At 67.7% G+C, this 110,767-nt stretch carries 104 protein-coding genes, 10 tRNA genes, 1 other RNA gene and 1 pseudogene (1 of these 116 cut by a window edge); 37 read left to right on the forward strand and 79 right to left on the reverse strand.

The window, feature by feature from the left end:
- The 4 genes and pseudogenes from FOF45_RS00005 to FOF45_RS00020 all read left to right on the forward strand — a co-directional run.
- Positions 1-1,387, forward strand: a pseudogene (locus tag FOF45_RS00005) (hypothetical protein); the annotation flags it as partial.
- The gene (locus tag FOF45_RS00010; protein WP_158982006.1) at positions 1,359-2,147 is read left to right on the forward strand and encodes a hypothetical protein; all 789 of its coding nucleotides are present in this window, start codon (positions 1,359-1,361) and stop codon (positions 2,145-2,147) included. The pseudogene FOF45_RS00005 and the gene FOF45_RS00010, both read left to right, overlap by 29 nt.
- Positions 2,148-2,261: 114 nt before the next feature.
- Complete coding sequence (locus FOF45_RS00015) at positions 2,262-2,651, forward strand: hypothetical protein (RefSeq protein ID WP_158982007.1); 390 nt, start codon at positions 2,262-2,264, stop codon at positions 2,649-2,651.
- A 3-nt stretch (positions 2,652-2,654) separates the two neighbouring features.
- Positions 2,655-3,518 carry a hypothetical protein gene (locus FOF45_RS00020; RefSeq protein WP_158982008.1) on the forward strand — a complete coding sequence of 288 codons (864 nt, stop codon included), beginning with the start codon at positions 2,655-2,657 and terminating at the stop codon, positions 3,516-3,518.
- Positions 3,519-3,551: 33 nt separating this feature from the next.
- Here the strand turns inward: FOF45_RS00020 and FOF45_RS00025 are convergent, their stop codons facing one another.
- On the reverse strand, positions 3,552-4,172 hold the full coding sequence (locus tag FOF45_RS00025; protein WP_158987087.1) for a phosphatase PAP2 family protein: 621 nt from the start codon (positions 4,170-4,172) through the stop codon (positions 3,552-3,554).
- A gap of 61 nt (positions 4,173-4,233) precedes the next feature.
- Positions 4,234-5,511, reverse strand: a complete 1,278-nt coding sequence (gene ispG / locus FOF45_RS00030) for a flavodoxin-dependent (E)-4-hydroxy-3-methylbut-2-enyl-diphosphate synthase (protein ID WP_158982009.1) — start codon at positions 5,509-5,511, stop codon at positions 4,234-4,236.
- Between the two features lie 132 nt (positions 5,512-5,643).
- On the opposite strand from ispG, the gene xseA reads away from it, so the two are divergent.
- The 3 genes from xseA (at position 5,644) to FOF45_RS00045 (ending at position 10,325) form a co-directional block, all read left to right on the forward strand.
- Positions 5,644-7,005, forward strand: coding sequence for an exodeoxyribonuclease VII large subunit (gene xseA / locus FOF45_RS00035; RefSeq protein ID WP_158982010.1), 1,362 nt, complete (start codon positions 5,644-5,646; stop codon positions 7,003-7,005).
- A gap of 145 nt (positions 7,006-7,150) precedes the next feature.
- Positions 7,151-8,797 carry an acetolactate synthase large subunit gene (locus FOF45_RS00040; protein WP_158982011.1) on the forward strand — a complete coding sequence of 549 codons (1,647 nt, stop codon included), beginning with the start codon at positions 7,151-7,153 and terminating at the stop codon, positions 8,795-8,797.
- A 49-nt stretch (positions 8,798-8,846) separates the two neighbouring features.
- Positions 8,847-10,325 (forward strand): aldehyde dehydrogenase family protein, encoded by a 1,479-nt coding sequence (locus FOF45_RS00045; RefSeq protein WP_158982012.1) that lies wholly within the window; start codon positions 8,847-8,849, stop codon positions 10,323-10,325.
- Between the two features lie 66 nt (positions 10,326-10,391).
- Here the strand turns inward: FOF45_RS00045 and FOF45_RS00050 are convergent, their stop codons facing one another.
- The gene (locus FOF45_RS00050; RefSeq protein ID WP_158982013.1) at positions 10,392-11,012 is read right to left on the reverse strand and encodes a hypothetical protein; all 621 of its coding nucleotides are present in this window, start codon (positions 11,010-11,012) and stop codon (positions 10,392-10,394) included.
- Positions 11,013-11,334: 322 nt separating this feature from the next.
- Here FOF45_RS00050 and FOF45_RS00055 point away from each other — a divergent pair, with 322 nt between their 5' ends.
- A complete protein-coding gene (locus FOF45_RS00055; protein ID WP_158982014.1) occupies positions 11,335-13,116 on the forward strand; it encodes a vWA domain-containing protein in 1,782 nt (593 codons plus the stop codon).
- Positions 13,117-13,152: 36 nt separating this feature from the next.
- Here the strand turns inward: FOF45_RS00055 and FOF45_RS00060 are convergent, their stop codons facing one another.
- The 4 genes from FOF45_RS00060 to FOF45_RS00075 all read right to left on the reverse strand — a co-directional run bounded on the left by FOF45_RS00060 (position 13,153) and on the right by FOF45_RS00075 (position 22,617).
- The gene (locus FOF45_RS00060) at positions 13,153-14,709 is read right to left on the reverse strand and encodes a tetratricopeptide repeat-containing sulfotransferase family protein (protein WP_158982015.1); all 1,557 of its coding nucleotides are present in this window, start codon (positions 14,707-14,709) and stop codon (positions 13,153-13,155) included.
- Entirely contained in the window at positions 14,706-16,289 is a 1,584-nt protein-coding gene (locus FOF45_RS00065; RefSeq protein ID WP_158982016.1) for a tetratricopeptide repeat-containing sulfotransferase family protein, read from the reverse strand. Before FOF45_RS00065 ends, FOF45_RS00060 begins: the two co-directional genes overlap by 4 nt.
- A gap of 82 nt (positions 16,290-16,371) precedes the next feature.
- Positions 16,372-19,416 carry a TonB-dependent receptor gene (locus FOF45_RS00070; protein WP_158982017.1) on the reverse strand — a complete coding sequence of 1,015 codons (3,045 nt, stop codon included), beginning with the start codon at positions 19,414-19,416 and terminating at the stop codon, positions 16,372-16,374.
- A 288-nt stretch (positions 19,417-19,704) separates the two neighbouring features.
- The gene (locus FOF45_RS00075) at positions 19,705-22,617 is read right to left on the reverse strand and encodes a sensor domain-containing phosphodiesterase (RefSeq protein ID WP_233264009.1); all 2,913 of its coding nucleotides are present in this window, start codon (positions 22,615-22,617) and stop codon (positions 19,705-19,707) included.
- A gap of 181 nt (positions 22,618-22,798) precedes the next feature.
- On the opposite strand from FOF45_RS00075, the gene FOF45_RS00080 reads away from it, so the two are divergent.
- The 4 genes from FOF45_RS00080 to FOF45_RS00095 all read left to right on the forward strand — a co-directional run bounded on the left by FOF45_RS00080 (position 22,799) and on the right by FOF45_RS00095 (position 26,756).
- On the forward strand, positions 22,799-23,353 hold the full coding sequence (locus FOF45_RS00080) for an RNA polymerase sigma factor (protein WP_158987091.1): 555 nt from the start codon (positions 22,799-22,801) through the stop codon (positions 23,351-23,353).
- Positions 23,350-24,336, forward strand: a complete 987-nt coding sequence (locus FOF45_RS00085) for a hypothetical protein (RefSeq protein WP_158982018.1) — start codon at positions 23,350-23,352, stop codon at positions 24,334-24,336. The genes FOF45_RS00080 and FOF45_RS00085 overlap by 4 nt, the downstream gene beginning before the upstream one ends.
- A complete protein-coding gene (locus FOF45_RS00090) occupies positions 24,333-24,914 on the forward strand; it encodes an IMPACT family protein (RefSeq protein WP_158982019.1) in 582 nt (193 codons plus the stop codon). Before FOF45_RS00085 ends, FOF45_RS00090 begins: the two co-directional genes overlap by 4 nt.
- A 69-nt stretch (positions 24,915-24,983) precedes the next feature.
- Positions 24,984-26,756 carry an ABC transporter transmembrane domain-containing protein gene (locus FOF45_RS00095; protein WP_158982020.1) on the forward strand — a complete coding sequence of 591 codons (1,773 nt, stop codon included), beginning with the start codon at positions 24,984-24,986 and terminating at the stop codon, positions 26,754-26,756.
- Positions 26,757-26,784: 28 nt separating this feature from the next.
- Here the strand turns inward: FOF45_RS00095 and FOF45_RS00100 are convergent, their stop codons facing one another.
- On the reverse strand, positions 26,785-26,991 hold the full coding sequence (locus FOF45_RS00100; protein ID WP_158982021.1) for a SymE family type I addiction module toxin: 207 nt from the start codon (positions 26,989-26,991) through the stop codon (positions 26,785-26,787).
- A gap of 380 nt (positions 26,992-27,371) precedes the next feature.
- Between FOF45_RS00100 and FOF45_RS00105 the strand changes: the two genes are divergently transcribed.
- Both FOF45_RS00105 and FOF45_RS00110 read left to right on the forward strand, forming a co-directional pair.
- Positions 27,372-27,644: a Rossmann-fold NAD(P)-binding domain-containing protein gene (locus tag FOF45_RS00105; protein WP_158982022.1), complete on the forward strand. Its 273-nt coding sequence runs from the start codon at positions 27,372-27,374 to the stop codon at positions 27,642-27,644.
- 20 nt (positions 27,645-27,664) lie between these two features.
- Positions 27,665-28,072 carry a hypothetical protein gene (locus FOF45_RS00110; protein ID WP_158982023.1) on the forward strand — a complete coding sequence of 136 codons (408 nt, stop codon included), beginning with the start codon at positions 27,665-27,667 and terminating at the stop codon, positions 28,070-28,072.
- Between the two features lie 15 nt (positions 28,073-28,087).
- Here FOF45_RS00110 and FOF45_RS00115 read toward each other — a convergent pair whose 3' ends face one another.
- The 11 genes from FOF45_RS00115 to FOF45_RS00165 all read right to left on the reverse strand — a co-directional run bounded on the left by FOF45_RS00115 (position 28,088) and on the right by FOF45_RS00165 (position 39,334).
- Positions 28,088-29,752, reverse strand: coding sequence for an acyl-CoA dehydrogenase family protein (locus FOF45_RS00115; protein WP_425481871.1), 1,665 nt, complete (start codon positions 29,750-29,752; stop codon positions 28,088-28,090).
- A gap of 26 nt (positions 29,753-29,778) precedes the next feature.
- The gene (locus FOF45_RS00120; protein ID WP_158982024.1) at positions 29,779-31,044 is read right to left on the reverse strand and encodes an FAD-dependent oxidoreductase; all 1,266 of its coding nucleotides are present in this window, start codon (positions 31,042-31,044) and stop codon (positions 29,779-29,781) included.
- An 85-nt stretch (positions 31,045-31,129) separates the two neighbouring features.
- Positions 31,130-31,336, reverse strand: coding sequence for a cold-shock protein (locus tag FOF45_RS00125; RefSeq protein WP_158982025.1), 207 nt, complete (start codon positions 31,334-31,336; stop codon positions 31,130-31,132).
- Between the two features lie 94 nt (positions 31,337-31,430).
- Positions 31,431-32,195, reverse strand: a complete 765-nt coding sequence (locus tag FOF45_RS00130; RefSeq protein ID WP_158982026.1) for an S-methyl-5'-thioinosine phosphorylase — start codon at positions 32,193-32,195, stop codon at positions 31,431-31,433.
- Between the two features lie 4 nt (positions 32,196-32,199).
- Positions 32,200-32,769: a hypoxanthine-guanine phosphoribosyltransferase gene (locus FOF45_RS00135; RefSeq protein ID WP_158982027.1), complete on the reverse strand. Its 570-nt coding sequence runs from the start codon at positions 32,767-32,769 to the stop codon at positions 32,200-32,202.
- Positions 32,769-33,764 (reverse strand): beta-N-acetylhexosaminidase, encoded by a 996-nt coding sequence (nagZ, locus tag FOF45_RS00140; protein ID WP_158982028.1) that lies wholly within the window; start codon positions 33,762-33,764, stop codon positions 32,769-32,771. Before nagZ ends, FOF45_RS00135 begins: the two co-directional genes overlap by 1 nt.
- Before the next feature lie 114 nt (positions 33,765-33,878).
- Positions 33,879-34,580 carry a DsbA family oxidoreductase gene (locus FOF45_RS00145; protein ID WP_199244410.1) on the reverse strand — a complete coding sequence of 234 codons (702 nt, stop codon included), beginning with the start codon at positions 34,578-34,580 and terminating at the stop codon, positions 33,879-33,881.
- A gap of 26 nt (positions 34,581-34,606) precedes the next feature.
- Positions 34,607-35,122: a CYTH domain-containing protein gene (locus FOF45_RS00150; RefSeq protein WP_158982029.1), complete on the reverse strand. Its 516-nt coding sequence runs from the start codon at positions 35,120-35,122 to the stop codon at positions 34,607-34,609.
- Positions 35,123-35,129: 7 nt separating this feature from the next.
- Positions 35,130-36,458: a 23S rRNA (uracil(1939)-C(5))-methyltransferase RlmD gene (gene rlmD / locus FOF45_RS00155; protein ID WP_158982030.1), complete on the reverse strand. Its 1,329-nt coding sequence runs from the start codon at positions 36,456-36,458 to the stop codon at positions 35,130-35,132.
- A gap of 175 nt (positions 36,459-36,633) precedes the next feature.
- The gene (locus FOF45_RS00160) at positions 36,634-37,260 is read right to left on the reverse strand and encodes a YdbL family probable chaperone protein (protein ID WP_158982031.1); all 627 of its coding nucleotides are present in this window, start codon (positions 37,258-37,260) and stop codon (positions 36,634-36,636) included.
- Positions 37,261-37,297: 37 nt separating this feature from the next.
- A complete protein-coding gene (locus tag FOF45_RS00165; RefSeq protein ID WP_158982032.1) occupies positions 37,298-39,334 on the reverse strand; it encodes a translocation/assembly module TamB domain-containing protein in 2,037 nt (678 codons plus the stop codon).
- A 27-nt stretch (positions 39,335-39,361) separates the two neighbouring features.
- Between FOF45_RS00165 and FOF45_RS00170 the strand changes: the two genes are divergently transcribed.
- Positions 39,362-40,120, forward strand: a complete 759-nt coding sequence (locus FOF45_RS00170) for a response regulator (protein WP_233264010.1) — start codon at positions 39,362-39,364, stop codon at positions 40,118-40,120.
- On the opposite strand, the gene recO is transcribed toward FOF45_RS00170, so the two are convergent.
- The 6 genes from recO to lepA form a co-directional block, all read right to left on the reverse strand.
- Complete coding sequence (gene recO / locus FOF45_RS00175) at positions 40,102-40,854, reverse strand: DNA repair protein RecO (protein ID WP_158982033.1); 753 nt, start codon at positions 40,852-40,854, stop codon at positions 40,102-40,104. The two genes, FOF45_RS00170 and recO, sit on opposite strands and share 19 nt — an antisense overlap.
- Positions 40,855-40,881: 27 nt before the next feature.
- Positions 40,882-41,778, reverse strand: a complete 897-nt coding sequence (gene era, locus FOF45_RS00180) for a GTPase Era (protein ID WP_158982034.1) — start codon at positions 41,776-41,778, stop codon at positions 40,882-40,884.
- 67 nt (positions 41,779-41,845) lie between these two features.
- Positions 41,846-42,520 (reverse strand): ribonuclease III, encoded by a 675-nt coding sequence (gene rnc / locus FOF45_RS00185; RefSeq protein WP_158982035.1) that lies wholly within the window; start codon positions 42,518-42,520, stop codon positions 41,846-41,848.
- The gene (locus FOF45_RS00190; RefSeq protein ID WP_158982036.1) at positions 42,513-42,890 is read right to left on the reverse strand and encodes a DUF4845 domain-containing protein; all 378 of its coding nucleotides are present in this window, start codon (positions 42,888-42,890) and stop codon (positions 42,513-42,515) included. The genes rnc and FOF45_RS00190 overlap by 8 nt, the downstream gene beginning before the upstream one ends.
- Positions 42,891-42,959: 69 nt before the next feature.
- Complete coding sequence (gene lepB, locus FOF45_RS00195; RefSeq protein WP_158982037.1) at positions 42,960-43,745, reverse strand: signal peptidase I; 786 nt, start codon at positions 43,743-43,745, stop codon at positions 42,960-42,962.
- A gap of 179 nt (positions 43,746-43,924) precedes the next feature.
- On the reverse strand, positions 43,925-45,718 hold the full coding sequence (gene lepA, locus FOF45_RS00200) for a translation elongation factor 4 (RefSeq protein ID WP_158982038.1): 1,794 nt from the start codon (positions 45,716-45,718) through the stop codon (positions 43,925-43,927).
- Between lepA and FOF45_RS00205 the strand changes: the two genes are divergently transcribed.
- Positions 45,674-46,141, forward strand: a complete 468-nt coding sequence (locus tag FOF45_RS00205; protein ID WP_158982039.1) for a hypothetical protein — start codon at positions 45,674-45,676, stop codon at positions 46,139-46,141. The genes lepA and FOF45_RS00205 overlap by 45 nt on opposite strands.
- A 46-nt stretch (positions 46,142-46,187) precedes the next feature.
- Here FOF45_RS00205 and FOF45_RS00210 read toward each other — a convergent pair whose 3' ends face one another.
- From FOF45_RS00210 to rpoE, 3 genes are all read right to left on the reverse strand, one after another.
- Entirely contained in the window at positions 46,188-47,699 is a 1,512-nt protein-coding gene (locus tag FOF45_RS00210; protein ID WP_158982040.1) for a DegQ family serine endoprotease, read from the reverse strand.
- 111 nt (positions 47,700-47,810) lie between these two features.
- Positions 47,811-48,698, reverse strand: a complete 888-nt coding sequence (locus tag FOF45_RS00215) for a sigma-E factor negative regulatory protein (protein WP_158982041.1) — start codon at positions 48,696-48,698, stop codon at positions 47,811-47,813.
- Positions 48,695-49,315: an RNA polymerase sigma factor RpoE gene (gene rpoE, locus FOF45_RS00220; RefSeq protein ID WP_158982042.1), complete on the reverse strand. Its 621-nt coding sequence runs from the start codon at positions 49,313-49,315 to the stop codon at positions 48,695-48,697. The genes FOF45_RS00215 and rpoE overlap by 4 nt, the downstream gene beginning before the upstream one ends.
- A 219-nt stretch (positions 49,316-49,534) precedes the next feature.
- Between rpoE and FOF45_RS00225 the strand changes: the two genes are divergently transcribed.
- Positions 49,535-51,619, forward strand: a complete 2,085-nt coding sequence (locus FOF45_RS00225) for a 3-hydroxyacyl-CoA dehydrogenase NAD-binding domain-containing protein (RefSeq protein ID WP_158982043.1) — start codon at positions 49,535-49,537, stop codon at positions 51,617-51,619.
- A gap of 125 nt (positions 51,620-51,744) precedes the next feature.
- Here the strand turns inward: FOF45_RS00225 and FOF45_RS00230 are convergent, their stop codons facing one another.
- The 15 genes from FOF45_RS00230 to FOF45_RS00300 form a co-directional block, all read right to left on the reverse strand.
- Positions 51,745-51,951, reverse strand: a complete 207-nt coding sequence (locus FOF45_RS00230; RefSeq protein WP_158982044.1) for a tetratricopeptide repeat protein — start codon at positions 51,949-51,951, stop codon at positions 51,745-51,747.
- Positions 51,917-52,201 carry a tetratricopeptide repeat protein gene (locus FOF45_RS00235; protein ID WP_158982045.1) on the reverse strand — a complete coding sequence of 95 codons (285 nt, stop codon included), beginning with the start codon at positions 52,199-52,201 and terminating at the stop codon, positions 51,917-51,919. The genes FOF45_RS00230 and FOF45_RS00235 overlap by 35 nt, the downstream gene beginning before the upstream one ends.
- Positions 52,202-52,214: 13 nt before the next feature.
- Positions 52,215-52,580: a PilZ domain-containing protein gene (locus tag FOF45_RS00240; RefSeq protein ID WP_158982046.1), complete on the reverse strand. Its 366-nt coding sequence runs from the start codon at positions 52,578-52,580 to the stop codon at positions 52,215-52,217.
- Positions 52,577-53,551 carry a DNA polymerase III subunit delta' gene (locus tag FOF45_RS00245; protein WP_158982047.1) on the reverse strand — a complete coding sequence of 325 codons (975 nt, stop codon included), beginning with the start codon at positions 53,549-53,551 and terminating at the stop codon, positions 52,577-52,579. Before FOF45_RS00245 ends, FOF45_RS00240 begins: the two co-directional genes overlap by 4 nt.
- Positions 53,548-54,186: a dTMP kinase gene (gene tmk, locus FOF45_RS00250; protein ID WP_158982048.1), complete on the reverse strand. Its 639-nt coding sequence runs from the start codon at positions 54,184-54,186 to the stop codon at positions 53,548-53,550. The genes FOF45_RS00245 and tmk overlap by 4 nt, the downstream gene beginning before the upstream one ends.
- The gene (gene mltG / locus FOF45_RS00255; RefSeq protein WP_158982049.1) at positions 54,183-55,253 is read right to left on the reverse strand and encodes an endolytic transglycosylase MltG; all 1,071 of its coding nucleotides are present in this window, start codon (positions 55,251-55,253) and stop codon (positions 54,183-54,185) included. The genes tmk and mltG overlap by 4 nt, the downstream gene beginning before the upstream one ends.
- Complete coding sequence (pabC, locus tag FOF45_RS00260; RefSeq protein WP_158982050.1) at positions 55,250-56,074, reverse strand: aminodeoxychorismate lyase; 825 nt, start codon at positions 56,072-56,074, stop codon at positions 55,250-55,252. Before pabC ends, mltG begins: the two co-directional genes overlap by 4 nt.
- Positions 56,071-57,438: an aminodeoxychorismate synthase component I gene (locus tag FOF45_RS00265; protein ID WP_158982051.1), complete on the reverse strand. Its 1,368-nt coding sequence runs from the start codon at positions 57,436-57,438 to the stop codon at positions 56,071-56,073. Before FOF45_RS00265 ends, pabC begins: the two co-directional genes overlap by 4 nt.
- A gap of 98 nt (positions 57,439-57,536) precedes the next feature.
- Positions 57,537-58,784, reverse strand: a complete 1,248-nt coding sequence (fabF, locus tag FOF45_RS00270; RefSeq protein WP_158982052.1) for a beta-ketoacyl-ACP synthase II — start codon at positions 58,782-58,784, stop codon at positions 57,537-57,539.
- A 162-nt stretch (positions 58,785-58,946) separates the two neighbouring features.
- Positions 58,947-59,186: an acyl carrier protein gene (acpP, locus tag FOF45_RS00275; protein ID WP_031373652.1), complete on the reverse strand. Its 240-nt coding sequence runs from the start codon at positions 59,184-59,186 to the stop codon at positions 58,947-58,949.
- Between the two features lie 132 nt (positions 59,187-59,318).
- Complete coding sequence (gene fabG, locus FOF45_RS00280; RefSeq protein ID WP_158982053.1) at positions 59,319-60,065, reverse strand: 3-oxoacyl-ACP reductase FabG; 747 nt, start codon at positions 60,063-60,065, stop codon at positions 59,319-59,321.
- Positions 60,062-61,024 carry an ACP S-malonyltransferase gene (fabD, locus tag FOF45_RS00285; RefSeq protein WP_158982054.1) on the reverse strand — a complete coding sequence of 321 codons (963 nt, stop codon included), beginning with the start codon at positions 61,022-61,024 and terminating at the stop codon, positions 60,062-60,064. The genes fabG and fabD overlap by 4 nt, the downstream gene beginning before the upstream one ends.
- 178 nt (positions 61,025-61,202) lie before the next feature.
- A complete protein-coding gene (locus FOF45_RS00290) occupies positions 61,203-62,183 on the reverse strand; it encodes a beta-ketoacyl-ACP synthase III (protein WP_158982055.1) in 981 nt (326 codons plus the stop codon).
- Positions 62,184-62,377: 194 nt separating this feature from the next.
- A complete protein-coding gene (gene rpmF / locus FOF45_RS00295; protein WP_158982056.1) occupies positions 62,378-62,572 on the reverse strand; it encodes a 50S ribosomal protein L32 in 195 nt (64 codons plus the stop codon).
- 18 nt (positions 62,573-62,590) lie between these two features.
- Positions 62,591-63,109, reverse strand: a complete 519-nt coding sequence (locus FOF45_RS00300) for a YceD family protein (protein ID WP_158987099.1) — start codon at positions 63,107-63,109, stop codon at positions 62,591-62,593.
- 149 nt (positions 63,110-63,258) lie between these two features.
- On the opposite strand from FOF45_RS00300, the gene FOF45_RS00305 reads away from it, so the two are divergent.
- Positions 63,259-63,621 carry a hypothetical protein gene (locus FOF45_RS00305; RefSeq protein ID WP_158982057.1) on the forward strand — a complete coding sequence of 121 codons (363 nt, stop codon included), beginning with the start codon at positions 63,259-63,261 and terminating at the stop codon, positions 63,619-63,621.
- Entirely contained in the window at positions 63,618-64,202 is a 585-nt protein-coding gene (locus tag FOF45_RS00310) for a Maf family protein (RefSeq protein WP_158982058.1), read from the forward strand. Before FOF45_RS00305 ends, FOF45_RS00310 begins: the two co-directional genes overlap by 4 nt.
- Before the next feature lie 10 nt (positions 64,203-64,212).
- Here FOF45_RS00310 and FOF45_RS00315 read toward each other — a convergent pair whose 3' ends face one another.
- The 3 genes from FOF45_RS00315 to FOF45_RS00325 all read right to left on the reverse strand — a co-directional run bounded on the left by FOF45_RS00315 (position 64,213) and on the right by FOF45_RS00325 (position 68,981).
- Positions 64,213-66,096: a glycosyltransferase 87 family protein gene (locus FOF45_RS00315; protein ID WP_158982059.1), complete on the reverse strand. Its 1,884-nt coding sequence runs from the start codon at positions 66,094-66,096 to the stop codon at positions 64,213-64,215.
- Positions 66,093-67,058 (reverse strand): glycosyltransferase family 2 protein, encoded by a 966-nt coding sequence (locus FOF45_RS00320; RefSeq protein ID WP_158982060.1) that lies wholly within the window; start codon positions 67,056-67,058, stop codon positions 66,093-66,095. Before FOF45_RS00320 ends, FOF45_RS00315 begins: the two co-directional genes overlap by 4 nt.
- Before the next feature lie 75 nt (positions 67,059-67,133).
- Entirely contained in the window at positions 67,134-68,981 is a 1,848-nt protein-coding gene (locus FOF45_RS00325; protein ID WP_158982061.1) for an ArnT family glycosyltransferase, read from the reverse strand.
- A 160-nt stretch (positions 68,982-69,141) separates the two neighbouring features.
- Here FOF45_RS00325 and FOF45_RS00330 point away from each other — a divergent pair, with 160 nt between their 5' ends.
- From FOF45_RS00330 to FOF45_RS00345, 4 genes are read left to right on the forward strand one after another with little or no spacing between them, the layout of a single operon-like run.
- Positions 69,142-70,095, forward strand: coding sequence for an AAA family ATPase (locus FOF45_RS00330; RefSeq protein ID WP_158982062.1), 954 nt, complete (start codon positions 69,142-69,144; stop codon positions 70,093-70,095).
- Between the two features lie 53 nt (positions 70,096-70,148).
- Complete coding sequence (locus FOF45_RS00335) at positions 70,149-71,075, forward strand: DUF58 domain-containing protein (protein ID WP_158987101.1); 927 nt, start codon at positions 70,149-70,151, stop codon at positions 71,073-71,075.
- Positions 71,068-73,035 (forward strand): transglutaminase TgpA family protein, encoded by a 1,968-nt coding sequence (locus FOF45_RS00340; RefSeq protein WP_158982063.1) that lies wholly within the window; start codon positions 71,068-71,070, stop codon positions 73,033-73,035. The genes FOF45_RS00335 and FOF45_RS00340 overlap by 8 nt, the downstream gene beginning before the upstream one ends.
- The gene (locus tag FOF45_RS00345; RefSeq protein ID WP_158982064.1) at positions 73,032-73,517 is read left to right on the forward strand and encodes a Slp family lipoprotein; all 486 of its coding nucleotides are present in this window, start codon (positions 73,032-73,034) and stop codon (positions 73,515-73,517) included. The genes FOF45_RS00340 and FOF45_RS00345 overlap by 4 nt, the downstream gene beginning before the upstream one ends.
- Positions 73,518-73,588: 71 nt before the next feature.
- On the opposite strand, the gene FOF45_RS00350 is transcribed toward FOF45_RS00345, so the two are convergent.
- From FOF45_RS00350 to dnaX, 4 genes are all read right to left on the reverse strand, one after another.
- Positions 73,589-73,939, reverse strand: a complete 351-nt coding sequence (locus tag FOF45_RS00350) for a histidine triad nucleotide-binding protein (protein WP_158982065.1) — start codon at positions 73,937-73,939, stop codon at positions 73,589-73,591.
- Positions 73,940-74,000: 61 nt separating this feature from the next.
- Positions 74,001-74,597 carry a recombination mediator RecR gene (gene recR, locus FOF45_RS00355; RefSeq protein ID WP_158982066.1) on the reverse strand — a complete coding sequence of 199 codons (597 nt, stop codon included), beginning with the start codon at positions 74,595-74,597 and terminating at the stop codon, positions 74,001-74,003.
- 43 nt (positions 74,598-74,640) lie between these two features.
- Positions 74,641-74,961 carry a YbaB/EbfC family nucleoid-associated protein gene (locus FOF45_RS00360; protein ID WP_158982067.1) on the reverse strand — a complete coding sequence of 107 codons (321 nt, stop codon included), beginning with the start codon at positions 74,959-74,961 and terminating at the stop codon, positions 74,641-74,643.
- A gap of 64 nt (positions 74,962-75,025) precedes the next feature.
- Entirely contained in the window at positions 75,026-76,834 is a 1,809-nt protein-coding gene (dnaX, locus tag FOF45_RS00365) for a DNA polymerase III subunit gamma/tau (protein WP_158982068.1), read from the reverse strand.
- A 148-nt stretch (positions 76,835-76,982) separates the two neighbouring features.
- Here dnaX and FOF45_RS00370 point away from each other — a divergent pair.
- Together FOF45_RS00370 and ffs are read left to right on the forward strand one after the other, a co-directional pair.
- Positions 76,983-77,075, forward strand: a tRNA-Ser gene (locus FOF45_RS00370).
- A 56-nt stretch (positions 77,076-77,131) separates the two neighbouring features.
- An RNA gene (gene ffs / locus FOF45_RS00375) (signal recognition particle sRNA small type) lies at positions 77,132-77,228 on the forward strand.
- A 229-nt stretch (positions 77,229-77,457) separates the two neighbouring features.
- Here the strand turns inward: ffs and FOF45_RS00380 are convergent.
- From FOF45_RS00380 to FOF45_RS00410, 7 genes are all read right to left on the reverse strand, one after another.
- Complete coding sequence (locus tag FOF45_RS00380) at positions 77,458-78,459, reverse strand: YncE family protein (protein ID WP_158982069.1); 1,002 nt, start codon at positions 78,457-78,459, stop codon at positions 77,458-77,460.
- Positions 78,460-78,484: 25 nt separating this feature from the next.
- Positions 78,485-78,910, reverse strand: a complete 426-nt coding sequence (locus FOF45_RS00385) for a molybdenum cofactor biosynthesis protein MoaE (RefSeq protein ID WP_158982070.1) — start codon at positions 78,908-78,910, stop codon at positions 78,485-78,487.
- A 287-nt stretch (positions 78,911-79,197) separates the two neighbouring features.
- Positions 79,198-79,440, reverse strand: a complete 243-nt coding sequence (gene moaD / locus FOF45_RS00390) for a molybdopterin converting factor subunit 1 (RefSeq protein ID WP_158987103.1) — start codon at positions 79,438-79,440, stop codon at positions 79,198-79,200.
- Positions 79,437-79,925: a cyclic pyranopterin monophosphate synthase MoaC gene (moaC, locus tag FOF45_RS00395; protein WP_158982071.1), complete on the reverse strand. Its 489-nt coding sequence runs from the start codon at positions 79,923-79,925 to the stop codon at positions 79,437-79,439. The genes moaD and moaC overlap by 4 nt, the downstream gene beginning before the upstream one ends.
- A gap of 155 nt (positions 79,926-80,080) precedes the next feature.
- Positions 80,081-81,112 (reverse strand): GTP 3',8-cyclase MoaA, encoded by a 1,032-nt coding sequence (gene moaA, locus FOF45_RS00400; protein ID WP_158982072.1) that lies wholly within the window; start codon positions 81,110-81,112, stop codon positions 80,081-80,083.
- The gene (locus tag FOF45_RS00405; protein WP_158982073.1) at positions 81,109-81,867 is read right to left on the reverse strand and encodes an MBL fold metallo-hydrolase; all 759 of its coding nucleotides are present in this window, start codon (positions 81,865-81,867) and stop codon (positions 81,109-81,111) included. Before FOF45_RS00405 ends, moaA begins: the two co-directional genes overlap by 4 nt.
- A 1-nt stretch (position 81,868) precedes the next feature.
- Positions 81,869-82,618, reverse strand: coding sequence for a 3-deoxy-D-manno-octulosonic acid kinase (locus FOF45_RS00410; protein ID WP_158982074.1), 750 nt, complete (start codon positions 82,616-82,618; stop codon positions 81,869-81,871).
- Positions 82,619-82,640: 22 nt separating this feature from the next.
- On the opposite strand from FOF45_RS00410, the gene FOF45_RS00415 reads away from it, so the two are divergent.
- Both FOF45_RS00415 and FOF45_RS00420 read left to right on the forward strand, forming a co-directional pair.
- Positions 82,641-83,741, forward strand: coding sequence for a glycosyltransferase family 9 protein (locus FOF45_RS00415; RefSeq protein ID WP_233264011.1), 1,101 nt, complete (start codon positions 82,641-82,643; stop codon positions 83,739-83,741).
- Positions 83,741-84,091, forward strand: coding sequence for a BAR domain-containing protein (locus tag FOF45_RS00420; RefSeq protein ID WP_158982076.1), 351 nt, complete (start codon positions 83,741-83,743; stop codon positions 84,089-84,091). Before FOF45_RS00415 ends, FOF45_RS00420 begins: the two co-directional genes overlap by 1 nt.
- A gap of 19 nt (positions 84,092-84,110) precedes the next feature.
- Here the strand turns inward: FOF45_RS00420 and FOF45_RS00425 are convergent, their stop codons facing one another.
- The gene (locus FOF45_RS00425; RefSeq protein ID WP_158982077.1) at positions 84,111-84,518 is read right to left on the reverse strand and encodes a DUF6165 family protein; all 408 of its coding nucleotides are present in this window, start codon (positions 84,516-84,518) and stop codon (positions 84,111-84,113) included.
- 98 nt (positions 84,519-84,616) lie between these two features.
- Between FOF45_RS00425 and FOF45_RS00430 the strand changes: the two genes are divergently transcribed.
- Both FOF45_RS00430 and FOF45_RS00435 read left to right on the forward strand, forming a co-directional pair.
- Positions 84,617-84,707 (forward strand) — tRNA-Ser (locus tag FOF45_RS00430).
- A gap of 332 nt (positions 84,708-85,039) precedes the next feature.
- Entirely contained in the window at positions 85,040-85,744 is a 705-nt protein-coding gene (locus tag FOF45_RS00435; protein ID WP_158982078.1) for a PP2C family protein-serine/threonine phosphatase, read from the forward strand.
- A gap of 19 nt (positions 85,745-85,763) precedes the next feature.
- On the opposite strand, the gene dnaQ is transcribed toward FOF45_RS00435, so the two are convergent.
- From dnaQ to FOF45_RS00450, 3 genes are read right to left on the reverse strand one after another with little or no spacing between them, the layout of a single operon-like run.
- Positions 85,764-86,504, reverse strand: coding sequence for a DNA polymerase III subunit epsilon (gene dnaQ / locus FOF45_RS00440; protein ID WP_158982079.1), 741 nt, complete (start codon positions 86,502-86,504; stop codon positions 85,764-85,766).
- 41 nt (positions 86,505-86,545) lie between these two features.
- Positions 86,546-87,037, reverse strand: a complete 492-nt coding sequence (gene rnhA, locus FOF45_RS00445) for a ribonuclease HI (RefSeq protein WP_158982080.1) — start codon at positions 87,035-87,037, stop codon at positions 86,546-86,548.
- Positions 87,034-87,744: a hypothetical protein gene (locus tag FOF45_RS00450; RefSeq protein WP_158982081.1), complete on the reverse strand. Its 711-nt coding sequence runs from the start codon at positions 87,742-87,744 to the stop codon at positions 87,034-87,036. Before FOF45_RS00450 ends, rnhA begins: the two co-directional genes overlap by 4 nt.
- Before the next feature lie 85 nt (positions 87,745-87,829).
- On the opposite strand from FOF45_RS00450, the gene gloB reads away from it, so the two are divergent.
- From gloB to FOF45_RS00465, 3 genes are all read left to right on the forward strand, one after another.
- A complete protein-coding gene (gene gloB / locus FOF45_RS00455; RefSeq protein WP_158982082.1) occupies positions 87,830-88,597 on the forward strand; it encodes a hydroxyacylglutathione hydrolase in 768 nt (255 codons plus the stop codon).
- A gap of 11 nt (positions 88,598-88,608) precedes the next feature.
- Entirely contained in the window at positions 88,609-89,808 is a 1,200-nt protein-coding gene (locus FOF45_RS00460) for a lytic transglycosylase domain-containing protein (RefSeq protein WP_425481944.1), read from the forward strand.
- Between the two features lie 101 nt (positions 89,809-89,909).
- Positions 89,910-90,704, forward strand: coding sequence for an enoyl-ACP reductase FabI (locus FOF45_RS00465; protein ID WP_158982083.1), 795 nt, complete (start codon positions 89,910-89,912; stop codon positions 90,702-90,704).
- Positions 90,705-90,775: 71 nt separating this feature from the next.
- On the opposite strand, the gene FOF45_RS00470 is transcribed toward FOF45_RS00465, so the two are convergent.
- The 14 genes from FOF45_RS00470 to FOF45_RS00535 all read right to left on the reverse strand — a co-directional run bounded on the left by FOF45_RS00470 (position 90,776) and on the right by FOF45_RS00535 (position 100,805).
- Positions 90,776-92,755, reverse strand: a complete 1,980-nt coding sequence (locus FOF45_RS00470; RefSeq protein WP_158982084.1) for a peptidyl-prolyl cis-trans isomerase — start codon at positions 92,753-92,755, stop codon at positions 90,776-90,778.
- A gap of 123 nt (positions 92,756-92,878) precedes the next feature.
- A tRNA-Asp gene (locus FOF45_RS00475) sits at positions 92,879-92,955 on the reverse strand.
- Positions 92,956-93,050: 95 nt separating this feature from the next.
- A tRNA-Asp gene (locus FOF45_RS00480) sits at positions 93,051-93,127 on the reverse strand.
- A 44-nt stretch (positions 93,128-93,171) separates the two neighbouring features.
- Positions 93,172-93,246 (reverse strand) — tRNA-Val (locus FOF45_RS00485).
- A 41-nt stretch (positions 93,247-93,287) separates the two neighbouring features.
- A complete protein-coding gene (locus FOF45_RS00490; RefSeq protein WP_267902644.1) occupies positions 93,288-93,593 on the reverse strand; it encodes an HU family DNA-binding protein in 306 nt (101 codons plus the stop codon).
- A 186-nt stretch (positions 93,594-93,779) separates the two neighbouring features.
- Positions 93,780-96,215: an endopeptidase La gene (gene lon, locus FOF45_RS00495; protein WP_158982086.1), complete on the reverse strand. Its 2,436-nt coding sequence runs from the start codon at positions 96,213-96,215 to the stop codon at positions 93,780-93,782.
- Between the two features lie 221 nt (positions 96,216-96,436).
- The gene (clpX, locus tag FOF45_RS00500; protein WP_158982087.1) at positions 96,437-97,729 is read right to left on the reverse strand and encodes an ATP-dependent Clp protease ATP-binding subunit ClpX; all 1,293 of its coding nucleotides are present in this window, start codon (positions 97,727-97,729) and stop codon (positions 96,437-96,439) included.
- Positions 97,730-97,873: 144 nt separating this feature from the next.
- A complete protein-coding gene (gene clpP, locus FOF45_RS00505; protein ID WP_115842923.1) occupies positions 97,874-98,500 on the reverse strand; it encodes an ATP-dependent Clp endopeptidase proteolytic subunit ClpP in 627 nt (208 codons plus the stop codon).
- A gap of 146 nt (positions 98,501-98,646) precedes the next feature.
- Positions 98,647-99,942: a trigger factor gene (gene tig, locus FOF45_RS00510; RefSeq protein WP_158982088.1), complete on the reverse strand. Its 1,296-nt coding sequence runs from the start codon at positions 99,940-99,942 to the stop codon at positions 98,647-98,649.
- 237 nt (positions 99,943-100,179) lie between these two features.
- A tRNA-Leu gene (locus tag FOF45_RS00515) sits at positions 100,180-100,264 on the reverse strand.
- Between the two features lie 91 nt (positions 100,265-100,355).
- Positions 100,356-100,431, reverse strand: a tRNA-Lys gene (locus FOF45_RS00520).
- Between the two features lie 52 nt (positions 100,432-100,483).
- Positions 100,484-100,560 (reverse strand) — tRNA-His (locus FOF45_RS00525).
- A gap of 28 nt (positions 100,561-100,588) precedes the next feature.
- Positions 100,589-100,665: transfer RNA gene (locus FOF45_RS00530), tRNA-Arg, on the reverse strand.
- A 63-nt stretch (positions 100,666-100,728) separates the two neighbouring features.
- Positions 100,729-100,805, reverse strand: a tRNA-Pro gene (locus FOF45_RS00535).
- Positions 100,806-100,950: 145 nt separating this feature from the next.
- On the opposite strand from FOF45_RS00535, the gene FOF45_RS00540 reads away from it, so the two are divergent.
- Positions 100,951-101,709, forward strand: a complete 759-nt coding sequence (locus tag FOF45_RS00540) for a Bax inhibitor-1/YccA family protein (RefSeq protein ID WP_158982089.1) — start codon at positions 100,951-100,953, stop codon at positions 101,707-101,709.
- A gap of 66 nt (positions 101,710-101,775) precedes the next feature.
- On the opposite strand, the gene FOF45_RS00545 is transcribed toward FOF45_RS00540, so the two are convergent.
- The 4 genes from FOF45_RS00545 to grxC form a co-directional block, all read right to left on the reverse strand.
- Positions 101,776-103,101 carry a Na+/H+ antiporter NhaC family protein gene (locus FOF45_RS00545; protein WP_158982090.1) on the reverse strand — a complete coding sequence of 442 codons (1,326 nt, stop codon included), beginning with the start codon at positions 103,099-103,101 and terminating at the stop codon, positions 101,776-101,778.
- A gap of 175 nt (positions 103,102-103,276) precedes the next feature.
- Positions 103,277-104,284, reverse strand: coding sequence for an isocitrate dehydrogenase (locus FOF45_RS00550; RefSeq protein ID WP_158982091.1), 1,008 nt, complete (start codon positions 104,282-104,284; stop codon positions 103,277-103,279).
- Positions 104,285-104,464: 180 nt separating this feature from the next.
- Positions 104,465-104,854: a carboxymuconolactone decarboxylase family protein gene (locus FOF45_RS00555; protein ID WP_158982092.1), complete on the reverse strand. Its 390-nt coding sequence runs from the start codon at positions 104,852-104,854 to the stop codon at positions 104,465-104,467.
- Positions 104,855-104,946: 92 nt separating this feature from the next.
- Positions 104,947-105,198, reverse strand: coding sequence for a glutaredoxin 3 (gene grxC, locus FOF45_RS00560; protein ID WP_425481945.1), 252 nt, complete (start codon positions 105,196-105,198; stop codon positions 104,947-104,949).
- Positions 105,199-105,469: 271 nt separating this feature from the next.
- On the opposite strand from grxC, the gene FOF45_RS00565 reads away from it, so the two are divergent.
- The 4 genes from FOF45_RS00565 to ppk1 all read left to right on the forward strand — a co-directional run.
- Positions 105,470-107,122 (forward strand): M48 family metalloprotease, encoded by a 1,653-nt coding sequence (locus FOF45_RS00565; protein WP_233264013.1) that lies wholly within the window; start codon positions 105,470-105,472, stop codon positions 107,120-107,122.
- Positions 107,123-107,228: 106 nt separating this feature from the next.
- On the forward strand, positions 107,229-107,936 hold the full coding sequence (gene phoB / locus FOF45_RS00570; protein ID WP_158982094.1) for a phosphate regulon transcriptional regulator PhoB: 708 nt from the start codon (positions 107,229-107,231) through the stop codon (positions 107,934-107,936).
- A gap of 118 nt (positions 107,937-108,054) precedes the next feature.
- On the forward strand, positions 108,055-109,386 hold the full coding sequence (gene phoR / locus FOF45_RS00575; RefSeq protein WP_158982095.1) for a phosphate regulon sensor histidine kinase PhoR: 1,332 nt from the start codon (positions 108,055-108,057) through the stop codon (positions 109,384-109,386).
- Positions 109,383-110,767 carry the 5' portion of a polyphosphate kinase 1 gene (ppk1, locus tag FOF45_RS00580; protein ID WP_158982096.1) on the forward strand. It continues 715 nt past the right edge of the window, so only the first 1,385 of its 2,100 coding nucleotides appear in the window; it begins with the start codon at positions 109,383-109,385; its stop codon lies off the right edge, out of view. Before phoR ends, ppk1 begins: the two co-directional genes overlap by 4 nt.

Genomic DNA, 110,767 nt, shown 5'->3' on the forward strand with positions numbered 1-110,767 from the left:
CACGCTCCTGCTGGTGGCCGTGCCGACGATGGCGGCGGCGTTCTTCCAGGGCACGCTAGGCCAGTTCCTGGCGTACTCGGTGTTCGGGCGCAGTGGTGGTGCACGGTCGCGATCGGAGCAGGGCGAGAGTGATACACAAGCGCAGCCCCATCACGCTCCGCCGTCACGGGACACCGAGGTTCCGCCGCAGGACCTGTTCCAATTCCGACTGCCGCAGCAGGGGGCGGTGCAGGCCGATGAGATCAAGCGCTCGCCTTTGATCTTGAACCTGACGAATGGCGGTGCGGCGCCGTCGCCCGACGTGTCCAGCGAGGAGCACCTGCGCCACACCGTGGGGCAAATGGCACAGGCCAACAGGGCGACCGCCGACGAGAATGCCCCGTTTCTGGAGCGGTATCCGCACGCGACGGCCGCGCTTGGCTCTGACGCCGCACAGGATCGCCGTGCCTACGACGCTTCGCAGGACAAGGTGGAACAGGTGCTGGCGTTCCAGACCAAGGCGGCTCAAGCGCATGCTCTGGGTCGCTTGTCCGATCAGGACTATGCCGCAGCCCGGCGTGCCGCCAGCCAAGCGTTCCATGCCGAGTTCGACGGCGCTGCACGGGACTACGCCGAGGGCATCGCCCGTGATCCGAACCTCACCATGCAGGAGAAGTACGACCGCATCCACGGCCTGGGCGGACGGGTAATCGCCTTGGGCCAGCGTAGCGGTATCGACTACTTCCCCGGCACCGCAGCACGGACCACGGCCGAAGCCGATGCGGCCATGCAACGTCATGGCATTTTCGACCCCAGCCGGCCGGCACGCGTGTACGTGGACGAGCCCGGCAAGGCCAACGAGCCGCTTCGTGCGCTGTTGAATCTGCGACCGGACGAGGACCTGCGCAGCCGAATGCTGAATCCCGAGCCCGGACGTGCCTACGTTGCGGGCAAGGGGGAGTTGATCGACAGCGAGCCGTGGCGCGATCGTTTCAATCTAGTCGGCCAGATAGTCCAGCAGCAAGATGTGATGAACGTGGTGGCCGGAGTGGTAGCGCAGCGGTCGCTCGCCGGAGCAGAAGCCCTGTCGGGCATGGGGCGTGATCCCGATCCCTCGCCTTATAGCAAGCATGTGGAAGCCCACAGCCCCTGGATCGCCCGCAACGACGTGGCGCTGAATCGAGTGGAAGGTGTGTTGTCGGCGGCGGGGTTCGCCAAGGATGTGTATATGAACATGCAGGACGACTACATCACCGTCGACGTGTTCGCATCGAAGACCGATCCTAGCGAGCGGTGGTTTCAGGTACGGACATTCGAATACCGTTCCAAAGAGAACAGCTTTATCCGCATACCCCCCACAGCCGACGCCCCAATTGTCGATGAAATCATTGACCCTGATCGCCACTAGTCTGTTCGTCTTCCTTCTCGCATCGTGCGAACCGAACTGGGACGAAGACCCTGAAACCCTCTATGACAGGAGGGAAGATGCACTCGCCTTGAAGTACGCCGAGGAAGGGCTGGGCGGTAAGCATGATTTCTTCAGTCGGATGTTCCTTGTTCAGTACCATCTCGCGCGCTACTTGGAGAGGAGCGACAAGTACCACGCCGATCGGATTTCTGCGATATACCGCGGTGTGGATTCACTGGATCGATTGCCAAAAGAGCACCCGATTCTTGGAGACATGCTCTGGATGGCCAAGTACTTCGACGCGGCTATCCTTCTGTTCGTCAAGAAGGACCGACAGGCCGCCTTGAAGCTGCTCGATTCGTACTGCCCGATGACGGATTACGAAATGAAAGTGCGCTGCCACGTGAAGAATTACTGGCACTTCGAGAGCAATGCTCGCACGGGCTTAGATCGAAACAAGCAGGAAGCCGCCTTCATCGCCGATTTAACCGTGGGCGTGGCCTACCAGGACTACCAGATGATCGGCCACTCGATGGAACTGCTGGCGGAGTACGACATCCAGCACGCCACCGAACGCGCCATGACCTATGCCGCGGTGCGCAGCGCCGATAACGATGAGGTCATGCGGCGCTTCTGCGCCGTGCCGGCACGCTATTTCAAGTACCGCCCCGAAACCCTGGGCCGCACCGATTACCTGGCTGCCTATGAGCGTGCCGACTGCAAGGTCTATCTATCCTCGGATCAGGCACAGGCGCAATAGCGGCAACGGCAACGTATGCAGCCTGCTGGTGAACGAGTTGCCGGGTGAGATCACCGAAAAAGGGGGCAGGTTCATTTCGAAAAAGGGGTCAGGTTCATTTCCGCCAGTTAGAAAATGAACCTGACCCTTTTTCCCGCGGACGTGAACTTTGGAGTAAGCAGCGGTTGGCGACCCAATGTTGGCTCTGGCGCTCACCCTAACGGTGTTGGCCTGGACTTCACTCGTTTGCAACTAACTCAGAATGGGCAAGCTATCGGCACTACGTTTATCGATCCCGGCAAGCGTATTGGACGCGACCCTTCAACTCCAGAGCCCGACTTGGGCCGTCAGTATCGCGAGTCGCTGTATGCCATTCGGCAGGAAGCAGGCATACGCCAGATCTTCGCGCCTTGGCAGATGCTTGGCTCCCCGGACGGCCAATTCCGTGCGAACCACCCTAACCGCATCAACGACAACGACTGGATACACCGCCACCACGTTCACATCGGACTGAGGGTCTACTGAGACATGAGCAAGCGCCTGTTGGCTATATTTGTAGGAATGTCGCTTTATTTTGCGGCAAACGCCGATTGCAATGATCACGCGGACCGGTGGGCTCCTATCCGAAAGTGGCGCACGTCCTACCTCGTGGTAAGCAACGTCGGGTACTCGTGGATATATGCCATGTCGGATGACGGAACAATAAAAATCTACCGTCCGAGCAGAGTCGACGCGAACAGGTATCCGTGCACGCGAAAGGAAAGACAGAGCGGCTCATGGTGCGTTGCTACCGGACGTCTATATCAAGCTGGACCTAGAATCATTGCCAAGAGTGCCAACGGGTTGGACGAGCAGTTCTATCTGACGAAGGAGGGCAAGATGTGCGCTGCCGCGAATGAACAAAACGACTTCTCTGGCCAATGTGAGGACGAAGGATACAAGGAGGCAATGAGCCTCTTTTCGGTGTATCCACGTGCAATGGCATCGGACAGCGGACTGGACGAACTGGACGGCTATTACCGGATGAATGCCATTAGATGCACGCCGGCCGGCGAGCATGCTCCATGCAGAGGCGAACTCAAGGACTGCCTTCGCATTGAAACGTATCGAGGGAGCCATCGCGTGGAGGTATACAGCACTCAGGCATACCAACATGTATGCGCTTTCAGCATCGAAATGAGGGGAGTGAACGGAGAACTGGTTTACGACAGCCCCCTAGGCCAAGTGATTCTCCGGAGGGTGGGCAACCAGCTCGTTATTGCATCTGATGGCATCGACCCGACAGCAGGAGGGCTGGGATTCTGCGGCGCTCATGCAGATATCGATATGCTTGCATTCCCCCTATCCGGGAAAGTCGAAACAGATGCGCAGTGTTTCAGGGACGGGCCATAAGCGGAGCCTGAAGCAGCCCGGAGACCATATGACCTAACTAAGCCACGGCCGTCCGCGCACGCGGTACACCGACAGGAACACCGCTGCGACCCATGCGCTCGCCACCGCCCATCCGGCGAGGATGTCCGAGGGGTAATGCACGCCCAGATAGACGCGCGACAGGCCGACCAGCAAGACGAACGGCGCCATCACCGCGACCACCGCCCAGCGCCAGCGCGTGTGCCAGGCCAGCATGACCAGCACGCAGGCCAGCGTCATCGAGCCCATCGCATGGCCGCTGGGAAAACTGTAGGTCGTCTCCGGCGCAATCGATTCCCACAGCGACGGGCGTTCGCGTGTGAAGAACAGTTTGGCGCCGATGTTGAGCAGCGCCGATCCGCCGAGCGCGATCGCAGCGAAAGTGGCTTCGCGATACCGGCGCAGCACGCCGAGCACGAGCACGAAGGCGATGTCGAACGGCACCACGCCCCAGGCATAGCCCAGTTCCGACATGACGACGAAGAAATCGTCGAAGCCCTGCCGCGCCATCGCGTGCGCGAACAGCAGGATCGGTTCGTCGAAGGCGATGGCTTCCTGCTCGTGGATCTCGTCGGCGAGTTCGCCGAACGCCCACAACGGCAGCAACAGTCCGCCGAAGACCAGCAGCAGGCGCATGCCGTGGCGGCGCAGGACCTCCGCGCCGAAGCGCAGTGCGATCGCGAGCGCGCCCTCGCCCTCAGCCGCCACGCGTGGCGTCGGCCGTGCCGAACTTGCGCTCGACGTAACGGTCGATCAGGTCGACGAACTCAAGCGCGATGTTCTCGCCGCGCAGGGTCACGGTCTTCTCGCCATCCTCGAACACCGGCGCCGACGGTGCTTCGCCCGTGCCTGGCAGCGAAATGCCGATGTTGGCGTGGCGCGACTCGCCCGGCCCGTTGACGATGCAACCCATCACGGCGAGCGTGAGGTTCTCCGCGCCCGGATGGCTGATCTTCCATTCCGGCATCTTCGCGCGCACGTGTTCCTGCACGGTCTTGGCCAGCTCCTGGAAGAACGTGCTGGTGGTGCGCCCGCAACCGGGGCACGCGGTGACCATCGGCGTGAACGCACGCAGGCCCATCGTCTGCAGCAGTTCCTGCGCGACGATGACTTCGTTGGTGCGCGACTGGCCCGGCTCGGGCGTGAGCGAGATGCGGATGGTGTCGCCGATGCCTTCCTGCAGCAGCACGCCGAGCGCGGCGCTCGACGCGACGATGCCCTTGCTGCCGATGCCGGCCTCGGTGAGGCCCAGGTGCAGCGCGTAATCGCCGCGACGGGCGAGTTCGCGGTACACCGCGATCAGTTCCTGCACGCCGCTGACCTTGGCGCTGAGCACGATCCGGTCGGCCGGCAGGCCCAGCTCCACCGCACGGTCAGCCGAATCCAGCGCCGAGCGGATCAGCGCTTCGCGCAGCACTTCGGCAGCGTCCTTGGGTTGCGCCAGCGTGTGGTTCTCGTCCATCAGGCGCGCTGCCAATGCCTGGTCCAGCGAGCCCCAGTTGGCGCCGATGCGCACCGGCTTCCCGTATTTGATCGCCAGCTCGATCAGCGTCGCGAACTGGCTGTCCTTCTTCTTGCCGAAGCCGACATTGCCGGGATTGATGCGGTACTTCGCCAGCGCTCCGGCGCAGGCCGGTTCGGCGGTCAGCAGCTGATGGCCGTTGTAGTGGAAGTCGCCGATGATCGGCACGCTCACGCCCATCATCGCCAGCTTGTCGACGATGCGCGGCACGGCCGCGGCGGCTTCCGGCGTGTTGACGGTGACGCGCACCAGTTCGGAGCCGGCGCGCCACAGTTCGGCGACCTGCTTCGTGGTGGACGCGACATCGGCCGTGTCGGTATTGGTCATCGACTGCACGACGACCGGATGGCCGCCGCCGACGTCGACGCCGCCAATGCGCACCGCGCGCGTCAGCAGGCGCGGCAGGGGTCCGAAACCGGGGTGGGCGCAGGGCGCCGGAGCATGCGAATTCATGGACCGTATTGTAGGCCACCGCGACGCGCGGACCGCCAGGCGCGCCGTGCGGCGGGTCCGGCGTGCGCTCGCGTTCACGTGACCCACGCCCCGCTCTGCGCTACCGTGGCCGGCCGCCGAACGCCGCCGTCCATGAGCCCCGACCCCGACACCAGCCGCCCCGACCGGGTGCTCACGCCGAGCCAGCTGAACACGCTCGCGCGCGACCTGCTGGAGGGCGCGTTCCCGTCGATCTGGATCGAGGGCGAACTGGGCAACGTGTCGCGGCCGTCTTCGGGCCATCTGTACTTCACCCTCAAGGACGCGCGCGCGCAGATCCGCTGCGCGATGTTCCGCCCCAAGAGCAGCTGGCTGCGCTTCACGCCGCGCGAAGGCCTGCGCGTCCTCGGTCGCGGCCGACTCACCCTGTACGAGGCGCGCGGCGAGTTCCAGCTGGTGCTGGACCACATGGAGGAAGCCGGAGAAGGCGCACTGCGCCGCGCGTTCGACGAACTCAAGGCCAGGCTCGCCGAAGAAGGCCTGTTCGACAACGAACGCAAGCGCCCGCTGCCGCGTTTCGTGCGCCGCGTCGGCGTGATCACCTCGCCCACCGGCGCGGCGGTACGCGACGTGCTGAGCGTACTCGCACGGCGTTTCCCGCTGATCGAGGCCGACGTGCTGCCGGTACCCGTGCAGGGCGATGGCGCCGCACCGCAGATCGTGGCGATGCTGCAGCGGGCGATCGCCTCGCAGCGCTACGACGTGCTGGTGCTGGCGCGGGGCGGCGGTTCGCTCGAAGACCTGTGGGCGTTCAACGACGAGCGCCTGGCGCGGACCATCGCCGCCTCGCCCGTGCCGATCGTTTCGGCCGTCGGCCACGAGACCGACTTCAGCCTCAGCGATTTCGCCGCCGACGTGCGCGCGCCCACGCCCTCCGTCGCGGCCGAGCTGCTCGCGCCGCACCGCGACGATCTGTTGCCACGCCTGCGCATGCTCGAAGCGCGCCTGCGCAACCTGCACACCCAGCGCCTGCGCCAGGCCATGCAGCGTGCGGACCGCGCGTGGCTGCGCCTGCATTCGCTGCGCCCGCAGGCGCGACTGGACCTGCTGCATCGCCGTCAGGACGATGCACTGCGCCGCCTCGACGCGGCCTGGAAGCGTCGCATGGAACGCGAACGCGCGCACCTTCGCCATGCCGACGCCGTCCTGCGTGCCGCGCATCCGCAGCGCCGCATCGCGCGTCTGCGCGAACGCCTCGCCGCACTGGCCCCGCGACCGCAATCGGCGATCGTGCGCAGGATCGGCCGCGACGCCGTGCATCTGCGCGGGCTGGCGCGTTCGCTGGAAGCGGTGAGTCCGCTGGCGACCATCGCGCGCGGCTACTCGATCCTCCAGCACGAGGACGGCCGCATCGTGCGCAGCGTGCTCGACGCCGCACCGGGCGACCGCCTGTCCGCACGCGTGTCCGACGGCCAGCTCGGCCTTCGCGTGGAACCGCGCGACGCCGACGACTGACGCGTCGCGCACGGGCATCCCCGACCTCGGCGGCCCCACCGCGTACCCTGCCCGGACACACGCAACGCTGCGTCATGCCGGTGCTCACGCCGGTCCCGTTACGATGCCGCACGATGCGTCTCCGGCATTGCACCGAGGAGCTGGGATGACCAAGGCCTCCGATCTGTTCGTCGCCGCGCTTGAAGCCGAGCGCGTGCAATACGTCTTCGGCATTCCCGGCGAGGAGAACCTCGACCTGCTCGAGTCGCTGCGCAACTCGACCATCCGGCTCGTGCTCACCCGGCACGAGCAGGCGGCGGGGTTCATGGCCGCCACCTACGGCCGAATCACCGGCAAGGCGGGCGTGTGCCTGTCCACGCTCGGGCCGGGCGCGACCAACCTGGTCACCGCCGCGGCGTACGCGCAGCTCGGCGCGATGCCGATGCTGATGATCACCGGGCAGAAGCCGATCAAGAGCAGCCGGCAGGGTCATTTCCAGATCGTGGACGTGGTCGATGCGATGCGACCGCTCACCAAGTACACGCGCCAGATCGTGTCCGCCGATGCGATCCCCGCGCGCGTGCGCGAAGCCTTCCGCCGCGCCGAGGAAGAACGCCCGGGCGCGACCCACCTGGAATTGCCGCAGGACATCGCCGGCGACGAGACCTCGTCGAAGCTCATCCCCGCGTCGTTCTCGCGCCGCCCGGTCGCCGACGAGAAGGCGCTGGAGCGCGCGACCGAAGCGATCGTCGCCGCGCGACATCCGCTGCTGATGATCGGCGCGGGCGCGAACCGCAAGACCACCGCGCGCCAGCTGCGTGCGCTGGTCGACAAGCTCGGCATTCCGTTCTTCACCACGCAGATGGGCAAGGGCGTGATCGACGAGCTGCACCCGCTATGGCTAGGCAATGCGGCGCTGTCGGACCACGATTTCGTGCACCGCGCCATCGACGCGGCGGACTGCATCGTCAACATCGGCCACGACGTGATCGAGAAGCCACCGTTCTTCATGCGCGAAGGACGCCGCACCGTCATCCACGTCAATTACGAAGGGGCCGAGGTCGATGCGGTGTACTTCCCGCAGATCGAAGTCGTCGGCGACATCGCCCACACGGTCTGGCAACTGGGCGAGCGCGTGACGCCGCAGACGCACTGGAACTTCGCCTTCTTCGACCGCGTGCGCGAAGCGCTGTTGTCGAACCTGCGCGAACGCGCCGACGACGACCGCTTCCCGCTGGTTCCGCAGCGCCTGGTCGCCGAGGTGCGCGCGGCGATGGACGCGCGCGACGTGGTCTGCCTGGACAACGGCCTGTACAAGCTGTGGTTCGCGCGTTGCTATCGGTGCCGAGAACCCAACACGCTGCTGCTGGACAATGCGCTGGCGACGATGGGTGCCGGCCTGCCTTCGGCCATCGCCGCGCGCATCGTCTGCCCGGATCGCAAGGTGCTGGCGGTGTGCGGCGACGGCGGCTTCATGATGAATTCGCAGGAACTGGAAACCGCCGTGCGCCTCGGGCTGGACCTTACCGTGCTGGTGTTGCGCGACGATGCTTACGGCATGATCAAGTGGAAGCAGGCGCACGAGCGCTATCCGAGTTTCGGCATGGACTTGGGCAATCCCGATTTCGTCGAGTACGCGCGCAGCTACGGTGCGCGCGGCCATCGCCCGCGCAGCGCGGACGAGTTCGCGCCGCTGCTGCGCCAGGCGCTGGACACGCCGGGCATCGACCTGATCGAAGTCCCCATCGACTATTCCGACGACGATCGCCTGCTCAACGAAGAGATCCCCCGGCTGAGCGCCGCGCTCGCCTGACCGCGCGCTCATCCCTCACCGGCTATCCTGCGAATTTCCGGAGTCCGTCATGGCCAAGAAGACGAACACGCGCGACTCGAGCGGCCGCTCCGGCCTGAAGTCGAGCTATCCCTACTACCTCGCCAACCGTCCGGTCGCGGCCAATACCGACCTGGATGTGCTGGACAAGTACAGCGGCCAGCGCGCGACGCGCGTGGCGATGGCCGATGCCGCCGCGGTGCGCAAGGCCATCGTCGCCGGCTACCAGGCGCGCGAGGCGGTTGCGGCATTCCCGCCGGATGCGCGGCGCGACGTGCTCGAACACTGCGTGCGCCGTTTCACCGAGCGTTTCGACGAACTGGCGATGGCGCTGTGCATCGAGGCCGGCAAGCCGATCCGCGACGCACGCGGCGAAGTGACGCGCCTGATCGACAGCTTCCGCATCGCCGCGGGCGAGGCGACCCGCATCGGCGGCGAAGTCGTCGAACTGCAGATCTCGCCGCGTACGCGCGGCTACCGCGGCATGGTCAAGCGCGTGCCGATCGGCCTGTGCAGCTTCATCACGCCGTTCAACTTCCCGCTCAACCTGGTCGCGCACAAGGTCGCGCCTGCGCTCGCGGCGGGTTGTCCCTTCATCCTCAAGCCGTCGGAGAAGACGCCGATCGGCGCGCTGATCATCGGCGAAGTTCTTGCGGAGACCGACCTGCCGAAAGGCGCGTTCTCGGTCCTGGCCTGCTCCACCGACGTCGCCTCGCAACTGGTCGAGGACGAGCGCATCGCCCTGCTCTCCTTCACTGGCGGCTTGATCGGCTGGGATCTGAAGACACGCGCGGGCCGCAAGAAGGTCACGCTGGAACTGGGCGGCAATGCGGCGTGCGTGATCGACGCCGACCCGGGCGCGTCGATCGACCATGTCGTCGACCGGCTCGTGTTCGGTGCGTACTACCAGAGCGGGCAGAGCTGCATCAGCGTGCAGCGCATCTACGCGCACGCCGACATCTACGAGAAGCTGCGCAAGAAGCTGAAGGCCGCCGTATCGAAGCTGCGCATGGGCGATCCGCGCGACGAAGACACCTTCATCGGCCCGATGATCGACGAGGCCGCCGCCAAGCGCGTCGATGCGTGGATCGAAGCGGCGCGCAAGGGGGGCGCAAAGCGACTGGCCGGCGGCGAGCGCATCGGCAACATGGTGCCTGCGACGCTGCTGGAAGGCGTCGCGCACAACACCGACCTGTACCAGCGCGAGGCCTTCGCGCCGGTCGCACTGATGGAGCCGTTCGAGGATTTCGAACAGGCCATCGAGCTGGTCAACGACAGCGACTTCGGCCTGCAGGCCGGCGTGTTCACCGGCAACCTCAACCACGCGATGCGCGCGTGGGACAAGCTGGAGGTCGGCGGCGTGATCGTCGGCGACGTGCCGAGCTTCCGCGTCGACAACATGCCCTACGGTGGCGTGAAGCACTCGGGGCTCGGGCGCGAGGGCATCCGCTACGCGATCGAGGACATGACCGAGCAGCGCCTGCTCGTCATCCGCGATCCGGTCGCCTGACCACTGCGCGCACGCGCGCCCGACGGGCGTGTCGCCTGCCCGACACGCCCGCCGGACCGCTTCACCTCAACGCGAACCGCCGCTCGGCGCAGGCTTTTCCACCTGGCTCACGCGCGCGCCTTGTCCGACATCGACGCGACCGCCCGCACTCCAGTCGACCAACGGCTGCATCCACTCGGTGCGCGGCTCGTGGAACAGGGTCGCGCCATGCCCGGTGTTGAGCACCAGTTCCTGGCGTGCGCTCACCTTCGGCGACTCGCTCCACAGTGAACGGCAGGACAGCGAAGCGCTGTCCGCATCGTCGTGGATGCCCAGTACGCGGCCGCTCATGCGGAAGTTGTATTCGGACTTGAGGATCGGGTCGCACTGGCCGAGCAGCACATAGTTGACGTGCGAATTGGCAACGCGCGCGGACGTGAGCGTGGCGACCGCTGAACCGGTACCGGCGCCGACGACGTTGATTTCTTCCGGTGCGACGCCCTTGGCGATCAGCGCGCGCACTTCCTTCTCGATGCGCTTGGCATAGGCCAGGCGATCCTCGCCGGCAGGCGCGAACGTGCTGACTTCGAAGCCTTCATCGCCGAGCGCCTTCACGATCGCGTCGTGGTCGACACCGGCTTCGCTGGAGGGCAGATAGATGAGGTGGGGCGTTCCGGCGATCACGGCGGAGCTTGCGCCCAGCAGCATCGTCGTTAGCAGGACTCGTGCCGGAACGGCGCGGGCAGGTGAATGCAGGCAAACCGGATTCATCGACTTCATGACAACCTCCAGCGAATCGTCGAGGGGGAGAAGCGCAGGACCGCCGAGCGTGCAATCGATGCACGCATGTTCTTCCGCATCCCGCGCGGTTCGCCAGTTCGAAAGGTCACCACGACTTTCGGGATACGTCTCAGTGATGCGTGTTCCGGGACAGCCGTTTCCATGACTTACGACAGGGTCCATCGCACGGGCTTAACCCCGTTGGCCACTGCCGCGCGTTCATCGATCCGACCCAACCCGGAGCCCACCGATGAAGCGCACTACTGGCACGCAACTTGTCTCTGTCCTCGCATCCGCCGTCGTCGTCGCCCTCGCCGGCTGTTCGAGCACGCCGTCTTCCACGCAGGCGCAGGCAAAGGCACAGGCAAGGGCCGAGGCCCAGGCGGCGGCAGCGGCGGAGGCACGAACCCGAAGCGAGGCCAAGGCTGAGGCGGAGGCCGACGCCTACGCCGTGGCACGCGGCGATGCGGCGCGCGCGGCGGCAGCCTACGCCCCTGCGCCGGCCTCGCCGCCTCCGCCGCCCGCGCTGCACTCGATCAGCGTGACAGGCGCGATGGCGGCACCGATGCTGATGCGCCAGTCCGCACCGGCCAACACCGAGAAGTACGCGTCGCGCACCGACAACCCCGTGCAACGCACGGCCGAGCAGCCGGCCTCGACCTTCTCCATCGACGTGGACACCGGCAGCTATGCGAACGTGCGTCGCATGCTCACGCAGGGCGAGCGTCCGCCCGCGGATGCGGTGCGCGCCGAGGAATTCATCAACTACTTCGACTACGGACATCCCGCGCCGACATCGCGCGAGGTCCCGTTCCGCGTGACCACCGAACTCGCGCCGGCTCCGTGGAATGCACAACGCCAGCTGTTGATGATCGGCATAAAGGGCTTCGACGCGCCCAAGGCGAACCTCGCGCCGGCGAACCTGGTGTTCCTGATCGACACGTCCGGTTCGATGGACGAGCCGGACAAACTGCCTCTGGTGAAGAGCGCGCTGCGCCAGCTGGTTCCGCAGCTGCGCGCGCAGGATCGCGTGTCGATGGTGGTCTATGCCGGCAGCGCGGGTCTCGTGCTGCCGCCGACGCCGGGCAATCGACACGGCGAGATCCTCGCGGCATTGGATCGCCTCGATGCCGGCGGCAGCACCAACGGCGGCGAAGGCATCGCGCTGGCCTATGCGATGGCGAAGCAGGCGTTCGTCGCCAACGGCGTGAACCGCGTGATCCTGGCCACCGACGGCGACTTCAACGTCGGCACGGTCGACCAGAACGCGCTGGAAACGATGGTCGCCGACCAGCGCAAATCGGGCATCGCGCTGACCACGCTCGGCTTCGGTACCGGCAACTACAACGACGAGCTGTCGGAACGGCTGGCGGACGTCGGCGACGGCAACCACGCCTACATCGACAGCGTGCGCGAGGCGCGCAAGGTGCTGGTGCAGCAGATGGGCGGCACGCTGATGACCATCGCGCGTGACGTGAAGATCCAGCTCGAATTCAACCCGGCGCAGGTCGCCGAGTACCGGCTGATCGGTTACGAGAACCGCGTGCTGAACCGCGAAGACTTCGCCAACGACAAGGTCGATGCGGGCGACATCGGCGCGGGCCACCAGGTGACGGCGCTGTACGAGATCACGCCCGCTTCGTCTTCGGCGCAGCGCGTTGCGCCGCTGCGCTACGGCACCGTGCCCGCGACGCCGGCCGGCACCTCGAACGAGCTCGCGCACCTGCGCCTGCGCTACAAGCTTCCGGGCCAGGACAGCAGCCGCCTGATCGAGACGCCGGTGCTGGCTTCGCAGTTGCACGCCACGCCCGGCGAAGCCCTGCGTTTCGCCAGTGCTGTCGTCGGCTTCGCCGACATGCTGCGCGGCGGTTCGCGCATGGACGGATGGAGCTGGGACGCGATGATGCGCACCGCACGCGACGCGCGCGGTAACGATCCGCGTGGCGAGCGCGCCGAGTTCGTGCAGTTGATGGAGATGGCGCGCGATCAGATCGACGGCGCGGACAGCACGCGCGTGGGCGTCGCCGAGTGAACCACGACGACCGCCTGGCTTCGCGCCGGGCGGTCGTCAGTCGCGCAGGCGTTCGATCATCGGTTGCAGCCAGCGCTCGTACGGCGCCCACTTGGGCGTCTCGCGCACCTGGATGCGATCGCGCACCTGCACCGCGCTCGCGGTCACCACGCCGCGGCGCGACTGCATCTTCAGCATGGCCGGATCGAACGGCAGTCCGCAGAACTCCGCCACGCGGCGCATCTGGCCTTCCGGATCGCGGGTGAGCGCGGCGTACTCGACATCGAGGATCCGACCCGGGAAGCGCTCGTGCCACGTCGCCATCAGCGCGCGGTAGCGATGGTGGTAATCGGCCAGCTCGACCGGATCGTAGCTGTAGGCGTTGGCTTCGGAGAACAGTTCGCGCAGGTTCGAGAAGCACGTCTCCACCGGATCGCGGACCATGTGCAGGATCTTCGCCTGCGGCAGCGCCTGCGCGATGAAGCCGGCATTGAGGAAGTTCGACGGCAGCTTGTCGGTGAAGAAGCGCTGCTCGCCGCGGCGCCAGCGCGTGCCGTCGAGATAGCGCCGTCCCGCCGCGGCGAGGTCCGCCTGTCCTGCCCGCTCGGCGATGGTGCGGTCGATCACGCCACGGCAATGGTGGTCGGTGGCATGGCGCATGGCGCTGGTGAAGTCGTACAGCTCACCCAGCCCGCGCACCTGCGGATGGCCGTCCAGCAGCTGTTCCAGCAGCGTCGTTCCGGAGCGATGCATGCCGACGATGAAGATCGGCGTCGCATCGTCCTCGTGGGCGATCGCTTCGCTATCGCGCGGCCGGAAGTTGGACAGCGCATCGAACAGCGCCTTCGTGCTGGCGATTTCATACTGCATGCGCGAGCGCTTGGCCCGGCAGGCCAGCACCAGTGCTTCCCACGCTTCGTCATGGCGCTGCAGGTCGTCGAGTTCCTTGTGCAGCGCGAATCCGAGCAGCGCGACGTCTTCCGCACTGCGGCCCGGCCGCGCGAGCGCGCGACGGATCGCGTCGACGTGGTTGCGCTCCGGCGTCTGCCGGCGCACCCACGCCTGCAGCCAATAGCCCTGCGCGATCTCCGGCGCGCGGCGCAGGGCACGCGTGACGTCCATCTCGGCTTCTTCGAAACGCCCCAGATAGGTCAGCACCTGCGCCCGCGCGAGCAGCGTGGGCGGATAGTCGGGATCGCCGCGCCGGGCCTCGTCGAGGAACGCGATCGCGCGATCCGGCAGGTTGGCGTAACTGAGCTGCGCGCCGACGTGGATCAGCAGCGGGATCGGCATGCGCGACATCGGCTTGAGCCGCTCGATGCACGCCAGCATCGCTTCCATGTGGTTGAACGTGCGCAGGCGTGGAAGCAGTTCGAGTACCTGCTCCGGATCGCTCACGCCGGTACGCGCAGCGGCCAGCGCGTAAGCCTCCGCGCGACGGTAGCTGCCGGCCAGCGAATGCAGGTAGGACAACTGCAGCAGGGTTTCGGCGTGTTGCGGCGCCAGCGCGAGGGCCTGCTCGCAGGCGGCTATGGCAGCGTTCCAGTCCTGCCGGGCGGCGTGCTCCTCGGCCTGAGAGAGCAGCGCGCGCACCGGCGCGGTCGTGTCGTTCATCGTTCCAGTCGGTCGATCAGCGGTTGCAGGTGCTGAGCGTAACGCTTCCACGCGCCGACGCCACGTCCGTGGATCCCCTCGCGCACCTGGCTGCTGCTCGCGGTGGCGACCGGCGCCTCATTGCGGGTGATCTCGTGCACGCCTTCCTGCGCGGGCAGTCCGACGAACTCCAGCACGGACGCGGCCGTGCCCTGCGGGTCGGCGACCAGCGCTTCGTAGTCGACGACCCGCACCGACGCAGGCGCGACCGCCTGCCAGTGCGCCATCCACGAGCGCGCGTGCCGGCAATGCTCGGCCACGTCGTCGAGCGCATAGCTGTAGGGATACGCGTCGCCCTGGAACAGCTCCTTCAGCGTGGAGAAGCACGCGTCCATCGGATCGCGGCGCAGGCACAGGATGCGCGCCTGCGGCAGCGCCTGCAGGATCACCGGGATGTTGAAGAGGTTCTGCGGGTTCTTGTCGATCACGAACCGCACCGGCGGCGCGATCCGGCGCAGGCGCGCCATGTACAGCTGGCCGACGCGGCGCATGTCCAGCGACTGCAGCAGGTCGAGCTGGTCCGCCTGCAGCGCGGACTGGAAGAAGCGGCCGGAGGCCTCGCTGATCGCAGCGGGCAGGTCGTTGCGCTCGCCCAGCGAACGGGCCCAGCCGTGGTTGCCGACCACGCGATCGAGCAGCGTCGTGCCGGTACGCGGCATGCCGACGATGAAGATCGGGATCGGGTCGGCATGCGGCTCGTCGGCGACCAGCGCGCCGGGACGCAGCGCGCGCAACGCGTCGAGACGCTCGGCTTCGACGCGCGGATCGTAGGACACACGCGAACGCATGATCGCCGCGCCCTGCGACAGGGCGTCCCACGCCTTGTCCACCTCGCCGGCCGCGTCGTATTCGCGGAACAGCGCATGGAACAGATGAGCCTGCTCGACGCTGCCGGCCGGATGATGCGACAGCGCGGTGCGGAGACGCTCGAGGCGCGCCAGCGGCGGCTGCGCTCGCGAATGCGTGGAGAGCGCCCAGTGGATGTCGGGCTGGTGCGGGGCCCGCGTCAATGCAGTCTCGTAGAGGCGCTGCGCGCCGTCGGCATCGCCGAGGTAGCGCAACACGTTGGCGCGGGTGAAGGCGAGCAACGGATGTCCCGGGACGCGCTGGTCCATCGCATCGAGGAAGCGCAGCGTGTCTTCGTAACGGCCGGCGAGCCACAGGTGCTGCGCCAGCGTCGGCGACTGCCGGATCACGTCGGGATCCGATCCGTCGGCGGAGAGGATGACCGACGCGACTTCGGTCTCCTCGGCGAATTCGAGCAGGCGCGCCGTGACGAAGGCGATATGGCGCGTGCTGGCATGCAGGCGCACCGCGTCGGCGGCCTGCAGTACGTGTTGTCTGGAAGGTTGATAACGGCCCGCGAACTGCTCCATGCGCGACATGCGCAAGCGGGCCGGGACGTGCTGCGGATAGGTTGCCAGCAGGGTCTCGTAGAGCGCCCTCGCCTGCTCCGACTGGCCCGCCGCTTCGAGCTTCTGCGCCCGCTGCCAGAGTTCGGTGGAGGCGGCGGCTTCGGGATGCGGCGTCGGACCTTGCATGGCTGGATTCATTTCACTGCGACCGGCTTTGAAAAAACGGCCGCCTTGCGGCGGCCGTGGAGAGAGTAATGAAGCGTGGTTCTCAGAAGTCGTACTGCACCATGAAGCGCACCGAACGCGGCGCCTGGAAGCTGCGCGGCACCAGGTACGTGTTGAGCGGTGCGCCGGTCGTGGCGTCTTCGGCCACTTCGGTCACGCCCGTCACCTTCTGGTTGTCGAAGACGTTGAACACGTCCACCTTGAACTTCAGGCCCGGCGCCCAGTTCGGGAAATAGGCCACGTTCAGGTCGATCGAGTTCGTCCACGGCAGGCGGCCCGCGGTACCACGCGGCACGGCTTCCGCCGGACCGTCGGCGCCACCGGCTTCCGTCGTACCGCAACGGAAGAACGACGAGCCGTACGGGTGGATGTCGCCGTGGTACGGATACAGCACGCCCAGACAGTTGATCGGACGGCCCGACTGCACCAGCAGGTTGGCGCCGACCGACCACTCATCCGTGAACGAGTAGTTGCCGAACACCTTCAGGCTGTGGCGACGATCGTTCGGCAGGTAGCCGTAGGAGTCGACCGCCAGTTCCTTGTAGTCGAAGTCCTGCGTGACGCTGGTATCGGCCTGGCCGATGTCCGACTTCACGCCACCTTCGGTGTTGCCCTTGTTGTAGGCCAGCGTGTACGACGCCTGGAAGAAGTACTTGTCCCAGCTGCCGTCCCAGAACAGTTCCAGCGCCTTGTAGGTACGCTTGGCTTCCGGCGACAGAAGTGCGCCCGGAACCGTCGTGGCCTTCAGGGTGCCGTCGCCGTACAGGTCGGTCAGGAACACCGCGTCCGAACCCGGGTTGAACATGCGGCAGTACGGGAAGCCCGCGCTCGGCAGGGCGGCGGCGTTACCGGCGCTGTCGTACCAGGTCAGGTCGTCCTCGTCGAAGGTGAAGCCTTCGATGGCCATGATCGGCGTGTAGTCGCAGTTGTCGTCGATCGCCGCCTTCAGCTTGCGGTAGATACCACGCGCACCGATGTTCTGGTGCTCGGTCATCGACATCTGGAAGCCGAGGATGTACTCGTCCTGGTACATCGGATCGAGGTTCTGCGATGCGATGGTGTCCGCCACCTTCGGCTCGCCGAACTCGCCGTTGATGTAGGACAGCGCGCCCGTCCCGAACAGGCCCGTCGGAGCACCGGTGACCGGATCCACGCCCGTGAAGCGCGAGGTCTGGCGGGTGAACAGCGACGCGGAGGCGCCACGCACGGCCACGCTCGGCGTGAGCGGAAGCGCGTAGCGACCGGCGTTACCGTAGACCTTGAACGACGAATCGCCGTTCACGTCCCACGAGAAGCCCAGGCGCGGAGCGAACTGGTTCTCGATCTTGACGTAGGTCTCGCCCTGGCCGTTCTTGTTCTCGAAGGTATCCCAACGAGCACCGATGTACGCCAGGAAGGTGTCCGTCACCTGCCAGTTGTCCTCGATGTAGAACGCTTCCTGGTTGACCTCGACGGTCGCACCCTGGTTGACGATCTGCTCGCGGACGACGTCGAAGTCGTCGGTGGTGTTCGCCGTGCGGTCCGGACCGTTGTTGGTCGAGTAGCGCCAGATGCGGCCGCCTTCGATCGAGGTACCGGCGATGGACTCGTAGTCGTCACGGTCGTAGCCGAAGCCCAGCGCGTGGTCGCCCACCTGCCAGTCGAGGTCGAGGCGGAACTGGTTGCGCTCGTCACCCGAGTCGATGCGATCGATCGAACCACCGGTGATGTTGCACGAGCTCGCGTAGACGCCGGTGACGGAGGTGCGATAGCCCGGACGCACGTCGGTGATGACCGGGCAGCCCGATGCCGGCTGGTCCAGGTCGCCGCCGTATTCCACGTTCACGCCAGACGCCGTCTTCAGGCGACGCGAACGCGAGAATTCGCTGTAACCGTACATGGCCGACAGGGTGAAGGAGTCGGTCAGGTAGCCGGTGTAGCGGGCGATGTAGTTCTCGCCGCCGTTCTCGGTGTACGAGGTACCCACCAGCGGACCGCGATTCACCTGGCCCACCGTGTTGAGGTAGGAGGCCGTCGTGGTGGTGCGCTTGTCCGACAGGGTCGTGAACTCGAGCTTGTTGGCGTCGTTGATGTTCCAGTCCAACTTCACGAGGTAGGTCGGGTCACCCTTCTCGGACTCGTGGTTGTTGGTACGCGAAACGACCGAGCCCCAGTAGTCCTGCTCCACTTCGCTGTACGACAGCATGCCGTATGCGAACAGCGTGTCCTTGATCAGCGCGCCGCTGGCCCAGATCGAGGTGCTGTAGCCGCCCAGCGTGTCTTCCGAGTTGTCCTGGCGCAGCTTGCCCAGGTCGCCCGGCACGAGCGGGTTGGCGTAGTAGGTGTTCTCGACTTCGGCACGCAGCGAATCCGGCGACCAGAACACGTTGCCACCGGCCGTGAATTCGTTGGTACCGCGCTTGGACACCATGTTGACCACGCCGCCCAGCGAACGGCCGAACTCGGCGCCGTAGCCGCCGGTCTTGACCTGCTGTTCGGCCACCGCTTCGTACGGAACCTGAGCGAAGTTCAGGCTGCGGAACGAGTTGGTGATGTTGAAGCCGTTGAGGTAGTACTGGTTCTCGGCGACCGAGGAACCACCGAACGACGCCAGGTTGCCGAACGCGGTATCGCCGCGGACGGTACCCGGTGCCAGCAGCGCGACCGAGGTGGCGTCACGCAGCACCGGGATCTTGGCGATCTGGGCGGCGGTCAGGATGGTGGTCGACTCCACCGAGGACACGTCGATCGGGTTGACGACCTGCGCACCCGTCACGACGACGCTGTCCAGCGTGGTCGCACCGGCCGAGGAAGCGCTGGTGAAGTTCACCGGCGTACCCGTACCGAGGTTGACGGACACTTCGCGCACGGCGGAGGTGCCGTCGGCGCGTTGCAGGGTGATGCGGTAGCTGCCCGGCTGCAGCTGCGGCACGCGGTAGCTGCCATCGGCACCAACGGCGACTTCACGACGGAAGCCCGTAGCGGCGTTTTCGACAACGACGGTCTCCCCAGCCGTCGCTTGGCCGAACACGGTACCGCTGGCCGACTGGGCATGTACGCCCGAGGCAAAGCACAGACCCAGCGCCACGGTAAGGGCACTGCGCCGCATGTTGCGGTTCAGAGTTGAACGCTTCACTTTTCCCCCAATTCAGCAAATGGAATGCCCCAAAAGGAGCAAAGTGACCCTGACTTCCGGCAGGGGGCGGGGTCAACAGTCAGGTTGCATTCACGTTAATTTTTTATTGTTTTTGTGACTAACTTCACATTTTTAATGTGATTTTCACAGACAGTTCATCCGGCTTTCACGATCAGATGGGACAACGCGACCTGCCCCTGCGCGTCACGAGGGGTGTCCGTATGGTCGGGTTTGAGGCGCCGCGAGCGGCGCCGAGGCTGTTCAGCCGGTGACGGCCAGGCGCAGGGGGACGACGTGGGTCCGCTCGGTCGGGTAACCGAACAGGTAGCCCTGTCCGTAGGTGCATCCCAGCTCACGCAGCGTGGCGCGCTGGGCTTCGTTCTCGACACCCTCGCCGATCGTATGGATGCCGAGCGTGCCGGCCAGCGCCTGGATCGCACGGACCACGGCCACGCTTTCGGGCTGGGTGTCGCCGACCAGGCCGGAAACGAAGCTCTGGTCGATCTTCAGGCACTCGATCGGGAAGCGATGCAGGTACGACAGCGCCGAGAAGCCGGTGCCGAAGTCGTCCAGCTGCGCCAGCACGCCGTGGCTGCGCAGGGTACGCAACATGCGCAGCGCGCGCGGGACGTCGTCCAGCAGCGCGACCTCGGTGATCTCGATGCGCAGGCGGTGCGGGTCCGCGCCGGCCTGATCGATCATTCGCAGCAGGCGGTCGGCGAAGTCCGGCGAGCGGAAGTGCCGCGGCGAGACGTTGACCGAGATGTAGCCCTCGCCACCGCGGGCGAGTTCGTCCATCACCTGCGCGTAGAGGATCCAGTCGACCTCCTCGATCAGGCCGCTGTCCTCGCCCACGCCGATGAATTCGCTGGGCGTGAGCAGGCCGCGCCGTTCGTGGCGCCAGCGCAGCAGCGCCTCGTGGCCGATCACGCGCTGGTCGTCCAGGCGCACGATCGGCTGGTAGAACGCGACGAAGCCGTCGCCGTTGATCGCACGACGCAGGTCGGCTTCCAGGTCGAGGATGCGCACCGCTTCCTCGCGCATGGCCTCGTCGAACACAGCCCACCGGTCGCGGCCGGCGGACTTGGCCCGGTACATCGCGGCATCGGCGTCGCGCAGCAGCTCGGCGCCGCTGCGGTAACGCGAGTGCCACAACGCGATGCCCAGGCTGGCCGACGGGAACACTTCGCGGCCGGCGATCCAGCACGGCTCACCGAGCGCACGCAGCACGCGCTGCGCCAGTTCCTCGGCGACCTGCGGGCCGTCGATGTTCTCCACCAGGATCGCGTACTCGTCGCCGCCCAGTCGCGCCACGGTGTCGCCGGTGCGCACGGCATCGACGATGCGGCGACCGGTCTCGATCAGCAGCTCGTCGCCGGCCGAATGGCCGACCGAGTCATTGACCAGCTTGAAGCGGTCCAGATCGAGGAACAGCACCGCGAAGGTGCGCTGCGGGTCGGCATGCGCATGCGCGATCGCCTGCGAGAGGCGGTCGAGCAGCTGGCTGCGGTTGGGCAGGCCGGTCAGCGCGTCGTGCATCGCCTGGTGGGTGAGCTGCTGCTCCACGCGCAGGCGCTCGCCGATCTGCGAGAGCAGTTCCGCATTGGCCTGCGCCAGCTCGCGCGTGCGCGAATCCACGCGCTGTTCCAGCTCGGCGTGCGCGGTGATCAGGCGATCCTGCGACTGCTTGCGCGCCAGACCGATCGAAATGTGGTGGGCGACGAAGGTCAGCAGTTCCTGGTCGCGCACGGTGAAGGCGATCGCCGGCGAATAGCTCTGCACGGTGATCACGCCGACGACCGCTTCGTTGCGGAACAGCGGCACGCCCAGCCAGCAGTGCGCGAGCGAACCGCGACTGCGCAGCAGTCCCTGCGCTTCCAGCGCGGCGATGCGCTTGCGGTCGGCCAGCAGCGGGCGACCACGCGCGATCACGTATTCGGTCAGGCCCGAGGCCAGCCTGCGGCTCTCGCGGATGGAATCTCGTTCGTCGATGGAGTACGGGAACTCCAGGCGTTCGCCGTCGTCGGTCAGCAGCGCGATGTAGAAGTTGCGCGCGTACAGCAGGTCGCTGACGACGTCGTGGACCTGCGTGTAGAAGCGCTCCAGCGTTTCCGACGTGATCGACAGCTCGGCGATGCGGAACAGCGCGCGTTGCAGGCGCTCGGCGCGCTGGCGCTCGATGATCTCGGCCTGCAGGTCGCGGTTGCTCAGCTGCAGCGCCTGGGTGCGTTCCTCGACGCGGCGTTCCAGCTCCTCGCGGGCGTGGAAGCGGTCGAGCGCGGTGAGGATGTGCTGGGCGACGAACGCGAGCAGCGCGCGTTCTTCCTCGCCGTAGACGTCGGGGCGATCGTAGCTCTGCACCACGATCGCGCCGCAGATGCGGTCGTCGCGGCGCATCGGCACGCCCAGCCAGTCCTCGCTGTCCGGTCCGTGGCGGATGTCGCGCGCCACACCGAGGCGTTCGCGGATCTCCGCCGACGGACCCTGCAGCGGCTCGCCGTGGCGCAGCAGAGCGACGGTCACGCTGTTGGGCATCTCCTCGATCGGGATGTCGCGTTCGGGCTCGGCGACGTAGGTGTCGCGCTGATCGGCGAAATACAGGAAACGCAGGCTGTCGCGCACGTCGTCGTACAGCACGATGTACAGGTTGGCCGCGTACATCAGGCCGGCGACGACGGTGTGGATCCGGCGCAGCATGTCGGCCAGTTCCAGGTCCGAGCCCGCCAGATCGGCGATCTCGAACAACGCCTGCTGCAGGCGTTCGGATTTTTCCAGCGACTCGGCGCGTGCCAGCGTGCGCAGCGCGACCAGGTGCGCGCCGATGATCTGGCGAGCGAGCCCCATCCACATCGTGCGCGCATCGGTGGCGAGCGGTCCCGGCAATTGCACGGCCAGGCCCACGCGCACGCCTTCGGAAGTGGTCCAGCTGTCCTCGATGCGGTGCGAATGCAGGCCGACCGGATCGCGTGCCAGCAGCGACTCGGCACGATTGGCGAGGATGGTGGTCGCGCCCTGCGACGCCGAACCGGCGACGACCACTCCCTGCGGGTCGCGCCACAGCACGGCCACTTCCGAACCCGCCGGCAGCGCGGCCTGCAGGGTGTCCGCAAGCGCGTCACGCCCACTGCGGGCGTCGACGATTCTTACGGCCTTTGGCCTGGTGCGGTTGGACACTGCTGGAAAAGCCCCTGGGCGGACGGGGCAGGATAGCGCGGCAATTCGTCGCCGTGCTCAACCCCATCCAGAACTGCGACCCGTTCATCCGAATATGGACCTCGCGATCCCCCTCGCGGCTGGGCACCCTGCCCGCCCTCCGCGCTTCACGCCGGCGCCCGCAACCCGTACCCTGCCGCGGATGAACTCGGGCGCGGACACCGGCGACGACGTATTGATGCTGGCCTGGGCGGCCGGCGATACGGCGGCGTTCGAGCTCCTGTACGCCCGCCACCGGGGCCCGCTGTACCGTTTCCTGCTGCGCCAGCTGCGCGATGCGGCACTGGCGGACGAGTTCTTCCAGGACGTCTGGCAGCGAGTGATCGCCGCGCGTGAAGGCTGGAAACCCGAGGCGGCGTTCAGGACGTGGCTGTTCCGGATCGCCCACAATCGCCTCAACGACCATTGGCGCGGACTCAAGCATCGCCCGCCAACGCCCGAGGACGGCGACGAACGCGCCGCGCGCGTCCCCGACCCGAGCAGCCCGGAGCGCGAGCTGTCGGAATTCGAGCAGCGCCGCCGATTGCAGCTCGCCATCGAAGAACTGCCGGACGAGCAGCGCGAGGTGGTGCTGCTGCGACTGGAACAGGAACTGAGCCTGGAGGAAATCGGCGACATCACCGGAGCCGGCCGCGAGACGGTGAAGTCGCGGCTGCGCTATGCGATGGACAAGCTGCGCGCGAGATTGAACGAATGAGCCGTCCCGACCACGAACCGCTGAGCCCGGAAGAACGCGCGCTGGCCGAACGCCTGGCGCGACTGGGCCCGCACGACGGTCCCTCGCCCGCGCTCGACGCGAAGATCCTCGCCGCCGCGCATGCCGCCGTCGCGCCGAAGCGCCGTCGCCGCTGGCTCGGCCTGACCGCCATTCCGGGCAGCCTGACCACCGGCGCCGGCATGGCCGCCGCGCTGGTCGTGGTGGTCGGCGTGGTCTGGCAGTTGCGCCCGTCCAGCCCGACGCCGCAGGTGCCGCGCGAGGAAGGCGACATGGGCTATGTCAGCGCGGAGATCCTCGAACGCGCACCGCCCGCACCCGCACCCCCGCCGCCGCCGATGGAGGCCGCCAAGCCCGCGCGCGCCCTGCAGGCACCGGGCGTCGCCCGTGCACCGGCACGCAAGCAGGAAGCGCCCGCCGCCGCGAGCATCGCGCACGACGACCACTACGTCGACGAAGCCATCGTCCATGCGCCGGCCACGGTCGCCGCCGACACCGCCGCGACCGGCGCCGCCGCGCCTGCGCCCTATGCGTCGCCGGTGTTCGCACCGACGCCTTCGCCCGCGTTCGCACCGCCGCCGCCCGCGCCCGTCGCGCAGGCCGCGGCGGAAGCCGAAATGGACGCGCGCGAGGACATGGCGCGTCGCCAGGTTTCCGCCGAGTCCGCGTCGCGCGACCGCAGCGAAGCGGCCGCCGCCGCATCGGCCAAGCGCGCCGCGGTGGCAAGCGAGTCCGCGTCGCCGGCACTGGACCGGATTGAAGTGACCGGCAGCAGCCTCGCCGGCGTGCCGGTGGACGAGGACCTCGAGTTGCCGCCGGACGAATGGATCGAACGCATCCGCGCCCGCCGCGACGACGGCGACCTCGACGGTGCGCGCGAAAGCCTCAAACGCCTGCGCGAAGTGCATCCGCGCGTGCGCGTGCCGCACGATCTGCGCGCGCTCGCCGCGCCCGCGGCGCGATGAGCAGCACGCTCGTCGGCGAGGCCTCGTTCCTGCTCGAGGTCAAGCACAGCCGTTTCCTCGTCAACGCCGCGCCGGTCGAATCGCCGGAGGACGCGCTCGCCTTCGTCGCCCGCGTCGGCGACCCGGCCGCGACGCACAACTGCTGGGCCTATCGGATCGGCAACGAATACCGCTTCAACGACGACGGCGAACCGGCGGGCACCGCGGGACGCCCCATCCTCGCCGCCATCGACGGACAGGGCCTGGACCGGGTCGTCGCGGTGGTCACGCGCTGGTACGGCGGGATCAAGCTCGGTGCGGGCGGCCTCGTGCGCGCCTATGGCGGCAGCGCGGCCGAATGCCTGCGCACGGCGCCGCGCCGCGAGCTGGTCGTGCAGGTGGAGCTGGAGTTCGCCTTCCCGTTCGCCGACACCGGCACCGTGCACGCGGTGTTCGCGCAATTCGGCGCATCGAAACTGGACGAGCGCTTCGAGGCCGAGGGCGTCCGCCTGACCGTGCGCCTCGCGGCCGATCGCGCCGACGACTTGAAAGCGCGCCTGCGCGACGCCACCCGTGATCGGGTGCGTCAGGTCGAATAGGCCACGACCCGCAAAGCCCCGGGGGTTCGTACCCACGGAAACCCCGGACGAAGCCGCCATACTTCCGCCATGACCGACGCTTCCCCCGCCAAAGCCCCCATCGGCAGCCTGCGCACGCTGTGGCCGTTCGTGCAGCGCCACCGCACGCTGTTCTTCGCCTGGCTGATCGCACTGGCGGCGTCGAGCAGCGCCACCCTGAGCCTGCCGGTCGCGTTCCGCACGATGATCGACCAGGGCTTCGCGCAGAGCGCCGCCGGCGCGGGTTCCGGCGCGATCGATCGCGCCTTCCTGCTGCTGTTCGCGGTCGCGGCCGCGCTCGCGCTGGCGACCGCCGCCCGCTTCTACTTCGTCTCGCTGCTGGGCGAACGCGTGGTCGCCGACCTCCGCCGCCAGCTCTACGCCCACCTGATCGGACTCGATGCCGACTTCCACGACCGCACCCGCAGCGGCGAACTGGTCTCGCGCCTGATCGCCGACGCCGAACTGCTGCGCAGCGTGGTCGGATCGAGCATGTCGGTCGCGCTGCGAAGCTCGGTGACGGTGATCGGCGGCCTGGCGATGTTGTTCGTCACCAGTCCGCGACTGGCTGCTTTCGCGCTGGTCGGCATTCCGCTGGCGGTGCTGCCGATCGTGGTCGGCGGTCGCCGCCTGCGGAAGATCTCGCGCGCCAGCCAGGACCGCATCGCCGACGCCAACACGCTCGCCAGCGAAACCCTCGGCGCGGTGCGCACGGTGCAGGCGCACGCCCGCGAGCCGTACGAACTCGGTCGTTTCGGCGCGGCACTCAAGATCGCGGTGGATACCGCGCGCCGCCGCATCCAGGCGCAGGCATGGGTCACCGCCATCGCGATCCTTCTGGTGTTCGGCGCGATCACGCTGGTGCTGTGGTCCGGCGCGCACGACGTGATGGGTGGCCGCATGACCGCCGGCACGCTCGCGCAGTTCGTGCTGTACGCGCTGATCGTCGGTGGTTCGGTCGGTTCGCTCGCCGAAGTCTGGAACGAACTGCAGCGCGCCGCCGCCGGCATGGGTCGCATCACCGAGCTGCTGTCCGAACACGCGAGCATCGCCTCGCCGTCGCAGCCGCAGGCGCTGCCGCCGGTGGTGCGAGGCGAACTCGCCTTCGACGATGTCACGTTCCACTACGCGATGCGTCCCGACGCCCCCGCCCTGGAAGGCTTCAGCCTGCGCGTGCGTCCCGGCGAGACGGTCGCGCTGGTCGGCCCGTCCGGCGCCGGCAAGAGCACCGTGTTCTCGATGCTGCTGCGCTTCCACGACCCGCAGTCGGGCGACATTCGCATCGACGGCGCCGACATCCGCCAGCTCGACCTCGCCACGTTGCGCGAATCCATCGCGCTGGTGCCGCAACAGCCGACGATCTTCGCCGCGAGCGCGCGCGAGAACATCCGCTACGGCCGCCTCGAAGCCGACGACGCGCAGATCGCGCGCGCGGTCGAAGCCGCGCACGCCGCCGATTTCATCCACGACCTGCCGCAAGGTCTGGACACGGAACTCGGCGAACGCGGCGCGCGCCTGTCGGGCGGCCAGCAGCAACGCATCGCCATCGCCCGCGCGTTGCTGAAGGACGCACCGATCCTGCTGCTGGACGAAGCCACCAGCGCACTCGATGCGCAGAGCGAACGCGCCGTACAGCAGGCACTGGAAGCGCTGATGGAAGGCCGCACAACGCTGGTCATCGCGCACCGCCTCGCGACCGTGCTCAAGGCCGACCGCATCGTCGTGATGGACCGCGGCCGCATCATCGCCGAAGGCACGCACGAACAATTGCTGGCCGAAGGCGGCCTGTATTCGGAACTGGCGAAGCTGCAGTTCCTGGATTGACGCTTGGTCCGGCGTCGCGCTGGCGGCTTCAGGACGCTGGCACGATGACGATGCGCTGCTCGCTGATCTCGACGCGTACGTCCGCGCCGATGTCGAAGCCGGCTTGCCGAAGCCAGTAGCCGCGCAGGCGCAGAAACGGAACCGCAGGCGGCCACGGGCGGCGATCACGTCGGCATTCGTAGTGACTCGCGCTGATGCGAAGCCGGCGCGATGCGGGCGGGGTGCGTGACTTCATGACCTGTGTTTCCTCGTGGTTCGCCGCTTTTCGCCCTTTGAAGGGCGGCCGAGCACTTCAACACCGCCAACACACGGCCCCCAGTTTTCCCCGCCATGACGGGTGTTGTATCGCTGGGCGCTACTCGGCCATCGAAAACCATGAGTGCAAGGCAACACCGTTGCCATTGCGAAAAGTGTGTTGGAGGCGTGTTGAGCACCTGCGGCCAAACTATCCGTCGCGACCGAACGTCCGCAATCCACGTTGGCGCAGAAGATTTCTCCCCTGCGCCGCACTTTGACGCCTCGCCCTTCCAGTTGTCCGATACAGGCCGCTGTTGCATGCTCTGCCGAAGCCTGCATGGCGGGCCACCCGCGAAGCACGCTCCAGGGGACGACACGATGCTCAAGCACTTCATGATCGCCGCGTTGGTCGCCGCCGGCCTGTCGGCCTGCGTGCCGCGCACTTCCTCGAACGGGGCGAACGAACTCGCCGCCGAGTACGAGCGCCAACTCCATCAAGCCGGCAACCAGCTGGCCCGCATCGAAGTGCAGTCCGACCTTACCGACGAACAGCAGGCGCGCTTCGACGCACAGCTGAAGAAATGGGAAGAGCAGTCGGCCCGCTACGATGCCCTGCTCGACCGCTGGGAGCGCGAACGAAAGCAGCCATGATGGCGTCGAGGTAATCCAGCATGTTCGGCCCTTCCCGCGCCACGCTCGAACGCCAACTGGCGGAACTTGAATCGGCCATTTCGGCGCGCGGGCTCGCGCTGGTCGGCGACGGCGCGACGCCGGAGCGCCTGCTGGCGGATCTGCATCCGTTGACGACGCGATCGGTCGAGCTGAAGCGGCGCATTCGCCAGAAGACACCGTGGCGAACGCTGGCGAAGCGGCGCGACGAACTCAAGCGCACCCTCGCCGCACTTCCCCCGGGTCGCGAACGGCAACGCGCCGAGATCGAGTTCCTCGACCTCGACAGCTACCTGACACTGAATCCGAAGCGGCGGCCGATGACGCTGATCGCGCTGGTGCTGTTCGCTGCCGTGGTGTTCGTGATGGTGGTGCTGCCGCCACTGGTCGTGGACTGGCTCGCGCCCTGAAACGCTACGTCGCGGTTACGGCTCAGGCCATGCACGCGACATCAGTCCGCCCAGCGCGAAATCGCGCGGCAGCGTGCCGTAGGCCAGTCCGTGGTCGCCGCCGATGCGCGTGGTGCAGAACGCGTCCGCCATCGGGTTGTCGGCGCGCAGCAGCAGGCTGGCCTGCAACGCCAACGCCAGCGCTTCAACCCAGCGCCGCGCTTCGGCTTCGGGCAGCACGGCTTCGCCTTCCAGCACCGGGCGCAGCTCCTTGAACTCCACGTCGAAATCCGGATCCAGGTGCAGCGCGCCTTCGAGTTCGGTGAGTAGCGCGCGGCCGGTCTCCGGTTCGCGCTGCAATGCGCGCAGCACGTCCAGGCACTGGATGTTGCCGCTGCCTTCCCAGATGGAGTTGAGCGGCGCCTGCCGGTACAGGCGCGGCAGCATCGAGTCCTCGACATAGCCCGCGCCGCCAAGGCATTCCTGCGCTTCGTTGACGAAGCCCGGCGCGCGCTTGCACACCCAGTACTTGCCGATGGCCGTGGCGATGCGCGCGAATGCGGCCTCCTGCGAGTCGTACGGCGCGCGATCCACCGCACGCGCCACGCGCATGGCGAACACGATCGCCGCTTCCGCTTCGACCGCGAGGTCTGCCAGCACGTTGCGCATCAGTGCGTGATCGGACAGGCGCTTGCCGAACGCGATGCGATGATGCGTGTGGTGCAGCGCCTGCGCGAGCGCCATGCGCATTTCCGCGGCGGCGCCGAGCATGCAGTCCAAGCGCGTGAGCATCACCATCTCGAGGATGGTCGCCACGCCGCGGCCTTCGTCGCCGACGCGGTAAGCCCATGCTTCCATGAACTCGACTTCCGACGAGGCGTTGGACCAGTCGCCGAGCTTGTCCTTCAACCGCATCAGCGCGAAGGCATTGCGCGTGCCGTCCGGCCGCCAGCGCGGCATCAGGAAGCAACTCAGCCCGCCCGGCGCCTGCGCGAGAACGAGGAACGCATCGGACATCGGCGCGGAGAAGAACCACTTGTGCCCGACCAGCCGATACTCGCCGTCCGCACCGAGCGGCGTGGCGACGGTCGCGTTGGCACGCACGTCGCTGCCGCCTTGCTTCTCGGTCATGCCCATGCCCAGCGTGATACCGAGCTTGTGTTCGCTGGCGATGTCGCGCGGGTCGTAGTACGGCGAGACCGCCTTGGTTTCCCAGCCCGCGAGCTCCGGCGCCTGGCGCAGCACGGGAATCGCGGCGTGGGTCATGGTCAACGGGCAACTGGTGCCCGGCTCGACCTGATGGTGCAGGTAACTCAACGCGGCACGCGCGACGTGCGAGCCCGGACGCAGCTGCGACCACGACAATCCCGCGACGCCGTGCTCGATCGCCGCCTGCATGATGCGGTGGTAGTTGGGATGGAATTCGACCAGATCGATGCGATGGCCGAAGCGATCGTGCGTGCGCAGGCGTGGACGGTCGCGGTGCGCGTCGAAGCTGAGGCGATAGAGTTCGTCGCCGGCGAGCGCGCCATAGGTGGCGAGCATGTCGGTGAATTCACCGCTGCCCTCGCGTTCGACGGCATCGCGCAGCGCCACGTCGTCGCGCCACAGGTCGCGCGGCGCGAACTCCGGCGGCTGGTTGTCGACGCGGTGCGTCGCGAACGGCGGCAGCGGTTCCATCTGCGACTCCGGCCCGGGCATGGACCGATTCTAGGCCCAGCGACGGGTCAGGCGGTCTCGTCGGCCAGCCGGTCCGGAACCGGCGGTTGTGCCGCCGTTGCGGAAAGCGCGGACAGGAACCCCGGTGCCAGGGCGAACGTGTCCAGCCAACCGCTGCGGGTACCGGTGAGCACGCGAAGCATCTGCCCGCGTCCGCCCGGCAGGCGCGACATCGGATGGAACAGGCGGTCGCGCAGCACGGCCAGGCGGTCGTGCTCGGACTGGAACAGCGGCGTGAGCCAGCGGCTCCACAGGTGGTACATGCGCAGGTGCGCGCGACGGCGGCGCTGATAGTCGGCGAAGGCCGCGGGCAATCCGGCATGGGTGCGCAGTGCGTCGCGCAGGGCCTGCGCATCGACCAGCGCCATGTTCACGCCCTGCCCCAGCTGCGGGCTCATCGCGTGGGCGGAATCGCCCATCAGCACCGTGCGTCCGCGATGCCATTGCCGCAGCACGGTGTCGCGGTAGCGCGCCTGCGCCAGCCCCGTCGGAACCGCGGTGTCGTGCAGCAGCCCGGCCGCCTGCGGCCATACGGATTCGACCTCGCGCCGCCATGCATGCTCGTCGTTGGCCGCGTCGGCCAGCGACGCGGTCGGCAGGCTCCAGAAGAAGCTCAGGCGCGGCACCGGGTCGCCGGGGCGGGTGCCCACCGGCAAGAGGCCGGCCATGCGCCGTGCGCGCACGTAGCGTTGGCGAAGCTCGTCGCCGATCGGCCAGTCGCGCTGCGCGACCAGGCACCACTGCGCGCCCCACGGATAGGGCCGGTCGAGTGCGGGCGTCGCGATCGAACCACGCAGGGCGGAGGCCGCGCCGTCGGCGACGATCAACAGATCGAAACCGCCATGCTCATCGCCGTGTTCGTCGCGCATCGTCGCGTTGTCCGGATCGATCCCGACGATGCGCCGCCCGCAATGCACGCGCCTGCCCTCTCGCCATGCGGCGTCGAGCAGGCCGAACAGCGCGCCGCGCTGCATGCCCAGCCCGAACAGGCGGGCGTCCAGATCGGCGTACCGCATGTCCATGACCGCGCGACCCTGCACGGTCTCGCCCAACAGGCGGCCGATGCGCGCACCGTGCGACAAGGCGGCGTCGAGCAGGCCCAGTTCCCACAACACCGACAGCCCGGTGGGCTGGAGCAGGAAGCCGGCGCCGACCGGACCGAGCACCGGCGCGCGCTCGAACACGTCGACCTCGTGGCCGTCGCGGGTCAGCAGCAGCGCGGCGGCCTGCCCGGCGGTGCCGTATCCGACGATGCCGATGCGCAGGGGCTTCAAGGCGACGACGTCCTGTCGGTTGCGGATGAAAAAAGGCCCCGCATTGCGGGGCCTTTCGCTCAAAGATGCGGGCTTGCGCCTGCGATCACGCCACGATATTGATGTTGGACGCCTGGGCGCCCTTCGGGCCCTGCGTCAACTCGTAACTGACGCGCTGGCCTTCCTGCAAGCTGCGGAAGCCCTTGGCGTTGATCGCGGAGAAATGCGCGAACACATCTGCGCTGCCGTCCTCGGGAGAAATGAACCCGAAGCCCTTGGCGTCGTTGAACCATTTCACGGTGCCGTACTGCATGTCCTTGTCAACCTCATGCTGGATGCGAGTCGCGCACGGCCGGATGCAGGCCCGAGCGCTGGACGAGTATGCAAACTGAACGCCGGCTTGACAATCATCTTTCGACAGGGGGGGCTAACAGGGCGGTGAGCAGCCCCGGCAGCCCGGCCGATGCGACGGCCACGTTGTCGAGCACGTCCTGCAGGGTGATGACCTCGTCCGGGTCCGGACCGGCGCCGGCCGCCCAGTTGGCGACAATCGCCAGACAGGCGTAATCCAGGCCGAGTTCGCGGGCCAGGCCGGCCTCCGGCATGCCGGTCATGCCGACCAGGTCGCAGCCGTCGCGGCGCATGCGGGCGATCTCGGCGCGCGTCTCCAGACGCGGTCCCTGGGTCGCGCCGTAACAGCCGTCAGCCACGAGTGCGACGCCGGCCTTCGCCGCCGCGGCGATCACAGAGTCGCGCAGCGAGCGGGTATAGGGTTCGCCGAAATCGACGTGCAGGACCTCAGTGCCGGGCTCCTCGCAGATCGTGGAGATGCGACCCCAGGTGTAGTCGATGAGCTGGTCAGGACACGCCAGCACGCGCGGGCCGAAGCGCTCGGTGATGCCGCCCACCGTGTTGAGCGCGAGCACGCGCGTGGCGCCGAGCGCCTGCAGCGCGGCGAGGTTGGCGCGGTAGTTGATCTTGTGCGGCGGCAGCGAATGGCCCTCGCCATGACGCGCGAGGAAGGCCACGCGGTGGCCGTCGAGCGTGCCGACGCGGATCGGGCCCGACGGCGCACCGAAGCGCGTGTCGGGCTGTTGCGTCTGCACGTCCTGCAGGTCGGCGAGTTTGTACAGGCCGGTGCCGCCGATGACGGCCAGTTCGATTGCGCTCATCGGCTCAATCCTTCAACGCGTAGATCGCCGGCAGGTTGCGGCCCTGCTCGTGGTAGTCCATGCCATAACCGAACACGTAGCGGTCCGGCACTTCCACGCCCACGTAGTCGGCGCACACGCCTTGCACGCACCGATCGTGCTTCTTCACCGCAAGCGCGGCGATGCGCACCTCGCGCGCGCCCTGCTCCAGGCACCAGTCGCGGATCGCGGCGAGCGTGTGCCCTTCGTCGAGGATGTCGTCGGCCAGCAGCACGCGGCGGTTCCTGAGCGGCGTCGCCGGACGGTGCTTCCACACCAGCTCGCCGCCGGACGTCTCGCCGCGGTAGCGCGTGGCGTGCAGGTAGTCGAACTCCAGGTCCAGCCCGAGCGCGCCCACTTCCATCGCCAGCTGCGCGGCGAACGGCAGGCCGCCGTGCATGATCGTCAGGTACACCGGCACGTCGTCGTTGCGGTAATCGGCGCGCATGGCGACGGCCATGCGCCGGATCGCCTGCTCCAGCGTGGCGCGGTCGAAGACGATGTCGGAGTTGGCCAGCGCCTTGGCCAGGTCGTGCGTATTGGCGACGGTTTCCATCAGGCCAGTCCTTCCTGTCGGCTGCGCGCGGCGCCGTAACGTGCATCGGCCAGCAGGCCGTCCCATCCCATCGCGCCGCGACCGATCAATCCGGCCAGCGCCATCGTGTTGAGCGTGCGGCCTTCGACCGCCGCCAGCGATTCCTCGACCAGCTGCGGGTGGCAGACGAGAACCACGTCGCATCCGGCGTCGTAGTGCGCATCGATGCGCGCCTTCACGCCGCCCGCCGAGAACGCCGCCTTCATGCCGATGTCGTCGCTGAAGACCACGCCGCGGAACTTCATCTCGCCGCGCAGGATGTCCTCGATCCAGTGCTTCGAATAGCCGGCCGGTTCCGGCGCGACGGCCGGGTACTTCACGTGCGCCATCATCACCGCGTCGGCCTTGGCGTCGATGCCGGCGACGAAGGGAATCAGGTCGGTGGCGCGCAGTTCGTCGAGCGAACGCGGATCGGCCGCGTCGTCGAAATGCGTGTCGGCCTTGACCGAGCCGTGACCCGGGAAATGCTTGAGCGTCGCCGCCATGCCCGCCGCGTGCATGCCGCGGATATAGGCGCGGGTGAATTCGGCGACGACCGCCGGATCCTCGGAGAACGCGCGATTGCCGATGGCGAGGTTGCCACGGCCCAGGTCCACGACCGGCGCGAAGCTCAGGTCCACGCCGCTTGCGCGCACTTCGTTGGCCATCAGCCAGGCGTGCTCTTCGGCGAGCTTCAGCGCGCCTTCGCGATCGTCCGCGTAACGCTTGCCGAAGCCTTCCAGCGGCGGCAGTGCGCTGTAACCCTCGCGGAAGCGCTGTACGCGACCGCCTTCCTGGTCCACGCAGACCAGCTGCGGACGCGGCGCGGCGTCGCGGATCGCGGCCGACAGCTCGGCGACCTGGGCCTTCGAGGCGAAGTTGCGGGTGAACAGGATGACGCCGGCACAGGCGTCGTGCTGCAGCCAGTCGCGCTCCTGCGCGGTGAGTTCGGTACCGGCGACGCCGATCACGAGCATGGGGAAACTCCGGAGGAAAGGGACCGCGCCGTCGCGCGGCGGGTCATTGTCGCGCAGTTGTCCGGCCGCGGCACCCGTGGCACGGGCGACGCGCTGCCCGGTTCAGCGAAGCGGTCAGACCTCGCAACCGTCCGGGCCACAGGCCGTGCCGTCCGGCGCGGGAGCGACCGCCGCGATGCCAAGCCGCGCGAACACGTCGCGGAACACCTCGGGCGTCTGCGCGCCCTGCACCGCCATGCGGCCATCGAGCACGAAGGTCGGCACCGCACGGATGCCCAGCGCCTGCGCCTGTCCGAGCTGGGCGCGCACCTCGGCGATGCCTTCGTCGGAATCGAGCATCGCGCGCACGCGTGCTTCGGACAGGCCGCCCGCGGCGCCGGCATCGACCAGCGTCTGCATATCGGCAAGGTTGCGGCCTTGCGCGAAATGCGCGCGGAACAGTGCTTCGCCGACCGCGTCGGCATCGCCTTCGCGGCCGGCCAGCCAGATCAGGCGATGCGCCTTGAGCGTACTCACCCGCACCTGGCCGCGGTCGAAGTCGAACGGCAGGCCTTCGGCGCGACCGGTCGCCTGGGTCTGCGACAGGATCTGCTCGGTGCGCTGCGCGCCGCCGAACTTCTGCTCATAGGCCTGGCGCAACGGCACCGGCGTTTCGTCGGATTCGGGATCGAGCTGGAACGCGTGCCAGCGGATTTCCACGTTGCGGCCGGCGTCGCCGACCTGCTCCAGCGCGGCGCGTAGGCGGTGCTTGCCGATCCAGCACCAGGGGCAGACCACGTCGGACCAGATGTCGATGCGCAGGGGTTTGTCGTTCATGGGATCGATATGAGGGCGTGGACCAGCTACGCAACCGTGCCGGCGCGCTCGTCCTGGCTCCATTGCGAGAACGGTCGCGTGGCCAGCGCGAGGTTGTAGTAGCGCGATGCGTCGGTGACTTCGGCGCCGATCCAGTCCGGCCGCGCGAAGATTTCGTCGGCCGACGACAACTCGATCTCCGCCACCACCAGACCCGCGTTGTCGCCGAGGAATTCATCGACTTCCCACAGGTGGCCTTCGTGCGTCACGTAATGGCGGCGCTTGTCGACCATGCCACCCACGCACAATGCGAGCAGGCCACGCGCGTCTGCGACGGGAATGGCGTAGTCGTACTCCTGCCGCGTGTGGCCCAGCTCGCGCGACTTGAGGTTGAGGAAGGCCTCGTCACCGGCAATGCGCACGCGCACCGACGCCTTCATCGCGCCGGAGTCCATCGCAGCCTGATCGTTGATATAGCCCTGCGCCATCGGCACGACCTTGTGCGCGGCCGCGCGCCAGCCATCGCCGGTGACGAGGAACTTGCGTTCGATTTCGATGCCCATGACGACCTCAGCGCTCGAACAGCGCGATGGATTCCACATGCGCGGTGTGCGGGAACATGTCCATCACACCTGCTGCCTTGAGCTTCCAGCCGCGTTCCTTGACCAGGAATCCCGCGTCGCGCGCGAGCGAGGCCGGGTGGCAACTCACGTAGACGATGCGATCGAACTGCTTGAGCGGCAGCTGCGCGAGCACGACGTCGGCGCCCGAACGCGGCGGATCCAGCAGCAGCTTGTCGAAGGGTTCCTTCATCCAGGTTTCGCCGGACAGATCCTTCGCGAGATCCGCGGCGTGGAACTCGGCATTGGCGATTCCGTTGTGCGCGGCGTTCTCGCGCGCGCGGCGCACCAGCCCCGCTTCGCCTTCCACGCCGACCACCTCGCGCACGCGGCGCGCCAGCGGCAGGGTGAAATTACCCAGGCCGGCGAACAGGTCGAGCACGCGGTCTTCCGGCTTCGGATCGAGCAGGTCGATCGCGAGCTGGATCATCCGACCGTTGAGGCCGGCGTTGACCTGGATGAAGTCGAGCGGACGGAACAGGAATTCCAGGTTCCACTGCGGCAGCGAGAACGCCAGCTTCGGCGATTCGGGCCACAGCGCATGCACGGTGTCGATGCCGCCGGGCTGCAGGAAGATGGCGAAGCCGCGCTGCTTGGCGAATGCGACCAGCGCATCGCGGTCCGCATCCGACAGCGGCACCAGGTGGCGGATCGTCAGCGCGACGCCGGAGAAATCGTCCTGCGCATCGCCCGCGATGAATTCGATCTGCGGAATCTCGCGACGCGCCTGAAGGCCGTCGACCAGCGCCTGCAGCGCCGGCAACGCTTCGCCGATGCGCGGGATCACGGTGTGGCATTCGCGGATGTCGGCGACGAAGCGCGGATCGGTCTCGCGGAAACCGACCAGGGTCTTGTCCTTCTTCTCGACGCGACGCACCGAGAACCGGCCCTTGCGGCGATAGCCCCACTGCGAGTCGGTCAGTGGCGCGAGGATGCGTTCGGGCGTGACATGGCCGATGCGCTCGAAGTTCTCCATCAGCACGCGCTGCTTGGCAAGGATCTGCTGGTCCTCGGCGTAGTGCTGCAGGGCGCAGCCGCTGCAGGTGCCGAAGTGCGCGCAGCGCGGCGTGACGCGTTCGGGCGCGGCGTGCAGGACTTCGACAGTCCTGGCCTCGTCGAAACTGCGGTGGCGGCCGGTCTGCGAGGCCATGACGCGCTCGCCCGGCAATGCGCCGGCAACGAACACGGCTTTGCCGTCGGGACGGCGGGCGACACCGCGACCGTCATGGGTCAGGTCGGTGATGTCGACTTCGAAGGGGGTTTGATCGATGCGGGCCACAGCGGCTGGCGACTACTACGCGAAAACGGGGCCGCGTATTGTCGCAGATCCAGCTCCCTCCCCTGCTCGCAGGGGAGGGTTGGGGAGGGGGTGCGATGCCGCGTCGCGGCGAGTTCGACGCTGGGCGCCTTAACCCCCTCCCGACCTCCCCCTGCAAACAGGGGGAGGAGAACGATCACTTCTGCCGCCAGCCGCCGCCGGCGTCCTGCACCCACCAGCCGGGACGGGCGCTGTCGATCCACTGGCGCGCGAACACGGCGCGGATCTGCTGCTCCCATTCGGGATGGTTGTTGGCGACCGCGATCTCGCGGTAGACGGCCTTGGCGTCGCGGCCCTGGTCGGCCACGGCCTGGTTCACCGCCACGCGCTGCGGCAGCGGGATCTTCGCCGCGTCGCGCACCGCGATGGTGCCGTCGTTGGCGAAGCCCAGCGCGCCCGAATCGAAATGCGCACGCAGCTGGCTGTCGAAGCGCGAACCCATGCGCGACTGGATCGCCTGGATCGCCGGCGTCTTGATGGTGATGTCGGGCTGGTCCTGCGCATGCGCGCTGCCGATGCCGACCAGGCCCAGCCAGTCGATGCGCGAGGCGAGCGTCGGCTGCGAGGCCGGCACGTAGGCGCTCTGCCCGCCCGGCTTGTCCTGCGGCTTGGACTGCTCCTGTTGCTGCGCTTCGTCGCCGATCACCTTCTCGACGAACTCGCGGGCCGCTTCCTTGGCCTCGGCGGCCGGGAAGTACACGTTGATCGTGACGCACGCGGACAGCATGACCGCGGCGACCGGAATCCCCATCCAACGGCGCATATGTGTTCTCCAGAACATTCGTTTGAACCCCGACAACTTACTCGAAGACCGGTTTCAGGTCGCCCGTGCTGGCCGCCTCAAGGCGCTCCATCAGCGTCGGCCAGTCCACCCGGCGGTTGAAGCCGACCACGCTCAGCCGCGGCAGGCCCGAACCCTCGACGATAATGAAGCCATTTCCGGCTGAACCCAGCCCATCCATCAGGCAGATTTCTTCGCCCAGCCGGCACGACAGGCCGATGCGCCGATAGCCGAAGTCGTCGAACAGGCCCAGCAACTGCGACTGCAGGCTGGTGACGAAGGACGCGTCGCTGACACTGGACAGGTCCTGCACGGCGCGCTGGCTGATGCGCTGGCGCACGCCATCGCGGCGCGCGGCGTCGCGGTCGGTGTGCAACTGCGCGTCGAAGGCGACCGGCTGCCAGTCGACCAGGCGCAGTCGATCGAAACGCCCGTCCAGCTTGCCGGTGATGGTGCCGAAGCCGAGCACGCCGGTCAGCGACTCCAGGTCGATGTCCTCGAACGCGATGTCCGACGACAGCGTCGGTGCGACACCAAACGGTCGCTCCATTGCCAGCGAAGACACCTGCACCGTGCCGCCGAACAACTGCACCGACAGCCCGCCCTCGAAGTCGAGTCGGTCGTCGGCGTAGCGCGCTTCGGGGATGAGGCCGGTGAGTTCGCCGGTGAAGGCGGGCCAGTCCAGCGCCTTGGCGAGCTGCGCGATGTCGAGCTTGTCGAGTTCCAGTCCGAAGCGGATGTCGAGCCCCTGCCCCCCCGACGGCGGGCGCAGGTGGAAGTGATCGATGGTGACGTTGCCGCCGAGCATCGGCATCGACATACCCTGGCGCAGCCGCAGTTCGCCGTCGATGCTCGCGAACGGCAATTCCGCGGCGCCGAAGTCCAGCCCGTGCAGCTTGCCGCCGTTCCAGCGCAATGCGCTGTCGACCTCCGTATCCGACGAGAAGCGCACGTCGCCTTCCAGTCCGGCAAAATCGAAACGCCCCTGCGGGTCGTCGATGTCCACCGCGTGCGGCACGAAATCGACGCGATGCAACTCGCCTTCATCCATGCGCAACGTCAGGTCGGCGGCGCCGCGCAGTTGCAGGTCGGCCAGGCCCGCGAGACCAAGGAAACCGGTGAGATAACCGTCGCGCAACCGTGCGAGGTCGAGGCTGCGCGCACGCACATCGAGTGAGCGCAGGCTGGCATCGCTACCGAGCGCCGCGCTGCCCTGCGCGGTCACGACGCCACTGTCGTCCCAGTGCCATTGCGGCACGCGCCACGCGCCCTGCGGCGTGGACGTCGCCACCAGACCCAATCCGATGCGCCGCTGCTGCAGGGCGAGGTAAGCATTGCCGAACAGCAGGTCGCCGCCATGCAGCGCACCGTCGATCGACACCTGCGTTTCCACGCCGAACGCGGCGTCGATGGCGAGGTTCGCGCCGAGGTTTTCGCCGGCAATGGTGCCGTCGGCGGTGTCGAACCCACCGCCGGTCAGCCGCAACGGACCGGTCACGCGCAAGGGTGCATTCGCAGGTGCGGCGATCGTGAGCTGGCCGTCCAGCGTGCCGGCTTTCAGGCGTCCATCAGCCCATGCCTTGCCGAGCAACGCCTGCGCCCAGGCCAGCGGCACGCGTGCGAGATCGATGCGTGTGAGGTCCGGCGCCGCGATGTCCCGATGCACGGCCATCGTGCTGCGGCCCTGGGTCAGGCGCGCGTCGGTGCGGGCGTCGTCGAGGTCGAGCGCCAGGCGCATCGACGGTCCGCGCCCGCTGCGCAGTTCGCCTTCACAAAACCATCGATTGCCCTCGTGCGAGAGTGGGCACTGCCAGGCGACATCGCGGAAGCGGTAGCCGAGTTCGGGGGCGTCGACCCGTTCGGCCTGCAACCGCAATCGTCCCTGGGCGGCGTCGGCCGGCCAGTCGAGCGTCACGCGCACGCCTTCCAGCGACGCGACGGCGGTACGTACCTTGGCGATGCGCGCTTGCACCGAACGGCCGCTCGCCTCGCCCGGGAACGCGATCGGCAGCAGCAGCGTGCAGGCCAGCAGCAGGCGTAAGATCGGACGCGACATCCGATCAGCATACCGACAGGACGCGAAATGCCGATGATGCCCGACACGCTTCCCCGCATCCTGCTGGTCGAGGACGACCCGACCAGCCGCACTTTCCTCGCGGCGGCGCTGCGCGCCACGCCCGCGGACGTGGATGCCGCCGACAGCCTCGCCGGCGCGCTCGCGCTCGCCTCGGCGCAGGACTATGCGGCGTGGATGATCGACGCGCGCCTGCCCGACGGCAGCGGCGAGGAACTGCTCTCGCGCCTGCGCCTGCGCCACCCCGCAACGCCCGCCCTCGCCCACACTGCCGCGCACGAGGCGACCATCCTCGATGGGCTGGTGCAGGCCGGTTTCGCCGAGGCGCTGACCAAGCCGATGCCCGCGGCCACGGTGCAGGGCGCGCTGCGACGCGTGCTCGGCATCGCGCCGCCGATTCCTGCCGCGTCGATTGCGTCGTCCATCGACGAGGGACTCGTCCTGTGGGACGACGAGGCGGCGTTGTTGGCGCTCAACGGGCATCGCTCGCACGTGGATACGCTGCGCGATCTGTTCGTCAACGAATTGCCGAACACGGTCTATGCGATCTCGACCGCGGCCGAGCGCGGCGACCTCGACTCGGTACGCAGCGACCTGCACAAACTGCGCGCGAGCTGCGGCTTCGTCGGGGCGCAGCGGCTGGCCGCCACCGTGCACGCGTTGCAGGATGAACCTTCGTCGGCGACGCGTTTGCAGGCCTTCGAACAGGTTGCGCGCGAAACGCTCACGCAACTGCCGGCGGCGACGGATCACTCCCCGGTGGTGTGACCGTCGCGCGGTGCCGCCACGCGGCCGAGTTCAGACAGCATTTCCCACGACTTCAGACCGCGCGGCCCGAGATGGTGCGCGAGCACGCCGCGCATGGCGCGACGCAGACCGGGCAGATCGTCGCCCTCGGGCAAGCGGTCGTCGGCGAGCGCGAGCAGACCGCGTCCCGTCGCCGCACTGCTGCGGTCGCCATGACCGCGATCGCTCAGCAGCCGGCGCGGACCGTGCTCCGGATCGAGGCGATAGCGCGCGGCGGGATCGATCGGATCGCCGTCGCCGTCGTGGTGCCAGTCGAAACCGAAACCGAGGGCCTCGAGCAGGTCGCGTTCGTAACGGCGCAGCGTCCACGCCAGCGGCTCGCCCGCACCGAGGCGCTGGCGGGCTCGCGCATAGGCGTCGTAGAGCTCGGGCGCGGGATCTTGGCGCGGTGCCAGGCGCAGCGTGAGTTCGTTGAGATAGAAGCCGGACAGCATCGCTTCGCCGCCGAGGCGAGGCGCGACGTCCATCGCTTCGGCGGTGTTCAACCGCGCCAGTTCGCCGGTCTGCACCGCGTCGAAGCGGATCCATTGCAGAGGCTGCAACGCCGCGCGCAATGCCTGCCGCTTCGGCCCCTGTACGCCGCGCGCGACCAGGCCGAGGCGGCCGTGGCGTTCGCTCAGTACCTCGACCAGCAGACTGGTTTCACGCCAGGGCCGCGCGTGCAGGACGAAGGCGGATTCGGCGGTGAGGCGCATCGCGTGCCGGGATTCGTGGATCGCGGCTCAGTCGTGGTATCCGAACGCACGCAGCGCGGCTTCGTCGTCCGACCAGCCCTCGCGCACGCGTACCCAGGTCTGCAGGAATACCTTCGCGCCGAACAGGCGCTCCATCTGCTGGCGCGAACGCGCACCGATCTCGCGCAGGCGCTCGCCACCCTTGCCGATGACGATGGCCTTCTGGCCGTCGCGTTCGACCCAGATCACCGCACCGATGCGCAGCATCGTGCCGTCGACCTCGAACTTCTCGATCTCCACAGTGGTCGCGTACGGCAATTCCTCGCCGAGCTGGCGCATGAGCTGCTCGCGCACCATCTCGCCAGCGAGGAAGCGCTGGCTCTTGTCGGTGATTTCGTCCTCGCCGTACAGCGCGGGCTGCTCGGGCAGCAGCGCGAGCGTGTCCTTCACCAGCGCTTCCAGCCCCTTGCGCCTGAGCGCGGACACCGGGTGCACCGCGGCGAACTCGCGTCCCTCGCTGACCTTGGCCAGGAACGGCAGCAGCGTGGCCTTGTCCTTGACGCGATCGACCTGATTGACCACCAGCACGACCGGCAGGCCGGCCTTCTTCAACGCGTCGAACGCGAGTCCGTCCTCGTCGTCCCACTGGCCTGCACGCACGACCAGGATCGCGGCATCCACGCCTTCCAGCGCGCCGCGGGCGGCGCGGTTCATCCAGCGGTTCATCGCGCGCTTCTGCTCGCGGTGGATTCCGGGCGTATCGACCAGAAGCAGCTGGCCTTCCGGGAAGGTGGCGATGCCGAGCAACTGATGACGCGTGGTCTGCGGGCGATCGGAGGTGATGCTGACCTTGGCGCCGACGAGCGCGTTGACCAGGGTGGACTTGCCGACGTTCGGGCGGCCGATGACGGCGACGTGGCCGGCGCGATGAGTGGGGGTATTCATGGTGGGAATTGTCGGCGCGTGGCGCGCCGGGAGCAAACGCCGCACGCTGTGGGCGACGCCGCAGCGATCAGGCTTCGTCGGACGCCGGCCCGGCGAGGCGCTCCAGCGCCGCTTCCGCCGCGATCTGTTCCGCGGCGCGGCGCGAGCTGCCCACGCCTTCGGTCACCAGCGCCGGCTGCGCCAGCGTGCAGGTGACATGGAAGTTCTTGGCATGCTCCTCGCCGGACTCGGCCAACAGCGCGTAGACCGGCAGCGGCTTCTGCCGCCCCTGCAGCCATTCCTGCAAGCGGGTCTTGGCGTCCTTGCCGACCTTGTGCGGCGGCGGCAGCGCGTCGATCGCGTCCTGGAACCAGGGCAGCACGGCGTCGCGGCAGGTCGGGAAATCCGAGTCGAGATAGATCGCCGCGACGACCGCTTCCAGCGCGTCGGCCAGGATGGAGTCGCGACGATGGCCGCCGGATTTCATTTCGCCGGGGCCCAGCGTGAGGCGCGCGCCCAGTTCGAGCGTGCGCGCGATCGGCGCCAGCGCCGATTCGCGCACCAGTTCGGCGCGGGCGCGGGTCAACGCGCCTTCGTCGGCGCGCGGCCAGTGAGCGTACAGCGCTTCGGCAACGATCAGGTTGACCAGCGCGTCGCCGAGGAATTCAAGGCGCTCATTGTGCGGAGCGCCGGCACTGCGGTGAGTCAGGGCCTGCTCGAGCAGGCCCGGGGTGCGGAAGCGGTGGCCGATGCGATCAGTCATCCGCACCGCGACTCAGGACCTGCTCGGCGTTGAAATGGCCGACCACGTCGATGTTGGCGATCAGCGGGCGACGCACTTCGTAGTCCACCGTGATGATGTAGCCCGTGTCGCGGCGCGCGATCTTCACGTTCTCCTGCTTCACGTTGTCGCTGTAGCTGACGTACAGGCGGCGGAAGAACAGGTCCTTGATGCGGCCCGGGTCCTTCTGGCTGATGCCCGCCTCCGACGAGAGCTCCTTGAGCGCTTCCTTGACCGCGAAGTACTCCGAATACATCGGCACCAGCTTCATGCCCATGTAGATGAACACGCCCACCACGGCCAGCACGATGATGAACCCGATCAGGGTCATGCCGCTCTGATTACGCTTCATTTCAACCACTCCCCCATGTGTCTGCTTCAAACGCCCGATGCGCCGCCATCCCCGACGGCGCGTGCGGGATTACCGGATGCTGTTGCCGATGCGCGAGGTATCCACGCCACCGTCGAAGTTCATCCAGATCAGGAACGCCTTGCCACGGAGGTTCGCCTCCGGCAGGAAGCCCCAGTATCGGCTGTCCTCGCTGTTGTCGCGGTTGTCGCCCATCACGAAATAGTGACCCGGCGGCACGATCCAGTCACCCTCGCCCTGGTCGAGGAAAGGCGAATTGATGCGCTCAAGGACGTTGTGCTCGCGGCCGAGCAGGTTTTCGCGCAGTTCCTCGGCGCCGGTCATCTCGGTGCCGTTGCCCTTGCCCTGGTACACGCCGACCTGGGTGTAGCCCAGGACCTGCCCGTTCACGGTGACCTGGTTGTCGTGGTAGCCGACGCGGTCGCCCGGCAGGCCGACCACGCGCTTGATCCAGTCCTGGTCCGGATGGTGCGGCGGGCGGAACACGACCACGTCCCCGCGCTTCGGCACGCCTAGGGCAACAACCTTGTGGTTGTTGATCGGCAGGCGCAGGCCGTAGGTGAACTTGTTGACCAGGATGAAGTCACCGGTCAGCAGCGTCGGCATCATCGAGTTCGACGGGATGCGGAACGGCTCGGCCACGAAGCTGCGCAGGATCAGCACCACCGCCAGCACCGGGAAGAACGCCTTGGAGTAATCGACGATCGCCGGCTCCTTGCCGTCGTCGAGCAGGCCCTGGCTCGCGGCGCGGCGCTTGGCGAGTACCAGCTTGTCCAGCAGCCACACCAGGCCGGTGACGAGGGTCAGGACGACCAGGGCGATTTCAAACCAACGCATGCATGCTCCTCGGGAGCCGGGATTCGGAATTCGGGATTGGACGACGGCAGGGCGGCGGACCGCCCGGCAGGCCGTCCCCCGACAAGCCTGCCGGAGCGAGCATAGCCGGGGATCTGCCCTTCGTCATTGCGACAACGGCCGACCCGGGGTCGGATTCGGGCGCGTCGTCCGCGGGCCCGTCACTTGCTGTCCACCTGCAGCACCGCCAGGAAGGCCTCCTGCGGGATCTCCACGCGCCCGACCTGCTTCATCCGCTTCTTGCCCTCTTTCTGCTTCTCGAGGAGCTTCTTCTTGCGGCTGATGTCGCCGCCGTAGCACTTGGCCAGCACGTTCTTGCGCATGGCCTTGACCGTGGACCGGGCGATGATCTGCGAGCCGATCGCGGCCTGGATGGCGACGTCGAACATCTGGCGCGGGATCAGCTCCTTCATCTTCTCGCACAGGTCGCGGCCACGGCGGTCGGCATGGCTGCGGTGGGTGATGATCGACAGCGCATCGACCTTGTCGCCGTTGATCAGCGTATCCACGCGCACGAACGGACCGGCCTCGAAACGCAGGAAGTGGTAGTCCAGCGAGGCGTAGCCGCGGCTGACCGACTTGAGCTTGTCGAAGAAGTCCAGCACCACTTCGGCCATCGGCAGCTCGTAGCTGATCTGCACCTGGCCACCCATGTACTGGATGCCGATCTGCACGCCGCGCTTCTCTTCGCACAGCGTGATCACGTTGCCCACGTAATCCGGCGGCGTGAGGATGTTGGCGCGGATGATCGGCTCGCGGATTTCCTCGACCATGTTCACCGGCGGCAGCTTGGCCGGGTTGTCCATCGGCACGATGCTGCCGTCGGTCTTGAGCACCTCGTAGATCACCGTCGGCGCGGTGCTGATGAGGTTGAGGTTGTACTCGCGCTCCAGCCGCTCCTGCACGATCTCCATGTGCAGCATGCCGAGGAAGCCGCAGCGGAAACCGAAGCCCATCGCTTCGGAACTTTCCGGCTCGAAGCGCAGCGCGGCATCGTTGAGGCGCAGCTTGTCCAACGCTTCGCGCAGGTCCGGATAGTCCTCGGCGTCGACCGGGAACAGACCGGCGAACACGCGCGGCTGCATTTCCTGGAAGCCCGGCAGCGGCTTGGCGGCGGGGTCGCCCGCCAGCGTCAGCGTGTCGCCGACCGGCGCGCCGTGCACGTCCTTGATCGATGCGTGGATCCAGCCCACCTCGCCCGCGCCAAGCTTGGGCAGGTCCTTTCGCTTGGGCGTGAACACGCCGACCTTGTCGACCTGGTGCGTGCGACCGGTCGACATCACCAGCAGCTTGTCGCCGGGCTTGATCTCGCCCTGCATCACGCGCACCAGCGAGACCACGCCGAGGTAGTTGTCGAACCACGAGTCGATGATCAGCGCCTGCAGCTTGTCGGTGTCGCGCGGCTTCGGCGGCGGGATGCGATGGACGATCGCTTCCAGCACATCCTGCACGTTGAGGCCGGTCTTGGCGCTGATCGCCACGGCGTCCTCGGCGTCGATGCCGATGACTGCCTCGATCTCGGCCTTGGCGCGCTCGATGTCGGCCGTCGGCAGGTCGATCTTGTTCAACACCGGCACGACTTCCAGGCCCTGCTCCACCGCGGTGTAGCAGTTGGCGACGGACTGCGCCTCCACGCCCTGCGCGGCGTCCACCACCAGCAGCGCGCCTTCGCACGCGGCCAGCGAGCGGCTGACTTCGTAGCTGAAGTCGACGTGGCCGGGAGTGTCGATGAAATTGAGGAAGTAGGTCTGCCCGTCCTTCGCCTTGTACGGCAGCGACACGGATTGGGCCTTGATGGTGATGCCGCGCTCGCGCTCGATCGGGTTCGAATCGAGGACCTGGGCTTCCATCTCGCGGGCTTCGAGGCCGCCACAGAGCTGGATGATGCGGTCGGCCAGGGTCGACTTGCCGTGGTCGACGTGGGCGATGATGGAAAAGTTTCTGATCTGCTGCATGCGGGGCCGCGCGAGGCTAGCCGGTTCCTTGAAAATCAACGAGAAATTATCGCACATGCGCAAGCGGCCTGGCACTTGACGCAGGGGACGGACGGCACGACCGTCGAAATGCCGGCTAAAACCGGCCTCGACCAAGTGCCCAATACAAGGACGCAGATCATGAAGTACTTTCTGGCGATTATGTTGCTTACTTTCTCTTTCACTGCTTCGGCCACGACCGTGGAAAAACCGACCTTGCAATCTATTCAGGCCGACATTACGGAAAAGACCGAGAGGCACTGCACTCCTCTGCAAAATGTGGCATTGAGAACAAAGGATAATCACGCGAATGTTGGGAATAAATCCCAAGATGGCGATTGTCCTGATGTTTGCTGCGTTGACATCAAGGGCACCCGATACTGCGGGCAGTGCACCTGCGCATGAAGTGCCCAACAAGCCGCCGAGGCAATATGCCTCGGCGGCTTAGCGATTAACTAATCGGAATCGCAACAAACTGCGAGGAGCCATTACGACGAATCAGCAACATGACGGTTTGGCCCGCCTTCACCGAGGCGAGTTCCCGATTCAGTGCAGCGGCGGACCCCACCTGACTGCGGCCCACTTGCAGGACCACGTCGCCAGGACGCAGCCCAGCTTCGGAACCAGCATCACCAGGATTACGGATCAGCACCCCCTCGCCCGAACGCAGGCCAAGGCGCTGGCGTTCGCCGGCCGAGAGGTCCTGACCGACCATGCCGAGGGTGTTGCCGCTAGGCGAACCCGACGGCTCGTCGTCTGCTGAGGGCCGCGTGCTGCCACCACCACCGACGATGCCAGCATCGAGCTCGTCGACAGTTACCGTCTTTTCAACTGAGCGACCGTCGCGGAACAGGGTGACCTTGGCGCGGGTACCAGGCGCCATCGAGCCGATGATCGGCGGCAGGTCGCTGGACTCGTGAATAGCTCGACCATCGATGGCACGAATCACGTCGCCGCGTTCGATACCGGCCTTTTCCGCCGGGCTCCCAGGCAACACCTCAACAACTTGCGCCCCGCCGGTATCAGGAAGCCCCCACCCCTTCGCATCGGCGCTGCTTACGGCCTGCACCTGCACGCCCATCTGGCCACGGCTGACCTTGCCGGTCGCACGCAACTGTTCGGCCGCGCTCATCGCGACATCCATCGGGATGGCGAAGCTCACGCCCATGTAGCCGCCGGAGTTGCTGAAGATCTGCGAGTTGATGCCCACCACTTCGCCGCTGGTGTTGAGCAGCGGGCCGCCCGAGTTGCCCTGGTTGATGGCGACGTCGGTCTGGATGAAAGGCACGTAGCGCTGGTTGGCGTACGGATTGCTGCGACCGACCGCGCTGACGATGCCGGCGGTGACGGAATGATCGAGGCCGAACGGCGAACCGATCGCGATCACCCACTGGCCGGCCTTCGTGGAATTGGCCTGCGCCATGCGCAGGAACGGCAGGCCCTTGGCTTCGATCTTCAGCAGCGCGACGTCGGACTGCTCGTCGCTGCCGATCACCTTGGCCTTGAACTCGCGGCGGTCGGACAGCTTGACCGTCACCGTGTCGGCGCCTTCGACGACGTGGTGGTTGGTCATCACGTAGCCGTCGTCGGAAATCAGGAAGCCGCTGCCGAGCGAGGTGCCACCGCGCGGACTGCGCGGACCACCGGGACCGCCGGGACCACCCGGGAACGGCATGTCGTCGCCGAAGAAGCGACGGAAGATTTCCGGAATCTGCTCTTCATCCGGCATGCCGCCGCTGCGCGCGGAACGGCGCGGCGCCACTTCCGCCTGGATGTTGACCACGGCCGGTCCGACGCGCTGCACCAGGCCGGTGAAGTCCGGCAGGCCGGTCACCAGCGGCGGTGCGGGCACGGCGGCGGGCGGCGGCGCGATCGGCGTCGACGGCGGTTGCGCGGTGCAGGCGACGGGCAACGTGGCGGCGATGGCGCCAACCAGGATCAGGGAGCGGAGCGGACGGTTCATCAGGATCGACCTCGGCAATCGAGAGGACAGTGTGGGCTCGGGCGCCGTTGCGACGGCGCGAAATCGGAATGCGTCAGGAATGCGTCAGAAGCCGCGTGCGATCGCCGCGCGTCAGTGCTGCGGCGTGTCGCCTTCGCCGGACTGTGCCGTGTCGGTCGCGTGCGCCGGCTGCGGTTCGAACGGATAGAACGATGGCGAGTTGGAACTGGTGCCGAAGCTCGCGGTCATCGCGCCGCCGCCGGAATATTGCGGCAGCACGGCACGCGGCCACGGACGGCTCGCGGTCTCAGCATGTTCCGGTTTGAACGGATTGTTCGTCGAGGTCGCCGCATTCTGCGAACCGACTGCATCGACCGATGCCACGGCGACCGGCGTCGCCGAGGCCGCGATCGGCATCGCCTCGGAATTCCGGCGACTGGTACGCAGCGCGGCGCGCTGGCTCTGGCCACGCGAGGCGCGACGCTCGGCGGCACGACGCGGCACTTCGGCCACGGCCACCGCGGCGGCGCTCAATCCGGCGGTCGGATCGGGCGTGCGCGCCGGGACCGCCGGCGCGGGTGCCGGAGCGGCCGGGACCGGCTGCACCGCTGCGCTGGCAACCTGCGTGGGCGCCACGTCGGGCGTGGCCGGCGCGCTTTCGTTGGAGAACGGACGCGTCACGAACAGCGCCACCACGGCCACCGATGCGGCGAGTGCACCGCCGATCCAGCCACGACGCGACAGCGCGGGCCGGGCCGCCGACGCGACCGGTGCGGCCTGCTGCCGCGTTTCCTGTGCGATCGCCGCAGCCACACGCTCTGCGAAGCCACCGGCGGCAAGCGCCACGGCCTGGCCGCGCATCACATCGCCATAGAGCTGCCATCGACCGCACGACTCGCGCCAGGTCGCGTCGTGCTCAAGTCGCCGCAGGGCGAAGCGCGCCTCGTCGCCCTGCAGCTGGCTGTCGAACAGCGCACTGAGGGTTTCGCGGTCTTCGTTGGGACGGTGGTTGGAGGTCATCGCTGGGCAGTGTCCGCTGTGTCGTGGTCGATCAGGGGCCGCAGTTCGGCATCGATCGCCTCGCGCGCTCGGAAAATGCGCGAACGAACGGTACCGATGGGGCAACCCATCTTCTGCGCGATGTCCTCGTAGCTCAGGCCGTCCACCTCGCGCAGGGTGATCGCGGCCCTCAGTTCCTCTGGCAGTCCTTCGACCACACGCATCACCGTGCGTTCGATTTCCTGCCGCAGGAGTTCATGTTCCGGTGTGTCCGTGTCGCGCAGTCGCGTCCCCGTGTCGAACTGCTCCGCGTCCATCGCATCGACGTCGTCGGTGGGCGGACGGCGGTTCTGCGCGACGAGGTGGTTCTTGGCGGTATTCACGGCTATGCGGTGCAACCATGTATAGAACTGGGCATCGCCCCGGAAGTTCGGCAGCGCCCGGTAGGCGCGGATGAAGGTTTCCTGGGCCACGTCCTGGCATTCGCTCCAGTCGGAGATGTAGCGCCCGATCAACGCGGTGATCCGATGCTGGTACTTGCGCACCAGCGCATCGAACGCCGCGCTGTCGCCGCGCTGCACGCGACCGACCAGCTCCTGGTCCAACTCCATGTCTTTTGGCAATGTCATTTCGGCCATGCCGCGCCGGCGCTCCTGTCAGCTCGGCCTTGGCCGAACGAATGGACAGCCCTCTCGGGCGAAAGTTCAATCACGATCATTAATGGGGCCGGCCCTGCGGGCCGCAAGCGCCGTGGGTCACGGACGCCGCCGGCGGGTCCGGGAATCGCCGAGATTGACGGCGACGAAACATCCTCGGGATGATAGCGGTCTCTCCATACCTGAACGGATGGTGCCGCAATGATTGCTGGCCTCGACGGTCTCCGCTTCCAGCACTGGCAGACCGAACTGCGCCCCGATGGCGTCCTGGTGCTGTCCTTCGACAAGGCGGGAACGCCGGTCAACACGTTCTCGCAGGACGTGCTCATCGAGCTGGACACCCTGCTCGAACGCCTCGCGCTGGACCCGCCCAAGGGCGTGGTGCTGCGCTCGGCCAAGGCGTCGGGCTTCATCGCCGGCGCGGATATCAAGGAATTCCAGGCCTTCGACGAGAAGGGCACGGTCGGCGACGCGATCCGCCGCGGCCAGCAGACGTTCCAGCGTCTGGCCGAACTGCCCTGCCCGACCGTCGCGGCGATCCACGGCTTCTGCATGGGCGGCGGCACCGAGATCTCGCTGGCCTGCCGCTTCCGCGTCGCCAGCAACGACCCGTCCACGCGTATCGGTCTGCCGGAAGTGAAGCTGGGCATCTTCCCGGGCTGGGGCGGCAGCGTGCGCCTGCCGCGCCTGATCGGCGCCCCGGCGGCGTTCGACATGATGCTCACCGGCCGCACGCTGTCGGCTTCGGCCGCGCGCGCGAACGGACTGGTCGACAAGGTCACCGACGTGGCCAGCCTGCTCGACGTCGCCGCGTCGTTCGCGCTCAAGGGCGGCGCGCAGCGTCCGTTCAAGCAGCGCTTTCTCGGCTGGGCGACCAATACCCTGCCCGCGCGCAAGCTGCTCGCACCGATGCTGACCAAGCAGGTCGCACGCAAGGCGCGCAAGGAGCACTACCCCGCGCCGTACGCGCTGATCAACAGCTGGGCGAACGCGAGCGGCGGCATCCAGTCGCGCCTGTCGTCCGAACGCAAGGCGGTGGTGAAGCTCGCTTCCACGCCGACCGCGCGCAACCTGATCCGCGTGTTCTTCCTGCAGGAACGCCTGAAAAGCCTGGGCGGCAAGGACCACGGTATCCGCCACGTGCATGTCGTCGGTGCCGGCGTGATGGGCGGCGACATCGCCGCGTGGTCGGCGACGAAGGGTTTCAACGTGACGTTGCAGGACCGCGAGCAGCGCTTCATCGACGCCGCGCTGACCCGCGCGCAATCGCTGTTCGAGAAGAAGGTGAAGGACGAGGCCAAGCGCGCCGCAGTGGCCGCACGCCTGAAGGGCGACCTCGCCGGCGACGGCGTGGCTGAGGCGGACCTGGTGATCGAGGCGATCATCGAGAAGGCCGAGGCCAAGCGCGAGTTGTACGACTCGCTCGAACCGCGCATGAAGTTCGATGCGCTGCTGACCACCAACACCTCATCGATCCCGCTGACCGAGCTGCGCGAGCACATCGCGCGTCCGGTGCATTTCGCCGGCCTGCACTACTTCAATCCGGTCGCGCTGATGCCGCTGGTGGAAATCATCCACCACGATCGCGTGTCGCCGCAGACCGAGCAGCGCCTCGCCGCGTTCTGCAAGGCCATCGACAAGCTGCCGGTGCCGGTCGCGGGCACGCCGGGCTTCCTCGTCAACCGCGTGCTGTTCCCGTACATGCTCGAAGCGGCGACCGCGTTCGCCGAAGGCATCCCGGGCGCCGCGATCGACAAGGCGGCGGTGAAGTTCGGCATGCCGATGGGGCCGATCGAACTGATCGACACCGTCGGCCTGGACGTGGCCGCGGGCGTGGGCGCGGAGCTGGCGCCATTCCTCGGCCTGCCGATCCCGGCCTCGCTGTCGTCGCCGCCAGAAGCCGGCAAGCGCGGCAAGAAGGACGCCCAGGGCCTGTACAAGTGGGAGAACGGCAAGCCGGTGAAGCCTGCGCTGCCGAAGGACTACCAGATCCCGTCGGACCTGGAGGATCGCCTGATCCTGCCGCTGCTCAACGAAGCGGTCGCGTGCCTGCACGACGGCGTGGTGGACGATGCCGAACTGCTCGACGCCGGCGTCATCTTCGGCACGGGCTTCGCGCCGTTCCGCGGCGGTCCGATCCAGTACATCCGCGAAACCGGCGTCGAAGGCCTGCTCGCGCGCATGTCGATCCTGCACCAGCGCTACGGCGACCGCTTCAAGCCGCGTCCGGGCTGGGATTCGCCGGCGCTGCGGCCGGAAGCCCAGGCACCTGCCGCGGCGGCCTGACGCACAGAGCCGATACCGAAACGCGCCGTGCATGCACGGCGCGTTTTTATATGGACATCACGCCAACCAATCGCGTGCTCCGACTGGCGCACTCGGACGAGGAACACGTCGGAGTTACGTCCGGGCTACCAGCCTGACGCTTTGGAGATCGCCTTGCCGATCTCCGCTTTCGAGGCGCCGCAATCCGCGCACGACAGCACGAGCGACAACCCGCGCAATCCGCGCACGTCGCCCTGCGATGCGGCACGTGTGAAGTAGCGGACAGCTTCCAGATAATCGTTGGCGTCGAGGTGTGTTTCACCGAGCCATACGCTCGCATCGGAGCTGCCCATCTCGGACGCGCGCGTAGCCGCGTCGTGCTTCCTCGATGTCCTGCGGTCCGCCTTCACCGTGCAGTTGCATCGCCGCAAGATTGAACGCCGCCTCGGGTTCGTCTTGCCGTGCGGCCATCGCGTACCAGTGCCGGGCGGCGGTCAAGTCCTGCTGGACGTCGTCGCCAACGGCATAGGTAATCGCCAGTGCGAGTTGCGCCCGCGAATCGCCGTCCTGCGCGCGCTGCATGAGCCGTTCTCGGTCGTTCATGCAGCGTCCGTGCTCACATCGTATGCGTCGGCCGCTCCGCGTTGAGCGTGCCGGCCAGCAGTGCCTCGATCTTGCCCTTCACCGTCTCGCCCTCGGCGCTGTCGACGAACTGCACGCCGATGCCGGCGGGGCGGTTGCCCTGCGCGCCGACCGGGGTCACCCACACGACCTTGCCGGCGACCGGCAGGCGTTCGTTGGATTCGGGCAGCGTGAGCAGCAGGAACACTTCATCGCCGAGGAAATAGCGCTTGGGCGTGGGCACGAAGATGCCGCCGCCTTTGAGGAACGGCATGTACGCGCTGTAGAGCTGCGCCTTGTCCTTGATCGCGCACGACAGGATGCCCTGGCGCGCGCCGCCTGCTGCGTTCATACCACTCATCTCCTGCTTCCCCCCTCGACCCGGCCGCCACTCGCGACGCGCCAGGCCAGCAACAATTCGGTGACCGCGAGGTCCGCACGCACCGTCGTGCGCAGCAGATCCCGGGTCCGGTTCGCCTGGTCGAACCACGCGGCCAGACTGCGCGTTCGCACCGGGTCGGTCAAGCCGGCAGCCTCGGCCAGGGCCAGGTCCGCGGCATGGCGCAAGCGTACGGCCGCGTCCTCGTCCCCGACCCAGCGCTGCGCGGTCTCCACCGCGCCGGCGTCGCCCTTCGCAAGGCGGGCCAGGTCGGTGGCGACGTCGCGACGCAGCTTGAGACCTTCGTTGGCCAGCCATTCGTGCGCGAGGCCCGGATGGCCGCGGGCCGCGTCCAGCGCTTCGCGCGCCGCGGCCTCGGAATGCCCACGCGCGCGCAGCCAGGCCAGTGCCTCGTCGGCTTGCGGCAGTTTGAATTCGTAACGCTGGCAGCGGCTGCGGATGGTCGCAGGCAGGCGCGTCGAGTTCGCACTGACCAGCCACAGATAGCGGCCCGGTACCGGCTCCTCGAGCGTCTTCAGCAACGCATTGCATGCGGCGTTGTTGATCGCCTCGGCCGGATCGAGGATCACCACCTGCGCACCGCCATACTGCGGCGTCAGCGAGAGCTGCTCGGACAACTGGCGGATCTGCTCGATCACGATTTCCGTGCGCAGCCGCGTGCCTTCCTTGTTCGGGATGAAGGACACGAAGTGGTAGTCCGGATGCGTGCCCGCGTCGATCAGATGACAGCTGCGGCACGTGCCGCACGGCTCGCCGCGTGCGCCGGGGCGCTGGCACAACAGGCGCCGCGCGAGGCGTTCGGCCACCGCGCGCTTGCCCAGCTGCGCGGGTCCGCAGAACAGCAGTCCGTGCGCGAGGCGGCCCGCATCGAGCGCCGCGACCGCCTGCTCGTACACGCGCTGCTGCCAGCTTGCGAATTCCGGCGCGCTCATGCCTGCCTCCCGATCCACTCGCGCAGGTGCGCGACTGCCTGTGCAGCCACGGCCTCCTGTGGCTGCGTCGCATCGATCACCCGGAAGCGATGCGGCTGCGCCTGCGCGCGTGAGAGATAGCCGGCGCGCACGCGTTCGAAGAAGTCCTCGCGCTCGGCTTCGATGCGATCGACCGCACCGCGTCCGCGCGCACGTTGCAGACCGACGTCCACCGGCACGTCGAGCAGCAACGTCAAACCGGGCTCGATGCCGACCACGCGGCGCTCGAGTTCGGCGATGAAGTTCGCGTCGCCACCACGCGCCGCGCCCTGGTAGGCGTAGCTGGCATCGGTGAAGCGGTCGCTGATCACCCACGCGCCACGCTCCAGCGCCGGCAGGATGGTCTCGCGTACATGCTGCGCGCGCGCGGCGAATACCAGCAGCAGTTCGGCGTCGGTCGTCGGCGGCTCGTGGTGCGTGTCGAGCAGCAGACCACGGATCTGTTCCGCCAGCGGTGTGCCGCCGGGCTCACGCGTACCGACGATCTCGTCGCCGGTTTCCGCCAGCACCGCACGCAGTGCCGCGAGCACGGTCGACTTCCCGGCGCCCTCGCCGCCTTCCAGCGTGATGAAACGCGGGAACGAACGCAGCGTCATTGCCGCTCCTGCGCGCGCGCGTCCGCGGCGCGCGCCTGGCGATAACGCTGCAGGTAACGCCGCACGTTGGCGTCGTGTTCGGCCAGGGAGCGCGCGAACAGATGCCGTCCGCTGCCATCGCCGACGGCAACGAAAAACAGGTCTTCGCCCGGTGCAGGACGCGCGACCGCCTGCAGCGCGTCCACGCCCGGCATCGCGATCGGCGTCGGCGGCAGGCCGGCACGGGTGTAGGTGTTGTACGGCGTATCGGTGGTTAGGTCGCGCTTGCGGATGTTGCCGTCGTAGCTGGTGCCCATGCCGTAGATCACGGTTGGATCGGTCTGCAGCCGCATGCCGATGCGCAGGCGTCGTTCGAACAACCCGGCGATGCGCGGGCGTTCCTCGGCGATGCCGGTTTCCTTTTCCACGATCGAGGCCAGCACCAGCATTTCCTCCGGCGTCTTCAGCACGCTGTCGGACTGGCGGCGTTCCCATGCATCGGCAAGCGCCTTGTCCATACCGTCGTGCGCGCGCTTGAGTACATCAAGATCGCTGTCGCCGCGCGTGAAGAGGTAGGTTTCCGGCAGGAACCGGCCTTCGGGATGCTGACCTGCGTGGCCGAGCGCCTTCATCAGCGCCGTGTCGTCGAGCTGATCGGTTTCGTGTTCGAGTTCGGGCGAACGCTTGAGCGCCGCGCGCAACTCGCGGATGTTCCAGCCTTCGACGATGGTGAAGCGGCGATGCACCACCTTGCCGTCGCGCATCGCGAGCAGCAATTTGCGCGGCGACGTCCCCGGCTCCAGCGCGTACTCACCGACCTGCAGCTTGCCGGCGGCACCGAGCTGCTTGGCCAGCGCGCGCCATTCGAGCAGTTCGCCGCCGCGCACGCCGCTGGCGCGCAGCTTGCGCACGACGGCCGGCAGCGAGTCGCCCGGTTCCACGACCACGGTCTGCCCGGGCTCCAGGCCCGTCAGGGAGGCGTCCGCAAAACTGGTGTAGCGCTGCCACAACCAGAAGCCGGTGCCGGCGGCGGCCAACAGCAGCAGGAAGAGAAAGCCGCCGAAGCGACGTCCGGATTTGCGACTCACGAAACCTCCGTGGCGAATGCGGGATGCTCGGCGGCGAGGCGGCGTTGCAGCTCGAGCACCTGCGGGTGCGGTCGCCACGAGCGATCGCGTAACCGCGCGACCGGCAGGATACCGCGCACCGCATTGCACAGGAAAACCGCGTGCGCTGCTTCGACATCGGTCACAGCCACGCGGGTCTCGGCCGCGCCCAGGACCTGCATGGCCCAGTCCCGGCACACGCCGGCGATGCCGCAGCGGTCCACGGCCGGCGTGATCCACCCCGCATCCGACAGCACGAACAGGTTCGCCGCGGTCGCACAGACGACGTCGCCTTCGGTGCTGCACAGCAGGCCATCGTGGATGTCCGGATCGCGCCACTCGGCGCGCGCCATGACCTGTTCCAGGCGGTTGCAATGCTTGATGCCGGCCAGTGCAGGCTGCAACGAGAGACGCAGTTCGCACCAGCGCAGGTGCAATCCCGCCTGCGGCAGCGCGGGCGGCGCGTCATGGCGCGACAGTCGCCAGTACGGCGCGGCCCCTTCCGATGGCGCATAACCGCGACCGCCACCGCCACGGGTGACGATGAGCTTGAGTACACCGCCCTCGCCGTCCAGCAAGGCCTCGGCTTCGGCGCGCACGCGCTCCCGTCGCGGCAATGCGAAGCCGAGCGCATGCGCGCCGCGTTGCAGGCGTTGCCAGTGCGCAGGCCACCACGGCAACGTGCCAGCGTGCGCGCGGACGGTTTCGAACAGGCCGTCGCCGTAGGCCAGGCCCCGGTCGTCGTCCGGCCACGACGCGACCGCTTCGTCGCCGACGAAGCACCGCACGGTCGCCACGCTCATCCGCCGGCTCCCAGCGCGCGCAGCATGCCGCGTGCCTTGGCGCGCGTTTCGTCGAGTTCGCGCTGCGGATCGGAGTCCGCGACGATGCCCGCGCCGGTGCGGAAACGCAGCGCGCTGTGTCCGTCGCGGCGTTCCAGTTCGGCGCTGCGGATCAGGATGTTGAGGTCCATGTCGCCGTCGCGGTTGAGCCAACCCATCGCGCCGGTGTACGCGCCACGGCCCACGCCTTCCAGTTCGGCGATGATCTGCATGCAGCGCACCTTCGGGCAACCGGTGATGGTGCCGCCGGGGAACACCGCACGGATCACCTGACCCGGCGTCGCGTCCGTGCGCAGTCGTCCGCGCACGTTGCTGACGATGTGGTGCACGTGCGCGTAGCTTTCGACGGTCATCAGCTCGTCGACCTCGACGCTGCCCGGCGTGCACACGCGACCCAGGTCGTTGCGCTCCAGGTCGATCAGCATCACGTGCTCGGCGCGCTCCTTGGGATGGCCGACCAGTTCCTGGACACGCGCGGCATCGTCGTCGCCAGCGAAACGCGGGCGCGTGCCGGCGATGGGCCGCGTTTCGACGACATCGCCGCGCACGGAAACGAGTCGTTCGGGTGAGGCACTGACCACCGCCCAGTCGTGGTCCGCGAACACGCCTGCGAATGGCGCGGGATTGTTCTCGCGCAGCCTCTGGAACAGCGATGCCGCTTCGATCGTTCCATCGAACCGCGCGCGCCAGCCGCGCGACAGATTGGCCTGGAAGACGTCGCCCGCGGCGAGGTAGTCGAGCACGCGACTCACGCCATCGGTGAAGTGCTGCGGTTCGTCTTCGTCCAGCGCCGACGGCGGCTGCCATGCCGGCAAGGGTGGTTGCGCCGCGAGTGCCTCGATGTCGTCGAGCACGGACGATGCCATCGCCTCGTGCTCCGTTTCGACCACCAGCATCGTCTCGCCACTGGTGTGGTCGCGCAGCACTGCCGCGGGGCATCGCAATGCGAGCGCGACGGGCAGTACGCCATCGGCCTGCGGCAGACGCAGCACCGGCTCGACCTGCGCCGCGGCTTCGTAAGCGAAAAACAGCGCCCAACCGCCGCGGAATGGCCACCGAGGTTCGTCGCGCGGCACGCGTGATGTCTGCCAGCGCGCGTCTAGGGCGCGGAAGAAATCGGTCTCGCCGGTGTCGCGTTCGCCGTCGCGCACGCGGCCCTGCGCATCGAGCGTGAGGCGCTCGCCACCGGCGATCAGCAGCATGTCCCAGCGTCCCTGCGCCGTGCCGTGCGCGCTGGATTCCAGCAGCAACGGATAGCGCGCGGGCGACAGGCGCTGCAATGACAGCAGGTCGAAGGAGGCAGGCAGGGAGCGGGTCAGCAGCATCGGTCTATTGTCCGACATCCCGGCCCGGCGCGATGCATGCCACCAAAACGACGATCCCCGCCGGAGCGGGGATCGTCGAGGTCATCGCGGGCCGGCGGTCAGACGCGCTTGAACACCAGCGTGCCGTTGGTGCCGCCGAAGCCGAAGCCGTTGGACATGGCGACGTCGACCTTCTTCTCGCGCGCGACGTTGGGCACGTAGTCCAGGTCGCAGCCCTCACCCGCCTCGTCCAGGTTGATGGTCGGCGGGATGATGCCGTGGTGCAGCGCCAGCACGGAGAAGATCGCCTCCACGCCGCCGGCCGCGCCAAGCAGGTGGCCGGTCATCGACTTGGTCGAGCTGACCATCGTCTTGTACGCGTGGTCGCCCAACGCGCGCTTGATGGCCAGCGTTTCGGCCAGGTCGCCCAGCGGCGTCGAGGTGCCGTGCGCATTGAGGTAGGCCACGTCTTCCGGGTTGACGCCCGCGTCCTTCATCGCCGCGACCATGCAGCGCGCCGGACCTTCGCCGTTCTCGCTGGGTGCGGTCATGTGGAACGCGTCGGAGCTGGCGCCGAAGCCGGCGAGCTCGCAGTAGATGCGCGCGCCGCGCGCCTTCGCGCGCTCGTACTCTTCGAGGATCAGGATGCCGGCGCCGTCGCCGAGCACGAAACCGTCGCGGTCCTTGTCCCACGGACGCGAGGCCTTGGTCGGCTCGTCGTTGCGCGTGGACATCGCCTTCATCGAGCAGAAGCCCGCGACCGACGTCGGCGAGGAGCCGCGTTCGGCGCCACCGGCGACCATCACGTCGGCATCGCCGTACTGGATCATGCGCATCGCCATGCCGATGGAATGGTTGGCGGTGGCGCAGGCCGAGACGGCGGAGAAATTCGGGCCCTTGATGCCGGTCAGCAGCGAGACCTGGCCGGGCAGCATGTTGATGATCGTGCTGGGCACGTAGAACGGCGAGACCTTGCGCGGGCCGCCTTCGTTGTACTTGATCGTCTGCTCTTCGATACCGAGCAGGCCGCCGATGCCCGAGCCGATCAGCGCACCGATGCGCTCGGCGTTGGACTCGTCGACCGTGATGCCAGCGTCCTGCATCGCCATCATCGAGGCGGCGACGCCGTAATGGATGAACTCTTCCATCTTCTTCGCATCCTTCGGGTTCACCCACTGGGTGATGTCGAAGTTGCGCACTTCGCCCGCGATGCGCGTGGTGAAGCTGGAAGCGTCGAAATGGGTGATCGGGCCGATGCCGGAGCGACCATTGACGATACCGTCCCAGCTGCTGGTCAGGTCGTTGCCGAGCGGCGAAACGATGCCGAGGCCGGTGACCACGACGCGTCGGTTAGGACGATTGGACATGAAACACTCCGTCTGCGAACGCTACGCCGGCGCATGGTCCGGCTCATAAGACACGGGGCCGCAATGCGGCCCCGGTCTGGATTTTTCAAGCAACCCCGCCTGAACCAGGCGGCGGTTCACCCGGAGACGCCCGCCGCGAGGGCGGGCGCCGCGGGTCGAGGCTTACGACTTGACGTGAGCCTTCACGTAGTCGATGGCCTGCTGCACCGAGGTGATCTTCTCGGCTTCCTCGTCCGGGATCTCGCACTCGAACTCTTCTTCGAGGGCCATCACCAGCTCGACGGTGTCGAGCGAGTCAGCGCCGAGGTCGTCGACGAACGAAGCGTTGTTGGTGACTTCTTCTTCCTTAACGCCAAGCTGTTCGACCACGATCTTCTTGACGCGCTCTTCGATGCTGCTCATGGGTACTCACTCCTCCCGGGACGGGATATTCGACGGAATAGTCTAAATGAATCGAGGACGATCGCGAGCATACGCGAAAGCCCTTTGGGTTCAAGCGGTTACAACTGAAACGTTGGATCGTCCGTGGACGCCTTACGGCATGTACATGCCGCCATTGACGTGCAGGGTCTCGCCGGTGATGTAGGCCGCCGAGGGGCCGGCCAGGAACGCCACCGCGCGGGCGATGTCGGCCGGCTCGCCGAAGCGGCCCAGCGCGATCTGGCCGAGCATCGCGTTGCGGGCGTCCTCGGGCAGCGACTTGGTCATGTCGGTGTCGATGAAGCCCGGCGCGACCACGTTGACGGTGATGCCACGGCTGCCGATTTCCTTCGCCAGCGACTTGCTGAAGGCGATGATGCCGGCCTTGGCCGCGGCGTAGTTGGCCTGGCCGGCGTTGCCGGTCACGCCGATCACCGACGCGATATTGATGATGCGGCCCTTGCGCGCCTTCATCATCGAACGCATCACCGCCTTGCTGCTGCGGTAGACGCTGGTGAGATTGGTGTCGAGGATCGCCTGCCAGTCCTCGTCCTTCATGCGCATCAGCAGGTTGTCGCGGGTGATGCCGGCGTTGTTGACGAGGATCGACACCGCGCCGAATTCCTTGGCGATGTTCTCGATCAGTTCTTCGATCGCGCCCGCGTTGGCGACATCGAGCACGCGACCGTGGCCGCCGTGCGCGGCGAGACGATCGCCGATCGCCTTGGCGCCGGACTCGGACGTGGCGGTACCGATCACGGTCGCGCCCTGCGCGGCCAGTTCGTCAGCGATCGCCGCACCGATACCGCGGCTGGCGCCGGTGACGAGGGCGATCTCTCCGGAAAGCAGCTTCTCGCTCATGCCTTGTTCCATTCTTCGAAAGCGGATTCGAATTCGCCCGGCGTGCCGAGCGTGCGTGCATCGGCGCTCTTGTCGATGCGCTTGACCAGACCGGCGAGCACCTTGCCCGGGCCGCACTCGCCGATGCGCGTCGCGCCCTGCGCAATCAGCGACTGCACGCAGCCGGTCCACTGCACCGGCAGGTAGAGCTGGCGCACGAGCGCATCGCGGATCGCGTCCACGCTGTCGTGCACCTTCGCATCCACGTTCTGCACGACCGGGCGATCAGGTGTGCGCCAGGACATTCCGCGCATCGCTTCGGCCAGACGGTTGGCCGCCTCGCGCATCAGCGGCGTGTGCGAGGGCACGCTGACGGCGAGCTTCACCGCCTTGCGCACGCCGCGTTCGCCGAGCATTGCCAGCGCCTTGTCGACCGCAGCGGCATGGCCGCCGATGACAATCTGACCGGGCGAATTGAAATTGGCCGGCACCACGACTTCGCTACCGGACACCGTGTCGCAGACGTCCTGCACCAGCACGTCCTCGGCGCCGAGCACGGCGGCCATCGCGCCGACGCCGGCGGGCGCGGCTTCCTGCATCAACTGTCCGCGCAGACGCACCAGGTGCGCACCGTCCTTCAGCGACAGCGCACCGGCGGCGACGAGCGCGGTGTACTCGCCCAGGCTGTGGCCGGACAGCAGTGCCGGCGACTTGCCGCGGTGCTGCTGCCACGCGCGCCACACCGCCACTCCCGCGGCGAGCAGCGCCGGCTGGGTGTACTCGGTGCGGTTGAGCATTTCTTCCGGACCGCCCTGGCTCAACGCCCACAGATCGACGCCCGCGCCATCGCTGGCTTCGACGAATGCCTCACGCACGATCGGGTGCAGTTCGGACAGTTCGGCGAGCATGCCGAGCGACTGCGAGCCCTGGCCCGGAAAGACGAAGGCCAGCGTCGGATCGGTTGCGGAGGAATCGGTCACGCGGGGGTCCCTGCGAAAAGAGTGCGCATGATACGAGCCTTTGCTCTAGGGCGTCTGTACTCGCACGTACTGAAACACCGGCGCCATTGCGGAACCGTGAAGTGCGCACTGCGCGACCCGCAAACGAAAACGCCCCCGCCGGGTCCGGCGAGGGCGTCGTTGCAGGCGTCGGCGTGGATCAGTAGCGCAGCAGCGCCGAGCCCCACGTGAAGCCGCCACCGAAGGCCTCCAGCAGCACGAGCTGGCCGCGCTGCACCTTGCCCGAGCGGACGGCTTCGTCCAGCGCCAGCGGCACCGAGCCCGACGAGGTGTTGCCGTGGCGATCGACCGTGACGACCACGCGATCCATCGGCATGTCCAGGCGCTTGGCCGTGGCTTCGATGATGCGCAGGTTGGCCTGGTGCGGGATCAGCCAGTCGATGTCGTGGCGATCCAGGCCATTGGCCTCGAGCGTTTCCTCGACCACGCCGTCCAGCGCCTTGACCGCATGCTTGAAGACTTCGTTGCCGGTCATCAGCACGCGCACGCCGGCGTTGTGCTCTTCCGGCTTGAAACCGACCGACACGCCGACCGGGTTCCACAGCAGCTCCTTCTTGCCACCGTCGGCGTGCATGTGGGTGCTGAGGATGCCGGTCTCGCTGTCGGCCTTGAGCACGACCGCGCCGGCACCGTCGCCGAACAGCACGCAGGTAGAGCGATCGCTCCAGTCGAGCATGCGGGTGAGCGTTTCCGCGCCGACCACGAGCACGGTCTTAGCCGCGCCGGAACGGATGAACTTGTCCGCCACCGTCAGCGCGTAGACGAAGCCCGTGCAGGCGGCGTTGACGTCGAACGCCGGGCAGCCGTTGGCACCCAGCCGGTGCTGCAGCAGGCAGGCGGTCGAAGGGAAGATGAGATCGGGCGTGGTGGTGCCGACCACGATCAGGTCGAGATCCTTCGCATCGACGCCGGCCGCTTCCATCGCGCGGATCGACGCGTGGTAGGCCAGGTCGCTGGTGGTCTCGCCTTCGGCGGCAACGTGACGCTCGCGGATGCCGGTGCGGGCAGCGATCCATTCGTCACTGGTGTCGACGATCTTGGACAGGTCGTCGTTCGTCAGCACCTTCTCGGGAAGGTAGCTGCCGGTTCCCGCGATGCGGGAATAAATCGTTTGCGTCATCGCCACTCCGCTGCACAGCCGTGATGGGCCCTCATCGGGCACCTTGCCGGGAATCCCCCGCCGGCGATGCCGGCGCAGGAGGTCCGCCGCTCACGTCCGCCGCTGCCACGCGATGCCTTGCGGCGGCGGGCAGTCCGAGCGGCGGCGGCCGCGCGTGTCAGGGACGGCGCGCGGCGCGGCGGTGGGCGAAGAGATTACTCTTCGTCGACAACCTTGGTCTTGGTGTCGATCACCTTCTTGCCGCGGTAGTAGCCGTCGGCGGTGACGTGGTGGCGCAGGTGGGTCTCGCCGGTCGTCGGATCGGTGGCCAGCTGCTTGGCGGACAGCGCATCGTGCGAACGGCGCATGCCACGCTTGGACGGGGAAACGCGGGACTTCTGGACAGCCATGGTCTTGCTCCAAAAAAACTAGTTCGAATGTTTCTTCAATGCCGACAACGCAGCGAACGGATTCGCGCGCTCCGGTTCCTCAGCCTGTTCGGCCGCGGGCCAGTCGCGTTCCACCGCCTCCGTGCCGGGCATCATCGGCACGACCGGAACGGCGAGGATCAACTCGTCCTCGACCAGTTCGACGGTCCGCAGCTGGCCGTCTTCGGGCACCAGCAACGGCTCGTATCCTGGCGGCAGCGCCGCCTCCTCCGCTTCGTCGCGGATCAGGCCGAGGCGCTGCACGATGTTCACCGGCAACACGAATCGCTGCAGTGTGCGCTGACAGGTCAGCGGCAACGCGGCATCGATGCGCAGCTCGACGAACGGCACCCGCAGCGAATCGCGATCGAACTCGAGCGAGAACCGCACTTCGCCTTCGGGGTCGGTGAGACTGTCACGCAACCTCGCCAGCGAGGACAACGGCACGCGGCCTTCGAGGCCGCGCCGTGCCGCCACCATGCGCCAAGCATCAAGAATCTCGGGCAGGTCCGCTGACATAAGCTGCGGAATGTTAGGGATCGGCCCCGCTTCTGTCAAACCTGAACCCGCCAGTTCACAGTCCTGGCACGACCAGGCCGGATTCATTTGCCGGAGGCTGGCGGGGGCTTCAGACTTGGGCCATCCGTTCAGTCAAGCGGCCACTCATCGTGACCATCGCCCTGCTCCTCCTCCTGTCCGTGCTCGTGATCGCGGCGTTGGCCGCCTACGGCCGTTACCGCCCGGGGCGCCGCGAGCGCGCCCTGCGTGAAGTCCTCGACGCCGCCGACGCCCTGGAAGCCCAGCTGCGCGTGGCCCGGGCCGAGATCGAGGCGGTCGCCGGCAGCGGCGGGGAGGATCCGGTCGGCGAGGCGATGCGCGAAATGCTCCGCCAGCGCCTGTGGCTGCGCGACCACGGCCGCGAGGCCAGCGTGGACCAGCTCGACGAGGTGCGTACCTCGATCGACGCCGCGCGCGACCGAATCGACCAGCAATTGTCGCGCATCGCCCAGGCCCGCGCACCGCTCGCATGAGCGCCGCGCCGCGCCTGATCCTGGCGTCCACCTCGATCTACCGTCGCGAGCTGCTGGGCCGGCTCGGCCTGGCGTTCGAGACGATGCGTCCGGACGTCGACGAGACACCCCGCCCCGGCGAGGCCCCGGAAGCCCTGGCTCGCCGGCTGTCGAAGGCGAAGGCCGACGAAGTCGCGATGCGCCATCCGGACGCCTGGGTGATCGGCTCCGACCAGGTCGCCGAATTCGACGGCCACCCGATCGGCAAACCCGGCGACCATCCGCGCGCGCTCGAGCAGGTGCGCGCGATGTCGGGCCGCGAGGTGCGCTTCCAGACCGGTTTGTGCGTCGCGCGTGCCGGGCACGAGCCACTCCAGGATCTCGACTGCACCGTGGTGCGTTTCCGCACACTGGCGACGGACGAGATCGAACGCTATCTCGCCGCCGAACGCCCCTACGACTGCGCCGGCAGCTTCAAATCGGAGGGGCTGGGGATCTCACTGTTCGACGCGATCGACAGCCGCGATCCGACCGCACTGATCGGATTGCCATTGATCGCCACGGCGCGACTGCTGCGCCGGGCGGGCTTCGCCCTGCCCTAGCCTTCAGGCATCACGGCGCTACGGCCGCAACCTTGCACCACTGGTATGGGAATGGCTCGGCGCCGACGAACGCCTCGTGACGCCGGCAACTGTCGGGCACCAGCGCGAATCCATAACGGGCCAGCTTCTCCTGCGCGGCGACCACGGCAGCAGCGTCGAGCGCTGCAAGGCCTGTATCGGCAGGTTCCGGCGGCAGGACCAGTCTGCACCGCACGCCTTCCGCCGTACCCACGCGTGCCAGATCGACGCGACGATTCTTCGCCAGGCGCACCATCAGCTTGCAGTCGCCGCGATCCAGGCCGAACCGCGCAGCCCAGGCATTCGAACTCTCCGCGCGCTCGAGCTTGCGCTGGCGACGCTCACGCTCGATATCGACGTGAGCCACCATCAGCGCGTACACCGGCCCACCGCGCTGCGCGACGCGCTGCGCCAGCGTTTGCGCATATGCGGGCGATTCCGGGAAGTTCGACGCGACCGAGGCGTACATCGCTTCGGGCGGCAGGAACGGCACGCGCCACGAATGGGGCTCGTCGCCCACCAGCAGCACTGAAGCACGCGATGGCTGCTCCATGACCGGCGCCTCGACGCGGAATGCGGTGTCGTGCCAACCGGAGTGACCCCAGCCCTTCCAGCCAATGACCCACATGCCGGCCAGCACTGCGGCGACGCAGCCTGCAATCGCCAGACCCGCCACCCGCGCGCCCCATCGCGACGGCAACAGCCGACGCGCGAGCAGCCAGATCGCCAGAGGCCCCAGCATCTCCGCCACCGCCAGATAACGGTGGATGCTGAACATCCCCAGCCAGATCGCGAACGCCGCGCCGAGGAACACCAGCACCATGCGCGCGCTGCCGTTGCCGTCGTCGTCGAAAGCAGTCGGCTGCGCGCCGTGCATGCGCCGCACCACCCAGATGCACAGGCCACCAACCAGCAACAGGTACAGCGACGCCCAGACCAGTTGCGGCATCGGGATTTCGCTGATCAGGAAGGGATCAGCGGTGGAGCTCAGCGGACGCAACACAGCCTCGGCAATGCCGTGCGGGAGGAAGCGCTGGTCCGCCACCGACAACGGCTGCGCAAGCGGCGCCTGGAACCATGCGTTGAACTGCGGGAACAGCGGATTGCCGAACGTGCGCCACATCCGCCACATCCACGGCCCGGCAAGCAGCGCGAACATGGCGACCGTCGCGGTCGTCAGCGATGCCGCGTGCGCGATGCGGCGCTTCCAGGGCCCGGGACCGGCCAGCACCGCCAGTCCCAGCGCGATCGCGTAGATCGCATTGGTCAACTTGAGCGCCAGCGCGAGCCCCAGCAGGACGCCCGCCAGCCAAGGCGCCCATGTGGACGCCCGTCCGGATGCTGCCTTCCACAGCATCAGCAGCAGCGCCGCGAGCACCAGCGGCGCAGTGGTGTCATCGCCCATCGTGTTGCCGAGCTCGGACAGGAACACCGCGCTGAGGCAACCAGCCAGGCCGAGCACGGGCGCGAGGCGTGCACGATCCGTGCGTCCGGCCAGCGCGAGCCATGCGATGCCCGACACGAGCACGAACGCCAGCCCGTGCCACGCACCGAGCAGCGCTGCCGTGGCCATCGGCCAACGCGGCGCGAGCAAGAAATACGGCAGGTCGATCAGCGGCGGGAAATACGTCTGCATCTGCGCCGGCGCGAGATCGAGCGCGATGCGGTCGGTCAGCCACGCGTAGGCGTTGTAGAGATGGTAGTTGCGTAGATCCCAGTTGCTGTCCTGCCCGCGCAGCAGCGATACCAGCGCGGCCACGCCCATCGCAGCCAACGCCGCGACGATCACGTTTCGGCGGCTGTCGAATGCGAAACGCCGTTCCAGCCAGCCACCGATCCGGTGTGCGCGGGCGCTCGCGCGCATGAAGAGATTCATGCGCCGCGACTGTCCTTGCGGAAACTCAACGATTGCGGAATCGACAGGTAGGCCAGGTGCTTCATTTCGACACGCCCACGCGTCACGGTGTCGAGAATCAGACCGCACGCCAGCAGCACGATGCCCATCAGCACCAGAGCCGTGCACAGGATCGCCGTCGGGAAACGCGGCACCAGTCCGGTCTGCATGTAGGTCAGCAGCAGCGGGATGGCCAGCACGATCGACAGCAGTACGGACGCGGACGACAGCAGCGAGAAGAACAGCAGCGGCCGCTCGTTCTTGAACAGCCGCGCGATGGTGACCAGGATGCGGAACCCATCGTGATAGGTGCGCAACTTGCTCGCCGAACCTTCGGGGCGCGCGCCGTAGGCGGTGTCCATCTCGGCCACCGGCATGCGCAGCTGCAGAGCATGCACGGCGAGTTCCGTCTCTGTCTCGAAACCGCGCGCATGCGCCGGGAACGACTTCACGTAGCGCCGCGAGAACACGCGATAGCCCGAGAGCATGTCGCCGAAACTGCGACCGAACACCATGCCGACGCAGCGGGTCAGCATCACGTTGCCGAAGCGGTGGCCGGAACGGTAGGCGGCCTGCTCGGTGTCCACGCGTGCGCCGACGACCATGTCGAGGTCCTCGTCGAGCAGCTTTCCGACCAGCACCGGCGCCGCGGCGGCGTCGTAGGTGGCATCGCCGTCGACCATCACATAGATGTCGGCCTCGACGTCCGCGAACATGCGACGCACCACGTTGCCCTTGCCCTGGAGCGAGACCCGGCGCACCACCGCGCCGGCTTCGCGCGCGATCGCGGCGGTGTCGTCGGTGGAGTTGTTGTCGAACACGTAACACGTGGCCGTCGGTAGGCTGACGCGGAAGTCGCGAACCACCTTCGCGATCGCCGCGGCTTCGTTGTGGCAAGGCACCAGCACCGCGATTCGCGGCGCCGCCAGCTCCGTTGTGGTCATGGGTCAGTCCTGTTTGGCGCGCGCAAGTCTACCGGGTAGGCATGTCGCCCGGAACTCGAAGATTCCGCGGCACGGTCACTCCCGCAGCAGGATCGGCTGTTCCGCCCAGGTTTCCACGCTGCCGTCCTGCCCGTGCAGGCGCAGGCCGAGCCAGTGCGCACCCGGCGCGAATCCGGCGTCGCGCAGGTCGATGTCCGCCTCGAAACCGACCTTCGGATGCTGCGGGTCGTTCGACTGCGGCCAGGCATTCTGCAGACCTGCGAAATCGCCACCGTAGCGCGCACGTCCCACGACCTTGCCATCGAGGGTCACCTCGACGCCGGACAGGCCACGTCCGTCCTTGAAGGCCCATCCGCGGACGTGGAAGGTGCGACCCACGTGCGCATCGGCGACCGGCTCGTCCACCCACGCCATCGACGGCGTCGAGCACGCCCCCTGCGGCGGCGTGCCTTGCAGTGCGAACAGGAGGAACCGCTGGCGGCCGTGGTCGATGTTGAGCACCTGTGCGGGCGGCAGCCGACCGACCATCGCGCACAGACGGTGGTAACGATCGAGCAGGTCGCGGTACTTCACCTCGGTCGCGCCGACGACCAGCAGCACCGGCGCTTCGCCCCATTCGCTGCGGCCGTCGGTATGCAGGCCCCACAGCCGCAGCTGCGGCGCGCGTCCGTGCTTGTGGTTGACCGGATGGTCGAGCACCGGGATGCGTGGATCGCCCAGCGCGAAACCGAGTTCGGCGCCGATCTTGAAGTTGTCAGCGACCACGCGCGTGCCGGGCGGCATCGTCCGCAGTCGCGCTCGCACCGCATCGGCCAGCGGCTGCCAGCCGGCGAAGTTGGCCGGATACCACTTCTTCGCGGCACTGTCGGCACGCCAGCCCGCGCTCGACACCGCGACGTAGTAGCCCAGATTGGCGACCAGACCGAGCACGGCCAGCCATGTCGTCGCCACTCTCCAGCCGCGCGGCCACGATGCCAGCACCGCGGGCAGCAGCGGCAGCAGCGCGAGATAGCCGGGCAGCGGCCAATGGAAACTGACGCGCTCGGTGTCGGCGAAGAAACCGAGCAGGAAGAAACCCAGCACGACACCCGAACCGAGCAGCGCGAAGTAGCGCGACACCGTGGACGCACAGCGCAGCGAACGCTGCGCGGCGACGGCGAGCGCGACGAAAAGCAGCGGCGTCACCAGCAGGGCCTGCACGCCGATGAACAGCACGCCGTCGGCATGGAACGCCCACGGATGCCGATCGACCAGCTGGAAACGCAGGCCGGCGTCGGCGTTGTCGAGATTCCATGCCACCAGCGGCGCCCATGCCGATGCGCCGAAAGCGATCGCCACCATCACTCGCACGTCGCGCAGCGCGCGGCGGCCGTCCTCGAGCATCAGCAGCGCGATGAAGCCGACCGCGATCACCGCGATGAAGCGGTAATGGCAGAGCGCGCCGAGCGCGAGGCCGACGGCCAGTTCGAGCGCGGCCTCTGCGGTGACCTGGCGCAGCAGGCGTGCACCGGCATCGGCGCACAGCAGCGTCGCCAGCGCCATCGCCGCGTCCGGCAGCGCCATGAGTCCCAGCGTACCCGCCAACGGCAGCAGCATCGCGAACAGACCCGCCTGCCATCCAGCCTTCGCACCGAACTCACGCGAAGCAATGTGCACCGTCAGCAACGGCACGCAGGCGGCGATCAGCAGGAAAGGCAGGCGCAATGCGAGCGCGTGCTCGCCGCCCAGATCCACGCCCAAGCGCGTCAGCCACGCGGTGAGTCCGGGAAGGTCCGAATACGCGGCGGCCGGGTGCTGGCCTTCCTGCCAGTAGAAGGCTTCGTCCACGAACAGCGGCAGGCGCGCGGCGACCGCCAGCTTCACCAGCAGAACTGAGACCCACAGCACCCAGAAGGCGCGCCGTGCCTGCACTGCATCCCGCATCCGTCCGTGACCTCGCTACACTCTGATGGAACCGGCGCGCCGCGTTGCGACGCCATCCGCGCGACCTTCGCCTTGCGGTGGAAGGCGCGCGAAACCGATGGGCGCGATGTCCGCGCATCGGCGGCCGACCGCCGCCGCAGCATTCCAGGAGATACGCACGATGGCGGTACCCCTCTCGACGGCGCCCATGCTAACCGATGGACTTCGCGCGGCCCTCGACCGTGCGCAGACGCAGGTCAACGCGCTGGTGCTGGGCAAGCCGCAGGAAGTGCGGCTGGCCTTCGTGGCGTTGCTCGCGGGTGGCCATCTGCTGATCGAGGACCTGCCGGGCCTGGGCAAGACCACGCTGGCGCATGCGCTGGCGGCGACGCTGGGACTGGAGTTCCAGCGCGTGCAGTTCACCTCGGACCTGTTGCCGGCCGATGTCGTGGGCGTGTCGGTGTTCGATCCGCAGTCGCGCGAGTTCCAGTTCCACCCGGGCCCGGTGTTCGGGCAGGTGCTGCTGGCCGACGAGATCAACCGCGCACCGCCGCGCACGCAGAGCGCGCTGCTGGAAGCGATGGCGGAGTACCAGGTCACCGTGGACGGCACCACGCATCCGTTGCCGGAACCGTTCTTCGTGATCGCCACGCAGAACCCGGTCGATCTGTCGGGCACCTATCCCCTGCCCGACTCGCAGCTCGACCGTTTCCTGCTGCGCCTGAGCCTGGGCTATCCGGGCGAGAGCGCCGAGCGCGACCTGCTCGCGGGCGACGACCGCCGCGACATGATCGCCAAGGTGTTGCCGATGCTCGGCAGCGATGACGTGCTCGCCGCGCGCCGCGTCGTGCAGCAGGTGCATGCCAGCGATGCGCTGATCGGCTACGTGCAGGCGCTGCTGGCGCGCAGCCGCCGCCATCCGGGCGTGCGCGTGGGTCTGTCGCCGCGCGCGGGCCTGGCGCTGCTGCGTGCAGCTCGCGCGTATGCACTGCTGCTCGGGCGCGCGCACGTGCTGCCCGAAGACGTGCAGGCGCTGTTCCCCGCGGTCGCCGCGCATCGCTTGGTGGCCGAAGTCGACGCCGGCAAGGATGCGTCGCTGGCCAAGGCCATCCTGCACGCGGTGCCGGTGGACTGATCATGCCCGTCGCCGCCGCACGGCGCCTGTACGCACGTTTCCACGCCTTCGCGATGGTGTGGACGCAGCCGCGTCTGCCGGAATCGTTGCCCGCGCGCCTGCACCGGCGCCGCATCTACGTGCTGCCCACGCGCTTCGGGCTGTTCTACGCGGCGGCGCTGCTGACGATGTTGCTGGGCGCGCTCAACTACAACAACAATCCCGCGCTGCTGCTCGGCCTGCTGCTGGGCGGCGCCGGCATGGCCAGCCTGATCGCCGCGCAAATGCAGCTGTCGGAGCTGGAGATCGTCGCCATCGAAGCCGAACCGGTCGCGGCCGGCGCACCGCTCACGGTGCGCGTGCACGCACGCGCCGCGCCGGGTCGCGTGCGGCGCGGCCTGCGCCTGGACGACGACGGCGCGTTCGACGCCGACGCGGTGGTGCTCAACCTCGATCGCGGCAACGGCGAAGCGCAGCTGCTGTTGCCCACCGAACAGCGCGGCTGGTTCGAAACGCCACGCCTGCGCCTGTCGACCACGCGCCCGCTGGGCCTGGCGCGCGCCTGGGCGTACGTGTGGCCGGAGAATCCATTGCTGGTCTATCCCGCGCCCGAACCGCACGGCCCGCCGCTGCCCTCCGGTCGCGGCGATCGCGCGCAGGCGCGGCTGAATCCGGCCGGCGACGACGTCCATCACCTGCGCGCTTACCGCTCCGGCGACGCGCGGCGCGCGATCGCGTGGAAACCGTCGGCGCGGCGCGACACGCTGATCGTGCGCGAGTTCGAACAGCCGATGGGCGCGGAGGTCGTGCTCGACTGGCGCGCGGTCACCGGCGTCGCCTACGAGGCGCGCATCGCACGGCTGGCACGCTGGATCGACGAGGCCGAACGCGAAGGTCGTCGTTACCAGCTGCGCCTCCCGGGACAGACCTTCGGACCGGATCGCGGCGCGCAGCACCGCCACGCCTGCCTGCGCGCGCTCGCGCTGATGCCGCATGGCTGACGCGTCGAGCGAATTGCTGGAGCCGCGCTCCCGCCACTGGGCGCTGCTGAGCGCGGGCCTGTGCCTGCTGCCGTTGCTGCTGCAGTTGCCGCCCTCGCTCGCGGCGACCATCGGCGCCAGCGCGTTCGTGGTCGTCGCGTTGTCGTGGCGCCAACCGATGCACGGCTTTCTGCGCCTGCTGATCGCGCTTGCGCTGATCGCCGCGGTGCTGGTGCTCAGCCGCTTCGCCATCGGACGCGACACCGGCTGCGCGCTGCTCGCGGCGATGCTGGCGATCAAGCCCTCGGAAACCTTCACCCTGCGCGACGCGCGCAGCCTGCTCGGCTTCGCCCTGTTCGCGCCGTTCGCGACGTTCCTGCTCGACCAGGGACCACTGTCGCTCGTGCTGGGCCTGTCGGCGGCATTGCTTGCGCTGTCGACGCTGCAGCGCCTGGCGGACGTGGAATCGCGCGACGTGCAGAGCGTGCCGCTGCGGCAACGGCTGTGGGCGATCGGCAGGTTGCTCGCGATCGGCCTTCCGCTCGCGCTGGCGGCGTTCTGGCTGTTTCCTCGCCTGGGCGCGCCGTTGTGGGGCATCCCCGAACGCGCCCTCGCCCGCACCGGGCTGTCCGATTCGATGAGTCCGGGCGACTGGGTCGACCTGATGACCGACGACACGCCGGCGCTGCGCGCCCGCTTCTTCGGCGCGGTGCCGGCGCGCGAACAGATGTACTGGCGCGGACCGGTGCTGTGGGATTACGACGGACGCACCTGGCGACAGTCGCGCTGGTATGCGGATGGCGGCGGCGTCGACATCGAACCGGGCGCGGCGCGCTGGGAATACGAGATCGAACTGGAGCCGACCGACTCGCGGCAACTGGTCGCGCTCGACCTGCCGGTCGCGGCACCTGAAGGCAGTCGCATGGGGCCGGACCATAACCTGCAGGCGTTCCGCCCGCAGAATGGGTTGAGCCGCTGGCGCATCCAGTCCGCGCCGCCGTTGCGCTACCAGGCGCGACTTCCTACCGGAATGCGTGCGGTGGCGTTGCAGCTGCCCGACGACTTCAACCCTCGCGCCGTCGCACTCGCGCGGCAGTGGCGCCGCGAAGCCGGCCCCTACGACGATGCGGCCGTCGTGCGCCGCGCCCTGGACTGGATCCACCGCGACTTCTCCTACACCTTGTCGACGCCGCTCCTGGGACGCCACGCGGTCGACGAATTCCTGTTCGACCAGAAGGCCGGTTTCTGCGAGCACTTCAGCTCGTCGTTCGTGGTGCTGATGCGCGCGGCGGGCATCCCGGCACGCGTGGTCACCGGCTACGCCGGCGGCTACCGCAACCGTATCGGCGGCTACTGGGTGGTGCGACGCAGCGATGCGCACGCCTGGGCCGAAGTGTGGGTTCGCGACCGCGGCTGGACGCGCGTCGACCCGACCGCGGCGGTCGCCCCCGAACGCGTGTTCGACACACTCGAAGCGCAGGCCGCGCTCAACGACAACCTCGATGCGCGCTCGCTGCTCGACGTCGGCGACTGGCTGCGCCGTGGCTGGAACGACTTCGTTCTCGGCTTCGACGCCCGCCGCCAGCAGAACCTGCTGCGGCCGCTGGGCATCGAGCGTCTGGACGACCGCACCCTGATCCTGCTGCTGGCGCTGGCCGTCGCGCTGGGCCTGTTGTGGATGGTTTGGTTGAGCCGTCGCAACGAACGCGAGCGCGACCCGATCCTGCGCGCCTGGCATCGCCTGTCTCGACGCTACCGCCGCTTCGGGCTGGAACGCGATCCGGCCGAACCGGCCCTGGCCTGGGTCGACCGCGTCGCCGCCGCGCGCCCGGACCTTGCCGGCGACCTGCAGGTGCTCAGCCAACGTTTCAGTGATTGGCGGTACGCTGGTGGCGAACCGGGGGGACGTTCGGCTCGCGCCTTGACCAAGGCGCTGCGCGCGCACCGCCCGCCCGCGAATTCTCGAGGAGAACGCCGATGAACGTCCGTCTCGCCATACTCGCCGCCAGCGCGCTGCTGCTCGCCGCTTGCACGACGCAACCCACGCCGCTGCAAGGCACCTTCAACCCGATCACGCCGCGCGACGCGTCGGCGGCCGACAGCACCGGCGCATCGGTGCGCTGGGGTGGCCGCATCGTCAACGTCGAACCGCAGGCCAACCGCACCTGCTTCGAGATGATCTCGACCAATCTGGGCAGCTCCGGCCGTCCGTATTGGGGCAGCGACGACACCGGTGGCCGCTTCCTCGCCTGCCGCACCGGGTTCTACGATCCGGCGGTGTTCGAGAAGAACCGCGAAGTGACCTTCGTCGGTCGCGTCGACGGCTACGAGAACCGCCGCATCGGCGAGTACGACTACCGCTTCCCGCGCGTGGAAGCCGACGTGGTCTACCTGTGGCCGGTCCGCGAAACGGTGGATGTCGTCAGCTATCCGGCGCCGTGGCCGTGGTGGGGCTGGTGGTGATCGATCCGCGATGAGATACGAAAAGGCCCGCGTTTGCGGGCCTTTTGTTTTCCCGGATCAATCCCTGCGGATCACGCCTTAGGCGTACCGAAGCGGCCCAGCGGCGCACCGGCCAGCAGGTGCAGGTGGATCTGGAACACCGTCTGCCCGCCGTGGCCGTTGCAGTTCATGACGATGCGGTAGCCGTCCTCGGCAAAGCCTTCGCGCTTGGCGTATTCCGCTGCCGCGTGCGCCAGACGTCCCACGACCACGGCCTGGTCCGGGGTGAGGTCGTTCAGCGTGGCGACGTCGGTCTTGGGCACGAACAGCACATGCACCGGCGCTTGCGGCGCGATATCGCGGAAGGCGATCAGGTGATCGTCCTCGAAGACGATATCGGCCGGGATCTCGCGGCGGATGATCTTGTGGAAGATGGTGTCCATGCGGCCGTCGTCGCGTCTCGAAGGGGAAGCCGATGGTAACCCCTCCTCGTCGCGGCCGGATTCACTCCACTTCGCTGCGGCTGCCGAACGCGTGCGCGAGCGTGCCGCGATCGACGTACTCCAGTTCGCCGCCCAGCGGCACGCCGTGGGCAAGACGGCTCGGCCGCACCTTGTGCTGGCGTGCGAGCTGCGCGAGGTAATGCGCGGTCGCCTCGCCTTCCACCGTCGGGTTGGTGGCGATGATCAACTCCTGCACCTCACCTTCGGCCAGGCGCGCGGCGAGGCGATCCAGGCCGAGTTCGCGCGGGCCGATGCCGTCGAGCGGTGACAGTCGCCCCTGCAGGATGAAATACAGGCCGCGGTAACCCGTGGCCTGCTCGATCGCGAGCCGGTCGGCCGGCGATTCCACCGCGCACAGCAGGTGCGCATCGCGCGCGGCGCTGGCGCAGGTCGCGCAGACGTCGGTCTCGCTGAAATCGCGGCAGCGCACGCAGTGGCCGATCTTCTCCACGGCCACGGCCAGCGCAGCCGCCAACCGCTGGCCACCGGCGCGCTCGCGTTCGAGCACGTGGTAGGCCATGCGCTGGGCGGACTTCTGTCCGACGCCGGGCAATACGCGGAAGGCGTCGATGAGTTGTTCGAGAAGCGAGGACGTCATGTGGCGCCCGCGACGTCATCCCACGAGGGGACGACGCGCGTTCTCAGAACGGCATCTTCATGCCCGGCGGCAGCGGCATGCCGGCGGTGGCCGCGGACATCTTCGCCTGCGATTCGCTGTTGACCTTGTTCACCGCATCGTTGAACGCGGCGGCGATCAGGTCTTCCACCATTTCCTGGTCGGACAGCACGCTCGGATCGATGCGGACCTTGCGGCACTCCATGCGGCCGGTGATCGTGACGCTGACCATGCCGCCACCGGCGTTGCCGGTCACTTCGATCTTGGCCAGTTCTTCCTGCGCGCGCTGCACGTTTTCCTGCATCCGCTGCGCCTGCTGCATCAGTTGGGCGATGTTTCCACGCATGTTCGTTCTCGGTTCCGGGGGCGATGAAGGCCGCGCATCCGGTGCGGACGCGCGACGGGAAAAATCAGTTGTCCTCGAAGGGACGGATCGAATCGGGCACGACCTTGGCGCCGTGCTGCGAGATCAGCCGCTGCACGTCGGGATCGCCCATGAAGCTGGCTTCGGCCGACGCCTGGCGCGCATCGCGTGCACGCTCGTTGCGCTGGTGCAGCGATTCGGCCTGCCTGGATTCGACGAAACGCACTTGCGGCACCAGGCCCAGCGCGGGGGCCAGCGCCTCGGCGACGAGACTGACCACTGCGTTACTGCGCAGGTGGTCGTCGCTGGGGCCGAGCGACAGGCTCAGCACGCCGTCGGCGTAGCCGATGAAGCCGGCGTGTTCGGCGAGCAGGCGTGCCGGACCGCGCAGGCTGGTGCCGGCGATCAGCGCATGCCATGCATCGGCATCGGCGATGCCGGCGCTGTGCACGAACGGGGTCGGCGCGGGCGATGGCACAGCAGTCTCACGCGGCGCACGCACGGGCTCCGGCGTGGAGACGCGAGCTTCCGGTTCAGGCGCAGGTGCGGGACGCACGGGCTCGGCTTCGCGCACCGGCGGCATCGGCGCCTGCGCGCGCGACGGAGGTGCCGATTCGGCGAATGGATTCGGCGGCGGCACGCGCGGACCCGGTGCGGGCGTCGCAGGTGCTGCGGTCGCTGCGCTGCGCGGCGCGGATTCGCGTGAGGCACCGGACGCCGCCGGCGCGGCGACGCGATTGCCCTCGCCTTCAGCCGGACGGAACGCCAGCATGCGCAGCAGGCACATCTCGAAACCAGCGCGCGGGCTTGGCGCCAGCGGCAGGTCGCGACGGCCATTGAGCGCCATCTGGTACCACAGCTGCACTACTTCCGGACGCAGCCGCGCGGCCAGACCGTCGACGTCGACGCCGTCGGTCTCGATCTGCGCGTCCGGTACTAGCTGGCGCACCTGGATGCGGTGCAGCGCTTCACTGAAGGTGTCGAGCACGCTGGCCCAGTCGGGCGAGAACTCCGCCAGGGTCGCGACTTCGGCCAGCAGGCGCTGGCCGTCGCCCTCGCCGAGCGCGGACAGCAGTGCGCCCACGCGGGTGCGGTCGACCGTGCCGAGCATCGCCGCGACGCCCGCATCGGCGAGCACGCCGCCGTTGCCGTCGGTACCCGCGCTCGCGCCGGTGTAGGCGATGGCCTGGTCGAGCAGCGACAGACCGTCGCGCAGGCTGCCGTCGGCGGCGCGCGCGAGCTGGCGGATCGCGCCGGCCTCGGCCGGAATGCCCTCGGCCTCGAGGATGCGCGTCATCTGGCCCTGGATCTGCTGCTCGTCCAGGCGCTTGAGGTTGAACTGCAGGCAGCGCGACAGCACCGTCACCGGCAGTTTCTGCGGATCGGTCGTCGCGAGCAGGAACTTCACGTGCCCCGGCGGCTCCTCCAGCGTCTTGAGCAACGCGTTGAAGGCCGACTTGGACAGCATGTGCACTTCGTCGATCAGGTAGACCTTCACCCGGCCACGGCTGGGCATGTACTGCGCGTTGTCGATCACCTCGCGCACGTCGTCCACGCCGGTGTTGCTGGCCGCGTCGATCTCGAGCAGGTCGATGAAGCGGCCCGCATCGATGTCGCGGCAGGCCGCGCATTCGCCGCAGGGTTCGGCCGACGTGCCGCGCTCGCAATTGAGCGACTTGGCGAAGATGCGGGCGATGGTGGTCTTGCCGACGCCGCGCGTGCCGGTGAACAGGAACGCGTGGTGGACGCGCCCCGTGCCGAGCGCATTGGTCAGCGCGCGGACCACGTGCTCCTGCCCGACCAGCTCGGCGAAGCGCTTCGGACGCCACTTACGGGCGAGGACGAGGTAGGACATGCCTCCATTCTGCCATGCCGCATCGCGCGGACTGCGACGCGGTATCCGAGCTTGTCCGCGGACCGGCCGACAGCTAGAATCTGCGACCCCTGGAGGAAGCCAAGATTCGGCAGGACGCCGCATTCAGGCCCCACGCGGTACCAGGTATGGAGAGGTGTCCGAGTGGTTGAAGGAGCACGCCTGGAAAGTGTGTAAGCGTCTAAACCGCGCTTCGGGGGTTCGAATCCCCCTCTCTCCGCCAGATCCATGAAGCCCCGCCACGCGGCGGGGCTTTTGATGAACGTCTCTATGGTGGCCCCGTCGGCCCCTCGCGACGCTAGGTCGAAAACCCCGCCAGGGCCGGAAGGCAGCAACGGTATCGACTGACGCGGGTGCCGAGGTCAGCCGGCGGGGTCATCGCCATTTCGATGCTCCGCATTCGAAATCCCAGGATTTGCGTCGCAAATCCCGGGCCCCGGCTATGTGCTCCCGATCCCCGCCGCTGCCGCGGCGCCCCCTTACCAAGGGGGCTGAATCCTGTGGATGTGCATCTTGCGGCCGATCCGTCTCCCTGTCGTCATTCCCGCGAAGGCGGGAATCCACGGGGAACGACCTCAGATCATCCGACGTGGCCTGCGACTTCCCTACTCGACGATGCCCAGCGCATCCGGTTCGCGGCCGGTCTTCCAGTGGTCGACCACCTTCCACTGCTTCGTGTCGATCACCGCGATCTCGTCGCCGCCGCTGATGGCGACGTAAACACGCGGGCGTTTCGGATCGGCGATGACGCCGATCGGCAGGGCCGCGCGGCCGAGCATGGTTTCGCGATATTCCGCCCCTTCGCGCGCAAGCGGCACGGTGTGCACGACCTTCTTCGTCGCGACGTCGATCACCGACAGCGTCGCCGCGCGTGCATTCGTCGCCAGTGCGTGGCGGCCGTCGGCGCCGAACACCACGCGGATCGGGAAGCCGGGGCTGGCGATGGTGTGGCGGATCGCCAGCGTCGCCGGGTCGTGCACGGTGACGGTGCCCGCCTCGCGATTGCTGACCCACACTTCACCGCTGGCCGCATCGACCGCGACGCCCTCGGCGCCCGCACCGGCCGCGACTTCCTGCGTCTTGCGGCGTTGCGCGAGATCGATACGGCTCACGGTGCCGGCGTCGATCTTGGTGACGTACGCCGTCTTGCCATCCTTCGACAGCGCGACCATGTGGCCGCGTCCTTCACCGAGGTCAATGGCCGCCTCGATGCGACCGGCTTCGACATCGACGAGCAGCAGGCGGCGCGAGGCTTCGGTGGTCACCACCGCGCGCGTGTTTCCGGGCAGCAGGCGCATGCCGTGCGGGCGGCCATGCTCGCCCAGGTAGATCGTGCGCACCTTGCCGTTGGCGAGATCGAGCGCGCTGAGGGTGTTGCCGGGCGAGCCAGCACCGTAGTTGCTGACCAGCGCGAAACCCGCGCCGCGGGCGACGACGATCTCGTGCGGGCCTTCGCCCGTGGCGAATTCGCCGAGCCGGTGGCCGTCGTCGGTGGAGAGCCGCCACACCGTGTTCGCCGATTTGTTGCCGACCAGTAGTTCAGCTGCGCGTGCATGTCCGCACAGGAGCGATGCGGCGGCGAGGACGAGGGCGAGGCAGCGGATCATCGGACGACTCCTTCGTGACGAGGGATCAGGGCCGGGCTTCGGGATGCAGCCACCCGGCATCGCCTTCGGCGTAGCGCTCGTGCTTCCAGATCGGCACGCGCGCTTTCACTTCATCGATGATGAAGCGGCAGGCGGCGAACGCGGCGTCGCGATGTGCGGCGCTCACGCCGACCCACACGGCCAGTTCGCCGATGGCGAGATCGCCGACGCGGTGCACGCACTTCGCATCGAGGATGTCGAAACGTTCCATCGCCTCTGCGAGAACGCGCTCGCCTTCGGCTTGTGCGAGCGCGTCGTAGGCCTCGTAGCGCAGGCCGAGCACATCGCGACCTTCGTTGTGGTTGCGCACCCAGCCTTCGAAACTGGCGTAACCGCCCACGCGATCGTCGAGCAGCTGTGCACGCAGCGTGGCGGTGTCGATGGAGGTGTCGGCGAGGGCGAAGCGAGTCATGGTGGGGATTGTCGCATTGGGCCGATTTCGTTGGAGCGCGAGATGCCGTTGGCTTCGATGAGGCTTGATATGGCGGCTTCGTTGAAGTGTGAGATGCCGTCCGTGGCGCTACGCATGGGCTTCGGAACGCCCGGGGCGGTCATCCGCACTCCTTCAGCGCCTTCTTATGCACCTATCTGCCGTCCGTGGCGTGGCGCACCGGCTTCGGAACGCCCGGCCCGGCCATCCCTGGCCGGGCGTTCGCGTGCGCAGCCGATGCCGACAGAGCATCGGCTGAGCGCGCACGCTCACCCACCACTCACCGGCGGAATGAAGGCGATTTCCGCTCCGTCGCGCACCGGGTCGTCCCAGCGCGCGAAGGCGCCGTCGACGGCGACGCGCAGGCGCTCGACCGGCAGCGCGAAGCCGTGGCGGGCGCGCAGGGTTTCGTAGAGCGAGCGCAGGTCGTCGGCGACTTCGATGTTCTCCGACGCCACGCCGGCGGCGTCGCGCAGGCTGGCGAAATACAGGACGGTGACGCGCGCCATCAGGTCGCTCCGAAGTCGTGGCGGCCGCCGCGCTTGCCGAGCACCTTCGCCGGACCCAGCACGATGCGGTGCGACAGCGCCTTGCACATGTCGTAGACGGTCAACGCGGCGACGGTCGCGCCGGTCAACGCTTCCATCTCCACGCCGGTACGGTGCGTGGTGCGCACGGAGCACTCGATGCGCAGCGTGCTGTCGCCATTCCAGTCGATGGAAAACCGGCAACCATCGATGGGCAGCGGATGGCAGAACGGGATCAGTTCATACGTGCGTTTCACCGCCATCGTGCCGGCGATGATCGCGGTTTCGACGATGCCGCCCTTCGCGCTCTTCAGGCCCGATGCGCGCAATTGCCGTGCGACGTCCGCGGGAAAACGCACGCGGCATTCGGCACGCGCCTCACGCGCGGTGACGGCCTTGCCGGAGACGTCGACCATCGCGGGACGGCCCTTGGGGTCGAGATGGGTGAGCTTGGGGGTGGGTTTTGGCATGGGGGCTTAAGGGTTTGAATCGTGTCGATACGGTTGTCGATGAGGTTCTCGCGGCCATCCTTGGCGCGACGCATCGGCTTCGGATCGCCCGGCCCGGCCAATCCCTGGCCGGGCGTTCGCGGAAGCGCGAGCCAGTGGCTCGCGAGCGCATCCGCTCACCCACCAATCAGGAACATCTCCACGTGCCGGCGCTGCGCCTGGCCACTGCCGCGCACTTCGCTGTAGCGGTCGGCGCGATGGGACCAGACCGCGCCCACGCGTTCGCGCAGCGCGGTTTCGCCTTGCGCCAGCGCAGGACGCAGGTCGTGGCCGTCCGCGGCAAACAGGCAGGTGTAGAGGCGACCGTCGGCCGAGACGCGGGCGCGATGGCAGTCGCCGCAGAACGGTTCGCTCACCGAACTGACGAACCCGACCTCGCCCTGTCCGTCCTGGAACGCGTAACGCGAGGCGACTTCGCCGCGGTACTGCGCTTCCAGCGGATGCAGCGGCCAGCGCGCGGCGATGCGATCGCGCAGCTCCGCCGAGGGCACCACGCGGTCGCGCACCCAGCCGTTGCAGGTGCCCACGTCCATATACTCGATGAAGCGCACGACGTGTCCGCTGCCGCGGAAGCGTTGGATCAGCGGCAACACCTGGTCTTCGTTGAGCCCGCGTTCGACGACGCAGTTGAGTTTGATCGACTCGAAACCCGCGCGTTTGGCCGCGTCGATGCCGGCCAGCACGTCGGCGATATCGCCGCGACCACCGGACATCTGGCGGAAGCGTTGCGGATCGAGCGCGTCCAGGCTCACCGTGATCCGCCCCAGTCCGGCATCGCGCAATGCCTGCGCGTGCGCGGCGAGCAGCGAACCGTTGGTGGTCAGCGCGATGTCGTCCAGACCGTCGATCCGCGACAGTCGCTGGACCAGCGTTGACAACCCCTTGCGCAGCAGCGGTTCACCGCCGGTGAGGCGCAGCTTGTGCACGCCGAGCGCGACGAATCCGCGCACCAGTGTTTCGATCTCGTCGAAGGACAGGCGCGAGGCCGTGTCGAAGCCGTAATCGTCCGGCACGCGATCGGCCGGCATGCAGTACGGGCAACGGAAGTTGCAGGCTTCGATCACCGACAGCCGCAAGTCGCGCAGCGGCCGGCCACGCCGGTCGAGCGGCAGCGACGACAGCTCTGGCGCGCGGGTGACGGCGTTCATGCCGGCTCCGCTTCCATCGCCGTCGGCGCCTGCAGCGCGACGACCTGGCCGGGATGCGCGACACGGTAGCCGCGCGCGGCGAGGATCTCGCCTTCCTCGCGATTGCCGTAGTGGTACAGCAGGCAGCGGTCGAGCAGCGCCGGCGCGTATTCGCGTTCGAGATCGTCGATACCGCTGTGCGAGGGATTGCCGTGCAGCGCGCAGTCGTGCGCGATCAGCTCGCCGTCGTCGGCGTGGCGCGCCAGCATTTCGGGAATCGGACGCGTGTCGCCGGTCCACACCACGCTGCCGCGCAGGCGCAGGCCGTAGGCGGTCTCGGGCCAGTGGTGGCGCGTGGGGAAGACTTCCAGGCGGATGCCGTCGTGCCAGAACGCGTCCCCCACCGGGATCACGTGGAACGCATCCCAGAAATTGACGCCGCCCTCGGCCAGTGCGTTGGGGTAGTCGCCCACGCGCTTGTGCAGCAGCGGCAGCACCGGCGCCGGCACGTACACGCGCACGCGGCCCCGTCGCGACGGGTCGAAGTAGCTCGACACGAACAGCCGCTCGAAGCCGGCGACGTGGTCGAGGTGGGTATGGGTGATGAACAACGCGCGCGGCGCGTCGCCGTAGTGCGCAAGGTACGCGGTGAGCCCTTCACCACCGCAGTCGATGGTCAGCCACGGCGAACCGTCGCGCTCGATGGTGGCCATCGCCGAACCGAGCTCGACCGCCGACGCGTTGCCGACGCCATGCAGACGCAGTTGCCACACCATCTCAGTAGCCTCGTTCCCAGGCCCGATCGTACGCCGCACGCAGGCGGCCGAAATCGCGTTCGACGTCCTCCACCGGCCGCGAGCCGCGCAGCTTCAGCAGCGAGCGCTTGAGCCGCGCGAGGTTGCGTTCGCGCCAGCCGGTGGCGGGAATGCGGATGCGGCCACGGTCGAGGTCGATGATCCAGCCTCGTCCGGTGGTGGTGAACAACAGGTTATGGGCGTTGAGGTCGGCATGGTCGAGACCGGCGCGGTGGGCGCGCGCGATCAGACGGCCGGCCTCTTCCCACGGCGCACCGTCGCCCGCCACGGCGGCCCGGTCGGCGAGCGAGCGCACATCGTCCAGGCGCTCGAGCAGGATCGCCGCGCGGTAGAACATGCCGTCGCGCCGGTAGCAGGCCGCGATGGGCCGCGGCACCGGCACGCCCTTTTCGGCCATCGCGCGGGTCAGGCGGAACTCGGCGAAGCTGCGCGTGCTGGCCGCGTCGTGCCACCAGTAGCGGTCGCGGCTCACGCGCGCGGCAAGGCCGCCGCGCAGGTAGCGGCGCAACAGCGCCGGGCCGAAGGGCGCATCGACGAACCAGGCGCCACCGCGCCCGCCGCTTTCGACCGGTCGTGCACGCTGTTGCCAGAAAGAAGGAACGAACCATTCCGGGCTTGCTTGCCGCACCCGGTTACGGTCGAACAGAATGGCTCCGTACCCGCTGTCGTCGCGGAACGGCGTCAATTCCTCGGCAGCGTCGAACCCCGTCATTCCCCGGAGTCTAGCAATTCACGTGCCCGCTGCACCTTCCCTCGCGCCTGCCGCACCTGCTTCGATCTGTCTGTTGCGGCTGTCCGCACTCGGCGATGTGACCCACGTCGTACCTCTGGTGCGCACCCTTCAGTCGGCGTGGCCGCAGGTCCGGCTGACCTGGGTCATCGGCAAGGGCGAGCACCGGCTGCTCGCCGGCCTGCCCGGCGTGGACTTCGTCGAGTACGACAAGAAGACCGGCCTGGCCGGCATGCGCGCGCTCGGCCGCGAACTTCGCCAGCGACTGGGCGAGGCGCGCCGCTTCGATGCGCTGCTGCAGATGCAGGTGGCCGCGCGGGCCAACCTGCTGTCGGCCTTCATCCCGGCCAAGCGCCGCATCGGCTACGACCGTTCGCGCTCCAAGGACCTGCACGGGCTGTTCGTCAACGAGCGTATCCCCGACCGTCCGGGCATCCATGTGCTCGACGCGATCGGCAGCTTCTGCGAGCCGCTCGGCCTGCATCAGGACCGCGTACGCTGGGACCTGCCGGTGCCGGACGAAGCGCGCGAGTGGGCGCGCGCGCAGTGGCCTGACGACGGTACGCCGACCCTACTGATCTCGCCCTGCTCCAGCCACGCGCGCCGCAACTGGCGCGCCGAACGCATGGCGGCCGTCGCCGACCACGCGGTCTCGCGCGGCTGGCGGGTCGTGCTGTGCGGTGGACGCAGCGAGCTGGAGCGTTCGACCAGCGATGCGATCCTCGCCGCGATGCACCACACCGCGCTCGACCTGGTCGGCAAGGACACGCTCAAGCAGTTGCCGGCGTTGCTAGAACGCGGCCAGTTGCTGATGACGCCCGATTCCGGCCCGATGCACATCGCCAACGCGATGGGCACGAAGGTGCTGGGCCTGCATGCGGCGAGCAATCCCGCGCGCAGCGGCCCCTACAGCGATCGCCGCTACTGCGCCGACCGCTACGACGATGCTGCGCGCAAATACCTGGGCAAGCCCGCGGCGGAACTGCGCTGGGGTACCAAGATCGAACACGACGGGGTGATGGACCTGATCACCGTGGACGACGCGATCGCCGCTTTCGAGCGCTATTGCGCCGACCACGCCCCCGTCGCCACGGAGACACGCTGATGGCCGCCTGGTTCACCGTCGTCGCACCGCTGCTGCCGGAACTGCTCCGCGCCGCGCGGCCCATGTTCACGCGCAGCCGTGAGCCTTCGCAGATTCCGCAGCAGATCCGCGAGTTGCAGGATGCAGTGGACCGCAACGATCAGGCGATCCGCACCCTCGCGGGCGAGATGGAGCAGACGCTGTCCGCGTTGAAGCAGGCGTCGTCGCAACTGGAATCGACGCTGGTCGAACTGCGCGGCCAGCAGGTCCAGCTGGAAGCCCGGCTGCACGCAATGCAGTGGGTCGCCGGGGCCGCGCTCACCGCGGCGGTGCTGGCGTTCGCGATCGCGGCCTACGCGCTGGCGCGGTAGGCCGCAGGGGCGGGCGCGCTCAGGGCGCCGCGCCGGTCTTGTAGTCCTGGTAGGACTTCTCCTCGACGTAGGCCGAGCCCAACGCGAGGTTGATGTCCTTCTTGATCCGCGCGCGCTCGTCGTTCTCGAAATACACGCTGCGCGCGAGGCGGATGAATTCGTCGTCGAAGGCCTGCGCCTTCTCCTTGATGCGGATGTCGTCCTCGATCACCCACAGGCGCTCGTTGACGGCCTTGAGGTCGGCGCGCAGGCGCGCGATGTCCTTGCTGGCGGCCGGATGCGCCATCCAGGTCTTCTCCAGCGCGGACAGCTCGTTGCGGACATTGGCCAGCTTGGCGGGGTCGCTCATGCGCTCTGACTTGATCTGCAGGATCGCGATCTTGTCGAGCAGTTCGCCAAAGGACACCGGGACCAGGATTTCGGACATGACGTGGCCGTTCATTCAGGGGACTACAGTGTAGCCGGGCCGCGGGACTGCTTGCCGTGGGCGTGTCGGCCCCGTAGAATTGCCGGCTCACTGCACCCGGAGAGGTGGCAGAGTGGTTGAATGTACCTGACTCGAAATCAGGCGTACGTTTATAGCGTACCGAGGGTTCGAATCCCTCCCTCTCCGCCAGATAAAAAAGAGGGCTCCCGCAAGGGGGCCCTTCTTTTTTATCTGGGGGCGATGCGAGGAGTTTGATTCGCCCCCTCCGTTCGACAAATCGGCAGGACTGCGGATTTCGACAGCCGAAGGCTGCCTGCAGGCGCGGAGCGCCGGAAGGCGAGCGCCAAGGATGGCGCGAGTCCATCCCGCCCATCCGGTCGCCATTCGATTCGCGATCCCGCACTCCGCACGCCATCCATCCCCTGACTGCGCGCCAAACGGCTTCTTGCCTCGCGGCCGTCGCCCGCCGATGATTCCGTTACCGGTTGAAAGACCCGCCGACACCACCGCCTCCTCGACGCATGATCGAATTCGGACACCTCACGCACGTCGGCCTGCGCCGCGAGCTGAACGAAGACACCTACTACGGTGACGGCGAGCTTGGGCTGTGGCTGGTGGCCGACGGCATGGGCGGTCACGAATACGGCGAAGTGGCGAGTGCACTCGCGCGCGAAACCATCGTCCGCGAGATCCGCGACGGCACGCCGCTGGCGCAGGCGATCCGCATCGCCGACGAAGAGATCATCCGCACTTCCAAACGCCGCAACGACGCGCTGCCGATGGGCACGACGGTCGTCGCTGCCCGCATCTCGGGCAACCGCTTCGAGGTGGCATGGGTCGGCGACAGCCGCGTGTACCTGTGGCGCGAAGGACACCTCGCCCAGCTCTCGCAGGATCACAGCTACGTGCAGGAACTGATCGCCAACGGCGCGATCACCCAGGAACAGGCGCGCAGCCATCCGCATCGCAACGTGGTGACACAGGCGCTGGGCGTGACCGATCCGCGCAACCTCAACGTCGAGACCATGACCGGCGAACTGAAGCCGGGCATGCAGCTGCTGCTGTGCAGCGACGGACTCACCGAGGAACTCGACGACCGCGGGATCGCCCGGGTGTTGTCGCAGGGCGACTGCAGTGCTCAGGAATGCGTGGACACGCTGGTCGCCGCAGCGCTCGACGGCGGCGGCTCGGACAACGTCACGGTGATCCTCGTCCGCAACCACTGACGGTTGCGGCGCGGCGCGGTCAGGCCGGTTCCAGCGCCGCTTCGTCCGAGGCCACCATCTCGAACTGGTCCCAGACGCAGGTTCCGCCGGCCTTCTTGCGCAGTTTCTCGAGCCGCACCTGGTGCGCGGCAAGCTCGTCCGTACTCACCTGCACGCGCGGACGCGCCGCCTGCGGGTCGGTGCGGAACTGCACCGCCTCCACCGCCGACGCCGCCGCGTCCAGACCGAAACCGATCTCTTCCTGCCCGGACGTCAGCGCGAGATAGACCTCGGCGAGGATCTGCGCGTCGAGCAGCGCGCCGTGCAACTGACGGTGCGAATTGTCCACGCCCAGCCGCTTGCACAGCGCGTCCAGCGAGTTGCGCTGGCCCGGGAAACGCTGGCGCGCCATCAGCAGCGTGTCCTCGACGCCGCAGCGGTCCTTCAGGGAGCCGTATTCCGGGCCCATGCGGCGCAGTTCGTTGTCGAGGAAGCCGACGTCGAACGCCGCGTTATGGATGATCAGTTCCGCGCCGTCGATGAACTCGAGGAACTCATCGGCGATCGCCGCGAACTCAGGCTTGTCGGCGAGGAATTCCAAGGTCAGGCCGGTGACTTCCTGTGCGCCCTGCTCGAAGTCGCAGTCGGGCTTGAGGTAGACGTGGAAGGTGCGCCCGCTCGGGCGGCGCTCCACATATTCCACGCAGCCGATTTCGACCACGCGGTTGCCGCGTTCCCAGCTCAGGCCGGTGGTTTCGGTGTCCAGGATGATCTGCCGCATCGGCGCCATTCTCACATGTTCATTCGGGTTGCGCGGGCGACTCAGCGCGCCGCGGCTCCGGCGCGGAAACGCTGCGCCTGGTTGCGCGCCAGCACGTCGACGCGCTCGTTGTCGGGATCGCCGGAATGGCCCTTCACCCATTTCCATTCGATGCGGTGCTGCAGCGTCGCCGCGTGCAGGCGCTCCCACAGGTCGCGGTTCTTGACCGGATCGCCGCCCGCGGTCTTCCAGCCGCGGCGCACCCAGTTGCCGATCCACTCGGTGATGCCTTGGCGCACGTACTGCGAATCGGTGTGCAACACGACGCTGCAGGGTTCGCTGAGCGTTTCCAGCGCCATGATCGCGCCCATCAGCTCCATGCGATTGTTGGTGGTGTCGGGCTCGCCGCCGGAAATCTCGCGTTCGTGGCCGCGGTAGCGCAGCAATGCGGCCCAGCCGCCGGGGCCGGGATTGCCCAGGCACGCGCCGTCGGTGTGGACTTCGATGTGTTTGCGGGAGGGGGAGTCGGTGGAGGTCGATGCGTCGCGATTCATGGCTTCATTATCGCCGTGCCGCGTCTCGCCAGGTGCGATCTCGTGCTTCCGGCCTGCCAGCGCAGGTTGCGCAGCGGCTTGGGCGGGATCAACGCGTGCACGCGCTTGTTGACCGTGAGCGCGATCCCGGCGCGCAGGCGATCGGCCGCGCCGACGCCGACATCGCCGTGGGCCACGCGCCAGTGCGGACCGAACCACTGCAGGCTCACCGTATCGACCGCGAACCCCGTGCGTCGCAACGACGATTGCCAACCGCCCGGGTCGCGCGCGTGCAGGCCGCTGCGTGCCCAGCGCGCGCGATACGGACTCCACGGATTCAGCGCCGCCAGCCACAGCGTGCCGCCGGGCATGAGGATGCGTCCGCATTCGTCGAGCACGTCGTCGATCGCGAAGCCGTCGTCCAGCGCGTGCTGCACCAGCACCGCGCCCATCGCCTCGCTGGCGAACGGCAGCGGCAGCGCGCATCGCACCGCACCGTCGAATCCCGCGACATTGCGGTGCAACAGGACGCCGCGCCCGCCGGGGATGTCCGGCGGCGCAGCACCGTGCGTACCCAGCCAGACCCAGGGCGCGGCCGGCTGCGAAGCCAGCACGCGCGCCATCGCGGTTTCCTGGACGGCCAGCAGGCCCTGCCCCGCCTCGCTGCCGAACCAGGCCAACGGTCCGGAGACGGTTTCGTGTTGACGGTGAGGCAGGTGCGCGGGCATGGTCGGGACCGTTCTCCGGGGCGCCGGCCCCTTGGGTGATTGTGCGACATGGCGGCGCCCTGCTGCCAAGCCCCGAGGAATCCGCATGCGACTGCAACCACTGCCCGCCCTGAGCGACAACTACATCTGGACCTGCGCCGCCGACGACGGCTCGCGGGCCCTGATCGTGGACCCGAGCCAGGCTGCCCCGGTGTTCGAGGCCGCCGACGCGGGCCTGCGCCCGGCGGGCATCCTGCTGACCCACCACCATCCCGACCACGTCGGCGGCGTCCCGGCGCTGCTGGAGCGCTGGCCGGAGCTGCCGGTGTTCGCCCCGCACGACGAACGGATCGGCGGAACCCCGACGCGGGTCGGCGATGGCGATCGGATCGACGTGGCGGGCTGGCGATTCGAGATCCTGGCCGTCCCCGGCCACACCACCAGCCACGTCGCCTACGTCGGCGAGGGCCTGCTGTTCTGCGGGGACACCCTGTTCAGCCTCGGCTGCGGACGGATGTTCGAGGGCACGCCAGCACAGATGCGCGGCTCCCTGTCGCGACTGGCCGCCCTGCCCCCCGAGACCCGGGTGTGTTGCGGACATGAGTACACGCTCGCAAACGCGGCCTTCGCCCGCGTGGTAGAACCCGGCAACCCGGTGCTCGCGCGCCGGATCGAGGAGGCCCAGGCCATGCGTGATAGCGGACGTCCCACCCTGCCCAGCACTGTCGGCGGCGAGCTCGCCGCCAATCCATTCCTGCGGGTGGACGCGGAGGAAGTCCGCGCCTCGCTCGCACGGCACCTCGGTCACGCGCCTGCTGACGCGGTCGAGGCCTTCGCCGCATTGCGGCGCTGGAAGGACGGATTCGTCGCGTGACGTCCGCCCTGATACGGCGAGCAACGATCCTCGGCCTGTGCCTGGCCTTCGCGCTCGCGCCGGCCCTGGCACAGAAATCCGCCGACGCCGTCGAAGGCAAGGCGACGCCTCCCGATGCGACCCCGCCCGGGTTCCGCAACGGCCTGGACATCTACCGCGACTTCCGCGACGGACTGGCCGAACCCGAGTGCGACGCGGACGCGGCTTCCGTGCGCTGGCGCCAGCACTTCGCCCACGTGCCGCGACGGCTCGCTTCCGGCAACGACGACGTCCTGCCGATGTTCGGCTACGTCGTCGATGCTGTGCGCGAAGCGGACCTGCCGACCGAATTCGCGCTGATTCCCTTCGTCGAAAGCGGCTACCGCCCCTCGGCGCGCAGCGCGGCCGGACCTGCCGGGCTGTGGCAGATGATCGCGATCACCGCGCGCGACCACGGCGTACCGATGCGCAACGGTTACGACGGACGGCTGTCGGCGGTCGATTCGACGCAGGCCGCGGTGCGTTATCTGAAGACGCTGCACGGCATGTTCGCCGGCGACTGGCGACTGGCGGTGATGGCCTATAACGCCGGCGAATATCGCGTGCTTGGCGCACTGAAGAAGAGCGGCCAGGTCGCACGCAACGCGCAGCCGGAAAAGCTCACCGGGTTGTCCGACATCACCCGCGCTTACGTGCGCAAGCTGCATGCGCTGTCGTGCCTGATCGAACAGGCCGACGATCGCGATGAATGGCTGCACGCGCTGGATCGCCCGGTGCCGCGCTTGCAGACGGTGAAAGTGGATGTGAAACGCCTGGACCAGTGGGCCACGCGTACGGGACAGGACGCACAGCAGCTGCGACGCCTCAATCCGGTATTCGTCGATGGACGCATCACGACCGCGGGCGGCTCGCCCGCACGCCTGCTCGCGATGGCGGCAACGAACGACGCGGCGACCACCGCCAGCGTGGCGGCGGATGCACCGCCTGCCGCGGTGTCCACGGCGACACCTATCGACGCGTCCTCCGAGAGCGCCGCCCCACCGCGTCGCCATACCGTCGCGCGCGGCGAGAGCGCGTGGACCATCGCGCGCCGCTACGGCATCGCCATCGACGACCTCATGCAGCGCAACGGCCTGCCCGTGAAGGCCGTGTTGCGCCCGGGACAGAGGCTGGTGATCGATGCGCCGGGACAGCCGACCGGCACGATCCCCGCCGCCACGGGCTCGCCCTGACCCTACGCCAGCGCATCGCCGCAACGCGGCGCTGGCCGGGGCTACACTAGATCCTTTGCTCGACCGCACGCGCGGTCACGACCACCAGAAAGGAACGGCACATGGGTTTTCTGCAAGGCAAGCGTGCACTGATCACCGGTATCGCCAGCGAGCGTTCGATCGCCAGCGGCATCGCCGAGGCCATGCACCGCGAAGGCGCGCAACTGGCGTTCACCTACCAGAACGACAAGCTGAAGTCGCGCGTGGAAGCGGCCGCGACCGAGTACGGCAGCGACATCGTCCTGCCGCTGGACGTGAGCGACGATGCGCAGATCGCCGCGTGCTTCGAGCAGCTCGGCCAGCGCTGGACCGACGGTTTCGACATCCTCGTGCACGCGATCGCATTCGCGCCGCGCGAAGCGATCGCCGGCCAGTTCCTCGACGGCCTGACCCGCGAGAACTTCGCCATCGCCCACGACGTTTCGTCGTATTCGCTGTCGGCGCTGTCCAAGGCGGCGCGTCCGCTGATGAAGGGCCGCAACGGTTCGATCCTGACGCTGAGCTATCTGGGCGCCGAGCGTGCGCTGGTCGGTTACAACCTGATGGGCGTGGCCAAGGCCAGCCTCGAAGCGTCGGTGCGCTACCTCGCCTGCAACCTCGGCCCGGAAGGCACGCGCGTCAATGCGATCTCCGCAGGTCCGATCAAGACGCTGGCAGCCGCCGGCATTGCTGGCTTCCGCAAGATCCTCGGCCACGTCGAAGAGAACGCACCGCTGCGCCGCACGGTGACGATCGAGGACGTCGGCAACGTCGCCGCGTTCCTGTGCTCGGACCTGGCCGCGGGCGTCACCGGCGAAGTGACCTATGTCGACGCCGGCTACAACATCCTCGGCATGACCGGCATCAGCAACGACTGAGCGGCACGTCGAACGCAACGAAAAAGGCCCGGCAATGCCGGGCCTTTTCGTTTGCGCGGTCGCGCGATCGATCAGAGGTTCTGCTCGACCACCGTCACCTTCACGCGCTTGCGCAGCGCGCCGACCAGTTCCTGCATGTCCTCGCGCCCGCCGATCTGCGCGATCTGCTGGCGCACCATGTCGCGCTGTTCGGTCGGAATCGCCGCGGCATCGCCCGGCGTCACATTCGTGATGGCGAACAGCACGGTGCTGCCGTCCGGCATCGGGGCATGGCCCGCGGCAACCTTGCCTTGCGCCGGCGCCGGCGTTTCGAAGATCGCCTTCGACACCTCGGCATTCGGGACCGGCGCATTGCGCGGCACGCCCGGAAGCGCATGCGGCGGCGGCAGCTGGCGCGACGCGGCGATGGCGTCGAGCGTCTCGCCGCCGTTCACGCGAGCCACCAGCGCATCGGCATCCTTCTTCGCCGCCTTGGCTGCGCGATCGGCGCGCACCGCGGCGATGACCTGGTCGCGCACCTGCGCCAGCGCCTGCGCGCGTTCCGGCGTGTGCTCGGTGACGCGGATCAGCACGCTGTGGCCCGGACCGATCTCGATCGGATCGCTGATCGCACCGTCCTGGATCGCTTCCTCGGAGAACGCGACGCGCTGCACCGCTTTGTTCGCGGCGATGCCCTGCGCGTTGGCGCGCGTGAACGGACCCGCCTTCTGCAGCGGCAGGCTCATCTCGCGCGCGGCCGGCGCGAGCGACGACGGATTCTTCAGTGTCAGGTCGACGAGGCGGCTGCTGAACTCACTGGCGACGCGGTCGCGATCGGCTTCGGCCTGCTCGATGGCAAGCGCTTCGCGCGCCTGCTCGAAGCTTTCCTGCGCACCGCTCTTGATCTCGCGCAGCTGGATCACGTGCCAGCCAAAGTCGCTCTTGACCGGACCGCTGATCTCACCGGCCTTCATCGCGAACAGCGCTTCTTCGAACGGGCCGACCATCATGCCCTTGCTGACCCAGCCCACGTCGCCACCCACGGCCTGCGAACCGGTGTCGTCGCTGTTGGCGCGCGCGAGCGCGGCGAAATCGGCACCGGCTGCCTTGGCCTGTTCGGCCAGGCGCGTGGCCTTGTCCTGTGCCGCCTTCTGCGCCGCGGCGTCCGCGCCTTCCTCGACGCGCACGAGGATGTGCGATGCGAGGCGCTGCTCGGCTTCGACGAAGCGGTTCTTTTCCTGTTCGTAGCGCTGGCGCAACGTCGCGTCGTCCGCGGCCGGAGCCGCCGGCAACGTCGCGGCATTCACTTCGACGAACTCGATGGAGACGGCCTCGGGCGCGCGGTACTGCGCGACGTGGTTGTCGTACCACTGCTGGATCTCGGCGGCACTGACCGCGGCGGTATCGGCGGCCGGCGGCGGCAGCAACAGCAGGCTGACGTCACGACGCTGACCGTCCAGGCGCAGCAGGCGATCCATTTCGGCGGTCGTGACGAAGTTGCTGGCGCCCACGCCGATCGAGAGCAGCGAACGCTGCAGGTCGTTGCGCACTTCCTGCTCGAACTGCGGCTCGGTCTTCGGCGGCGTCAGCGATGCCAGCGCAAGCTTGTAACGCTCGTAGCTGAACTTGCCGTCGACCTGGAATGCCGGAATGCCCTGGATGGTCTTCTTCACCATCGCATCGCTCACGAGCAGGCCGTTGCGCTCGGCGGCGAGTTTCTGCACGCGCTGGTCGATCAGCGAATCGAGGATCGCGCGCTTGTTGTCCACGGTCTCGAATGCGCGTGCGTCGAACGCTTCGCCCTGCTCCGCGCGGCGACGCTGGCGCTCCTGTTCGAACAGGGCGCGGAATTCGTCGATCTCGACCTTCTCGTGCTGCCAGAACACCGAGACCGGCCAGTACGACGGCGCGGCGGGCCACCAGGTCGGCGGTGCGTCGATCCGCGCCACCGACGTATCGGTGCGCTGGCCGAGGTACTGCTCGATGCCCACGAAGGCGAAGGGAATGATCAACAAGCCCAGGATCACAGTGGCGATCCAGCCCGAGGTCTTTTCGCGAAGTTTCTGCAGCATGTCCGGGTCGAGTTCGGTCGTAAGCCGGACAGTTTAGCGCGCTGCGGGGCTGCCACGTCGCCCGGGCGGGCATGCGGAAGCGGAAAAAAACAAAGGCGCCGTTTCCGGCGCCTTTGGCGAGACTGGCGGAGTGGACGGGACTCGAACCCGCGACCTCCGGCGTGACAGGCCAGCATTCTAACCGACTGAACTACCACTCCGCGTCTGAACTCTCGGATTACCGGTCGATGCAGAAAAAACCGGAGCCCTCACTAATATAAAACAAAGGCGCCGTTTCCGGCGCCTTTGACGAAACTGGCGGAGTGGACGGGACTCGAACCCGCGACCTCCGGCGTGACAGGCCAGCATTCTAACCGACTGAACTACCACTCCGCACTTTCGAAAACTTTCGTTCAAACAGCCCATCGGGTGCTTGATGGTGGGTGCTGAGGGTTTCGAACCCCCGACCCTCTCCGTGTAAAGGAGACGCTCTACCGCTGAGCTAAGCACCCTGCTTGGCTTGCCGATGCACTTGGCCTCGGCGGCGAGTCGCTTAGTTTACAGCGTCCTTGAGCGCCTTGCCAGCCTTGAACGACGGATTCTTCGAGGCCTTGATCTTGATCGTCTCGCCGGTCTTCGGATTGCGGCCCTGGCGAGCGGCGCGCTTGCGGACCTGGAAGGTGCCGAAGCCGACCAGCGTGACCGTGTCGCCCTTCTTGAGCGCCTTGGTGACGACGCTGATCATCGCGTCGACGGCGTTCGCGGCGTCGGTCTTGGACAGCTCGGCGGCCTCGGCAACGGCGCCAACAAACTCAGCCTTGTTCATTCGTCTTGACTCCCTGTGCGGTTGATGCCGCATGTTCTGATTGAAGCAGCGTGTAATCGAAGGCTATCCCCCGATCGACTTCGCCGCACAGGCATTGCGCTGCAATGCCCTGCGCGGTCCGCAGCCGTTATACCAGTGGCATTTTGGGGGTGCAAGCCGGAAAGCTAGCTGTGACGCGGCTTCCAGCGCTTTCGATCAATGCGAAATAGACCGATTGCGTCAATGTTTGACGTCTGTTTGCGAGATCGACTTGGAACCGTCGCGCACCGGCACCTCGCCCGCACCGGCGGGCGACGGTGTGGGCGATGGCGCCCGCTCCAGCGCGATGCCGAGCACCTCGTCGATCCACTTCACCGGAAGGATCTTCATGCCCTGCGTCACGGTCTTGGGCAGGTCAGCCAGGTCCTTGCGGTTCTCTTCCGGGATGATCACGGTGCGGATGCCGCCACGCAGCGCGGCCAGCAACTTCTCCTTGAGACCGCCGATCGGCAGCACACGGCCGCGCAGGGTGATCTCGCCGGTCATGGCGACATCGGCCTTCACCGGATTCTTCGTCAGCATCGACACCAGCGCCGTCGCCATCGCAATGCCTGCGCTGGGGCCGTCCTTCGGCGTCGCACCTTCCGGCACGTGCACGTGCACGTCGTGCTTCTGCAGGAAATCCAGATCGATACCGAGCTGTTCCGTGCGCGCGCGCACCACCGACAGCGCCGCCGACGCGGATTCCTTCATCACGTCGCCGAGCTGGCCGGTCAGCAGCAACTGACCCTTGCCCGGGACGAGGGTGGATTCGATCTGCAGCAGATCGCCGCCGACTTCAGTCCACGCCAGGCCGGTGACCAGGCCGACTTCGTTCTGCTCTTCCGCACGACCGAAGTCGAAGCGGCGCACGCCGAGATACTTGTCGAGGTTCTTCGACGTGACGTTGACGACACTCTTCTTCGCGCCCTTCTTCGACGGGCCGGCGAGTGCGATTTCCTTCACCACCTTGCGGCAGATCTTGGCGATCTCGCGCTCGAGCGAACGCACGCCCGACTCGCGCGTGTAGTAGCGCACGATGTCGCGCACCGCGCTTTCGGCAACCTTCAGCTCTTCCGGCTTCAGGCCGTTGCCCTTGATCTGCTTGGGCAGCAGGTAGCGCATCGCGATGTTGAGCTTCTCTTCCTCGGTGTAACCCGGGATGCGGATGACCTCCATGCGGTCGAGCAGCGGGCCGGGGATGTTCAGCGAGTTGGACGTCGCGACGAACATCACCTCCGACAGATCGAGGTCGACTTCGAGGTAGTGGTCGTTGAAGGCGTTGTTCTGCTCGGGATCGAGCACTTCCAGCAGCGCCGACGACGGATCTCCGCGGAAATCCATCGACATCTTGTCGATCTCGTCGAGCACGAACAGCGGGTTCTTGCTGCTGACCTTGTTGAGGTTCTGCACGATGCGACCCGGCATGGAACCGACGTAGGTGCGGCGATGGCCACGGATCTCGGCCTCATCGCGCACGCCGCCCAGCGACATGCGCACGAACTTGCGGTTCGTGGCCTTCGCGATCGACTGGCCCAGCGAGGTCTTGCCCACACCCGGCGGGCCGACGAGGCACAGGATCGGGCCCTTCATCTGCTTCACGCGCGACTGCACCGCGAGGTACTCGAGGATGCGTTCCTTGACCTTCTCCAGGCCGAAATGGTCGGCGTCGAGCACGTCCTGCGCGGCCTTCAGGTCCTTGCGCACCTTGGTGCGCTTCTTCCACGGTACGCCCAGCAGCCAGTCGAGGTAGTTGCGCACGACAGCGGCCTCGGCCGACATCGGCGACATCTGCTTGAGCTTGTTGAGTTCGGCCTTGGCCTTGGTTTCCACCGGCTTGGGCATGCCGGCCTCGGCGATCTTGCGGGTCAGCTCGTCGATGTCGTTGGGCGCGTCATCGATCTCGCCGAGCTCCTTCTGGATCGCCTTCATCTGCTCGTTGAGGTAGTACTCGCGCTGGCTCTTCTCCATCTGCGACTTCACTCGGCCGCGGATGCGCTTCTCCAGCTGCTGCACGTCGATCTCGCCATCGACCATGCCGACGAGTTGTTCCAGTCGCGCGCCGATGCCGTGCGTCTCCAGCAGCTTCTGCTTGTCGCCGATGCGCACGCCCAGGTGCGCGGCGATCGTGTCGGCCAGGCGGCCGGGTTCGTCGATGCCGGACAGCGTCTGCATCAGCTCCGGCGGAAGCTTGCGGTTGGTCTTTACGTACTGCTCGAACAGGCCCATCAGCGAGCGCGCGATCGCTTCGATTTCGCGATCTTCGCGATCGTTGAGCGGCTCGACCACTTCGGCCTGGCCGCTGAGCGCACCGTCGCGTTCGCGCACGTCGTGCACGGTGACGCGCGAGACGCCTTCGACCAGCACTTTGATCGTGCCATCGGGGAGCTTCAGCAGCTGCAGCACCTGGGCGAGCGTGCCGACTTCGTACAGATCGGCCGCGCCGGGATCGTCCGTCTCGGCGGACTTCTGCGCGACCAGCAGGATGCGCTTGTCCGACTCCATCGCCAGGTCGAGCGCATGGATCGACTTGTCGCGGCCGACGAACAGCGGGATCACCATGTGCGGGAACACGACCACGTCGCGCAGCGGCAGGACCGGCAGGTTCAGCGTCTCGTGCTCTGGTGAAACAGTCATGGGGGACTCCGGAAACAGGGGGTCGGGCGCGGCGGCCCGGGGACATCGTCGGGCACGCGTGGCCCATTGCGAACGGTTATGGGGTCCGCCGCGAACGGATGCAAGCGGCCCGCAGGCCATGCTGCGAGCCGGGGGCATTCATGTCTTGTGAATCAGCCGTTTAGCCGGGCGCAGCCCGGTCTGGCGCCCCCGTCGGAGGCGCGATGGCCGTCACGCCGCGGTCAGTCCGCGGCGGCGACTTTCGGAGCCGCCGGGGGCGGCGTCTGGTAGATCAGGTACGGCTCGGTCTTGTGGTCGATGACCGACTCGTCCACGACCACCTTGCTGACGTTCTCCAGCGACGGCAGCTCGTACATCGTGTCCAGCAGGACCGACTCGACGATGGTGCGCAGGCCACGGGCGCCGGTCTTGCGCTTGAGCGCCTTGCGGGCGATCGCGGCCAGGGCGTCCGGGCGGAACTCCAGCTCCACGCCTTCCATCTCGAACAGCTTCTTGAACTGCTTGGTGATGGCGTTCTTCGGCTCGGTCAGGATCTTGACCAGCGCCGGCTCGTCCAGCTCCTCCAGCGTCGCCACGACCGGCAGGCGGCCGACGAACTCGGGGATCAGGCCGAACTTGATCAGGTCTTCCGGCTCCACGTCCGCCAGCAGCTTGCCGATGTCGTTCTTGCGCTCGCTGCTCTTTACCTTGGCGCCGAAGCCGATGCCGCCGGCTTCCGTGCTGCGCTGCTGGATGATCTTGTCCAGGCCGGCGAACGCGCCGCCGACGACGAACAGGATGTTGCGCGTATCGACCTGCAGGAACTCCTGCTGCGGATGCTTGCGGCCGCCCTGCGGCGGAACGCTGGCGACGGTGCCTTCGATGAGCTTCAGCAGCGCCTGCTGCACGCCCTCGCCCGACACGTCACGGGTGATGGACGGGTTGTCGCTCTTGCGCGAGATCTTGTCGATCTCGTCGATGTAGACGATGCCCTGCTGCGCCTTCTCGACGTCGTAGTCGCACTTCTGCAGCAGCTTCTGGATGATGTTCTCCACGTCCTCGCCGACATAGCCGGCTTCGGTCAGCGTGGTCGCATCGGCGATCGTGAACGGTACGTTGAGCAGGCGCGCCAGCGTCTCGGCCAGCAGCGTTTTGCCCGAACCGGTCGGGCCGACCAGCAGGATGTTCGACTTCGCCAGCTCGACGTCGTCGTTCTTCTGGCGGCTTTCGATGCGCTTGTAATGGTTGTACACGGCGACCGCGAGCGTGCGCTTGGCGCGCTGCTGGCCGATCACGTACTGGTCGAGGACCTCGAGGATCTCGCGCGGCTTGGGCAGGTGGCTGCGCGCCGACTGCGCCTTCTCTTCGAGTTCCTCACGGATGATGTCGTTGCACAGCTCGACGCACTCGTCGCAGATGAACACGCTCGGGCCCGCAATGAGCTTGCGGACCTCGTGCTGGCTTTTCCCGCAGAACGAGCAATAGAGGATCTTGTTGCTGTCGCCGGTGCTGCGGCCCTGTCGGTCGTCGCTCATGCTTGTGCCCAAATGGTGCTTTTGTCTTGAACCCGCCGTGGCACGACGCGTTCAGGTGGTGCGGCCCGAGGATAACACAGCGGTCCGGCCCGCCTCGCGGGTCGGATCACGGGTCGGAAAATCCGCTGGATCAATGCCTTGCGTTCAGCCGGCCTGGATCGAGTCTTCCGGACGGCGCTCGAGGACCTGGTCGACCAGGCCGTATTCGCGGGCCGCCTCGGCACTCTTGAAGTTGTCGCGCTCGGTGTCGCGGGCGATCGTCTCCAGCGCCTGACCGGTGTGCTTGGCCAGGATCTCGTTGAGGCGCTGGCGCAGGGTCAGGATTTCGCGGGCATGGATGTCGATGTCCGTCGCCTGGCCCTGGAAGCCGCCCAGCGGCTGGTGGATCATCACGCGCGAATTCGGCAGCGCGTAGCGCTTGCCCTTGGCGCCGGCAGCCAGCAACAGCGCGCCCATCGAGGCGGCCTGGCCGACGCAGATGGTGCTCACGTCCGGCTTGATGTACTGCATGGTGTCGTAGATCGCCAGGCCCGCGGTGACCACGCCACCGGGCGAGTTGATGTAAAGGCTGATGTCCTTCTCGGGGTTCTCGGCCTCGAGGAACAGCATCTGCGCCACGATCACGTTCGCCACGTGGTCGTCCACGCCACCGACGAGGAAGATCACGCGCTCCTTGAGCAGGCGCGAATAGATGTCGTAGGCGCGCTCGCCCCGGCTGGTCTGTTCGACCACCATCGGCACGAGGTTCAGAGCTTTGGTCAGGTTATCCATGTTCGACGGCCCTTGGGGCTGAAGAGGAAGGCGCTTACGGGAAGCGAGGTCCGGTCAACTTGGGGCCAACCGGACCGAAGCGCAAGGGGCGCGTCCATTCAATCGTGACCGGATCGCGCATCGCGCGCGACCCGGTCCGGTACTGCTTACTGGCGGATCGCTTCGTTGAACGAGAGCGACTGCTCGGTGTGCTGGGCGCGCTCGGCGATCCAGTCGATCACCTGCTCTTCCATCACGCGCGACTGCAGGCCGGACATCAGCTGGGCATCGTTGCGGTAGAGGTCGATGACCTGCTGCGGCTCTTCGTAGGTCGAGGCGATCAGGTTCATCGTCTCGGTCACGCGCTTGGGATCCAGGCGCAGTTCGTTGCGACGGGCGATCTCGCCCACCAGCAGACCGACCAGCACGCGCTTGCGCGCGGCGTCCATGAAGGGCATGTGCGCATCGGACGGAATCTCGCCGACGGCGCGACCCTGGCGACGCGCGACATCGATGGCCTGCATCGCCATGCCGCGGGCTTCGTTCTCGACCAGCTTCGGCGGCATCTCGACGTGCGTGTAGGCAGCGATCAGCTGCTCGCCCACTTCGCGACGCAGACGGGTCATCAGCGCGCCCTTCAGTTCGCGCTCCAGGTTCGAGCGGATGTCGGCGCGGAACTGCTCGGCATCGCCACTGCGCACACCGAAGCTCTTGATGAAGGCCGCGTCCACTTCCGGCAGGACCGGCTCGGACACCTTGACGGCCTTCAGGCTCACGGCAACCGTGCGGCCCGCGAACTGCGGGATACGCCAGTCGGCCGGGAAATCGATGTTCGCGACCTTCTCCTCGCCGGCCTTCATGCCGACCAGGGCCGCTTCGATCGCCGGGAACATGGCGGCCGAACCCAGGATGGTGGTGCCGCGCTCCACGCCCTCGGCCGGCAGGCGGTCGTCGCCAACCTGCGACCAGGTCTCGATTTCGACGGCATCGCCCGTGGCGGCTTCGCGCTCGACCACGTTCCAGCCGCGGCGCTGCAGGCGCAGGTTCTCGATCATCGCGTCGATGTCGGCATCGGCGACTTCGGCGGTGTGGCGAACGACATTGAGCTTGGCGACGTCGATGTCGCCGAAGTCCGGCACGACCTCGAAGGTGGCGACGTACGCCAGCTCTTCGCCGGTGGCCGGCACGATCTGCGGATTACCGGCGATCTGCAGCGATTCCTGGCGCACCGCATTGCTGAAGCCTTCGCGCAGCAGGCCGTCGAGGACCTCGGCGCGGACCTGCGCGCCGAAGCGCTGCTCGATCACCTTGGCCGGCACTTTGCCGGGACGGAAACCCTTGATCTTCGCGCCGCGCGAGATCTCGCGAAGACGGCCATCGACCTGGGCTTCAAGACGATCCGCCGGGAGGCTGAAAGTCATGCGACGTTCGAGGTTGCCGAGCGATTCGACCGAAACTTGCATATCCACTCCTGCCACCGCAGCACCCCGGCCACGGCACGATGTTGATGATCCTGTCCGACCGCGGCCCGAGACCTGCTCGCCGACCAGCGGAACGCAGTAGTTTCGCCGATTACGCAGCCATCCGCCAGCGTGGGAAAGGCCCAAAGGATGGGCGCGGGGCCTAGGGCGGGAATGTGGGGCGTAGCCCGCCCGCGCCGCACATTCGAGGCGACCCCGACCTGGCCGCCGCCCCGCGAGTGGTGCGAAAGGCGGGACTCGAACCCGCACGCCTTGCGGCACTGGAACCTAAATCCAGGGCGTCTACCAATTCCGCCACTTTCGCATCGCGATGGAAACGCATCGCGGCGGCATTCTAGGCCGGCGAGCGCGCAAAAGAAAAAAGCACCTGGCTTTCGCACAGGTGCTTTCCGGATTGGTGGGCCGTCAAGGATTCGAACCTTGGACCTATTGATTAAGAGTCAACTGCTCTACCAACTGAGCTAACGGCCCGGAACAACTAGAAGCGAAACTATAACAACAAAAACGCGTTTCGCCAACAATCTGGGGTGGCTGAGGGGACTCGAACCCCCGACATCTGGAATCACAATCCAGTACTCTAACCAACTGAGCTACAGCCACCATAAAACGCAAAAACACAACGCAAACTTGGCGCGCCCGGCGGGACTCGAACCCACAACCACCGGCTTAGAAGGCCGGTGCTCTATCCGGTTGAGCTACGGGCGCCAGCCTTGCATCTTAACTGACGCCGCTGCCGCACCGTGGTTCAACCTGCTGCAGCGATCCGGATGGTCGGGGCAGAGGGATTCGAACCCACGACATCCAGCTCCCAAAGCTGGCGCTCTACCAGGCTGAGCTATACCCCGAAGCCGGGACTTCCGTTGCGCGCCAACGCCGCGAAAGGCCGACTAGTTTGGTGGCAGCGGCGACGCCTGTCAACGAGGCCTTGCGAAGGGACGCCGTGTATCCTCGTCCCGTTCACAAACCAACGCATGGACCAGGGGAGAACGCATGCGCAGCGGCAATCCGGCACTCAAGGAATCCACCTTTCTCGATCTCGCCAGCGGCACCGTCGTGCGCCGCGACAGCGACGCGATGACGCTTTCGGGCACGGTCAACAAGACCGGCCTGCTGCTGTTGCTGAGCGTCATCACCGCCGCCTTCGCCTGGAGCCAGATCAGCTTCACCGCCGAAGGTGCGGTCGGCGCAGGGCCTTACCTGCTGGGCGGTGCGATCGGCGGCCTCGTGCTGGCGATGGTCACCATCTTCAAGAAGGAATGGTCGCCCGTGACCGCGCCGATGTATGCGCTGGTGGAAGGCTTCTTCCTCGGCGCGATCTCGGCCATCTACAACCATCGCTTCGAAGGCATCGTGCTGCAGGCGGTGATGCTGACCTTCGGCACGCTGTTCGCGCTGCTGTTCGCGTACCGCTCCGGCCTGATCAAGGCGACCGAGAACTTCAAGCTTGGCGTGGTGGCCGCCACCGGCGGCATCGCCCTGCTCTACCTGGTGACGATGGGACTGGGGCTGTTCGGCATCCGCATGCCGTACATCCATGAGTCCGGCCTGATCGGTATCGGCTTCAGCCTGTTCGTGGTGGTGATCGCCGCGCTCAACCTGGTGCTGGACTTCGACTTCATCGAGAGCGGCGTCGAGCAGAACGCGCCGAAGTACATGGAGTGGTACGGCGCCTTCGGCCTGATGGTCACGCTGGTGTGGCTGTACATCGAGTTCCTGCGCCTGCTGTCGAAGCTGCAGTCGCGCAACTGACGATCTGTCGTCGGCAAGAACGCGAAGGGCGCGGAGCGATCCGCGCCCTTCTTTTTTGCACGGATTTCAGGATGCCGCGGGATGCGTCGCCGTCTTGCGCGACGGCCACAGCATCGCCGCGATGGTGATCGCGCCCAGCAGCCAGCTGTAGTGCACGCTGCCGGCCAGCGCCAGTGGCGACACCGCGCCGAGCGACGCCGCCAGCAGGATCTGCGCGCCGTATGGCAGCACGCCCTGGGTGACGCAGGCGAAGATGTCGAGCACGCTCGCCGCGCGTGCCGGCGGTACGCCGTGTTGCTGGGCGATGTCGCGCGCGAGTCCGCCGCTGATCAGGATCGCGACCGTGTTGTTGGCGGTGAACACATCGGTCGCCGCCGACAGCGTGGCGATGCTGACCTCGCCCGCGCGCCGACTGCGGTGCCCGCGCGCGAAGCGGCCGATCACCGTCGCCAGCCACGCCAATCCACCCGTCGCCTTCATCAGCGCACCGAGGCCGCCGACCAGCAGCGACAGCAGGGTGATCTCGACCATGCTCTCGAAGCCTTCCCAGATGTGCGTGGCGTACGCGGCGACGCCGAATTCGTCGGCGAAGAACGCGCCGAACAGGCCGGCGATCACCAGCCCCAGGCTGAGCACGATGATCACGTCCACGCCGGCCATCGCCAGGCCGAGCACGATCACGTACGGCACGATCAGCCACGGCGACACCGGATCGAGGTTCTGCACCGGCGCGGTTTCGCCGAGGAAGCCCAGCAGCACGACCGTCAGCAGCGCGGCAGGCAGCGCCAGCTTGAGGTTCTCGCGGAATTTCTCGCGCATGGTGCAGCCCTGCGTGCGGCTGGCGACGATGGCGGTATCGGAGATCACCGACAGGTTGTCGCCGAAGGTCGCGCCGCCGATCACCGCGCCGAGCACCAGCGCGCGATCCAGTCCCGACGCATCCGACACGCCCAGCGCGATCGGCGCGACCGCGGCGATCGTGCCCATCGACGTGCCCAGCGACAGCGAGATGAAACCGGCGACGACGAACAGGCCCGGCAACAGCAGCGCCGGATGCACATGGCCGATGCCGAGCGCGACGATCGCGTCGACTGCGCCGATGGCCTTGGATACCTCCACGAAACCACCGGCCAGCAGGAAGATCAGGCACATCAGCACCACGTTGTGGTCGCCCATGCCCGACAGCAGCGTCTCCAGCGGCTTGAGCCCGCGCCGCCATGCGATGAACGCCGCCAGCGCCAGCGCCGGCAGGATCGCCACCGGCGCACGCAGCTGGTAGAAGCCCATCGCCTCGCCGTGGGTCGTGAAGTACAGGCCCGCTCCGAAGAACAGCGCCAGGAACACGAGCAGCGGCGCCAGCGCGACGGCGCTCGGGCGGACCGGTTGATTCATCTCTTCATCCGAATGAAATAAAAGCGGGCGAATTCTGACGGCCGCCCCGCCGCGTGTCGAGTCCACGGGCGGAACACAGGGCGAGCATGCACGGGCCCAGTCTCAGCGCGATGCCAGCCCGCAAACGCAACGGGGCGCCCGTGGGCGCCCCGTCGGTCGATCCATGCGGGATGGATCAGATGCGGCTGGCGATCGCTCGCGCGAACGACATGGTGTTGCCGGTACCGCCCAGATCCGGGGTCAGCGAATCCTTGGCCTCGAGCGTGGCGACGATCGCCGCGCGCAGGCGCTCGGCCTTCTCGCACTCGCCCAGGTGGTCGAGCATCTGCGCCGCGCCCAGCAGCAACGCGCACGGATTGGCCTTGCCCTGGCCGGCGATGTCCGGCGCGGTGCCGTGCACGGCTTCGAAGATCGCCGCGTCGACGCCGATGTTGGCACCCGGCGCCAGGCCCAGACCGCCGACGAGGCCAGCGCACAGGTCGGAGATGATGTCGCCGAACAGGTTGGTGGTGACGATGATGTCGAACTGCTCCGGACGCATCACCAGCTGCATGCAGGTGTTGTCCACGATCATCTCGTTGCACTCGATGTCCGGGTACTCGGCCGCGACCGCGCGCGCGGTCTTGAGGAACAGGCCCGAGGTGGACTTGAGGATGTTGGCCTTGTGCACGACCGTGACCTTCTTGCGGCCGGTCTTGCGCGCCAGCTCGAAGGCGTAGCGCACGATGCGCTCGGAACCGCGACGGGTCACCTTCTGCGTCAACAGGGCGGTTTCGCCATCTTCCGACAGCGACTGGCCTTCACCGATGTACGCGCCTTCGGTGTTCTCGCGGACCGTGATCAGGTCCACGCCGTCGGCGAAGCGCGACTTGGTGTTCGGGAACGACTTGGCCGGACGCACGTTGGCGTACAGGTCGAAGCGCTTGCGCAACTCGACGTTGATCGAGGAGAAGCCTTCGCCGACCGGCGTGGTCAGCGGCGACTTCAGCGCAATGCGGTTCTTGCGGATCGAGTCCAGGGTGGCCTGCGGCAGCAGTTCACCGTGCTTCTCAAGCGCGACCAGGCCGGCATCGGCGTATTCGTACTGCAACCCGAGGTTCATCGAGTCGAGCACGTGCAGGGTGGCGTCCATGATTTCCGGGCCGATGCCGTCGCCACGGATGACCGTAATCGTCTGCGTCATAGGGGATCTTCTTCTTCCAGCTGAGGGCGCGCTGCGGTACGGCGCCGGATGGTTAGCTGGAGAATTATGCCGGAAGCGGCCCGCCCCTGCAGGCGTGGGACCACCGGACTTTGGTCGCAAGCCCGCCGTAGCGGGCTTTGCGGGGCCGGAAGGCCTCTGCGGGCGGGTCGCCGGAGCGATTCAGCCGTGGTCGTGGCCGGCGGGGGCCTCGGCCTCGCCCTGCTCCAGCTTGTCGAGGAAGTCCACGGCGCGGCGCAGGTGCGGGATCACGATCGAACCGCCGACCACCAGGCCGACCGAGAACGCCTCGAACATCTCGTCGCGATTGACGCCCGCTTCCTTGCACTGGGCGACGTGGTAGCTGATGCAGTCGTCGCAGCGCAGGACCATCGAGGCGACCAGGCCCAGCAGCTCCTTGGTCTTCACGTCGAGCGCGCCGGCCTGGTAGGTCTGCGTATCCAGCGCGAAGAAACGGCGCACGACCTGGTTGGGCTCGGCGAGGATGCGCTCGTTCATGCGCTTGCGGAAGGCGGTGAATTCGGCGACGCGGTCGTTGGTGTCGTTGCTCATCGGAAGCCTGTGGGAGAAGAAGTCGTGTCCGGCCGTCGATCGAGGCCGGACGTTCGCGGGGCGCCAGTGTCGCGCAGCCCGCCGCGTGGCGCCTAGTTCGCGGGCGCGAGCAGCGGTTCCAGCCCGCCGGCGCGATGCAGCGCGATCATGTCGTCGTAGCCGCCGACATGAGTGCCGTCGATGAAGATCTGCGGGACGCTGGTGCGGCGCGCGAGGGCGACCATCTTTTCGCGCTCGCCCGGGTCCAGGTCGATCCGGATCTCCTTCCACGTCTGGCCCTTGCTGCGCAGGAAGTTCTTGGCGGCAAGGCAATACGGACAGACGGCGGTGGTATAGATGAGGATCTCGGGCGCCGGGGACGTGCCCTGCCCGGTCGCTTGGGTCGTGCTCAAGATGGTTCTCCTGCATGAACTCGTGGATGCGGCTGTGGTCGAATATGGGCCCGGCCCGGAGTCATTTCCACCCCGCGCGCGGAACACTGCCGTAACGTGGATGCGCGCAGCATCGCGAGCGGGAGGGTTAACGGCCGATTCATCCCGGCCCAGCGGCGCGACCGCATCCTGCGGAGACGCCGCTTCCAATCAGCACCAGTCGGCACCTAGAGGGACCTGTCACTTGCGTCGCATCGCCCTGCTCACCGCCGCGTTGACCCTTGCCATCGCCAGCGTGTGCGCGCCGGCGCAGGAAGCGAACCTGCCCGACATCGGCTCGTCCGCGGGCGAGCTGCTCACGCCGCGGCAGCAGCAGGAATACGGCGCGATGATGCTGGCGCAGCTGCGCCACTACGACTACCTGCTCGAAGACCCGCTGATCGACAGCTGGCTCGACACGCTCGGCACGCGGCTGGCGGCCAACAGCGACAAGCCGCGCCAGCCCTTCACCTTCTTCATGCTGCGCGAGCGCCAGATCAATGCGTTCGCGACGCTCGGCGGCTACATCGGCGTGAACTCCGGCCTGATCCTCGCCGCCGATCGCGAGGACGAAGTGGCCGGCGTGCTCTCGCACGAAATCGCCCACGTCACCCAGCAGCACGTGCTGCGCGGCGCCGAACGCGCGCAGCGCGACCAGCTGCCGATCCTGCTGGCGATGCTCGGCGCGATCGTCGCGGCGCAGGCGTCCAACAGCAATTCGTCCGACGACGCGGCGCAGGCGGCGATGGCCGGCGCGATGGGCCTGATGCAGCAGCGCCAGATCAACTACACCCGTTCCAACGAATCCGAGGCGGACCGGCTGGGCATCCAGACCCTGGCGCGCAGCGACTACGACCCGGAGGCGATGGCCGACTTCTTCACGATCATGCAGGCACGTTCGCGCAGCAATGGCGCGAACTACTGGGGCGAATCGCCGGACTGGCTGATGACCCACCCGGTCACCATCACCCGCATCACCGAGGCGAAGGACCGCGCCGCGCGCATCCGCCGCGAGCGCGGCACGTCCGAGGTGTGCGTGCGCGATCCGGACGGTCCTGCGCAGTGCGCACAGGAAAGTGCACCACGCCCGCAGTTGCCCAACGACGGCACGGTCAATCCATTGCTGCCGCCCAACCTGTCGGCGAACCTCGGCGAAGCGGCCAGTGGTGCCGGCGGAACCGGTCGCTTCGACTACGCGCGCGAACGCCTGCGCGTGCTCAGCGCCAACACGCCAAGCGAAGCCATTCGCGAATACGAGCGCATGGGCAACGAATCCCGTCGCAGCGACGCCCAGCGCTACGGACTGGCGTTTGCCAAGCTGCGCGCCAATCAGCCCGCGGCCGCCGCGACCGACCTCGCCCCGCTGCTGGCACGCCATCCCGGCGACCAGTGGCTGACTCTCGCCCTGGCCGAGGCCGAAGCGCTCAGCGGCAAGAGCGCCTCCGCCGACGCGCGCTTCGAGGGCATGCTGCGCCAGACACCGAACAACCGTGCCGTGGTCCTGACCTACGCCGACGTCCTGTCGCATCGCGATTCGGTCGAGGCCGGCAAGCGCGCGCAGGCGATCCTGCGTCCGCTGCTGGGCAGCTCGGGCAGCGATGCGGTGTTCCAGCGCGTGTTCGCACGGGCCTGCGAGATGGCCGGCGACACCGTCCGCGCGGGCGAGGCGTATGCCGAGGCGGCTTACCTGAACGGGCGCGCGGAACAGGCGCTGGTCCAGCTGAACACCCTCAAGCGCCGCCAGGACCTGGACTACTACGCCCGCGCCCGCATCGAGGCCCGGATCGCGGCGATCACGCCGATGGTGTTGGAGCTCAAGCGCCAGGGCATCCGCGACGACGATCTGCGTCGCCAGTAACGCCCTCTCGAGGGCCGGGATGACGGTGTCATGCGCCCGTCATAAAACGGTAGTGTACTGACGCGGCTTCGAAAGGCCCCTCAAGTACGAATCCCCCGGTGACCGCGTGCAGAAGCGCATCCTGATCGTAGAAGACGAACCCGCCATCCGTGACATGGTGTCCTTTGCCCTGCGCAAGGGCGAGTACGAACCCGTCCACGCCGGCGACGCCCGCGAGGCGCAGGCCGCCATCGCCGACCGCGTGCCCGACCTGATCCTGCTCGACTGGATGCTGCCCGGCACCAGCGGCCTGGACCTCGCCCGACGCTGGCGCAAGGACCAGCTCACCCGCGAAGTGCCGATCATCATGCTCACCGCGCGCGGCGAGGAGAACGATCGCGTCGGCGGCCTGGAAGCCGGCGTCGACGACTACGTGGTCAAGCCGTTCTCGGCACGCGAACTGCTGGCCCGCATCCGCGCCGTGCTGCGCCGCTCGCGCGAGGACGACGAGGACGGCAGCGTCGCGGTCGGTCCTCTGCGCATCGACGGCGCTGCGCATCGCGTGTTCGCCCACGCCGGCGAAGGCGACCAGGCGGTGCAGATCGGCCCGACCGAATACCGCCTGCTGCATTTCTTCATGACCCACCCCGAGCGCGTCTACACGCGCACGCAGTTGCTCGACCACGTATGGGGCGGCAGCGTCTACGTCGAGGAACGCACGGTGGACGTGCACATCCGCCGCCTGCGCAAGACCCTGGAACCCCACCAGCTGGACGGCATGGTGCAGACGGTGCGCGGCGCCGGCTACCGCTTCTCGGCCTCCGTGGAAGCGTGAACGGGATCGTCGATTCGGGAACGCAGGTTCGTATGGACATGTCGGTGCGTCTAACATCGGAAAAACCCGCCGACATGCCACGAACCTTTCCCTTCGACCTCCCGAACACGGCCACCTGATGCCGCCCCGCGCCCGCTCCGCCTGGTTCCGCACGCTCGGCCAACTCGCCCTCATCCTGGCGGTCGCCGCGGTCGTCGGCCTGCTGATCGACCAGCCTTGGCCGGTGGTCACGCTGGCCGCGCTGGGCGTGGTGGCCTGGCATTACTGGCGGCTGCGCAGCGTGCTGCTGCGCCTGACTGCTCGTCAGCGCCTGCAGCCGCCGCTGGGCGAAGGCATCTGGAACGAACTCGACCGCCTGCTCCACCGCAGCCAGCAGGAAATGCGCGCGCGCAAGAAGCGCCTGATCGAGATGCTGCGCGCCTACCGCGCCGCCGCCGCCGCGATGCCCGACGCCATCGTCGTGGTCGAGCGCAACAGCCAGCGCATCCAGTGGTTCAACGAATCGGCGATCGGTCTGCTGCAGCTTCGCTATCCGCGCGACATCGGCGCGCCGCTGGCGCAGCGCCTGCAGCCACTGCAGCTGTCGCACTGGCTTGCATCGGGGCGCAATGCCGAGACGCTGGAAGTGGCTTCGCCGTGGAATCCCGCCGCGACGCTCAGCCTGCGCCTGATCCCCTATTCCGACGACCTGTGGATGCTGGTCGCGCGCGACGTCAGCCGCCTGCTGCAACTGGAGCAGATGCGTCGCGACTTCGTCGCCAACGTCTCGCACGAACTGCGCACGCCGCTGACGGTGGTGCACGGCTACCTCGACATGCTCGATCCGAACGAGCATCCCGACTGGGCGCCGATGCTGGCCGAAATGCAGCGCCAGTCGCAGCGCATGACCCAGCTCGTGGAAGACCTGCTGATGCTGTCGCGCCTGGAATCGCAGGAAAGTCTGCCGGGCGAGGAAACCGTGGCGATGGCGCCGATGATGGCGACGTTGCGCCGCGAAGCGGTGGCGCTCAGCCAAGGCCGCCATGAGGTAGTGGTCGAGGATGCCGCGGGCGTCGACCTGTGGGGTTCCAACAAGGAACTGCACAGCGCGTTCTCCAACCTCGTGAGCAACGCCGTGCGCTACACGCCGGCCGGCGGCATCATCCGCATCCGCTTCCGCCCCGAGGGCAAGGGCGTGGTGCTGGAAGTGGTCGACAGCGGCTACGGCATCCCGGCCGCGCACCTGCCGCGCATCACCGAACGTTTCTACCGGGTCTCGACCAGCCGTTCGCGCGAGAGCGGCGGGACCGGCCTGGGCCTGTCCATCGTCAAGCACGTGCTCAACCTGCACCAGGCGCGGCTGGAGATCACCAGCGAGGTCGGTCGCGGCAGCACGTTCTCCTGTCATTTCGGCGCCGAACGCGTGCGCCCGCGCGAGGATTTCGCGCTGTCCTTCGAGGCTCTGCCATGAACGCCCTGTCCGCGAATGCCGTAGTAGACACCACCCTCGACACCGATCCGCTGCGCGACGCGAACCTCTACTTCAACCGCGAGCTGTCGCAGCTCGACTTCAACTTCCGCGTGCTCGCGCAGGCGCAGGACCCGCAGGTGCCGCTGCTGGAACGCCTGCGCTACCTGTGCATCTCGTGCACGAACCTCGACGAGTTCTTCGAGATCCGCGCCGGCACGCTGCGCCACGCGCAGGATCTTGGCGTGCCGCCGGGGCCCGACGGACTGTCGCCGGCGACGGTGCTGGCGCGCATCCACGACCGCGCGGCGCTGCTGGTGCAGAGCCAGTACGAATGCTGGAACCACGTGCTGCGTCCCGCGCTGGCCGAGGCAGGCGTGCGTGTGATGCACCGCGACGGCTGGAGCGAGCAGCAGACGCAGTGGCTGCGCGAGTACTTCCGCGACGAGATCATGCCGGTGCTGTCGCCGCTCGGGCTCGACCCGGCGCATCCGTTCCCGAAGATCCTCAACAAGTCGCTGAACATCGTCGTGGTGCTCAAGGGCAAGGACGCGTTCGGCCGCGAGGGCCACCTGGCCATCGTACGCGCGCCGCGTTCGCTGCCACGCATCATCCAGATCCCCGGGGGCGTCTCCGGTGGCGAGCACGACTTCGTGTTCCTCTCGGCGGTGCTGTCGGCGTTCGTCGACGAGCTTTTCCCGGGCATGCAGGTCAAGGGCGCGTACCAGTTCCGCGTGACCCGCAATTCCGAACTCATCGTCGATGAGGACGAAGTCGAGAACCTCGCCCTCGCCCTGCGCGATGAACTGGTCGGCCGCGGCTACCTGCGCGCGGTGCGTCTGGAGATCGCCGAGCAGTGCCCGGACGACATCGTGCGCACGCTGCTGGAGAACTTCGACCTCACCGAGAACGCGGTCTACCGCATCAACGGTCCGGTCAACCTCAACCGCGTGATCCAGGTCTACGACCTGGTGCAACGTCCGGACCTGAAGTTCCCGCCGTTCCAGCCGCACCAGTTGTCGGGCGTGGAAGGCATGTTCGAGAAGATCGCCGAAGGCGACGTGCTGCTCCACCATCCTTTCGATGCGTTCACGCCGGTGCTGGAGCTGCTCAAGCAGGCCGCCGAAGACCCGAACGTGCTGGCGATCAAGCAGACGCTGTACCGCACCGGCAAGGACTCGCCGATCGTGGAGAGCCTCGTGCAGGCCGCGCGCAACGGCAAGGACGTCACGGTGGTGGTGGAACTGCGTGCGCGCTTCGACGAGGAAGCCAACCTCGGCCTCGCCGACCGGCTGCAGGACGCCGGCGTGCAGGTCGTGTACGGCGTGGTCGGCTACAAGACGCACGCGAAGATGATGCTGATCGTGCGTCGCGAAGGCCGCAA

Source organism: Lysobacter panacisoli, from assembly GCF_009765165.1.
Lineage (GTDB): Bacteria > Pseudomonadota > Gammaproteobacteria > Xanthomonadales > Xanthomonadaceae > Lysobacter_J > Lysobacter_J panacisoli.

What these genes read in the sequence shown, in the direction of transcription:
- FOF45_RS00130 (WP_158982026.1), bottom strand. Translation starts at nt 32,195, where the DNA reads ATGAGCGCAATCGAACTGGCCGTCATCGGCGGCACCGGCCTGTACAAA.
- FOF45_RS00550 (WP_158982091.1), bottom strand. Translation starts at nt 104,284, where the DNA reads ATGACGCAGACGATTACGGTCATCCGTGGCGACGGCATCGGCCCGGAA.
- rnhA (WP_158982080.1), bottom strand. Translation starts at nt 87,037, where the DNA reads ATGAATCGCGACGCATCGACCTCCACCGACTCCCCCTCCCGCAAACAC.
- FOF45_RS00045 (WP_158982012.1), top strand. Translation starts at nt 8,847, where the DNA reads ATGGCCAAGAAGACGAACACGCGCGACTCGAGCGGCCGCTCCGGCCTG.
- FOF45_RS00465 (WP_158982083.1), top strand. Translation starts at nt 89,910, where the DNA reads ATGGGTTTTCTGCAAGGCAAGCGTGCACTGATCACCGGTATCGCCAGC.
- clpX (WP_158982087.1), bottom strand. Translation starts at nt 97,729, where the DNA reads ATGAGCGACGACCGACAGGGCCGCAGCACCGGCGACAGCAACAAGATC.
- pabC (WP_158982050.1), bottom strand. Translation starts at nt 56,074, where the DNA reads ATGAGCGTGGCGACCGTGCGGTGCTTCGTCGGCGACGAAGCGGTCGCG.
- FOF45_RS00025 (WP_158987087.1), bottom strand. Translation starts at nt 4,172, where the DNA reads ATGCGCCTGCTGCTGGTCTTCGGCGGACTGTTGCTGCCGTTGTGGGCG.
- tig (WP_158982088.1), bottom strand. Translation starts at nt 99,942, where the DNA reads ATGCAAGTTTCGGTCGAATCGCTCGGCAACCTCGAACGTCGCATGACT.
- FOF45_RS00225 (WP_158982043.1), top strand. Translation starts at nt 49,535, where the DNA reads ATGATTGCTGGCCTCGACGGTCTCCGCTTCCAGCACTGGCAGACCGAA.
- recO (WP_158982033.1), bottom strand. Translation starts at nt 40,854, where the DNA reads ATGCGCCTCACCGCCGAATCCGCCTTCGTCCTGCACGCGCGGCCCTGG.
- FOF45_RS00320 (WP_158982060.1), bottom strand. Translation starts at nt 67,058, where the DNA reads ATGACCACAACGGAGCTGGCGGCGCCGCGAATCGCGGTGCTGGTGCCT.
- FOF45_RS00265 (WP_158982051.1), bottom strand. Translation starts at nt 57,438, where the DNA reads ATGCTGCTGACCCGCTCCCTGCCTGCCTCCTTCGACCTGCTGTCATTG.
- FOF45_RS00095 (WP_158982020.1), top strand. Translation starts at nt 24,984, where the DNA reads ATGACCGACGCTTCCCCCGCCAAAGCCCCCATCGGCAGCCTGCGCACG.
- FOF45_RS00290 (WP_158982055.1), bottom strand. Translation starts at nt 62,183, where the DNA reads ATGACGCAAACGATTTATTCCCGCATCGCGGGAACCGGCAGCTACCTT.
- FOF45_RS00450 (WP_158982081.1), bottom strand. Translation starts at nt 87,744, where the DNA reads ATGCCCGCGCACCTGCCTCACCGTCAACACGAAACCGTCTCCGGACCG.
- acpP (WP_031373652.1), bottom strand. Translation starts at nt 59,186, where the DNA reads ATGAGCAGCATCGAAGAGCGCGTCAAGAAGATCGTGGTCGAACAGCTT.
- FOF45_RS00335 (WP_158987101.1), top strand. Translation starts at nt 70,149, where the DNA reads ATGGTGTGGACGCAGCCGCGTCTGCCGGAATCGTTGCCCGCGCGCCTG.
- rpoE (WP_158982042.1), bottom strand. Translation starts at nt 49,315, where the DNA reads ATGGCCGAAATGACATTGCCAAAAGACATGGAGTTGGACCAGGAGCTG.
- FOF45_RS00470 (WP_158982084.1), bottom strand. Translation starts at nt 92,755, where the DNA reads ATGCTGCAGAAACTTCGCGAAAAGACCTCGGGCTGGATCGCCACTGTG.
- FOF45_RS00090 (WP_158982019.1), top strand. Translation starts at nt 24,333, where the DNA reads ATGAGCAGCACGCTCGTCGGCGAGGCCTCGTTCCTGCTCGAGGTCAAG.
- FOF45_RS00490 (WP_267902644.1), bottom strand. Translation starts at nt 93,593, where the DNA reads ATGCGGCATCAACCGCACAGGGAGTCAAGACGAATGAACAAGGCTGAG.
- FOF45_RS00135 (WP_158982027.1), bottom strand. Translation starts at nt 32,769, where the DNA reads ATGGAAACCGTCGCCAATACGCACGACCTGGCCAAGGCGCTGGCCAAC.
- FOF45_RS00040 (WP_158982011.1), top strand. Translation starts at nt 7,151, where the DNA reads ATGACCAAGGCCTCCGATCTGTTCGTCGCCGCGCTTGAAGCCGAGCGC.
- FOF45_RS00115 (WP_425481871.1), bottom strand. Translation starts at nt 29,752, where the DNA reads ATGCCCGGGCCGGAGTCGCAGATGGAACCGCTGCCGCCGTTCGCGACG.
- FOF45_RS00345 (WP_158982064.1), top strand. Translation starts at nt 73,032, where the DNA reads ATGAACGTCCGTCTCGCCATACTCGCCGCCAGCGCGCTGCTGCTCGCC.
- FOF45_RS00235 (WP_158982045.1), bottom strand. Translation starts at nt 52,201, where the DNA reads ATGAACGACCGAGAACGGCTCATGCAGCGCGCGCAGGACGGCGATTCG.
- FOF45_RS00405 (WP_158982073.1), bottom strand. Translation starts at nt 81,867, where the DNA reads ATGGTGTGGCAACTGCGTCTGCATGGCGTCGGCAACGCGTCGGCGGTC.
- FOF45_RS00380 (WP_158982069.1), bottom strand. Translation starts at nt 78,459, where the DNA reads ATGATCCGCTGCCTCGCCCTCGTCCTCGCCGCCGCATCGCTCCTGTGC.
- FOF45_RS00125 (WP_158982025.1), bottom strand. Translation starts at nt 31,336, where the DNA reads ATGCAGTACGGCACCGTGAAATGGTTCAACGACGCCAAGGGCTTCGGG.
- FOF45_RS00165 (WP_158982032.1), bottom strand. Translation starts at nt 39,334, where the DNA reads ATGTCGCGTCCGATCTTACGCCTGCTGCTGGCCTGCACGCTGCTGCTG.
- FOF45_RS00060 (WP_158982015.1), bottom strand. Translation starts at nt 14,709, where the DNA reads ATGAACGACACGACCGCGCCGGTGCGCGCGCTGCTCTCTCAGGCCGAG.
- lepB (WP_158982037.1), bottom strand. Translation starts at nt 43,745, where the DNA reads ATGCGTTGGTTTGAAATCGCCCTGGTCGTCCTGACCCTCGTCACCGGC.
- fabG (WP_158982053.1), bottom strand. Translation starts at nt 60,065, where the DNA reads ATGAGCGAGAAGCTGCTTTCCGGAGAGATCGCCCTCGTCACCGGCGCC.
- FOF45_RS00050 (WP_158982013.1), bottom strand. Translation starts at nt 11,012, where the DNA reads ATGCTGCTGGGCGCAAGCTCCGCCGTGATCGCCGGAACGCCCCACCTC.
- FOF45_RS00085 (WP_158982018.1), top strand. Translation starts at nt 23,350, where the DNA reads ATGAGCCGTCCCGACCACGAACCGCTGAGCCCGGAAGAACGCGCGCTG.
- FOF45_RS00350 (WP_158982065.1), bottom strand. Translation starts at nt 73,939, where the DNA reads ATGGACACCATCTTCCACAAGATCATCCGCCGCGAGATCCCGGCCGAT.
- FOF45_RS00080 (WP_158987091.1), top strand. Translation starts at nt 22,799, where the DNA reads ATGAACTCGGGCGCGGACACCGGCGACGACGTATTGATGCTGGCCTGG.
- clpP (WP_115842923.1), bottom strand. Translation starts at nt 98,500, where the DNA reads ATGGATAACCTGACCAAAGCTCTGAACCTCGTGCCGATGGTGGTCGAA.
- ispG (WP_158982009.1), bottom strand. Translation starts at nt 5,511, where the DNA reads ATGAATTCGCATGCTCCGGCGCCCTGCGCCCACCCCGGTTTCGGACCC.
- FOF45_RS00230 (WP_158982044.1), bottom strand. Translation starts at nt 51,951, where the DNA reads ATGGGCAGCTCCGATGCGAGCGTATGGCTCGGTGAAACACACCTCGAC.
- recR (WP_158982066.1), bottom strand. Translation starts at nt 74,597, where the DNA reads ATGACGTCCTCGCTTCTCGAACAACTCATCGACGCCTTCCGCGTATTG.
- FOF45_RS00105 (WP_158982022.1), top strand. Translation starts at nt 27,372, where the DNA reads ATGCTCAAGCACTTCATGATCGCCGCGTTGGTCGCCGCCGGCCTGTCG.
- lon (WP_158982086.1), bottom strand. Translation starts at nt 96,215, where the DNA reads ATGACTGTTTCACCAGAGCACGAGACGCTGAACCTGCCGGTCCTGCCG.
- FOF45_RS00555 (WP_158982092.1), bottom strand. Translation starts at nt 104,854, where the DNA reads ATGAGCAACGACACCAACGACCGCGTCGCCGAATTCACCGCCTTCCGC.
- FOF45_RS00310 (WP_158982058.1), top strand. Translation starts at nt 63,618, where the DNA reads ATGAGCGCCGCGCCGCGCCTGATCCTGGCGTCCACCTCGATCTACCGT.
- FOF45_RS00315 (WP_158982059.1), bottom strand. Translation starts at nt 66,096, where the DNA reads ATGAATCTCTTCATGCGCGCGAGCGCCCGCGCACACCGGATCGGTGGC.
- FOF45_RS00360 (WP_158982067.1), bottom strand. Translation starts at nt 74,961, where the DNA reads ATGCGTGGAAACATCGCCCAACTGATGCAGCAGGCGCAGCGGATGCAG.
- FOF45_RS00545 (WP_158982090.1), bottom strand. Translation starts at nt 103,101, where the DNA reads ATGAATCAACCGGTCCGCCCGAGCGCCGTCGCGCTGGCGCCGCTGCTC.
- FOF45_RS00410 (WP_158982074.1), bottom strand. Translation starts at nt 82,618, where the DNA reads ATGACGGGGTTCGACGCTGCCGAGGAATTGACGCCGTTCCGCGACGAC.
- FOF45_RS00100 (WP_158982021.1), bottom strand. Translation starts at nt 26,991, where the DNA reads ATGAAGTCACGCACCCCGCCCGCATCGCGCCGGCTTCGCATCAGCGCG.
- FOF45_RS00385 (WP_158982070.1), bottom strand. Translation starts at nt 78,910, where the DNA reads ATGACTCGCTTCGCCCTCGCCGACACCTCCATCGACACCGCCACGCTG.
- dnaX (WP_158982068.1), bottom strand. Translation starts at nt 76,834, where the DNA reads ATGTCCTACCTCGTCCTCGCCCGTAAGTGGCGTCCGAAGCGCTTCGCC.
- tmk (WP_158982048.1), bottom strand. Translation starts at nt 54,186, where the DNA reads ATGACGCTGCGTTCGTTCCCGCGTTTCATCACGCTGGAAGGCGGCGAG.
- FOF45_RS00245 (WP_158982047.1), bottom strand. Translation starts at nt 53,551, where the DNA reads ATGAGCGCGCCGGAATTCGCAAGCTGGCAGCAGCGCGTGTACGAGCAG.
- FOF45_RS00145 (WP_199244410.1), bottom strand. Translation starts at nt 34,580, where the DNA reads ATGAACGACAAACCCCTGCGCATCGACATCTGGTCCGACGTGGTCTGC.
- FOF45_RS00540 (WP_158982089.1), top strand. Translation starts at nt 100,951, where the DNA reads ATGCGCAGCGGCAATCCGGCACTCAAGGAATCCACCTTTCTCGATCTC.
- FOF45_RS00015 (WP_158982007.1), top strand. Translation starts at nt 2,262, where the DNA reads ATGAACCTGACCCTTTTTCCCGCGGACGTGAACTTTGGAGTAAGCAGC.
- FOF45_RS00070 (WP_158982017.1), bottom strand. Translation starts at nt 19,416, where the DNA reads ATGCGGCGCAGTGCCCTTACCGTGGCGCTGGGTCTGTGCTTTGCCTCG.
- FOF45_RS00215 (WP_158982041.1), bottom strand. Translation starts at nt 48,698, where the DNA reads ATGACCTCCAACCACCGTCCCAACGAAGACCGCGAAACCCTCAGTGCG.
- FOF45_RS00210 (WP_158982040.1), bottom strand. Translation starts at nt 47,699, where the DNA reads ATGAACCGTCCGCTCCGCTCCCTGATCCTGGTTGGCGCCATCGCCGCC.
- era (WP_158982034.1), bottom strand. Translation starts at nt 41,778, where the DNA reads ATGAATACCCCCACTCATCGCGCCGGCCACGTCGCCGTCATCGGCCGC.
- FOF45_RS00150 (WP_158982029.1), bottom strand. Translation starts at nt 35,122, where the DNA reads ATGGGCATCGAAATCGAACGCAAGTTCCTCGTCACCGGCGATGGCTGG.
- rnc (WP_158982035.1), bottom strand. Translation starts at nt 42,520, where the DNA reads ATGACTGATCGCATCGGCCACCGCTTCCGCACCCCGGGCCTGCTCGAG.
- FOF45_RS00065 (WP_158982016.1), bottom strand. Translation starts at nt 16,289, where the DNA reads ATGCAAGGTCCGACGCCGCATCCCGAAGCCGCCGCCTCCACCGAACTC.
- FOF45_RS00240 (WP_158982046.1), bottom strand. Translation starts at nt 52,580, where the DNA reads ATGAGTGGTATGAACGCAGCAGGCGGCGCGCGCCAGGGCATCCTGTCG.
- fabF (WP_158982052.1), bottom strand. Translation starts at nt 58,784, where the DNA reads ATGTCCAATCGTCCTAACCGACGCGTCGTGGTCACCGGCCTCGGCATC.
- FOF45_RS00340 (WP_158982063.1), top strand. Translation starts at nt 71,068, where the DNA reads ATGGCTGACGCGTCGAGCGAATTGCTGGAGCCGCGCTCCCGCCACTGG.
- xseA (WP_158982010.1), top strand. Translation starts at nt 5,644, where the DNA reads ATGAGCCCCGACCCCGACACCAGCCGCCCCGACCGGGTGCTCACGCCG.
- FOF45_RS00330 (WP_158982062.1), top strand. Translation starts at nt 69,142, where the DNA reads ATGGCGGTACCCCTCTCGACGGCGCCCATGCTAACCGATGGACTTCGC.
- FOF45_RS00420 (WP_158982076.1), top strand. Translation starts at nt 83,741, where the DNA reads ATGGCCGCCTGGTTCACCGTCGTCGCACCGCTGCTGCCGGAACTGCTC.
- lepA (WP_158982038.1), bottom strand. Translation starts at nt 45,718, where the DNA reads ATGCAGCAGATCAGAAACTTTTCCATCATCGCCCACGTCGACCACGGC.
- FOF45_RS00435 (WP_158982078.1), top strand. Translation starts at nt 85,040, where the DNA reads ATGATCGAATTCGGACACCTCACGCACGTCGGCCTGCGCCGCGAGCTG.
- nagZ (WP_158982028.1), bottom strand. Translation starts at nt 33,764, where the DNA reads ATGCTCGTGATCGGCGTCGCCGGTACCGAACTCACCGCGCAGGAGCGC.
- FOF45_RS00055 (WP_158982014.1), top strand. Translation starts at nt 11,335, where the DNA reads ATGAAGCGCACTACTGGCACGCAACTTGTCTCTGTCCTCGCATCCGCC.
- FOF45_RS00160 (WP_158982031.1), bottom strand. Translation starts at nt 37,260, where the DNA reads ATGCGCCGTTGGATGGGGATTCCGGTCGCCGCGGTCATGCTGTCCGCG.
- FOF45_RS00325 (WP_158982061.1), bottom strand. Translation starts at nt 68,981, where the DNA reads ATGCGGGATGCAGTGCAGGCACGGCGCGCCTTCTGGGTGCTGTGGGTC.
- FOF45_RS00170 (WP_233264010.1), top strand. Translation starts at nt 39,362, where the DNA reads ATGCCGATGATGCCCGACACGCTTCCCCGCATCCTGCTGGTCGAGGAC.
- FOF45_RS00020 (WP_158982008.1), top strand. Translation starts at nt 2,655, where the DNA reads ATGAGCAAGCGCCTGTTGGCTATATTTGTAGGAATGTCGCTTTATTTT.
- dnaQ (WP_158982079.1), bottom strand. Translation starts at nt 86,504, where the DNA reads ATGCGGCAGATCATCCTGGACACCGAAACCACCGGCCTGAGCTGGGAA.
- moaC (WP_158982071.1), bottom strand. Translation starts at nt 79,925, where the DNA reads ATGCCAAAACCCACCCCCAAGCTCACCCATCTCGACCCCAAGGGCCGT.
- phoR (WP_158982095.1), top strand. Translation starts at nt 108,055, where the DNA reads ATGCCGCCCCGCGCCCGCTCCGCCTGGTTCCGCACGCTCGGCCAACTC.
- FOF45_RS00300 (WP_158987099.1), bottom strand. Translation starts at nt 63,109, where the DNA reads ATGTCAGCGGACCTGCCCGAGATTCTTGATGCTTGGCGCATGGTGGCG.
- FOF45_RS00190 (WP_158982036.1), bottom strand. Translation starts at nt 42,890, where the DNA reads ATGAAGCGTAATCAGAGCGGCATGACCCTGATCGGGTTCATCATCGTG.
- gloB (WP_158982082.1), top strand. Translation starts at nt 87,830, where the DNA reads ATGCGACTGCAACCACTGCCCGCCCTGAGCGACAACTACATCTGGACC.
- FOF45_RS00425 (WP_158982077.1), bottom strand. Translation starts at nt 84,518, where the DNA reads ATGTCCGAAATCCTGGTCCCGGTGTCCTTTGGCGAACTGCTCGACAAG.
- moaA (WP_158982072.1), bottom strand. Translation starts at nt 81,112, where the DNA reads ATGAACGCCGTCACCCGCGCGCCAGAGCTGTCGTCGCTGCCGCTCGAC.
- FOF45_RS00110 (WP_158982023.1), top strand. Translation starts at nt 27,665, where the DNA reads ATGTTCGGCCCTTCCCGCGCCACGCTCGAACGCCAACTGGCGGAACTT.
- FOF45_RS00010 (WP_158982006.1), top strand. Translation starts at nt 1,359, where the DNA reads ATGAAATCATTGACCCTGATCGCCACTAGTCTGTTCGTCTTCCTTCTC.
- rpmF (WP_158982056.1), bottom strand. Translation starts at nt 62,572, where the DNA reads ATGGCTGTCCAGAAGTCCCGCGTTTCCCCGTCCAAGCGTGGCATGCGC.